The 110,264-nt window shown below is 72.4% G+C and carries 118 protein-coding genes and 1 tRNA gene (2 of these 119 running past the window's edge); 71 read left to right on the top strand and 48 right to left on the bottom strand.

Annotation, left to right across the window (positions count from 1 at the left end; translation table 11 throughout):
* A protein-coding gene (locus tag PZ894_RS15785; protein ID WP_275746223.1) for an NAD(P)/FAD-dependent oxidoreductase crosses the window boundary here: on the top strand, nt 1–644 show its 3' end. The gene continues 859 nt to the left of window position 1, outside the view; 644 of the gene's 1,503 nt are visible here — the last part of the coding sequence; the start codon falls outside the window, past its left edge; it ends in the stop codon at nt 642–644.
* A gap of 42 nt (nt 645–686) precedes the next feature.
* Here PZ894_RS15785 and PZ894_RS15780 read toward each other — a convergent pair whose 3' ends face one another.
* A complete protein-coding gene (locus PZ894_RS15780) occupies nt 687–1,349 on the bottom strand; it encodes a PaaI family thioesterase (protein WP_275746222.1) in 663 nt (220 codons plus the stop codon).
* Nucleotides 1,350–1,390: 41 nt separating this feature from the next.
* Between PZ894_RS15780 and PZ894_RS15775 the strand changes: the two genes are divergently transcribed.
* Nucleotides 1,391–1,939 carry a GNAT family N-acetyltransferase gene (locus tag PZ894_RS15775; protein WP_275746220.1) on the top strand — a complete coding sequence of 183 codons (549 nt, stop codon included), beginning with the start codon at nt 1,391–1,393 and terminating at the stop codon, nt 1,937–1,939.
* A gap of 151 nt (nt 1,940–2,090) precedes the next feature.
* On the opposite strand, the gene PZ894_RS15770 is transcribed toward PZ894_RS15775, so the two are convergent.
* A tRNA-Lys gene (locus PZ894_RS15770) sits at nt 2,091–2,163 on the bottom strand.
* Nucleotides 2,164–2,376: 213 nt separating this feature from the next.
* Between PZ894_RS15770 and PZ894_RS15765 the strand changes: the two genes are divergently transcribed.
* From PZ894_RS15765 to PZ894_RS15735, 7 genes are all read left to right on the top strand, one after another.
* Entirely contained in the window at nt 2,377–2,751 is a 375-nt protein-coding gene (locus PZ894_RS15765; protein ID WP_275746218.1) for a hypothetical protein, read from the top strand.
* Between the two features lie 25 nt (nt 2,752–2,776).
* Nucleotides 2,777–3,535, top strand: coding sequence for a hypothetical protein (locus PZ894_RS15760; protein ID WP_275746216.1), 759 nt, complete (start codon nt 2,777–2,779; stop codon nt 3,533–3,535).
* Between the two features lie 79 nt (nt 3,536–3,614).
* Entirely contained in the window at nt 3,615–4,583 is a 969-nt protein-coding gene (locus PZ894_RS15755; RefSeq protein ID WP_275746214.1) for a hypothetical protein, read from the top strand.
* A 423-nt stretch (nt 4,584–5,006) separates the two neighbouring features.
* Nucleotides 5,007–5,210 carry a cold-shock protein gene (locus tag PZ894_RS15750; RefSeq protein WP_157342116.1) on the top strand — a complete coding sequence of 68 codons (204 nt, stop codon included), beginning with the start codon at nt 5,007–5,009 and terminating at the stop codon, nt 5,208–5,210.
* A 203-nt stretch (nt 5,211–5,413) separates the two neighbouring features.
* On the top strand, nt 5,414–5,578 hold the full coding sequence (locus tag PZ894_RS15745) for a hypothetical protein (protein WP_275746210.1): 165 nt from the start codon (nt 5,414–5,416) through the stop codon (nt 5,576–5,578).
* Between the two features lie 49 nt (nt 5,579–5,627).
* The gene (locus PZ894_RS15740; RefSeq protein ID WP_275746208.1) at nt 5,628–5,921 is read left to right on the top strand and encodes a metal-sensitive transcriptional regulator; all 294 of its coding nucleotides are present in this window, start codon (nt 5,628–5,630) and stop codon (nt 5,919–5,921) included.
* Entirely contained in the window at nt 5,918–6,121 is a 204-nt protein-coding gene (locus tag PZ894_RS15735) for a cation transporter (protein ID WP_275746206.1), read from the top strand. The genes PZ894_RS15740 and PZ894_RS15735 overlap by 4 nt, the downstream gene beginning before the upstream one ends.
* A 146-nt stretch (nt 6,122–6,267) precedes the next feature.
* Here PZ894_RS15735 and PZ894_RS15730 read toward each other — a convergent pair whose 3' ends face one another.
* Entirely contained in the window at nt 6,268–7,326 is a 1,059-nt protein-coding gene (locus tag PZ894_RS15730) for a hypothetical protein (RefSeq protein WP_275746205.1), read from the bottom strand.
* Between the two features lie 44 nt (nt 7,327–7,370).
* Between PZ894_RS15730 and PZ894_RS15725 the strand changes: the two genes are divergently transcribed.
* From PZ894_RS15725 to PZ894_RS15700, 6 genes are all read left to right on the top strand, one after another.
* Nucleotides 7,371–8,234, top strand: a complete 864-nt coding sequence (locus PZ894_RS15725) for an NUDIX hydrolase (RefSeq protein ID WP_275746204.1) — start codon at nt 7,371–7,373, stop codon at nt 8,232–8,234.
* Nucleotides 8,235–8,398: 164 nt separating this feature from the next.
* A complete protein-coding gene (gene pstS / locus PZ894_RS15720) occupies nt 8,399–9,514 on the top strand; it encodes a phosphate ABC transporter substrate-binding protein PstS (RefSeq protein ID WP_275746202.1) in 1,116 nt (371 codons plus the stop codon).
* Between the two features lie 77 nt (nt 9,515–9,591).
* Complete coding sequence (gene pstC, locus PZ894_RS15715; protein WP_275746200.1) at nt 9,592–10,539, top strand: phosphate ABC transporter permease subunit PstC; 948 nt, start codon at nt 9,592–9,594, stop codon at nt 10,537–10,539.
* The gene (gene pstA / locus PZ894_RS15710; protein WP_275746198.1) at nt 10,536–11,651 is read left to right on the top strand and encodes a phosphate ABC transporter permease PstA; all 1,116 of its coding nucleotides are present in this window, start codon (nt 10,536–10,538) and stop codon (nt 11,649–11,651) included. The genes pstC and pstA overlap by 4 nt, the downstream gene beginning before the upstream one ends.
* A 26-nt stretch (nt 11,652–11,677) precedes the next feature.
* A complete protein-coding gene (gene pstB / locus PZ894_RS15705) occupies nt 11,678–12,457 on the top strand; it encodes a phosphate ABC transporter ATP-binding protein PstB (protein ID WP_275746196.1) in 780 nt (259 codons plus the stop codon).
* Between the two features lie 73 nt (nt 12,458–12,530).
* Entirely contained in the window at nt 12,531–13,229 is a 699-nt protein-coding gene (locus tag PZ894_RS15700) for a response regulator transcription factor (RefSeq protein ID WP_275746194.1), read from the top strand.
* On the opposite strand, the gene PZ894_RS15695 is transcribed toward PZ894_RS15700, so the two are convergent.
* Genes PZ894_RS15695 through PZ894_RS15685 form a run of 3 tightly spaced genes read right to left on the bottom strand, consistent with a single transcriptional unit; the run spans nt 13,205 to nt 14,683 of the window.
* Nucleotides 13,205–13,390 carry a hypothetical protein gene (locus PZ894_RS15695; RefSeq protein WP_275746192.1) on the bottom strand — a complete coding sequence of 62 codons (186 nt, stop codon included), beginning with the start codon at nt 13,388–13,390 and terminating at the stop codon, nt 13,205–13,207. The genes PZ894_RS15700 and PZ894_RS15695 overlap by 25 nt on opposite strands.
* Nucleotides 13,387–14,025 (bottom strand): signal peptidase I, encoded by a 639-nt coding sequence (locus tag PZ894_RS15690; protein WP_275746190.1) that lies wholly within the window; start codon nt 14,023–14,025, stop codon nt 13,387–13,389. Before PZ894_RS15690 ends, PZ894_RS15695 begins: the two co-directional genes overlap by 4 nt.
* A gap of 25 nt (nt 14,026–14,050) precedes the next feature.
* Nucleotides 14,051–14,683, bottom strand: a complete 633-nt coding sequence (locus PZ894_RS15685) for a TasA family protein (RefSeq protein WP_275746188.1) — start codon at nt 14,681–14,683, stop codon at nt 14,051–14,053.
* 347 nt (nt 14,684–15,030) lie between these two features.
* On the opposite strand from PZ894_RS15685, the gene PZ894_RS15680 reads away from it, so the two are divergent.
* On the top strand, nt 15,031–16,095 hold the full coding sequence (locus PZ894_RS15680) for a hypothetical protein (RefSeq protein WP_275746186.1): 1,065 nt from the start codon (nt 15,031–15,033) through the stop codon (nt 16,093–16,095).
* A 140-nt stretch (nt 16,096–16,235) separates the two neighbouring features.
* Here the strand turns inward: PZ894_RS15680 and PZ894_RS15675 are convergent, their stop codons facing one another.
* From PZ894_RS15675 to PZ894_RS15665, 3 genes are all read right to left on the bottom strand, one after another.
* Entirely contained in the window at nt 16,236–17,255 is a 1,020-nt protein-coding gene (locus tag PZ894_RS15675) for an inorganic phosphate transporter (protein ID WP_275746185.1), read from the bottom strand.
* A gap of 6 nt (nt 17,256–17,261) precedes the next feature.
* Nucleotides 17,262–17,879 (bottom strand): DUF47 family protein, encoded by a 618-nt coding sequence (locus tag PZ894_RS15670; protein WP_275746183.1) that lies wholly within the window; start codon nt 17,877–17,879, stop codon nt 17,262–17,264.
* Nucleotides 17,880–17,980: 101 nt separating this feature from the next.
* Complete coding sequence (locus tag PZ894_RS15665) at nt 17,981–20,143, bottom strand: RNA degradosome polyphosphate kinase (protein WP_275746182.1); 2,163 nt, start codon at nt 20,141–20,143, stop codon at nt 17,981–17,983.
* A gap of 72 nt (nt 20,144–20,215) precedes the next feature.
* Between PZ894_RS15665 and PZ894_RS15660 the strand changes: the two genes are divergently transcribed.
* Nucleotides 20,216–21,232 carry an alpha/beta hydrolase gene (locus PZ894_RS15660; RefSeq protein WP_275746180.1) on the top strand — a complete coding sequence of 339 codons (1,017 nt, stop codon included), beginning with the start codon at nt 20,216–20,218 and terminating at the stop codon, nt 21,230–21,232.
* 81 nt (nt 21,233–21,313) lie between these two features.
* Here PZ894_RS15660 and PZ894_RS15655 read toward each other — a convergent pair whose 3' ends face one another.
* Together PZ894_RS15655 and PZ894_RS15650 are read right to left on the bottom strand one after the other, a co-directional pair.
* Nucleotides 21,314–23,659 (bottom strand): hypothetical protein, encoded by a 2,346-nt coding sequence (locus tag PZ894_RS15655; RefSeq protein ID WP_275746178.1) that lies wholly within the window; start codon nt 23,657–23,659, stop codon nt 21,314–21,316.
* A gap of 46 nt (nt 23,660–23,705) precedes the next feature.
* Nucleotides 23,706–24,065 carry a DsrE family protein gene (locus PZ894_RS15650; RefSeq protein ID WP_275746177.1) on the bottom strand — a complete coding sequence of 120 codons (360 nt, stop codon included), beginning with the start codon at nt 24,063–24,065 and terminating at the stop codon, nt 23,706–23,708.
* A gap of 95 nt (nt 24,066–24,160) precedes the next feature.
* On the opposite strand from PZ894_RS15650, the gene PZ894_RS15645 reads away from it, so the two are divergent.
* From PZ894_RS15645 to PZ894_RS15635, 3 genes are all read left to right on the top strand, one after another.
* Entirely contained in the window at nt 24,161–24,655 is a 495-nt protein-coding gene (locus PZ894_RS15645; protein ID WP_275746175.1) for an FABP family protein, read from the top strand.
* An 81-nt stretch (nt 24,656–24,736) separates the two neighbouring features.
* Nucleotides 24,737–25,156 carry a Fur family transcriptional regulator gene (locus tag PZ894_RS15640; RefSeq protein WP_275746173.1) on the top strand — a complete coding sequence of 140 codons (420 nt, stop codon included), beginning with the start codon at nt 24,737–24,739 and terminating at the stop codon, nt 25,154–25,156.
* Nucleotides 25,149–26,123: a folate-binding protein gene (locus PZ894_RS15635; RefSeq protein ID WP_275746171.1), complete on the top strand. Its 975-nt coding sequence runs from the start codon at nt 25,149–25,151 to the stop codon at nt 26,121–26,123. The genes PZ894_RS15640 and PZ894_RS15635 overlap by 8 nt, the downstream gene beginning before the upstream one ends.
* A gap of 149 nt (nt 26,124–26,272) precedes the next feature.
* Here the strand turns inward: PZ894_RS15635 and mshD are convergent, their stop codons facing one another.
* Complete coding sequence (gene mshD / locus PZ894_RS15630) at nt 26,273–27,094, bottom strand: mycothiol synthase (RefSeq protein ID WP_275746169.1); 822 nt, start codon at nt 27,092–27,094, stop codon at nt 26,273–26,275.
* Nucleotides 27,095–27,116: 22 nt separating this feature from the next.
* On the bottom strand, nt 27,117–27,854 hold the full coding sequence (locus PZ894_RS15625; RefSeq protein ID WP_275746168.1) for a response regulator transcription factor: 738 nt from the start codon (nt 27,852–27,854) through the stop codon (nt 27,117–27,119).
* 165 nt (nt 27,855–28,019) lie between these two features.
* Between PZ894_RS15625 and PZ894_RS15620 the strand changes: the two genes are divergently transcribed.
* Complete coding sequence (locus PZ894_RS15620; RefSeq protein ID WP_275746167.1) at nt 28,020–28,289, top strand: MoaD/ThiS family protein; 270 nt, start codon at nt 28,020–28,022, stop codon at nt 28,287–28,289.
* Here the strand turns inward: PZ894_RS15620 and PZ894_RS15615 are convergent.
* A complete protein-coding gene (locus PZ894_RS15615; RefSeq protein WP_275746166.1) occupies nt 28,210–28,686 on the bottom strand; it encodes a VanZ family protein in 477 nt (158 codons plus the stop codon). The genes PZ894_RS15620 and PZ894_RS15615 overlap by 80 nt on opposite strands.
* A 132-nt stretch (nt 28,687–28,818) precedes the next feature.
* Between PZ894_RS15615 and PZ894_RS15610 the strand changes: the two genes are divergently transcribed.
* The 4 genes from PZ894_RS15610 to PZ894_RS15595 all read left to right on the top strand — a co-directional run bounded on the left by PZ894_RS15610 (nt 28,819) and on the right by PZ894_RS15595 (nt 31,151).
* Nucleotides 28,819–29,268, top strand: a complete 450-nt coding sequence (locus tag PZ894_RS15610) for a thioredoxin family protein (RefSeq protein WP_275746165.1) — start codon at nt 28,819–28,821, stop codon at nt 29,266–29,268.
* Between the two features lie 226 nt (nt 29,269–29,494).
* Nucleotides 29,495–29,956: a DUF4395 domain-containing protein gene (locus tag PZ894_RS15605; protein WP_275746164.1), complete on the top strand. Its 462-nt coding sequence runs from the start codon at nt 29,495–29,497 to the stop codon at nt 29,954–29,956.
* A 50-nt stretch (nt 29,957–30,006) separates the two neighbouring features.
* Complete coding sequence (locus PZ894_RS15600) at nt 30,007–30,855, top strand: sulfurtransferase (RefSeq protein WP_275746163.1); 849 nt, start codon at nt 30,007–30,009, stop codon at nt 30,853–30,855.
* Nucleotides 30,855–31,151, top strand: coding sequence for a DUF1416 domain-containing protein (locus PZ894_RS15595; RefSeq protein WP_275746162.1), 297 nt, complete (start codon nt 30,855–30,857; stop codon nt 31,149–31,151). Before PZ894_RS15600 ends, PZ894_RS15595 begins: the two co-directional genes overlap by 1 nt.
* Nucleotides 31,152–31,212: 61 nt before the next feature.
* Here PZ894_RS15595 and cysN read toward each other — a convergent pair whose 3' ends face one another.
* Complete coding sequence (gene cysN / locus PZ894_RS15590; protein ID WP_275746161.1) at nt 31,213–32,526, bottom strand: sulfate adenylyltransferase subunit CysN; 1,314 nt, start codon at nt 32,524–32,526, stop codon at nt 31,213–31,215.
* On the bottom strand, nt 32,526–33,440 hold the full coding sequence (cysD, locus tag PZ894_RS15585; protein WP_275746160.1) for a sulfate adenylyltransferase subunit CysD: 915 nt from the start codon (nt 33,438–33,440) through the stop codon (nt 32,526–32,528). The genes cysN and cysD overlap by 1 nt, the downstream gene beginning before the upstream one ends.
* 166 nt (nt 33,441–33,606) lie before the next feature.
* Here cysD and PZ894_RS15580 point away from each other — a divergent pair, with 166 nt between their 5' ends.
* The gene (locus PZ894_RS15580) at nt 33,607–34,773 is read left to right on the top strand and encodes a nucleotide sugar dehydrogenase (RefSeq protein ID WP_275746159.1); all 1,167 of its coding nucleotides are present in this window, start codon (nt 33,607–33,609) and stop codon (nt 34,771–34,773) included.
* Here PZ894_RS15580 and PZ894_RS15575 read toward each other — a convergent pair.
* On the bottom strand, nt 34,758–35,765 hold the full coding sequence (locus PZ894_RS15575; protein WP_275746158.1) for a sulfite exporter TauE/SafE family protein: 1,008 nt from the start codon (nt 35,763–35,765) through the stop codon (nt 34,758–34,760). The genes PZ894_RS15580 and PZ894_RS15575 overlap by 16 nt on opposite strands.
* Nucleotides 35,762–37,015 (bottom strand): adenylyl-sulfate kinase, encoded by a 1,254-nt coding sequence (gene cysC / locus PZ894_RS15570; protein ID WP_275746157.1) that lies wholly within the window; start codon nt 37,013–37,015, stop codon nt 35,762–35,764. The genes PZ894_RS15575 and cysC overlap by 4 nt, the downstream gene beginning before the upstream one ends.
* Before the next feature lie 41 nt (nt 37,016–37,056).
* Here cysC and PZ894_RS15565 point away from each other — a divergent pair, with 41 nt between their 5' ends.
* Entirely contained in the window at nt 37,057–37,995 is a 939-nt protein-coding gene (locus PZ894_RS15565) for an asparaginase (RefSeq protein WP_275746156.1), read from the top strand.
* A 12-nt stretch (nt 37,996–38,007) separates the two neighbouring features.
* Nucleotides 38,008–39,036, top strand: a complete 1,029-nt coding sequence (gmd, locus tag PZ894_RS15560) for a GDP-mannose 4,6-dehydratase (protein WP_275746155.1) — start codon at nt 38,008–38,010, stop codon at nt 39,034–39,036.
* A 164-nt stretch (nt 39,037–39,200) separates the two neighbouring features.
* Here gmd (PZ894_RS15560) and manA read toward each other — a convergent pair whose 3' ends face one another.
* Nucleotides 39,201–40,436, bottom strand: a complete 1,236-nt coding sequence (gene manA, locus PZ894_RS15555; protein WP_275746154.1) for a mannose-6-phosphate isomerase, class I — start codon at nt 40,434–40,436, stop codon at nt 39,201–39,203.
* A 136-nt stretch (nt 40,437–40,572) separates the two neighbouring features.
* Between manA and PZ894_RS15550 the strand changes: the two genes are divergently transcribed.
* Genes PZ894_RS15550 through PZ894_RS15540 form a run of 3 tightly spaced genes read left to right on the top strand, consistent with a single transcriptional unit; the run spans nt 40,573 to nt 41,882 of the window.
* A complete protein-coding gene (locus PZ894_RS15550; RefSeq protein WP_275746153.1) occupies nt 40,573–40,947 on the top strand; it encodes a helix-turn-helix transcriptional regulator in 375 nt (124 codons plus the stop codon).
* Between the two features lie 3 nt (nt 40,948–40,950).
* A complete protein-coding gene (locus PZ894_RS15545; protein ID WP_275746152.1) occupies nt 40,951–41,541 on the top strand; it encodes a hypothetical protein in 591 nt (196 codons plus the stop codon).
* A gap of 50 nt (nt 41,542–41,591) precedes the next feature.
* Nucleotides 41,592–41,882, top strand: coding sequence for a DUF2516 family protein (locus PZ894_RS15540; RefSeq protein ID WP_275746420.1), 291 nt, complete (start codon nt 41,592–41,594; stop codon nt 41,880–41,882).
* On the opposite strand, the gene PZ894_RS15535 is transcribed toward PZ894_RS15540, so the two are convergent.
* Nucleotides 41,866–43,260 carry a bifunctional dTDP-4-dehydrorhamnose 3,5-epimerase family protein/NAD(P)-dependent oxidoreductase gene (locus PZ894_RS15535; RefSeq protein WP_275746419.1) on the bottom strand — a complete coding sequence of 465 codons (1,395 nt, stop codon included), beginning with the start codon at nt 43,258–43,260 and terminating at the stop codon, nt 41,866–41,868. The genes PZ894_RS15540 and PZ894_RS15535 overlap by 17 nt on opposite strands.
* A 2-nt stretch (nt 43,261–43,262) precedes the next feature.
* On the bottom strand, nt 43,263–44,261 hold the full coding sequence (gene rfbB, locus PZ894_RS15530) for a dTDP-glucose 4,6-dehydratase (protein WP_275746151.1): 999 nt from the start codon (nt 44,259–44,261) through the stop codon (nt 43,263–43,265).
* Between the two features lie 25 nt (nt 44,262–44,286).
* Here rfbB and rfbA point away from each other — a divergent pair, with 25 nt between their 5' ends.
* Nucleotides 44,287–45,150, top strand: a complete 864-nt coding sequence (rfbA, locus tag PZ894_RS15525; protein ID WP_275746150.1) for a glucose-1-phosphate thymidylyltransferase RfbA — start codon at nt 44,287–44,289, stop codon at nt 45,148–45,150.
* Between the two features lie 116 nt (nt 45,151–45,266).
* Here the strand turns inward: rfbA and PZ894_RS15520 are convergent, their stop codons facing one another.
* Nucleotides 45,267–46,229 carry a GDP-mannose 4,6-dehydratase gene (locus tag PZ894_RS15520; protein ID WP_275746149.1) on the bottom strand — a complete coding sequence of 321 codons (963 nt, stop codon included), beginning with the start codon at nt 46,227–46,229 and terminating at the stop codon, nt 45,267–45,269.
* An 8-nt stretch (nt 46,230–46,237) separates the two neighbouring features.
* Complete coding sequence (gene gmd / locus PZ894_RS15515) at nt 46,238–47,218, bottom strand: GDP-mannose 4,6-dehydratase (protein ID WP_275746148.1); 981 nt, start codon at nt 47,216–47,218, stop codon at nt 46,238–46,240.
* Between the two features lie 167 nt (nt 47,219–47,385).
* On the opposite strand from gmd (PZ894_RS15515), the gene PZ894_RS15510 reads away from it, so the two are divergent.
* Genes PZ894_RS15510 through PZ894_RS15500 form a run of 3 tightly spaced genes read left to right on the top strand, consistent with a single transcriptional unit; the run spans nt 47,386 to nt 48,847 of the window.
* A complete protein-coding gene (locus tag PZ894_RS15510) occupies nt 47,386–47,748 on the top strand; it encodes a metalloregulator ArsR/SmtB family transcription factor (protein ID WP_275746147.1) in 363 nt (120 codons plus the stop codon).
* Nucleotides 47,745–48,254: an SRPBCC family protein gene (locus PZ894_RS15505; RefSeq protein WP_275746146.1), complete on the top strand. Its 510-nt coding sequence runs from the start codon at nt 47,745–47,747 to the stop codon at nt 48,252–48,254. Before PZ894_RS15510 ends, PZ894_RS15505 begins: the two co-directional genes overlap by 4 nt.
* A gap of 8 nt (nt 48,255–48,262) precedes the next feature.
* Complete coding sequence (locus PZ894_RS15500) at nt 48,263–48,847, top strand: TIGR03086 family metal-binding protein (protein ID WP_275746145.1); 585 nt, start codon at nt 48,263–48,265, stop codon at nt 48,845–48,847.
* A gap of 33 nt (nt 48,848–48,880) precedes the next feature.
* Here PZ894_RS15500 and PZ894_RS15495 read toward each other — a convergent pair whose 3' ends face one another.
* Complete coding sequence (locus PZ894_RS15495) at nt 48,881–49,084, bottom strand: hypothetical protein (RefSeq protein WP_275746144.1); 204 nt, start codon at nt 49,082–49,084, stop codon at nt 48,881–48,883.
* Nucleotides 49,085–49,313: 229 nt separating this feature from the next.
* On the opposite strand from PZ894_RS15495, the gene galE reads away from it, so the two are divergent.
* Both galE and PZ894_RS15485 read left to right on the top strand, forming a co-directional pair.
* Nucleotides 49,314–50,318 carry a UDP-glucose 4-epimerase GalE gene (galE, locus tag PZ894_RS15490; RefSeq protein ID WP_275746143.1) on the top strand — a complete coding sequence of 335 codons (1,005 nt, stop codon included), beginning with the start codon at nt 49,314–49,316 and terminating at the stop codon, nt 50,316–50,318.
* Nucleotides 50,315–51,109 (top strand): N-acetylmuramoyl-L-alanine amidase, encoded by a 795-nt coding sequence (locus tag PZ894_RS15485; RefSeq protein WP_275746142.1) that lies wholly within the window; start codon nt 50,315–50,317, stop codon nt 51,107–51,109. The genes galE and PZ894_RS15485 overlap by 4 nt, the downstream gene beginning before the upstream one ends.
* Before the next feature lie 59 nt (nt 51,110–51,168).
* On the opposite strand, the gene PZ894_RS15480 is transcribed toward PZ894_RS15485, so the two are convergent.
* Nucleotides 51,169–51,783, bottom strand: a complete 615-nt coding sequence (locus PZ894_RS15480; protein ID WP_275746141.1) for a TetR/AcrR family transcriptional regulator — start codon at nt 51,781–51,783, stop codon at nt 51,169–51,171.
* Between the two features lie 108 nt (nt 51,784–51,891).
* The gene (locus tag PZ894_RS15475; RefSeq protein WP_275746140.1) at nt 51,892–52,500 is read right to left on the bottom strand and encodes a TetR/AcrR family transcriptional regulator; all 609 of its coding nucleotides are present in this window, start codon (nt 52,498–52,500) and stop codon (nt 51,892–51,894) included.
* 262 nt (nt 52,501–52,762) lie between these two features.
* Between PZ894_RS15475 and PZ894_RS15470 the strand changes: the two genes are divergently transcribed.
* From PZ894_RS15470 to PZ894_RS15445, 6 genes are read left to right on the top strand one after another with little or no spacing between them, the layout of a single operon-like run.
* Nucleotides 52,763–53,644, top strand: coding sequence for a glucosyl-3-phosphoglycerate synthase (locus tag PZ894_RS15470; protein ID WP_275746139.1), 882 nt, complete (start codon nt 52,763–52,765; stop codon nt 53,642–53,644).
* Nucleotides 53,641–54,504: a dihydropteroate synthase gene (gene folP / locus PZ894_RS15465; RefSeq protein ID WP_275746126.1), complete on the top strand. Its 864-nt coding sequence runs from the start codon at nt 53,641–53,643 to the stop codon at nt 54,502–54,504. The genes PZ894_RS15470 and folP overlap by 4 nt, the downstream gene beginning before the upstream one ends.
* Nucleotides 54,501–54,974, top strand: coding sequence for a hypothetical protein (locus PZ894_RS15460; protein ID WP_275746124.1), 474 nt, complete (start codon nt 54,501–54,503; stop codon nt 54,972–54,974). Before folP ends, PZ894_RS15460 begins: the two co-directional genes overlap by 4 nt.
* Nucleotides 54,962–55,555 (top strand): dihydrofolate reductase family protein, encoded by a 594-nt coding sequence (locus tag PZ894_RS15455; RefSeq protein ID WP_275746122.1) that lies wholly within the window; start codon nt 54,962–54,964, stop codon nt 55,553–55,555. The genes PZ894_RS15460 and PZ894_RS15455 overlap by 13 nt, the downstream gene beginning before the upstream one ends.
* A gap of 48 nt (nt 55,556–55,603) precedes the next feature.
* Nucleotides 55,604–56,761 carry an adenylyl-sulfate kinase gene (locus PZ894_RS15450; RefSeq protein ID WP_275746120.1) on the top strand — a complete coding sequence of 386 codons (1,158 nt, stop codon included), beginning with the start codon at nt 55,604–55,606 and terminating at the stop codon, nt 56,759–56,761.
* On the top strand, nt 56,754–57,827 hold the full coding sequence (locus PZ894_RS15445; protein WP_275746119.1) for a hypothetical protein: 1,074 nt from the start codon (nt 56,754–56,756) through the stop codon (nt 57,825–57,827). The genes PZ894_RS15450 and PZ894_RS15445 overlap by 8 nt, the downstream gene beginning before the upstream one ends.
* Here the strand turns inward: PZ894_RS15445 and PZ894_RS15440 are convergent.
* Entirely contained in the window at nt 57,814–59,400 is a 1,587-nt protein-coding gene (locus PZ894_RS15440) for an acyl-CoA synthetase (RefSeq protein ID WP_275746117.1), read from the bottom strand. The two genes, PZ894_RS15445 and PZ894_RS15440, sit on opposite strands and share 14 nt — an antisense overlap.
* A 53-nt stretch (nt 59,401–59,453) precedes the next feature.
* Between PZ894_RS15440 and PZ894_RS15435 the strand changes: the two genes are divergently transcribed.
* The 5 genes from PZ894_RS15435 (at nt 59,454) to PZ894_RS15415 (ending at nt 63,591) form a co-directional block, all read left to right on the top strand.
* Nucleotides 59,454–59,930, top strand: coding sequence for a helix-turn-helix domain-containing protein (locus PZ894_RS15435; protein WP_275746115.1), 477 nt, complete (start codon nt 59,454–59,456; stop codon nt 59,928–59,930).
* Nucleotides 59,927–60,784, top strand: a complete 858-nt coding sequence (locus tag PZ894_RS15430; protein ID WP_275746113.1) for a M23 family metallopeptidase — start codon at nt 59,927–59,929, stop codon at nt 60,782–60,784. Before PZ894_RS15435 ends, PZ894_RS15430 begins: the two co-directional genes overlap by 4 nt.
* A gap of 5 nt (nt 60,785–60,789) precedes the next feature.
* Nucleotides 60,790–61,680: an LLM class flavin-dependent oxidoreductase gene (locus PZ894_RS15425; RefSeq protein ID WP_275746111.1), complete on the top strand. Its 891-nt coding sequence runs from the start codon at nt 60,790–60,792 to the stop codon at nt 61,678–61,680.
* A gap of 60 nt (nt 61,681–61,740) precedes the next feature.
* Nucleotides 61,741–62,367: a hypothetical protein gene (locus PZ894_RS15420; protein ID WP_275746109.1), complete on the top strand. Its 627-nt coding sequence runs from the start codon at nt 61,741–61,743 to the stop codon at nt 62,365–62,367.
* A 213-nt stretch (nt 62,368–62,580) separates the two neighbouring features.
* Nucleotides 62,581–63,591: a type IV toxin-antitoxin system AbiEi family antitoxin domain-containing protein gene (locus PZ894_RS15415; RefSeq protein WP_275746108.1), complete on the top strand. Its 1,011-nt coding sequence runs from the start codon at nt 62,581–62,583 to the stop codon at nt 63,589–63,591.
* A 291-nt stretch (nt 63,592–63,882) separates the two neighbouring features.
* On the opposite strand, the gene PZ894_RS15410 is transcribed toward PZ894_RS15415, so the two are convergent.
* Nucleotides 63,883–64,863, bottom strand: coding sequence for a glycosyltransferase family 2 protein (locus PZ894_RS15410; protein ID WP_275746106.1), 981 nt, complete (start codon nt 64,861–64,863; stop codon nt 63,883–63,885).
* 5 nt (nt 64,864–64,868) lie between these two features.
* Nucleotides 64,869–65,912, bottom strand: a complete 1,044-nt coding sequence (locus tag PZ894_RS15405) for a sulfotransferase family protein (protein ID WP_275746104.1) — start codon at nt 65,910–65,912, stop codon at nt 64,869–64,871.
* A 148-nt stretch (nt 65,913–66,060) separates the two neighbouring features.
* Between PZ894_RS15405 and PZ894_RS15400 the strand changes: the two genes are divergently transcribed.
* Nucleotides 66,061–67,245, top strand: coding sequence for a glycoside hydrolase family 16 protein (locus tag PZ894_RS15400; protein ID WP_275746103.1), 1,185 nt, complete (start codon nt 66,061–66,063; stop codon nt 67,243–67,245).
* On the top strand, nt 67,242–68,369 hold the full coding sequence (locus PZ894_RS15395; protein WP_275746101.1) for a glycoside hydrolase family 16 protein: 1,128 nt from the start codon (nt 67,242–67,244) through the stop codon (nt 68,367–68,369). Before PZ894_RS15400 ends, PZ894_RS15395 begins: the two co-directional genes overlap by 4 nt.
* A gap of 30 nt (nt 68,370–68,399) precedes the next feature.
* On the opposite strand, the gene PZ894_RS15390 is transcribed toward PZ894_RS15395, so the two are convergent.
* Nucleotides 68,400–69,860: a glycosyltransferase gene (locus tag PZ894_RS15390; RefSeq protein WP_275746099.1), complete on the bottom strand. Its 1,461-nt coding sequence runs from the start codon at nt 69,858–69,860 to the stop codon at nt 68,400–68,402.
* A complete protein-coding gene (locus PZ894_RS15385; protein WP_275746097.1) occupies nt 69,857–71,686 on the bottom strand; it encodes a glycosyltransferase family A protein in 1,830 nt (609 codons plus the stop codon). Before PZ894_RS15385 ends, PZ894_RS15390 begins: the two co-directional genes overlap by 4 nt.
* A gap of 183 nt (nt 71,687–71,869) precedes the next feature.
* On the opposite strand from PZ894_RS15385, the gene PZ894_RS15380 reads away from it, so the two are divergent.
* Nucleotides 71,870–73,990 (top strand): glycosyltransferase, encoded by a 2,121-nt coding sequence (locus tag PZ894_RS15380; protein ID WP_275746095.1) that lies wholly within the window; start codon nt 71,870–71,872, stop codon nt 73,988–73,990.
* Here PZ894_RS15380 and PZ894_RS15375 read toward each other — a convergent pair.
* The 3 genes from PZ894_RS15375 to typA all read right to left on the bottom strand — a co-directional run bounded on the left by PZ894_RS15375 (nt 73,979) and on the right by typA (nt 78,325).
* Entirely contained in the window at nt 73,979–74,896 is a 918-nt protein-coding gene (locus PZ894_RS15375) for a glycosyltransferase family 2 protein (RefSeq protein WP_275746093.1), read from the bottom strand. The genes PZ894_RS15380 and PZ894_RS15375 overlap by 12 nt on opposite strands.
* Complete coding sequence (locus PZ894_RS15370; protein ID WP_275746091.1) at nt 74,875–75,891, bottom strand: hypothetical protein; 1,017 nt, start codon at nt 75,889–75,891, stop codon at nt 74,875–74,877. Before PZ894_RS15370 ends, PZ894_RS15375 begins: the two co-directional genes overlap by 22 nt.
* A 544-nt stretch (nt 75,892–76,435) precedes the next feature.
* Nucleotides 76,436–78,325: a translational GTPase TypA gene (typA, locus tag PZ894_RS15365; protein ID WP_275746090.1), complete on the bottom strand. Its 1,890-nt coding sequence runs from the start codon at nt 78,323–78,325 to the stop codon at nt 76,436–76,438.
* Between the two features lie 58 nt (nt 78,326–78,383).
* Between typA and PZ894_RS15360 the strand changes: the two genes are divergently transcribed.
* On the top strand, nt 78,384–78,851 hold the full coding sequence (locus PZ894_RS15360) for a PPOX class F420-dependent oxidoreductase (protein WP_275746088.1): 468 nt from the start codon (nt 78,384–78,386) through the stop codon (nt 78,849–78,851).
* Nucleotides 78,803–80,161, top strand: coding sequence for a protealysin inhibitor emfourin (locus tag PZ894_RS15355; RefSeq protein WP_275746087.1), 1,359 nt, complete (start codon nt 78,803–78,805; stop codon nt 80,159–80,161). Before PZ894_RS15360 ends, PZ894_RS15355 begins: the two co-directional genes overlap by 49 nt.
* Before the next feature lie 65 nt (nt 80,162–80,226).
* On the opposite strand, the gene PZ894_RS15350 is transcribed toward PZ894_RS15355, so the two are convergent.
* Together PZ894_RS15350 and PZ894_RS15345 are read right to left on the bottom strand one after the other, a co-directional pair.
* Nucleotides 80,227–80,916 carry an amino acid racemase gene (locus PZ894_RS15350; RefSeq protein ID WP_275746085.1) on the bottom strand — a complete coding sequence of 230 codons (690 nt, stop codon included), beginning with the start codon at nt 80,914–80,916 and terminating at the stop codon, nt 80,227–80,229.
* 27 nt (nt 80,917–80,943) lie between these two features.
* Nucleotides 80,944–81,717, bottom strand: a complete 774-nt coding sequence (locus PZ894_RS15345; RefSeq protein WP_275746084.1) for an SDR family NAD(P)-dependent oxidoreductase — start codon at nt 81,715–81,717, stop codon at nt 80,944–80,946.
* Nucleotides 81,718–81,822: 105 nt separating this feature from the next.
* Here PZ894_RS15345 and PZ894_RS15340 point away from each other — a divergent pair, with 105 nt between their 5' ends.
* The 3 genes from PZ894_RS15340 (at nt 81,823) to PZ894_RS15330 (ending at nt 84,054) form a co-directional block, all read left to right on the top strand.
* Nucleotides 81,823–82,203 carry a hypothetical protein gene (locus PZ894_RS15340; RefSeq protein WP_275746083.1) on the top strand — a complete coding sequence of 127 codons (381 nt, stop codon included), beginning with the start codon at nt 81,823–81,825 and terminating at the stop codon, nt 82,201–82,203.
* Between the two features lie 106 nt (nt 82,204–82,309).
* Complete coding sequence (gene mshA, locus PZ894_RS15335; protein WP_275746418.1) at nt 82,310–83,545, top strand: D-inositol-3-phosphate glycosyltransferase; 1,236 nt, start codon at nt 82,310–82,312, stop codon at nt 83,543–83,545.
* On the top strand, nt 83,542–84,054 hold the full coding sequence (locus tag PZ894_RS15330) for a YbjN domain-containing protein (RefSeq protein WP_275746081.1): 513 nt from the start codon (nt 83,542–83,544) through the stop codon (nt 84,052–84,054). Before mshA ends, PZ894_RS15330 begins: the two co-directional genes overlap by 4 nt.
* 27 nt (nt 84,055–84,081) lie before the next feature.
* Here PZ894_RS15330 and PZ894_RS15325 read toward each other — a convergent pair whose 3' ends face one another.
* The 4 genes from PZ894_RS15325 to PZ894_RS15310 all read right to left on the bottom strand — a co-directional run bounded on the left by PZ894_RS15325 (nt 84,082) and on the right by PZ894_RS15310 (nt 87,310).
* Nucleotides 84,082–84,411, bottom strand: a complete 330-nt coding sequence (locus PZ894_RS15325; protein WP_275746079.1) for a DUF4333 domain-containing protein — start codon at nt 84,409–84,411, stop codon at nt 84,082–84,084.
* A 52-nt stretch (nt 84,412–84,463) separates the two neighbouring features.
* Nucleotides 84,464–85,399: a DMT family transporter gene (locus PZ894_RS15320; protein WP_275746078.1), complete on the bottom strand. Its 936-nt coding sequence runs from the start codon at nt 85,397–85,399 to the stop codon at nt 84,464–84,466.
* 88 nt (nt 85,400–85,487) lie between these two features.
* Nucleotides 85,488–86,165 carry a response regulator transcription factor gene (locus PZ894_RS15315; protein ID WP_275746076.1) on the bottom strand — a complete coding sequence of 226 codons (678 nt, stop codon included), beginning with the start codon at nt 86,163–86,165 and terminating at the stop codon, nt 85,488–85,490.
* Nucleotides 86,162–87,310, bottom strand: coding sequence for an ATP-binding protein (locus tag PZ894_RS15310; RefSeq protein WP_275746075.1), 1,149 nt, complete (start codon nt 87,308–87,310; stop codon nt 86,162–86,164). Before PZ894_RS15310 ends, PZ894_RS15315 begins: the two co-directional genes overlap by 4 nt.
* 122 nt (nt 87,311–87,432) lie before the next feature.
* Between PZ894_RS15310 and phoU the strand changes: the two genes are divergently transcribed.
* Nucleotides 87,433–88,089, top strand: coding sequence for a phosphate signaling complex protein PhoU (gene phoU, locus PZ894_RS15305; protein WP_275746073.1), 657 nt, complete (start codon nt 87,433–87,435; stop codon nt 88,087–88,089).
* A gap of 92 nt (nt 88,090–88,181) precedes the next feature.
* Here phoU and PZ894_RS15300 read toward each other — a convergent pair whose 3' ends face one another.
* The 3 genes from PZ894_RS15300 to PZ894_RS15290 all read right to left on the bottom strand — a co-directional run bounded on the left by PZ894_RS15300 (nt 88,182) and on the right by PZ894_RS15290 (nt 90,455).
* Nucleotides 88,182–88,928, bottom strand: coding sequence for a phosphoglyceromutase (locus PZ894_RS15300; protein ID WP_275746072.1), 747 nt, complete (start codon nt 88,926–88,928; stop codon nt 88,182–88,184).
* 22 nt (nt 88,929–88,950) lie between these two features.
* On the bottom strand, nt 88,951–89,481 hold the full coding sequence (locus PZ894_RS15295; RefSeq protein WP_275746070.1) for a hypothetical protein: 531 nt from the start codon (nt 89,479–89,481) through the stop codon (nt 88,951–88,953).
* Between the two features lie 77 nt (nt 89,482–89,558).
* The gene (locus PZ894_RS15290; RefSeq protein WP_275746068.1) at nt 89,559–90,455 is read right to left on the bottom strand and encodes a UbiA family prenyltransferase; all 897 of its coding nucleotides are present in this window, start codon (nt 90,453–90,455) and stop codon (nt 89,559–89,561) included.
* 198 nt (nt 90,456–90,653) lie between these two features.
* On the opposite strand from PZ894_RS15290, the gene PZ894_RS15285 reads away from it, so the two are divergent.
* Together PZ894_RS15285 and PZ894_RS15280 are read left to right on the top strand one after the other, a co-directional pair.
* Nucleotides 90,654–91,139 (top strand): CarD family transcriptional regulator, encoded by a 486-nt coding sequence (locus PZ894_RS15285; protein ID WP_275746066.1) that lies wholly within the window; start codon nt 90,654–90,656, stop codon nt 91,137–91,139.
* 58 nt (nt 91,140–91,197) lie between these two features.
* Entirely contained in the window at nt 91,198–91,755 is a 558-nt protein-coding gene (locus PZ894_RS15280) for a 2-C-methyl-D-erythritol 4-phosphate cytidylyltransferase (protein ID WP_275746065.1), read from the top strand.
* Here the strand turns inward: PZ894_RS15280 and PZ894_RS15275 are convergent.
* Entirely contained in the window at nt 91,742–92,422 is a 681-nt protein-coding gene (locus tag PZ894_RS15275; protein ID WP_275746063.1) for a 2-C-methyl-D-erythritol 4-phosphate cytidylyltransferase, read from the bottom strand. The two genes, PZ894_RS15280 and PZ894_RS15275, sit on opposite strands and share 14 nt — an antisense overlap.
* A 69-nt stretch (nt 92,423–92,491) precedes the next feature.
* Between PZ894_RS15275 and nirD the strand changes: the two genes are divergently transcribed.
* Nucleotides 92,492–92,815 (top strand): nitrite reductase small subunit NirD, encoded by a 324-nt coding sequence (nirD, locus tag PZ894_RS15270; protein WP_275746062.1) that lies wholly within the window; start codon nt 92,492–92,494, stop codon nt 92,813–92,815.
* Nucleotide 92,816: 1 nt separating this feature from the next.
* Here nirD and ispF read toward each other — a convergent pair whose 3' ends face one another.
* A complete protein-coding gene (gene ispF / locus PZ894_RS15265) occupies nt 92,817–93,296 on the bottom strand; it encodes a 2-C-methyl-D-erythritol 2,4-cyclodiphosphate synthase (protein ID WP_275746061.1) in 480 nt (159 codons plus the stop codon).
* A 31-nt stretch (nt 93,297–93,327) separates the two neighbouring features.
* Between ispF and PZ894_RS15260 the strand changes: the two genes are divergently transcribed.
* Nucleotides 93,328–94,905, top strand: a complete 1,578-nt coding sequence (locus PZ894_RS15260; protein WP_275746060.1) for a molybdopterin-dependent oxidoreductase — start codon at nt 93,328–93,330, stop codon at nt 94,903–94,905.
* Nucleotides 94,898–95,677 (top strand): SDR family oxidoreductase, encoded by a 780-nt coding sequence (locus tag PZ894_RS15255; protein WP_275746058.1) that lies wholly within the window; start codon nt 94,898–94,900, stop codon nt 95,675–95,677. Before PZ894_RS15260 ends, PZ894_RS15255 begins: the two co-directional genes overlap by 8 nt.
* Before the next feature lie 161 nt (nt 95,678–95,838).
* On the opposite strand, the gene PZ894_RS15250 is transcribed toward PZ894_RS15255, so the two are convergent.
* A complete protein-coding gene (locus tag PZ894_RS15250; RefSeq protein ID WP_275746057.1) occupies nt 95,839–97,038 on the bottom strand; it encodes a C39 family peptidase in 1,200 nt (399 codons plus the stop codon).
* Here PZ894_RS15250 and cysS point away from each other — a divergent pair.
* The 9 genes from cysS (at nt 97,023) to PZ894_RS15205 (ending at nt 108,577) form a co-directional block, all read left to right on the top strand.
* Nucleotides 97,023–98,447 (top strand): cysteine--tRNA ligase, encoded by a 1,425-nt coding sequence (cysS, locus tag PZ894_RS15245; RefSeq protein WP_275746056.1) that lies wholly within the window; start codon nt 97,023–97,025, stop codon nt 98,445–98,447. The genes PZ894_RS15250 and cysS overlap by 16 nt on opposite strands.
* A gap of 60 nt (nt 98,448–98,507) precedes the next feature.
* Nucleotides 98,508–99,452, top strand: a complete 945-nt coding sequence (gene rlmB / locus PZ894_RS15240) for a 23S rRNA (guanosine(2251)-2'-O)-methyltransferase RlmB (RefSeq protein WP_275746054.1) — start codon at nt 98,508–98,510, stop codon at nt 99,450–99,452.
* A gap of 2 nt (nt 99,453–99,454) precedes the next feature.
* Nucleotides 99,455–101,011: a metallophosphoesterase gene (locus PZ894_RS15235; RefSeq protein WP_275746053.1), complete on the top strand. Its 1,557-nt coding sequence runs from the start codon at nt 99,455–99,457 to the stop codon at nt 101,009–101,011.
* A 105-nt stretch (nt 101,012–101,116) separates the two neighbouring features.
* The gene (locus PZ894_RS15230; protein ID WP_275746052.1) at nt 101,117–102,664 is read left to right on the top strand and encodes an ABC transporter substrate-binding protein; all 1,548 of its coding nucleotides are present in this window, start codon (nt 101,117–101,119) and stop codon (nt 102,662–102,664) included.
* Between the two features lie 6 nt (nt 102,665–102,670).
* The gene (locus PZ894_RS15225) at nt 102,671–104,641 is read left to right on the top strand and encodes an ABC transporter permease (RefSeq protein ID WP_275746051.1); all 1,971 of its coding nucleotides are present in this window, start codon (nt 102,671–102,673) and stop codon (nt 104,639–104,641) included.
* Nucleotides 104,622–105,383 carry an ABC transporter ATP-binding protein gene (locus tag PZ894_RS15220; RefSeq protein ID WP_275746050.1) on the top strand — a complete coding sequence of 254 codons (762 nt, stop codon included), beginning with the start codon at nt 104,622–104,624 and terminating at the stop codon, nt 105,381–105,383. Before PZ894_RS15225 ends, PZ894_RS15220 begins: the two co-directional genes overlap by 20 nt.
* Nucleotides 105,384–105,567: 184 nt before the next feature.
* Nucleotides 105,568–106,275 (top strand): ABC transporter ATP-binding protein, encoded by a 708-nt coding sequence (locus PZ894_RS15215; RefSeq protein WP_275746049.1) that lies wholly within the window; start codon nt 105,568–105,570, stop codon nt 106,273–106,275.
* Entirely contained in the window at nt 106,272–108,011 is a 1,740-nt protein-coding gene (locus PZ894_RS15210) for a choice-of-anchor P family protein (RefSeq protein ID WP_275746048.1), read from the top strand. Before PZ894_RS15215 ends, PZ894_RS15210 begins: the two co-directional genes overlap by 4 nt.
* The gene (locus tag PZ894_RS15205; RefSeq protein ID WP_275746046.1) at nt 108,011–108,577 is read left to right on the top strand and encodes a hypothetical protein; all 567 of its coding nucleotides are present in this window, start codon (nt 108,011–108,013) and stop codon (nt 108,575–108,577) included. The genes PZ894_RS15210 and PZ894_RS15205 overlap by 1 nt, the downstream gene beginning before the upstream one ends.
* Here PZ894_RS15205 and PZ894_RS15200 read toward each other — a convergent pair.
* Nucleotides 108,549–108,971 (bottom strand): DUF4440 domain-containing protein, encoded by a 423-nt coding sequence (locus PZ894_RS15200; RefSeq protein WP_275746045.1) that lies wholly within the window; start codon nt 108,969–108,971, stop codon nt 108,549–108,551. The two genes, PZ894_RS15205 and PZ894_RS15200, sit on opposite strands and share 29 nt — an antisense overlap.
* Nucleotides 108,972–109,059: 88 nt before the next feature.
* On the bottom strand, nt 109,060–110,264 hold the 3' portion of the coding sequence (locus PZ894_RS15195) for a DUF4032 domain-containing protein (RefSeq protein ID WP_275746043.1). Its footprint extends 4 nt past the window's final position; only the last 1,205 of its 1,209 coding nucleotides appear in the window; the start codon falls outside the window, past its right edge; its stop codon occupies nt 109,060–109,062.

Genomic DNA, 110,264 nt, shown 5'->3' with positions numbered 1-110,264 from the left:
CGATCGGCCGCACGCTCTCGGAGCAGACCGGTGCGCCGCTCGACCGGGCCGGCCGGATCGCCGTCAACCCCGACCTCACGCTGCCCGGCCACCCGGACGTGTTCGTGGTCGGCGACATGATCGCGCTCGACAACCTCCCGGGCGTCGCGCAGGTCGCGATCCAGGGCGCCAAGTACGCCGCCAAGGAGATCGACAACCGCCTGAAGTCGAAGCCCTCCCAGGGCCCCTTCCACTACTTCGACAAGGGCTCGATGGCGATCATCAGCCGGTTCCGCGCGGTCGCGCTGATCGGCAACCTGCGCGTCACCGGCGTGCTCGCCTGGCTGATGTGGCTGGCGCTGCACCTGATCTACATCACGGGCTTCAAGAACCGCGTCACCGCGCTGCTGCACTGGTTCGTCTCGTTCATCGGCCGCGGCCGCTCCGAGCGCACCACCACCGAGCAGCAGATCTTCGCGCGCAGCGCGCTCGGCCGGCTCAAGCGCGGCGCCGCCGACCTGGTCTCCGACCCGGGGGCCTACGACGCGGCCCGGGCGATGCTCGAGACGACCCGACGGGCCGAGCTCGAGGAGCGCGCCGAGGAGGAGGCGCGCCTGACCGACGCGGGCGAGCGCGGCGTACCCGTCGAGCAGCGGGTGGGCTGACCGCCCGTCCTGGCGGCGCGGTCGGCTCGGGAGGCGCCTACCTCACTCGAAGAACTTCGGCGTCGCCTCGTCGGCCGCCAGCTGCTCGCGCGCCCAGCGCGGCAGGATGAAGAGGCCCTCGGCCTCGACCGTGACGCCCTCGGTGTCGCTCACGTGTCCGCGCGCCCAGGTCTTGATGCCCTCGCTCCGCTCGATCCACGCCTCCGCCCGGAGGTCGCCCAGCGGCGTCCCGCGGCGGTAGTGGAGGGTCAGCGTCGCGGTCATCCCGGGCTTGCCCCCGGCGCCCGCGGCCTCGCCGAGCATCTGGTCGAGGATCAGCGCCGAGACGCCGCCGTGCACCAGCCCGGGCGGGCCTTCGTACGCCGCGCCCAGGTGGAAGTCGCTCCACGCCCGGCCGGAGTCGTCGCGCTCGACGACCAGCGGGGGAGCGACGGCGTTGCGCACCCCGACCACCGCGTTGCCCCAGGGGCGTCCGCGGCCGGTCGCACCGAAGCGCACGCCGTACGACCCCTCGAGCTGCGAGCGGCGCAGCCGCGCGACGATCCCCTCCACCTCGGCCTGGGCCGTCCGGATCTCGTCCTCGCCGACCTCGGTGCGGATCGCGGCGTCGACGAGCTCGCGCACCGCGTCGGTGAACGGGTCGTAGAGCGACTTCTGCTGCTCGATCTGCTCCGCGGTCAGGTCGTCGCGCTGGTATCCGGGCACCGGCTGATCCTAGAACAGGTTCCATCTGATCGAATGGCCGCATGACCTCGCTCGATCGCCCCGACGTCGCCCTCGCCTCCTCGTGGGCCGAGACGATCGCGGAGTTCCACGCCGCCGGCGAGCAGCACGTGCACGGCGCGGGACTGTGGGAGTTCGACACCGTCGACGTCACCGCGGCCGGCTGCCGCGCGGTCGTCGAGCACCTCGTCGCGCAGGCCGACCCGGCCACACCGCTCGCCGACAACAGGGTGCACTGCTCGTACTTCTGGATCACCGACGGCGACGGTGCGGACCGGGAGGTGATCGGCTTCCTCGCCGTCCGGCACACCCTCAACGCCTGGCTGCTCGAGGAGGGCGGCCACATCGGGTACGCCGTACGCCCGTCCCGCCGCCGCGAGGGTCATGCGACCCGTGCGCTGGAGCTCGGCGTCGCGGAATCCGCTCGGCTCGGGATCGACCGCGTCCTGGTGACCTGCGACGACGACAACGTCGGCTCGCGGCTCACCATCGAGCGCGGCGGTGGTGTCTACGAGGACTCGCGCAACGGCAAGCTCCGGTTCTGGATCGACGCCGACCGGAGCGCCGGCTGAAATGGAGTGAACCGCCGGCGTCTCGGGTCACCGACGGTTCAACTCGGCCGAGAGTAGGGGACGCGGCTACGCGCCGGTAGACCCCTGCCCAAATACTGGGGTCGGAGTAGTCACGCCGGGCGACGCGCGCCGGTCGGCGACAGGTGCTCGGTGGGCCCCGTGGGACTCGAACCCACAACCCGCGGATTAAAAGTCCGATGCTCTGCCAATTGAGCTAGGGGCCCGGGTTCCGCTCGTCGATCGACGGAGCCGCTACGCCGACCGTGCCGAGCAGAAACCTCGTAGCGGAGCCTACTGGCGCCGCCGGGCGCGGTCGCCGATGGCCCGGGCGCCGGCCGCGTCTGACCCACATGGGGGTTGACCGTCGTCGCCGGCCGCTCGCTACTTGGGTTGGGGCGTCAACCGCACGCTCGACCCACCGGCAGGAGCGAGGTCACATGGACGTGTGGCAGTGGACCGCCCCGCTCGTCGGTGGCGCGATCCTCGAGGTAGTCCACTGGCACCAGCTGCGCGAGAGCCTCGACGAGCCGAAGTACGCCGGGCTGCTGCGATCGGGCAAGTACTGGGCGGTCACGGTGGCGATGGTCCTCGCCGGTGGCGTGCTCGGCTGGTTCTGGGCCCAGAGCAAGGACGAGGCCCCCAGCCCGTTCGAACTCCTCGTCGCCGGCGCCGCCGCGCCCAGCCTCCTCAAGGCAGGCATCTCCTCCTTCCTGTCCGGCAAGGGTGAGACGAGGCTCGGCGACGACGCGGCCGCGGCGGAGGCGGGTGAACCCAGGGTGAGCCTGCGCTCCTACTTCCTCCCCGGCGGCTGAGGCCGGGGACTCGGGAGGTGGGCTCGTGCGGTCACCGCATCGGCAGACCCGGGGCGCCGAGGCGCTGCGTGCCTGGACCGCGCTCCTGCTCGCCGCGGTGGTCCTCGCCGCGGCGTCCGCGTGTGGCGGAAGCACGCCACGGACCGCGGCCGCGACGATCCGTGCCGCCCGGTTCATCTCGGCGGCGGACTCGGCGGCGGAGTACGAGGCGATCTGGGCGGCCAAGCCCACCGCCGGCCGGCTCCGCAGGGACCGCGCCACGCTCGCCCACGTCGACACCGATGTCGTCCGGGTCGTCGCGTCGAGTGGCACGTCGGCGGCGGACACGTTCGTCGACGGCTACCGATCGAGCAGTGCGGACGTCGTGACCGTCATCGGGCACAACGAGGGCGGCCTGCTGAAGTTCGCCGACGGCAGCTCGGTGCCGCTGTGGGACCTCGGCGTCGGGGGCAAGCCGATCGCACTGATCTCGTGCTCGTCGGCGGCGTACGCCCGGGGTCAGGCCGTCGGACTTCCCGATCCCGTCGCCCTGGCGACGGCGGTGAGGATCGAACAGGCGCTGACGGCGCGTGTCTCCCAGCTCGAGGAGGCGCCGACCGCCGCCCAGCTGAAGGACCTCCTCGTCACGGTCGCCCTGGAGGAGTCCGCGGCGACGAGCCGCGCGAGCCGGCGCAAGGTCATCGCCCTGACCGTCACGCTGCCGACCGCTGCGGGATCGACCATCTACAACACGGTCGTCTTCGAGCTCGACGGCACACCGCCGTCGCCCGGTCAGCAGCCCTGACGGGACCGGGCCGTCACGCCGCGCCCGATCTCCCCGGGGCGCGTCGCAACCTTCCTGGTCGTCGTCGCGTCTCTGGTGCATGAGGTCTCGGTTCCTGGTCCTGGCCGCGCTCGCGGCGCTCGTCGTCGCGCCCGTCAACGGTTCGTCAGCCGCCGGTGGTGTCGCCGGCCGCGCCGACGCCCCGACGGTGCACATCCGTCCGGGCGCGCTGCCGAAGGGAGACGGTCCGGCGACCCCGATGCAGGTCGGCCGCAGCGTCGTCGACGGCGACACCCGAGTGAGGCTCCCCGCGCACTCCTACCTGCTGGGGAAGTCCGGCACGGCGTACGTCGTCGCCGGCAGCGGCCGCGTCCTGCGCGTCGAGGCGGACGGCACGACGACGCGCATCGCGCGGCCCGCCGAGTCCGCGGAGCTCACCCTGAGCCGGGACGGCGCGCACGTCGTCGTCACCCGGACCAAGCGGGGCGGCCGCACCGACGTGACGGTCCTCGACGCCGAGACCGGGGCGCGGCTGGCACACCGGAGGTTCTCGGAGTACGCGACCGTGGCCGCCGCCGACGAGGGACGCCTCGTGCTCTCGACGTGGGGCCCCCCGCGAACCTTCTGGTGGGACTTCGTCTCGGGCGGCACGTCCCGGATCGTCGGGCGCGTCGCGGGGCACGCCGACATCCGCGCCGACCGGCTGGCGACGTTCACCGGTGACCCGTACGACGGCGGCTGCACGGTCGTCACCTCGCTGCGGCACCCGAAGCGGAAGCTGTGGCGCTCGTGTGCCGAGGCAGTCGTCGCGTTCTCGCCCCACGGGCGACGGATGGCGACGACCCACATCCTCGCGGACGGTCTCGGGCCGAACGAGGTGCACGCCCGGACGGTCCACGGACGCGAGATCGCGTCGTACGCGGCGTACTGGTTCGGGACCGTCGAGTGGGAGACCGACACCGCGCTGCTCCTCGACGCGCACACCAAGCACCGCACGGCCCTGGTCCGGTGCGCCGCCGCCGAGTGCGAACGGGCGTCGGCCGTCCGACGCTCCTCGGCCGGCGGCTGACGGCCGGGGGACACCCACTCATCCGCAAGATTTCCGCAAGACCCCCGGGACGCGCTTGGACCGCGCCCGCGGGCTGGCTAGTGTTTCTGTCACAAGCCGCGCTGGTGACCCGAGACGCCAGCGCGGCTTGTATCTATTTCGCACCCCGCGCGATCGCCCGTCACGTGCTCGTACCACAGCCGTCATCCGCGGGGTGAGAAAAACCGGACCGAGGCGGTTTCCTCCGGAGCCGGGATTGGTAACGTGTGCCACGCAACAGGTGCAAGTTCCAGCAGGTCTGACGCCCGCGGAGTTTGTGATCCAACGGCGTTTCCTCTTTCGTGGGCCTGCCACTCACGCGAAGTCGGAGCGACGTGTCACCCGCACCTGGTGCGGGACCGTCGAAGTGACGGTCTCTCGCCCCGACAGAGGAGTAACGAGCACATGGCTCAGGGCACCGTTAAGTGGTTCAACGCCGAGAAGGGCTTCGGCTTCATCGCTCAGGACGGCGGCGGCGACGACGTCTTCGTCCACTACTCGGCCATCCAGTCGCAGGGATACAAGTCCCTCGACGAGAACCAGAAGGTCGAGTTCGAGGTCACCCAGGGCCCCAAGGGCCCGCAGGCGGAGAACGTCCGCCCGCTGTGATCTGACGCCGTCCGCTTCGGACGACGCGAGAGGCCTCACCCGTCGGGGTGGGGCCTCTCATCAATTTTGGGCCGTCCACTCGGAGCAGGCGGGGTGGCCCGGACGGGTCAGATTTCGGCTCTGGCGTTTGTAGGTCGTGACCGTCGGGCACGCTTGGCGTTATGTGGAGGGCAGCCACACCGACGCGCGCAGGGAGTGAAGAGTTGCACGATCAGTTCGACATCTCCCTCGAGGACTCCGACCTCCTTGGTGAAGTCGAGCTCACGACCAATCTGATCATTGCGGCCAGTGAGACCGACCAGCCCCTCTCCGTCGACGAGATCGATCGGATCCTCGGCGTCGTCCCCGAGCCCCGGCGCGAGTCCTGACCTGAGCGCTGACGCCGCCGACGTACCCCCGCGGGGTATCATGGGCGCCATGAGCGAGCACCAGCACGGGTACATCCATCGCAAGGATGACTACCTCCGCCGGCTGCGCCGGATCGAGGGCCAGGCCCGGGGCCTGCAGCGGATGGTGGAGGAGGAGCAGTACTGCATCGACATCCTCACCCAGGTCTCGGCCATGACGAAGGCGCTCCAGGCCGTGTCCATCGGGCTCGTCGAGGAGCACCTCTCCCACTGCGTCGTCGACGCCGCCCGGTCCAGCGACGAGGAGGCCCGCGAGAAGATCACCGAGGCGGTCGACGCGATCAGCCGGCTGGTGAAGTCGTGACGATCCACACCTGGCAGGTCACCGGGATGACCTGCGGCCACTGTGTCGCGGCCGTCCGCGAGGAGGTCTCCGCGCTCGACGGCGTGCGGGACGTCGACGTCGAGCTCGAGACCGGCCGCGTCACCGTGACCAGCGAGGTCCCGCTCGACCGCGCGGCCGTGGCCGCGGCCGTCGAGGAGGCGGGCTACCAGCTCGCCTGACCTCCGACGGGCACTCTCGGCTCAGCGCGATGGCCGGACGGCGTACTCCTCGGGGACTTCCTGACGTCCTGATTGTTGCAACGGCCGAGAAGTGCGGGAATACCCGGTGCACCGGGTATTCCCGCGTCGCAAGACACCGACCGGGGTCAGCAGGTGGCGAAGAGCACCGGCCCGGTCGACAGGTCGGAGAACACGTAGGAGCCCTCGACCGGGGTGAGGTCGAGCGTGACCAGGTCGCCCTCGGCCGTCGCCGAGTCGACCGTGAACCGGTCGGAGAAGTCGCCGCCCTGCCCGGGGGCCGGGCCGGACGCCAGCGTCGCCCGGGTGGCCGCGTTGGCCTCGGCCTGGTCGTCGTCGGCGAACCCCATCACCACCCGTACGCCGCCGCCGGGCTGCACCGACATCGCGAACGCCGTCATCGGGTCGACGTCGCCGGCGTCGGCGAGCAGGCGGTCGGCGGTGTCGCGGTCGTCGGGGCCGGCCTGGCTCATCGCGAGCGCCCGGCAGGCGCGGTCGCCGTCGTACACCGCCGCAGACAGCGGCCGACCGGACGCGGTGACCACCTCACGCATCGCCGCGGGCGGGCCCCCGTCGTCGAGGTCGTCCACGACCCACTCGAGATAGTCGGCCCGGTCGCTGGTCAGCACCAGGCGCTCGTCGGCGTCGAGCGCGACGTACTGGAGCTCGGGAGTGAGGTTCGCGCCGATCTCGGGCAGCAGCGTCTCGCCGCCCGTCCAGACACCGTCGTCGGAGGACGGCTCGTCGAAGCCGCTCTTCTCGAGGTGATCCGCGACGTCCTCGACGCCGACCCCCTCGGGCAGCCGCATGATCACCACCGCCCCGGAGCCGGACTGGCTGAACAGCTCCCACTCGATGCTGGCGGGGGAGAACCCGAAGTGGTCCTGGAGCACCGGGGCCGACTGCACCAGCGCCGACGCGGACGTGACGTCGTCGTCGAAGGCGTCGTCCAGGAAGCCCTCGACGTCCGACGCGGAGGAGCCGGCTCCGACCGAGGCGCCGACGTCGTCGCGCACCGCCGCCCAGTCGGTCCAGGAGAGCCGCTCGGCGTCGGAGGGGGCGTACGCCGTGGCCTCCTCGAACGCCGTCCGCCCACGGTCCTGCCACCACCGCACGCCCACGACGGTGGCCGTCGCGAGCAGCCCCACCACCAGCACGGCGACGAGCGCGGTCGTCACGCGTCTCACAGGTGCCTCTCCTCATCGCGGCCGGTCGATGTGAGACTAACCGCATGCCCGCGAAGGACGTCCTCGCCGCCGGTGCCGTCGTCTTCCGTCCGGGCAAGCGGGTGCTGCTCGTGCACCGCCCGCGGTACGACGACTGGTCCTTCCCCAAGGGCAAGCTCGACCCGGGGGAGCACGCCGCGGCGGCCGCCGCCCGGGAGGTCACGGAGGAGACCGGGCTGCACGTCCGCCTGGGGCCGCCGCTGGCGCCGCAGCGCTACCCCGTGGCCGGGGGGCGGACCAAGCACGTGTCCTACTGGATCGGGCGGGCGGTGGGCAGCGACGACGTCTCGGCGTACCGCCCCAACGACGAGATCGACGCCGTCGAGTGGCTGCCCTACGACGAGGCGATGGACCGGCTCAGCTACGAGCGCGACCGGGCGACGCTGAAGGAGGCGGGCCCGCGGCGCCGCCGGACCCACGCGGTCGTCGTGCTGCGCCACGGCCGGGCCCGCTCCCGCCAGGGCTGGGGTCGCAAGGACGACCGTCGTCGGCCGCTCGTGCAGCCCGGTCGCGCCCAGGCGGAGCGCCTCGTGCCGGTGCTCGCGGCGTACGACGTGACCCGCGTCGTCACGTCGAGCAGCGCCCGCTGCGTGGAGACCGTGGCGCCGTACGCCGACACGACCGGGTGGCGGCTCGAGTGCGAGGACGGGCTCAGCGAGGAGGACGCGACCGCCGGGTCCGTGCTCTCGGTCGTCGACGCCCTCGTGGCGGGCGACGAGTCCGCGGTCGTGTGCACCCACCGCCCGGTGCTGCCGTCGGTGTTCGACGCGCTCGGTCTCCCGGACGCGGAGCTCGACCTCGGAGCGATGGCCGTCGTCCACCTGCGCCGGGACACGGTCGTCGCCACCGAAGTGCACCGGATCGACTGACGTCAACCACCTCCGGGGCTGTTCACGTGATCGCCGTCTCGTGAGCGGACGCCCGTCTCCGACTGGGCGATTCGAGTTCACCGCTCGTTCACCGACGACCCCGGAAACGTCCACTTCGGGTCCCTAACTTCGCTGCTGTCCGAGAAGAGAGACAGGAGCTCGAAGTGATCCGCACTTCCTTCCGCCGGGCAGTCGTGCCCGGCATCGCCGTCCTCGCGCTCGCCGTCACCGGTTGCAGCGCGGCCAACGACGACGGCGACGGCGGCGACGGCGGCGGCAACGCCACCAGCAGCGGCCTCAGCGGCACCCTCGCAGGTGGCGGCGCCACCTCGCAGGAGTCGGCCCAGACCGCCTGGCGCGCCGGCTTCCAGACCGCGAACCCCGACGCGACCATCACCTACGACGCCGTCGGCTCGGGCACCGGTCGCGAGAACTTCATCGGCGAGGCGTTCTCCTTCGCGGGCTCGGACTCGTACCTGGACGACGACGAGGGCGAGCTCACCGCCGCCAAGGAGCGCTGCGGGGGCGAGGACGCGATCCAGGTGCCGGCGTACGTCAGCGCGATCGCGATCGTCTTCAACCTGCCGGGCGTCGACGCGATCAACCTCGACGCCGAGACGCTGGCGCAGATCTTCGACGGCAAGGTCACCACCTGGGACGACCCGGCGATCGCCGCGCTCAACGAGGGCGCCGAGCTGCCCGGCACGAAGATCACGCCGGTCCACCGCTCCGACGACTCCGGCACCACCGAGAACCTCACCGACTACCTGAGCCAGGCCGGCGACGGCGCCTGGTCCTACGACCCCGACGGCGTGTGGCCGATCAAGGGCGGCGAGGCCGCCGACGGCACCTCCGGCATGGTGTCGGCCGTCAAGGGCGGCGAGGGCACCATCGGGTACGCCGACGAGAGCCAGGCCGGCGGCCTGGGGCTCGTGTCGATCCGGGTCGGCGAGGAGTTCGTCGGCCCGTCCGCCGAGGGCGCCGCGACGGCGCTCGCCGTCTCGACACCGGTCGAGGGCCGCGCGGACGTCGACATGGCGATGGACATCGACCGCACCACGACCGAGTCCGGTGCCTACCCGGTGCTGCTGGCGTCGTACCTGATCGCCTGCCAGCACTACGCCGACGCCGCCGAGGCCGACCTCGTGAAGGGCCTCCTGTCCTACATCGTCTCCGAGGTGGGCCAGCAGGCGGCCGCCGAGCAGGCCGGCGCGGCGCCGCTCGACGCCACCCTGGCCGAGCGGGCCGCCGGAATCGTCGACGCCATCTCCGCCGAGTAGTCGTCGGGACGTGCGGCGGCCCGAGCCCAGGGCCCGCCGCACGGCCGCGAAGAGCAGCACTCCAGAACAGGAGCCTCGTGTCCGTCACCGCACCGCCCCCGGCACCACGGGCCGCCCGCGCCGTCGTCCGGCCCGGGGACCGGATCTTCGCCGGCATCGCGCGGGCCGCCTCCCTGACGATCATGCTGGCGCTCGCCGGCGTCTTCGTCTTCCTCGCGATCGAGGGGCTGCCGGGGCTGAGCGCCCCCGAGAACATCTACGCGCCCGCCGAGGACTTCTGGTCCTACGTCGGCCCGCTCGTCTTCGGCACGATCCTCGCGGCGGTCGTCGCGCTCGTCCTCGCCGTCCCGTTCTCGATCGGCGTCGCCCTCTTCATCTCCCACTACGCGCCACCGCGGATCGCGGCCCCGGTCGCCTACGTGATCGACCTGCTCGCCGCGGTGCCCAGCGTGGTCTTCGGCCTCTGGGGAGGGCTGGCCCTGGCGAGCTCGATCCGGCCGGTCACCGACTGGCTCTACGCCAACCTGGACTTCATCCCGTTCTTCGCGGGCCCGCCGTCCGTGACCGGCCGGAGCATGCTGACCGCGGGGATCGTGCTGGCGATCATGGTCGTCCCGATCGTCACCGCACTCTCGCGCGAGGTCTTCGCACAGACGCCGCGTCTCCACGAGGAGGCCGCGATGGCGCTCGGCGCGACCCGCTGGGAGACGATCCGGCTCGCGGTCTTCCCGTACGCCCGCTCCGGCGTGATCTCCGCCGTGATGCTCGGGCTCGGTCGCGCGCTCGGCGAGACGATGGCCGTCGCGATGGTGCTCTCGGCGGCGCCGGTCGTCACGCTGAACCTGATCTCGGACACCAACCCGGCGACGATCGCGCAGAACATCGCCTCCAACTACAAGGAGGCGACGCCCGACAAGCAGGCCGTGCTGATCGCCACCGGCCTGGTGCTCTTCGCGGTCACCTTCGCCGTCAACTTCGCGGCGCGCTGGGTCATCGCGCGCAGCGAGCGGAAGGTGTCGCGATGAATCACCCCACGACGACGACCACGACGCTTGTGGAGCCCGACGCCTTCGCGATCACCGCCGACCTCACGCAGGCTCGGCTGCCGCGGTGGGCGGTGCTGCTGGTCGGCGTCATCGCGCTGGGCGTCGCCGGGCTCGTCACGCTGCTCACCGGCTGGAGCCCGACCGGCGGCCTGGTGCTCGCGGTCGTGCTCATGGTGGCAGGCTTCCCGCTGTGGTCGATGGTCGTCGAGGGCCGCCGGGCCGCCGCCGACCGCCTCGCGACGTCCCTCGTGTGGGGTGCGTTCGTCGTGGTGCTCGTGCCGTTGGTCTGGCTGATCTGGATGGTCGTCAGCCACGGAGTCTCCGCGATCGACGCCGAGTTCCTCACCTACGACATGCGCAACGTGGTCGGCGCCGGCGGCGGCATCTTCCACGCGCTGTGGGGCACGATCCTCGTCACGCTCGCCGCGACGCTCATCTCCGTCCCGGTCGGGCTGTTCACCGCGATCTACCTCGTCGAGTACGGCCGCGGCAAGCGACTGGCCCGCGTGACGACGTTCCTCGTCGACGTGATGACCGGCATCCCCTCGATCGTCGCCGGCCTCTTCGCCCTGGCGCTCTTCGTGCTGATCTTCGGGCCGGCGATCCGCGTCGGCTTCGGTGGCGCGGTGGCGCTCTCGCTGCTGATGATCCCGACCGTCGTCCGTTCCGCGGAGGAGATGCTGCGGCTGGTGCCGGGCGACCTCCGCGAGGCGTCGTACGCCCTGGGCATCCCGAAGTGGCGCACGATCGTCAAGGTCGTCCTGCCGACCGCCCTGGGCGGCATCATCACCGGCGTCGTGCTCGCCATCTCCCGCGTCATCGGCGAGACGGCGCCGCTGCTGGTCGTCGCAGGCGCGACGGACTCGGTGAACTTCAACCTCTTCGAGGGCCGCATGATGACGCTGCCCGTCTACATCTTCAGCCAGTACAGCTCGCCCGGCGTGGTGCCCGTCGGCACGGAGGGCGACCCGCCCGGCTACGCCCGGGCGTGGGGAGCCGCGCTCGTGCTGATCGTCATCGTGATGGTGCTCAACCTCGTCGCGCGCCTCATCGGCACCTACTTCGCCCCCAAGACCGAACGGCGCCGCTGAGCGTCCGCACTGGTGAGAGAGAACCCATGGCCAAGAGCATCGACGTCTCGGACCTGAGCATCTACTACGGCGACTTCCTCGCCGTCGAGGGCGTCAACATGACCATCCGCGCCAAGGCGGTGACGGCGTTCATCGGCCCGTCCGGCTGCGGCAAGTCCACCTTCCTGCGCACCCTCAACCGGATGCACGAGGTGATCCCGGGCGCTCGCGTCGAGGGCAAGGTGATGGTCTCGGGGCAGTCGCTCTACGACCCGACGATCGACCCGGTCGCCGTACGCCGACGGATCGGCATGGTCTTCCAGCGACCCAACCCGTTCCCGACCATGTCGATCTACGACAACGTCATCGCCGGGGTGAAGCTGAACTCGAGGAAGATGAGGAAGTCCGACGCCGACGCGCTCGTCGAGAGATCGCTGCGCGGCGCCAACCTCTGGAACGAGGTCAAGGACCGCCTCGACCGCCCCGGCATGGGCCTCTCCGGCGGCCAGCAGCAACGGCTGTGCATCGCCCGCGCGATCGCCGTCGAGCCCGAGGTGCTGCTCATGGACGAGCCGTGCTCGGCGCTCGACCCGATCTCGACCTCGGCGATCGAGGACCTGATCCACCAGCTGAAGTCGGAGTACACGATCGTGATCGTGACCCACAACATGCAGCAGGCGGCGCGGGTCTCCGACGAGACCGGTTTCTTCAACCTCAAGGCCGCCGGGCAGCCGGGGCACCTGGTCGAGTTCAACCCGACCACGAAGATGTTCACCAACCCCGACGAGCCGTCGACCGAGGCCTACATCTCGGGTCGCTTCGGTTAACCCCTCAAGTACCCCTGCGGGCGGCCGATGGGCCGGTTACAAGTGTCGTTTTGCATGCCTCAGGGGGGAACGGGTGCCGCGCTGCGCAGTCGTCATCGAGGACGACGTGGACACCGCGTCGCTCCTCGAGACCGCCCTGTCCTCCCAGGGCTTCGACGTGCGGATCGCGAACGACGGCCAGCACGGCGTCAGCCTCGTCACCGAGCTCGCCCCCGACCTGGTGACCCTGGACGTCGGACTCCCCGGCATCGACGGTCTCGAGGTCTGCCGGCGGATCCGGCCCGTGACCGACGCCTACGTGATCATGGTGACCGCGCAGGCCGACGAGATCGACCGGCTGATCGGGCTCGAGACCGGCGCGGACGACTACCTGGCCAAGCCGATCAGCGTGCGGGAGCTCAAGGCGCGGGTCAACGCGATGTTCCGGCGGCCGCGTCGCTTCGTGGACGTCTCGGACGAGGGCGAGCACGAGGTGCTGCGCCACGGCGACCTGGTCGTCGACGTCGACGCGCACCGCGTGACGTGCGGTGGTGCGGAGGTCGACCTGACGCCGACGGAGTTCGACCTGCTGATCACGCTCATGCGAGCCCCCTCGCGGGTGTGGTCGCGCAACGTGCTGATGCAGGAGGTGTGGGGCCAGAGCTGGGGGGAGACCCACCACGTCGAGGTCCACATGGGCAACCTGCGTCGCAAGCTGGGTGACCGTCGCGGACAGGTGCGGTTCGTCGAGACCGTCCGCGGCGTGGGCTACCGCTTGCGCGCCGCCAGCTGAAGCAGCACCAGGGCGCCGACATCGGTCGTCGGTGCCTCCGACTCCTCGACCAGCTGGCCCGCGCAGAACCGGGTGCCCGGGCCGTCGAGCTCGACACCCGGCCCGGTCGGCACCAGCCGTCGGGCGACCAGCGGCCGGAAGTCGCTGGCGTCGGTGATCACCGGCGCGACTCCGGCACCACGAGCGTGAGCCCGCGCCCCGTGCCGCCGGATCCGGTCGCCGCCCGGCGAGGGGCCGGCTGCCGCCAGACCAGGGTCAGGCCGAGCAGCACGACGCCGGCGAGGGCCACCCACATCGCGCCGTACCGCACGACGGTCGCGCGCACCACCCGGACGACCGAGCCGAGGTGCGGGACGACGTGCCGCGTCTCCCAGACGGTGTCGCCCTCGATCGTCGCCCGCCACGGGTCCGGCGCGGCGTTGGCGTCGCCCTGGGTGCGGACGACGACCCCGCCCTCCGCGGTGTGACGTACCCCGATGACCCGGTGGGTCTCGAGCTGATGCTCGGCCGTCGGCGCGTGGAAGGTGAGGATGTCGCCGACCTCGACCTGGTCCGCGGGCCGGGGCACCGACACGACCAGGTCGCCGGGGTCGATCGTCCCGGTCATCGATCCGGTCAGCATGACCGCGGTGCGATAGCCGAGCACGTGCGGCCCGATCGCCAGACCGAGGAACGTCACCGCACCGACGGCCAGCACCAGGCTCAGCAGCAGGTTGGCGAGGCGCCGCGCGATCGGCGTACGGCTCCGGTGCCGGGCGTCGGCCCGGACCGGGAGATCGAGCACGTGGGCGGTCATCGGACGCGTCCCTCAGGCGCTGCGGTCAGGACACCGGCGTCGGGATGACGACGCTGTCCTTGCCGCTGCGCTGCGTCCCGGTGACCGACCAGGTGATGTCGGCGGTCTGCCCCGCGACGTCGTTGCCGGCCGACGAGGGCAGGCTCAGGGTCGCGCGGAGGTAGATGGCCTTGTCGTCGTTGAGCGTGTTGATCCAGCTCTGGGTCCACCAGACGTCGTGGACCGACTGCACCGCGATGTTGCTGGGACCGATGTAGACGGGGGTGGTCGAGCCGTTGCAGCTCAGCTTGTCAGCGCTGGTCGTCCAGGCCTGCGAGCACTTGTCGACCCCGAGGATCAGCTTGCTGGTCAGCGTGTTGTTGGTCGCGTTCGTGGTGACCGCGAGGTCACCGAGCTTCACCGAGCCGGCGCCGCGCGAGATCGTGATCGGGACCTGGACCTTGTCGCCCGGGACCATGTTGCTCAGGTCGAGCTCGACGCCCTGGCCGCCGCCGTTCATCCGCACGTCGACGACGCCGGTCTCCACGCTCGTGTCGGCGGTGGTGGTGTCGGTGAACGCACCGAACGTGCCCACTCCGGCAACCGTGGCTGCTCCGGCGACCAGCGCGATGCTGGCGAGAATCTTCGTCGCGTTCCGGCGAACACTGTTGATGCGCATCGGGTTCCCTCCCCCTGGGACCGCCGGAGCCCCACTCCGGCGGCTGATCCTGATGACAGAATCAAACCCCGCCCGTCTCAAGGACCCGCGTCGCCAACCCGCCGGATTGTTGCAAGGCAAATGCAAGGCGATCGGCCGAACGTGCCGGCCGGTGTCGCTGGTGGGGGCTGCGGTCGCCTGCGGGGGGATAGCCAGTGACGGGATGGCTGCACTCAGGCGTCCGGGCCGACCATCCCGTCACTGGCTATCCCCCGGGCCGGCCCGACATCCCTCCGTCGGCCGGCCCCCGCCGGGACGACCTGTGGATGACGGCGGCGCCGCACCGGACGGATACGCGAACGTGAGACATGCCCCGCAAGGCACACATGACGCCGCCCCGGTTCGACCCGGCTCGCCCGAGACTGGTGCGTCCGGTGCCGGTCGAGCCCCAGGGGCTCAGGGGACCTACGCGTGGCCAGGCGCGCGGGCCCCACTGGAGGCGCACGAGTTGCGGCTACTACGTCCCGGCCGATGTCGACGGCGACCTCGTCGAGCAGCGGATCGTGGAGGCCGGCCATCACGTCTCCCCCGACACCGCGGTCACCGGCTGGGCGTCCCTGCGCTGGCAGGGCGCGACGTGGTTCGACGGGCTGGGCGGCGACGGACGCACCCCGCTGGCCGTCCAGCTCACCAGCATCCGGCGCAGCGTCCGCGAGCAACCCGGCATCGCGGTCACCGGGGAGTGCATCCCGCCTCCGTTCCGCACCGTGGTCGACGGCCTGCAGGTCGTCGTACCGGTGTCCGCGGTGGCCTTCGAGATGCGGTACGCCGACCACCTGGTCGCGGCCGTGCGAGCCTTCGACATGGCGGCCGCCGCCGACCTGGTGAGCTGCGCCGAGCTCCTACGTCACCTCGAGCTGCTCTACCACTGGACGGGCATCCCCGTCGCCAGGGAGGCGGCCGCGCTGGCCGACGAGAACGCCTGGTCGCCCCGGGAGGTCGACGTCCGGCTTGTCTGGCCGCTCGTCCTCGCGCTCGAGCCGCCGCTGACCAATCGCCCCGTCTTCGACCTCGAGGGGCGTCATCTGGGGACGCCCGATCTCCTCGACGTCGAGGCCGGTCTCGCCGTCGAGTACGACGGTGGGCTGCACCTCGAGGGCAGGCAACGGGCGAAGGACCTCGTGCGTGCCGACGACCTCCGCCGCGCGGGGCTCGAGTACCTCGACCTGGTCGGCGCCGACGTACGCGAGCCGCTCCGGCTCGAGCGTCGGATCCGTGAGGCTCGTGGGCGGGCACTCGCCAGCCGGCCCGGGGAACGGCGATGGACGCTCGAGCTCCCGGGCTGGTGGACGCCCACCCACACGGTCGATCTGCGACGCGCGCTGTCGGACGACCAGCGGGAGCGTCTGTTGCGCTACCGGCGCGCCGGTTGATCCGTGGGTCGGGTGATCCCGGGGGCCGGGTGGGTGGTGGCGCGGGGATACCCAGTGACGGGATGGCTGTCCCGGGTCAGTCCTGACGACCATTCTGTCGCTGGCTATCCCGGACGAGACCGGTCACGATGGAGCAGGTCCTACTGACCCAGCACGAGGTGCAGGACCGTGTAGAACAGCGCGGCGACGAGGCCGGCCATGGGGAAGGTGAGCACCCAGGCGGCGACGATGGAGCGGGCGACACCCCAGCGGACGGCGGAGAAGCGCTTGGTGGCGCCGGCGCCCATGATCGCCGAGGTGATGGTGTGGGTGGTCGAGATCGGCGCGTGGAAGACGAACGCCGTGGTGTAGAGGACGCCCGCGCCGACCGACTCGGCGGCGAAGCCGCGCGCCGGGTCGAGGTGGATGATCCGGCGGCCGAGCGTGCGCATGATGCGCCATCCGCCGGAGTAGGTGCCGAGCGAGATCGCGCCCGCGGCGGCGACGACGACCCAGAGCGGGAGGTTCTCCTGCGGCTCGCCGGCGGCGTTCGTGTAGTAGCCGGCGGTGGTGAGCGCCAGGAAGATCACGCCCATCGTCTTCTGCGCGTCCTGCAGGCCGTGGCCGAGCGCCAGCGCGGCGGCCGAGACGGTCTGTGCGGCACGGAAGCCGCGGTAGACCCGGTGCGGGTTGCGCCGTCGGAAGATCCACATGATCCCGAGCATCACGAGGAAGGCCGCACAGAACCCGAAGACCGGGGAGAGGACCATCGGGATCAGCACCTTGTCGACGATCGTCTCCCAGTGGACGATGTCGGTGCCCTGGGCGGCCAGCGCGGCGCCAACGAGCCCGCCGATGAGCGCGTGGGACGACGAGGACGGGAGCCCGAAGTACCACGTGATCAGGTTCCACACGATGGCGCCGAGCAGGCCGCCGAGTACGACGACGAGGCCGTGGTTGCCGTCGGGCGGCGAGATCACGTCGCTGACGGTGTGCGCGACCTCCTGGCCGAGGAGCGCGCCGACGAAGTTCATGACCGCGGCCAGCACCAGGGCGATCCGCGGGGTGAGGGCCCGCGTCGACACCGACGTGGCGATGGCGTTGGCGGCGTCGTGGAAGCCGTTGGTGTAGTCGAAGGACAGGGCAACGACGACGACCGCGATGACGATCGCGAGGTCCATGGCTGGTCAGGACTCCTTGACCGCGATTTGCTCCACGGTGTTGGCGACCTTCTCGAAGGCGTCGATCGCCTCCTCGAGGGCCTCGGCGATGTCCTTGAGCTTCAGCACCTCGATGGTCTTGAAGTCGCCGCTGAAGATGTTGGCGATGATGCGCCGGTGGTTCTTGTCGCCGGTGTTCTCGAGTCGGTTGACCTCGATCCAGTACTCCTCGAGCGACTGCATCGACTGCAGGTTCGGCATCGCCGCCGCGGTCAGCTCGGCGCACCGTTGGAGCACCTCGACCTGGCCGGACAGCTCCGCCGGCAGCACCTTGACCTCGTAGAGCAGGATCATGTCGACGACCTCGTCCATCATGTCCATGACGTCGTCGAGGCCGGAGGCGAGCGAGTAGATGTCCTCGCGGTCGAACGGCGTGACGAAGGTCGAGTTCACCCGCTTGACGATCGCGTGCGTGGTCTCGTCGGCGTTGTGCTCCGCCTCTCGCATCCGGCGCGCCACGTCATCGTGGTCGGCACCCTCGGCGAGCATGTCGGCGAGGAGCGAGGCCCCGGTGACGAGGTGCTGCGCCGACTCGGTGAGGAGGTCGTAGAACGAGGTGTCGACGGGTCGGAATCGCAAACCCACGGTTAACTCCTGATGAGGAGGACAAGGCCGCAGAACAGCCTAGGGGGTGGCCCGCGGAATCACGCAAGCGAGGGCCTCCCGGACGGACCGCGCGGCCGGGGTCACCGGCGCCGACGCTGCGCCTCGATCAGGGCCTCCTGGAGGTGGGTCGTGCCCTGGTTGCGGGTCCACAGGCCCTCGCTGTCGAGCTCCCACGCGCTCGTGTCGTCGTCGAAGGCCAGGTCGAGCAGCTCCCCGATCGCGGCGACGTTGCCGTTGCCGGGCAGCCGCACCAGCACCTCGACGCGCCGGTCGAGGTTGCGGTGCATCATGTCGGCGGACCCGATCCAGGCGACCGGGTCGCCGGCGTTCTCGAACCAGAAGACGCGGCTGTGCTCGAGGAACCGGCCCAGCACCGACCGCACGGCGATCGTCTCCGACAGGCCGGGCACGCCGGGTCGCAACGCGCAGATGCCGCGCACCAGCAGCTCCACGGGCACGCCCGCCTGCGAGGCCAGGTAGAGCGCGTCGATGACCGCCTCGTCGACCACCGAGTTGGCCTTGAGCCGGATCCGCGCCGGCCGCCCGGCCCGCTGGTGCGCGATCTCGCGGTGGATCTGCTCGACGAGCCCGGACCGCAGCGAGTCGGGAGCGACCAGCAGCTGGTCGTACGACGCGTTGCGCGACCACCCCGACAGGTTGTTGAACAGGTGGGCGACGTCCTCGCCGATCCGCTCGTCGGTGGTGATCAGCCCGAGGTCCTCGTAGGTCCGCGAGGTCTTCGGGTTGTAGTTGCCGGTGCCGATGTGGGTGTAGCGGCGGATCCCGGCCCCGTGACCGGCCTCGTCGCGCACCACCATCGCGACCTTGCAGTGGGTCTTGAGGCCGACCAGGCCGTAGACGACGTGGCAGCCCGCCTGCTCCAGCTTGCGGGCCCAGCGGATGTTCGCCTCCTCGTCGAACCGGGCCTTGATCTCGACGATCACCAGCACCTGCTTGCCGCTCTCGGCGGCGTCGATAAGGGCGTCGATGATCGGGCTGTCGCCGGAGGTCCGGTAGAGGGTCTGCTTGATCGCGAGCACGTGCGGGTCGGCGGCGGCCTGCTCGATGAACCGCTGCACCGACGTCGCGAACGAGTCGTAGGGGTGGTGTAGCAGCACGTCGTGCCGCCGGGCCGCCTTGAAGACGTCGACGGGCGCGGACGACTCCACCTCGGCGAGCCGCGGGTGCGTGACCGGCACGAATGCGGCGTACTTCAGCTCCTGCCGCGGCAGGTCGGCGATGTCGTGCAGTCCACGCAGGTCGAGCGGGCCGGGCAGCCGGAACACCTCGTCCTGCGAGATCCCGAGCTCCGACATCAGCAGGTCGAGCACCTGGGGGGCGATCGACTCCTCGACCTCCAGGCGCACCGGCGGACCGAAGCGGCGGCGGAGCAGCTCCTTCTCGAGCGCGGCGAGGATGTTCTCGGCATCGTCCTCCTCGACCTCGAGGTCCTCGTTGCGGGTGACCCGGAAGGTGTGCACCTCGAGGACGTCCATGCCGGGGAAGAGGCGCTTGAGGTGCTCGCCGATGACGTCCTCGAGCGGCACGAACCGCTGGTGGCCGACCGGCACGAACCGGGAGAAGATCGGCGGCACCTTCACGCGAGCGAAGTGCTCCTTGCCGGTCTTGGGGTTGCGGATCAGGACCGCGAGGTTGAGGGAGAGACCCGAGATGTAGGGGAACGGGTGCGCCGGGTCGACCGCCAGCGGCGTCAGCACGGGGAAGACCCGCTCCTTGAAGAGGCGCTTGCACGCCCGCTGCTCGTCGCGATCCAGGTCGGACCAGCGCAGCAGCTGGATGCCGGCGTCGGCGAGGGCGGGTACGACGTCGTCGCGGAAGGCCCGGGCCTGCCGCTCCGCCAGCTCGCGCGTGGTGACCAGGATCCGGTCGAGCAGCTCCTCGGGCATCAGTCCGCTCGCGGCGGGGACCGCGAGACCGGCGGCCATCCGCCGCTTGAGCCCGGCGACCCGCACCATGAAGAACTCGTCGAGGTTGCTGGTGAAGATCGCCAGGAAGCGGGCCCGCTCCAGCAGCGGCAGCTGCGGGTCCTCGGCGAGCTCCAGCACCCGCTGGTTGAACCGCAGCCACGAGATCTCCCGGTCGAGGAAGCGGTCGGCGTACTTCTCGACGGCCGCCAACGCCTCGCCGTCGGGCTCGTACGGCGGCTCGACGTCGAACGGCTGGTCCGGGACGGTCTCGCCATGACTGGCGACGGCGTCCGGGGGCAGGCTGTCGAGCGTCATGCCTCCGAGTGTGGCACCAGACGATGAACAGGAGGTGACGCGCGATCCGGCTCGCTCGGTAGGTTGCCGCGCGTGAGCATCCTCGAGCGCGTCGAGCGCCTGGCCCTGCGCGGCGCGATGGCGCTGCCCGCCCCGCTGCAGCGGCTGCTGGCCGGCCGACCGGTGGTCCGCGACGGGGAGGCCCTGGCCGTCGACACCCAGCTGATGCTGCGGATGCAGCGGGTGGTGCGCGAGCCGGGCGCCGAGACCCTCCCGATCGCGGACGGTCGGCTCGCCGTGCTGCGGCACACGCGCCTCGCCGCGGGCGACCAGCCGATCGGGTCCGTGCGCGAGCTGACCGTCGCCGGACTCCCGGCGCGGCTCTACACGCCGTCGCTCGACCGGGGATCGCTGTTGGTGTTCTTCCACGGCGGCGGCTTCATGTACGGCGACCTCGACTCCCACGACGCCGCCTGCCGCTTCCTCGCCGAGCGCTCCGGGGTGCGGGTGCTGGCCGTCGACTACCGGCTCGGTCCGGAGCAACCCTTCCCCGCGGCGTACGACGACGCGATCGCGGCGTACCGCTGGGTCGTCGAGCACGCCGACGACCTCGCCGTCGAGCGGGACCGGATCGCGGTCGGTGGGGACTCGGCCGGCGGCAACCTGGCCGCCGTCGTGGCGGTCGAGGCTGCCCGCTCGGGTCTGCCGCTCGCGTTCCAGCTCCTCGTCTACCCCGCGACGGACGCGGTGCGCGAGACGGCGAGCGCGCGGCTCTTCGCCGACGGCTTCTACCTGACGCGCGCCTTCATGGACCTCGCCAACGCCAGCTACATCGGCGACCACGACCTGCGCGACCCGCGGGTCTCCCCGGCGTACGTCGACCTGCCCGCGGGTCTCGCGCCGGCGTACGTCGCGACCGCGGGCTTCGACCCGCTCCGCGACGAGGGAGAGGCCTACGCGCGCCGGCTCGAGGCCGCCGGGGTGCCGGTCGAGCTGCGCCGCTTCGCCGACCAGATCCACGGCTTCTTCAACGTGGTCGGGATCGGCCGCACCGCCCGCGCCGCCAACGCCGAGATCGCCGCGGCCCTGCGGGCGGGGTTGTCGCGATAGTCCCTGACGTCCTCGGGGTCGACAGGCCGTCGGAACCCCGAGAACGTCAGGGACTATCCCAGCGAGCGGCCACTGAACGGGTCAGCCCTTGCGCTGCCACCAGTGGCGCTGGTTCTGCAGGTCGAGCAGCTCGGCCCGGACCTCCTCCAGCTCGCGGGCGAGCTCGCGCGCCTTCTCCTCGGCCTCGACCCGCTCGCGCAGCGCGTCCTCGGCGACCTCCGCCTGATGGCGTACGGCGGCCTCGACCGCACTCCGGTCGGCGGCCCGCGCCTCGGCACCCGCCTCTGCCTCGGCCCGCAGCCGCGCCTGCTCGGCGGCCGCGCGCTCGGCGGACTCCCGGTCCGCGATCGCCTGCTGGAGCTCCTCGGCCTGGCGGGCGGTCGCCTCGCTGGTGGAGTCGAGGACCTCGCGGAGCCGGCGCTCGACCTCGAGGCGCTCCGCGGACGCCGCGGCGGCGAGCTCGGCGTGCGCGCGGGCGTCGTCCTCGGCGGCCCGCTGGGCCGCAAGCGCCTCGGCGGCCGCCCGCTCGGCCGCCGCCCGGGCGGCGGCGTGCTCCTCGGCGCGTGCGTCGGCAGCGGCTCGGGCCTCGTGCGCCAGCTGGGCCTGGGCCGCCTGCTGCTCGGCGCGCTGGTGGGCCGTGGTCTGGTCGGTCGCGGCATGGGCCGCGGCCTCGGCCTGCTCGCGGGCCCGCATCTCGGCCTGCTCGCGGGCGGCCTGGGCCTCCGCTGCCCGTCCGGCGGCGGCCTCCGCTGCCCGTTCGGCCACGGTCCGGTCCGCGTGCGCGGCCGACGCGGTGTCGAGCTGCGCCCGGGTCTGCGCCTCGGCCTCCTCGCGCGCGGCGACCGCTCCCGCCGCGAGCTCCTCCGCCGCGAGACGCGCCGCGTGCGCCTCCTCGGCGCGCACCGACTGCGTGCGCGCGCTCTCGTCGGCGGCCATCCGGGCGTCGTGCGCCGCCTGCAGCGCCACCGCCATCTCCGCGGCGGTACGACGCGCCTCCTCCTCGCCCGCGGCGGCGGTCGCCGTCGCCTCGGTCTGTCGGGCGGCCACCTCCTCGGCGTGGGCGCGGGCGGACTCGGCGGCCTCCGCCGCGGCCGCCTGCGCGCGGGCGGTCTCCTCGGCTGCGGCCCGGGCGGTGTGGGCCGTCTCGGCGAGCCGGGCGTGCTCGGCGGCGGCCTCGTCGGCGGCGGTGCGCGCGCGGAGAGCCTCGGTCGCCGTGGTCTCGGCCGTCGCCCTGGCCGTCGCCTGGTCGGAGGCGGCCTGCTCCGCCGCCGCGCGCGCCTCCTGCGAGACGCGCACGAAGTCGTCGTGGGCCCGGGTCGCCTCGGCCAGCTCCTCGGCGAGCCCGGCGGCGCGTGCCTCGGCCGCCTCGCGGTCGGCGTGCGCCTGCTGCGCGCTCGCCTCGGCGGTGTGCACCGACGTCTCGGCGGCAGCGACGGCGTCGCGGACCGTCTGCTGGGCGGTCGCCGCGGTCTCGCGCAGCGACTCCTCGGTCGAGGTGGCGGCGTCCCGCAGACCCTGCGCGGCGGTCGCCGCGGTCTCGCGCAGCGACTCCTCGGTCGTCGAGGTCAGCTCGCGCAGCGAATCCTCGGCGGATGCGCCGATCTCGCGCAGCGACTGCTCGGTCTCCGCCGCGGTGTCGCGCACCGTCTGCTCGGTGCGCGTCGCGAGCTCACGCACCGACCGCTCGGCGGCCGCCGCCGCGTCGCGCATCGTCTGCTCGGTGCTCGTCGCGAGCTCGCGCAGCGACTCCTCGGCCGCGGTTGCGGCCTCGCGGGCAGACTCCTCGGCGGCGAGCCGGGCCTCGTGGGCGGCGGCGGCCGCCTCGGCCTGCTGCCGTGCCTTCTCCTCGGCGGCGGCCCGGGCCTCGTCGGCGCGCGCTGCCTGCTCGGCGGCCGCACGGGCGGCGTCGTCGGCCGTGGTGCGGTCGACGGTCTGCTGGGCGGCGGCCTGCTCGGCGGCGAGCCGGAGCGCGGTGGCGACCTTCGCGGAGTCGACCAGCTTGCGGGCGGCCTCCTCGGCCTCCTGGCGCGCCCGCGTCGCCTCGGTCGCCGCCTCCTCGAGCCGGACCCGCTCGGCCGCGTGGGCCTCGCCGGCCTCCTCGGCGGCCCGGCGCGCGTCGTACGCCTCCTGCGCCTTCTCGGCGTGCTCGGCCGCGCGCTGATCGGCCTCGATGCGGGCGCGGGCCGCGACCTGCGCGGACTCCTCCGCGACGAGCCGCTCCGCGGCCTGCTCGGCCGCGGCCTGCTCGGCCCGGCGGCGCAGCTCCGCGGCGCGCTCGATCGCCGCCTGCAGGTCCGCAGGGGTGCGCACGGCAGGCTCGGCCGTCGGCGGACGGGGCGGCGCGTCGGGCGGCGTCGTGCCCTCGTCGGCCGGCTGGTCGCCCTTCCGCTGCCACCAGCGGGTCGGAGTCGGATCGTTCGAAGTCATCAGTGGTGCAGCCTAGGGCCTCGCGAGCATCGGGCGGAGGGATCGGTCAGTAGACGAGTGCCTGGGCGTCCGGGGCCAGGGCCTCCTCGACGAACGCCGACGCCCCCGCGATCCGCACGCCCGGCAGCAGGTCCGCCTCGGTGATCCCGCGACGCTGGGCACACTGCGAGCACACGGTGACGCGGCCCCCCTCGGCGACCGCCGCGACCAGGTCGGCCACCGGGGCGGCGAAGGGGAGCGCGTACGCCGTCCGGCCGGCCACGCCCAGCCACGCGCCCTCGCCGGTCAGCCACAGACTGACATCCGCTCCGGCGCTCAGGGCGGTCGCGGCGACGGTGAGCCCCTGGTTGCTGCGCTCGGGTTCGTCGGAGCCGCAGGTGACCTTGACGACGAGTGGGCGAGTCATGCGGGGTCCCCGAAAAATCGTGCGCTGGGGGAGCGGAGCGGAGGAAGCGCTCGATTTTGTGGGGTGCTCATACGCGCCACTCTAGAGTTGGGACCATGCCGTTCGAGCTCCCCGAGAACCTGCACCCCCACTGTGGCCCGGTCGCCTGGCTGCTGGGACGGTGGGGCGGCCGCGGACACGGCGACTACCCGACGATCGATGCGTTCGAGTACGGCCAGGAGCTCGTCTTCACCCACGACGGCCGGCCGTTCTTCCACTACTTCTCCCGCTCGTGGATCGTCGACGCCGACGGCGAGAAGGTGCGCGACGCCGCGCAGGAGGCCGGCTTCCTGCGCTGTCACCCCGAGGGCAAGGTCGAGCTCCTGCTCACCCACAACACCGGGTTCGTGGAGATCTGGTACGGCGAGGCCGACGGCGGCAAGCTCGACCTGACGACCGACGCCGTGGTGCGCACCGAGACCGCCAAGGAGTACGCCGGCGGCAAGCGTCTCTACGGCAACGTGGAGGGTGACCTCCTCTACGCCTACGACATGGCCGCGATGGGCCAGCCCGTGCAGCCGCACCTGTGGGCGAGGCTGGTGCGCCAGTGAGGACGCCGTGACCACCACCCCACGAAATCGCGGACTTCCCCCGCTCCGCTCCTCCAGCCCACGATTCCGCAGGGCCCCCGGGTGAGCGAGGACCTCGCCGCCCGGCTGCACAGCCTGGGCTACCGGCTGACCCCGCAGCGGCAGCTCGTGCTCCGGGCCGTCGAGAAGCTCGGCCACGGCACCCCCGACGAGATCCTCGCCGAGGTGCAGCAGCACGCCAGCGCGGTCAACGTCTCCACGATCTACCGGACGCTCGAGGTGCTCGAGGAGCTCGGCCTGGTGCGCCACACCCACCTGTCCGACCGCGCGCCGACATACCACTCGGTCACCGACCACGAGCACTTCCACCTGGTCTGCCGGAATTGCCACCGCGTCATCTCCGTTGACCCGGAAGTGGCGGCGCCGCTGACGAAGGCCCTCGAGCAGCAGCACGGGTTCGTCGTCGACGTCGGCCACCTGGCGATCTTCGGCGAGTGTGTGGAGTGTGATCAGGATGACTAGCCCGCTGACCAGCCCATTGCTGGGCCTGCCCGGCGCCGTGGCCGCCGACGGCGTCGACCGCGCCGTGGCCGCCCACTACGGCTCGTTCAACGGCGAGCAGCGCACCCTCGAGGCGGGGGAGGGATTCGTCGACCTCTCCCACCGCGACGTCGTCCGCGTCTCCGGCCCCGACCGGCTGACCTGGCTGCACTCGCTCACGACGCAGCACCTCGAGTCGCTGGCCCCGAAGGTGTGGACCGGCGTCCTGGTCCTCAGCCCGCAGGGCCACGTCGAGCACGCGTTCTTCGGGTACGACGACGGCGAGTCCTTCACCGCCCACACCGAGCCCGGCGCGGCCGCCGCGCTCGTCGAGTTCCTCGACCGGATGCGGTTCATGATGCGCGTCGAGGTCGCCGACGTGACCGACGAGCTCGCGGTCACCTGGCGCCCGTCGTCCACCGCCGAGGGGCCGTACGCCGGCTACGAGCTCGTGCCGCGCGACCGGCTCACGTCGTACGCCGAGGCAGCCGGCCCGGCTTGCGGCCTGTGGGCGTTCGAGGCGCTGCGCATCGCGCGCGGCGAGCCGCGCCTCGGGCTCGACACCGACCACCGCACGATCCCCAACGAGGCCGGCTGGATCGGCCCGGCCGTCCACCTCGACAAGGGCTGCTACCGCGGCCAGGAGACGGTGGCCCGCGTGCACACGCTGGGGCGCCCGCCCCGGCGGCTGACGCTGCTCCACCTCGACGGCTCCGAGGACCGGCTGCCCACCGTCGGCGCCGACCTTCTGCACGGAGAGCCCGGGAAGGAGAAGGTCGTCGGCTTCGTCGGCACCTCCGCCCGCCACCACGAGCTCGGCCCGATCGCGCTCGCGATGGTGAAGCGCAACGTGCCGCTCGACGTCCAGCTCACCGTCGAGGGGATGCCGGCCGCCCAGGAGGTCCTCGTCGACCCCGAGGTCGGCCTGCACGTGCGCCCGCTGCGCTGAGCCCCCTGCGCCGAGCCCCGCGCCGAGCCTCTGGCCCGGGGCGGGTGTGCGGCCGCGCCTCGCGATGTAACGGGGGATTGTGGGATCTGCTCACCCGTCATAACGGGGTACAAGTGCCCACAACACCCCGTTACACCTGCGCCGCCGCGCTACCCGCGTCGATACATCACGTGCGTGTCGGCGTCGGCGTGCGTGAACCCGAGCCCCGAGTAGACCGCCACGGCCGGCGCGTTGTCGGACTCGACGTAGAGCAGGATCTCGTCGACGCCCAGTCGCGCCAGGTGGTGCAGACCGGCCAGCGTCATCACCTTCCCCAGCCCGCGTCCCTGCGCGGCCGGGTCGACGCCTACCACGTAGACCTCTCCGAGGTCGGCGCTGTGCTGCTTGGTCCAGTGGAACGCCGCGAGCCGGTCGCCGTCGCGGCCGAGGAGCAGCCCCGCCGGGTCGAACCACGGCTCCGCCATCCGCTCCGCCAGCTCGGTGGCGTCCATCGCGCCCTGCTCGGGGTGGTGGGCGAACGCCGCCGCGTTGACCCGGATCACCTCGTCGGCGTCGGCCGGGGTGTAGCCCCGGATCGTCAGCCCGTCGGGCACGACCAGCTCGGGCAGGGGCAGCGCGGCCGCTCGGCGCATCACCCACAGCGACCGGACGCGGTCGAACCCGTGCCGCTGAGCGAGCCGCGCGGCCGCCGGGTGGTCACCGTGCGACCACGCGCTGAGCGGGCCCGCGCCGTACGCCGCGAGCGCCTCGCCGAGCAGTCGCCCACCGAGCCCGTGCCCACGCGCGGCGGGCCGCACGACCAGGCCGAGCTCGGTGCCGATCAGCAGCGCGAACCCGTCGTCGTCCACGCGGCTGCGCACCGAGTCCGGGCGGTGCCGCAACGCCCGCCAGGCGGCCGCGTCCAGCGGCGCCGCCCCGTCGGCCTCCTCGGCCTCCGCGGTGATCGTGGCGAGGGCGTCGAGGTCAGGCACCCTGCCAGCCTAGGGGCGGACCTCAGACGGTCTGCCCGGACTCGCTCCCGGAGCGGGCGTCGGCGACGGCCTGCTGCTCCTTGGCGGGGAGCACGAAGCGGTAGCCGACGTTGCGGACGGTGCCGATGAGGGTCTCGTTCTCGGGGCCGAGCTTGGCGCGGAGCCGGCGCACGTGGACGTCGACGGTGCGGGTGCCGCCGAAGTAGTCGTAGCCCCACACCTCCCGGAGCAGCTGCTGGCGGCTGAACACCCGGCCGGGGTGCTGGGCCAGGAACTTCAGCAGCTCGAACTCCTTGAAGGTCAGGTCGAGGGGACGGTTGCTGATCTTGGCGGTGTACGTCGCGTCGTCCACCACCACCTCGCCGGAGCGGATCACGTGCGACTCGGGGTCGTCGGCCTCCCGACGCGCCTTGAGCCGGCCGAGGGCGAGCTTGATGCGCGCCTCGAGCTCGGCGGGGCCACAGGTGTGCAGCACGACGTCGTCCATGCCCCAGTCGTGGAGCACGACGGCGAGCCCGCCCTCGGTGCAGACGAGGAGGACGGGGACCTCGGTGCCGGTCGTGCGGATCAGCCGGCACAGGTCGCGCGCGTGGGCGAGGTCCTGGCGACCGTCGACGAGCAGCAGGTCGGAGTCGGGCGCCTCGAGCAGCGCGCTGCCCTCGGCGGGCAGCACCCGGACCTGGTGACCCAGCAGCGCGAGCGCGGGGAGCACCTCGGCCGACGGCTGGAGCGCGCTGGTCAGCAGCAGGAGCACACTCACGCGCGTACTCGCTTCGCTCCGTGCGCGCATGAGGCACGAGGGGCGCTGTACCGAAGGATGAGCTCGCTTCGCTCACTCATGGGGTGGTCTCCTCCCGATCGGGCGGGGACCGAAACGCGACGCTGGGCTTCGGCCGGGTGGCTCCGTCGGGAAGAATACCGTGACATGGACGACTCCATCCGCGTGCACTACTGGGCCTCGGCCCGCGCCGCCGCCGGGGTGGGCGGTGACGAGTTGGCGGTCGACGGCCCGATCACGCTCGAGGAGGTCGTACGCCGGGCCGTGGCGCTGCACCCCGGCACGCGGCTGCCCGACGTGCTGAAGGTCTGCTCGACGCTCGTCGGAGACCGCCCGGTCAGCTCCGACGACCCCGGACGGGTCGAGGTTCGTCCTGGTGAGACGGTGGAGTTCCTGCCGCCGTTCGCCGGCGGCTGACCGCCACGGTCAGCGCTCCGAGCAGCCCGCCCAGCGTGTTGGCCACGATGTCGACGTTCGAGGCGGTGCGGGCCGGCAGCAGCAGCCCCTGGGCGAGCTCGACCAGCACGGCCGCCCCGAACGTCCACGCCGTCCAGTCCCGCCACGTGGTCCGCGGCCACAGCACCGACCCGAGAGCCGACACCGGCGCGAGGATGAGCGCGTTGCAGAGGAACTCGGCCCGCGCCTGGGTCGCCCGCTCGGGGTCGAAGCCGACCGTGACCCCGATGTCGCGCACCCACGACGCCATGCCCGACTGCGTGCCCGACGTGGGCGCGAGCAGCGCGAGAGCGAGCAGCGCGACGTACGCCGCGAGCGCGGCCAGCAGCCAGCGCCGCGTCCGGTCCGAGAGCCCCATGGATGGCACGCTGTCACACGATCCTCGGCCCCCATCCCGATTGGTCGCTTCCCGCCCCCTCGCTCCCCCAAATGGGCGATGTCCCGGGGCGAGTCGGGGAATGAGAGCGACCGCCGCCGGGTTGCCGTGGGTGTGAGCAGCGGAGCGTGGATCGTCCTCGCCGCGGTCGTGGTGGCCGTGGGCTTCGGGCTCTACCGCGCGCTCACCGACGGCCACTTCCGCGGCACCCACCGCATCTCGGAGAGCGAGGCGTCGGTCTCGGAACCTGCGACACCGTGGGACGCGGTGCTCGCGGCCATCCCCGGCGCCGAACTGGGGGAGCGGGCGACGCTGCTGCAGTTCTCGTCGGCCTTCTGCGCGCCCTGCCGGGCCACCCGCCGCATCCTCGCCGACGTCGCCGCGGTCGTGCCGGGCGTCGTGCACGTCGAGGTCGACGCCGAGCACCACCTGGGGCTGGTGCGCAGCCTGGGCGTGCTCCGCACCCCGACCACGCTGGTGGTCGACGCCAAGGGGCGTGAGGTCACGCGGGCCTCGGGCGCACCCCGCAAGGAGCAGGTGATCGCGGCCCTGGGGAGCGCATGATGTCCAGAACATGGACAGGCGTCTCGTATGATGAGACACCGATTGTGGGCGGGGTCGGATCGCTCCCTAGTCTGTCTGTCATGTCCTCGACCCTGCTGACGAAGCGCCGCGCAGTGGACCACTGCCGCGTCCGCTCGTCGCTGTGTCGAATGCGCTGACCGGCTGCGTCTCAGCTCCCGCTGAGCTGCGTGGCCCCTTCGTCCACGCACGCGTCCGCAGGAGAGACATGTCCACCACCGCCGCCCCGCACGGCGTCGCCGCCCGGCCCGGGATCGACCCGCGCGGCCCGCAGCTCGCCGCCGCCCTGACCTCGGTCGTCCTGGTGGCCGTGCTGCTGCTGGCACCGGGACCGGCCGCGATCGCGCTCCTGGCGGCGCAGGCCGCGGTCTTCGCGATCGGCGCCTCCCGGGGCGTGCAACGGACGCCGTACTCGTGGCTGTTCCGCACGCTCGTGCGACCCCGCCTCGCGGCGCCGGACGACCTCGAGGACCCGGCCCCGCCGCGGTTCGCGCAGGCGGTCGGGCTCGGGTTCGCGCTCGTCGGACTGGTCGCGCTCCTCGCCGGCATCGACCTGCTCGGGCTGGTGGCCGTCGGCCTCGCGCTGGCCGCGGCCCTGCTCAACGCCGTCTTCCGGTTCTGCCTCGGCTGCGAGATGTACCTGCTCATCAAGCGCGCGACCGCGCACTGAAGTCCCAGACCCCGCGCCCCTTCCTCGGCGCACAGGAAAGGTAGAAGCACATGACCCGAGAGAACTCCCTCGTCACCGCCCAGTGGGTGGAGGAGCACCTGGCCGACCCCAAGGTGGTGCTGATCGAGGTCGACGAGGACACGACGGCCTACGACAAGGGCCACATCCGGGGCGCCATCAAGCTCGACTGGACGACCGACCTGCAGGACCAGGTCCGCCGCGACTTCGTCGACAAGCAGCAGTTCGAGGCGCTGCTCTCCGAGCGCGGCGTCGCGAACGACGACACCGTCGTGCTCTACGGCGGCAACAACAACTGGTTCGCGGCCTACGCCTACTGGTACTTCAAGCTCTACGGCCACCAGGACGTCAAGCTCCTCGACGGCGGCCGCAAGAAGTGGGAGCTCGACTCGCGTGAGCTCACCGACGAGCTGCCGAGCCGCGCCGGCACGTCGTACACCGCGCAGGAGCAGGACCGCTCGATCCGCGCCTTCCGCGACGAGACCGTCGAGGCCATCGGCGTGAAGAACCTCGTCGACGTGCGCAGCCCCGACGAGTACGCCGGCCGCCTGCTCGCCCCGGCCCACCTCCCGCAGGAGCAGGCCCAGCGAGCCGGTCACGTGCCGACGTCGATCAACGTGCCGTGGAGCAAGGCGGCCAACGACGACGGCACCTTCAAGTCCGACGACGAGCTCAAGGCGCTCTACGGCGAGGCGGGGCTCGACGACTCCAAGGAGACCATCGCGCTGTGCCGGATCGGCGAGCGCTCGTCGCACACCTGGTTCGTGCTCAAGGAGCTGCTCGGCCACCAGAGCGTGAAGAACTACGACGGCTCCTGGACCGAGTACGGCTCCCTCGTCGGCGTCCCGGTCGCCGTCGGCGACGAGCCCGGTGAAGCCTGATGTGCGGCGCGACCGAGGGCGGGCTGTCCCTCGACGGGATCGACGTCAAGAAGGAGGCGATCGTCCAGGGCCGCGTCGAGCGGGCCGGCGATCCGGTCGGCAACGCCTACGTGCGCCTGCTCGACCGCACGGGTGAGTTCACCGCCGAGGTGCCGACCTCGGCGAGCGGTCACTTCCGGTTCTTCGCCGGCGACGGCGAGTGGACCCTGCGCACCCTCGCCCCCAAGGCCGACCCGGTGGACAAGAAGGTGATCGCCTCGGTCGGCTCCGTCGCCGAGGTCGTCGTCAGCATCTGAGGTACACCACGCAGCAGGGCCGGACCCATCGGGTCCGGCCCTGCTGCTGTCGGCGCGAGAGTCAGCTGCCGCTGTTGATCATGCCGGCGCCGACGGTGACGCCGGTCGCCTCGTCGATCAGGATGAAGGAGCCGGTGGTGCGGTTCTTCGAGTAGGGGTCGCACAGCAGCGGCACCGTGGTGCGCAGCTGGACGCGGCCGATCTCGTTGAGGCCGAGCTCCTTGGTCTCCTGGTCGCGGTGCAGGGTGTTGACGTCGAGGCGGTACTGGATGTCCTTCACCAGCGCGCGGGCCGAGCGGGTGGTGTGCTTGATCGCGAGCTTCTGGCGCGGGCGCAGCGGCTCGTTGGTCATCCAGCAGATCATCGCGTCGATGTCCTGCGACGGCTTCGGCGCGTTGTTGACGCGCGCGATCAGATCGCCGCGGGAGACGTCGACGTCGTCCTCGAGGCGCACGGTGACCGACATCGGCGGGAACGCCTCGCCGACCTCCTGGTCGAAGAGGTCGATGCCGGCGATCCTCGACGTCATGCCCGAGGGCAGGACGACGACCTCGTCACCGGGCTTGAGGACGCCGCCGGCGACCTGGCCGCCGTAGCCGCGGTAGTCGTGGTGCTCGTCGGACTTCGGGCGTACGACGTACTGCACCGGGAAGCGGACGTCGACGAGGTCGCGGTCGGAGGCGACGTGGACGTGCTCGAGGTGGTGCATCAGCGTGGGGCCGGAGTACCACTTCATGTTGTCCGACCGCTCGACGACGTTGTCGCCCTGCAGCGCCGAGATCGGGATGACCTCGAGGTCGGGGATGTTGAGCTTGGTCGCGAACGCCGTGAACTCGGCGTGGATCTCCTCGTAGACGGCCTGGTCGAAGTCGACGAGGTCCATCTTGTTGACCGCGAGCACCAGGTGCGGGACGCGCAGCAGCGAGAGGATCACGGCGTGGCGGCGGGACTGCTCGGTCAGGCCCTGCCGGGCGTCGACGAGCACGAGGCCGAGGTCGGCGGTGGAGGCGCCGGTGACCATGTTGCGCGTGTACTGCACGTGGCCCGGGGTGTCCGCGATGATGAACTTGCGGTTCGGGGTCGCGAAGTAGCGGTAGGCGACGTCGATCGTGATGCCCTGCTCGCGCTCGGAGCGCAGGCCGTCGGTGAGCAGCGCGAGGTCGGTGTAGTCGTAGCCCTTGGACTGCGAGGTGGCCTCGACCGCCTCGAGCTGGTCCTCGAAGATCGACTTCGAGTCGAGCAGCAGTCGACCGATCAGCGTCGACTTCCCGTCGTCGACGGAGCCGGCGGTCGCGAAGCGCAGCAGGTCCATGTCGCGGGTCTGCTCCGCGACCTCGGCCTTGGTGAGGTCCTGCCCGGAATCCTGGCTGGTCATCAGAAGTAGCCTTCCTTCTTCCGGTCCTCCATGGCGGCCTCGGAGAACCGGTCGTCGCCTCGGGTCGCGCCGCGCTCGGTCACGCGGGCGATGGCGATCTCGTCGATGATCTTGTCGATGGTGTCGGCGTGGGACTCGACGCAGCCCGTGAGGGTGAGGTCGCCGACCGTGCGGAACCGGACGGTCCGCTCTCCGGCGGTCTCTCCCGACCGCAGCGGGTTGTGCTCCGACTCCGTCAGCAGCATGCCGTCGCGCTCGAAGACGCGGCGCTGGTGGGAGAAGTAGATGGAGGGGATCTCGATGCCCTCGCGACCGATGTAGTGCCAGATGTCCAGCTCGGTCCAGTTGGAGATCGGGAAGATCCGCATGTGCTCGCCCTCGTGGATGCGGCCGTTGTAGAGGCTCCACAGCTCGGGGCGCTGGTTCTTCGGGTCCCACTGGCCGAACTCGTCGCGGTGGGAGTAGACGCGCTCCTTGGCGCGGGCCTTCTCCTCGTCGCGGCGGCCGCCGCCGAAGGCGGCGGTGAAGCCGCCCTCCTCGAGGGCGTTGAGCAGCGTGCCGATCTGGAGGCGGTTGCGGCTGGTCTTGCCGTCGTCGATGACGATGCCGTCCTTGATCGCCTCCTCGACGCTCGCGACGATCAGGCGGGCGCCGAGCCGGTTGACCCAGTTGTCGCGGCAGGCGATGACCTCGGGGAAGTCGTAGCCGGTGTCGACCTGGAGCACCGGGAACGGGATCTTCGCGGGGTAGAACGCCTTCTCCGCGAGGCGCATCATCACGATCGAGTCCTTGCCGCCCGAGAACATCAGGACGGGCTTCTCGAACTCGGCGGCGACCTCGCGGAAGATGTGGATCGACTCCGCCTCCAGCTGGTCGAGCTGACTCAGCCGGTAGTCGGCGTGGGTTGCGGTCATGACTGGGTAGCGACCTCTCCTCGGGGCAAGCAGCCCACATCGTAGCCATCGGTCGGCGTCGGGGACGAAGCGCCGATCAAGTCGAGTGACCCGCTTCACTTTACGGCCTCGGATCGCCCTCGGAGGAATCGGTCCACCCCGGCTCCCCGCACCTTAGGCTCGGTGCGTGAAGATCGTGATCGTCGGGCTCGGGTACGTCGGGCTGTCCAACGCCGTCGTCCTGAGCCAGCGCCACGACGTCTGGGCCGTCGACGTCGACTCCGAGCGGGTCGCGATGGTCCACCGGCGGGAGTCGCCGCTGGAGGACCCGGAGCTCGAGGAGTACTTCGCCGGGCGCGAGCTCCGGCTCACGGCGACCACGGACAAGCCGCAGGCGTACGCCGACGCCGACCTGGTCGTGATCGCCACGCCGACCGACTACGACCCGCGGACCAACTACTTCGACACCGGCTCGGTGGAGTCGGTCGTGGCCGAGGTGCTGGCCGTCACCCCGTCGGCGATCCTGGTGGTCAAGTCCACGGTGCCGGTCGGCTTCACCCGGCGGCTGCGCGATCAGCACCCGGAGGCCCGCCTCATCTTCAGCCCGGAGTTCCTGCGCGAGGGGCGTGCGCTCCACGACAACCTGCACCCGTCGCGCATCGTGGTCGGCGACCGGGGTGCGGAGGGCAGGCTCGTCGCGGACCTCCTGCTCGAGGGAGCGCTCGACGACGACGTACCGGTGCTGCTCACCGACTCCACGGAGGCCGAGGCGATCAAGCTCTTCGCCAACACCTACCTCGCGCTGCGGGTCGCCTACTTCAACGAGCTGGACACCTACGCCGTGACGCACGGCCTCGACAGCGCCCAGATCATCGAGGGGGTCGGTCTCGACCCGCGGATCGGCACCCACTACAACAACCCGAGCTTCGGGTACGGCGGCTACTGCCTGCCCAAGGACACCAAGCAGCTCCAGGCCAACTACCGCGACGTGCCGCAGAACCTGATCAGCGCGATCGTCGACGCCAACACCACGCGCAAGGACTTCGTGGCCGCCGACATCCTCGATCGGAGGCCCGAGACCGTCGGCATCTACCGGCTGATCATGAAGGCGGGGTCGGACAACTTCCGGATGTCCTCGATCCAGGGCGTGATGAAGCGGATCAAGGCCAAGGGCGTCGAGGTCATCGTCTACGAGCCGGCCCTGGACGGCGACGACTTCTTCAACTCCGAGGTCGTCCGCGACCTCGACGAGTTCAAGAAGCGGGCCGACGTGATCGTCGCGAACCGGCGCACCGAGGTGCTCGACGACGTGGCGGAGAAGGTCTACACCCGCGACATCTACGGCCGCGACTGAGTCGGTGCGCCCCGGGCGCCGTACTCGACGTTGTCGAGCTCGGTGACGGTCGGTGCGCCGAACATCGGCAACCCCTGGGTCTTGCGGATCAGGCCCCAGATCAAGGGCACGAGCACCAGCATCGCGAGACCGACCAGCGCGATGAGGACCGGGTGGGTCTCGTCCTCGCCGAGCGGCGCCCAGCCCGACTTGTCGAGCAGTGCGACGCCCGACATCGTCAGCACGATCACGATGCCGCGCCGGATGATCGACTGCGGCACCCGTGGGGCGATGCGGCTGCCGATGATCGTGCCCGGCACGGAGCCGAGCACGAGCGGGATCAGGATCGACCAGTCCAGGCCGTTGATCACGATGTTGGAGATCGCGGCGGCGAGCACCAGCGGCACGGCCTGCACCAGGTCGGTGCCGACCAGCTTCACCGCGGAGAGGCCGGGGTAGAGCATCAGCAGCGCGATCATGATGACCGAGCCGGAGCCGACGCTGGTCACGCCGACGAGCAGGCCGCCCAGGGCGCCGACCAGCAGGGTCGGGAGCGGCCGGATGCGGGGGTCGGGGTCGGCGTCGGCCGCGCCGCCACGGACGCGCCGCAGGTTGATGTAGAGGCGCAGGGCGTACGTCGACGCCGCGAAGAGCAGGGCGAAGCCGATGCAGACCTTGAGCAGGTTGTCGAGCGACTCCGGTTCGTCGCCGGCGATCCGGTGGATGATCCACGGCCCGAGCAGCGCCATCGGGACCGAGCCGATGATGAGCCAGCGGGCGAGCGTGAAGTTCGGGGACCCCTCCTTGGCGTGCACCGCCGCCCCGCCGGTCTTGTAGACGGCGGCGGCGGTCAGGTCCGCGGTCACCACGGTCGCGGCGTCGCCGACGCCGAGGAAGATCAGGGCCGGCGTCATCAGGGCGCCGCCGCCCATGCCGGTCAGGCCGACGACGATGCCGACCACGAAGCCGGCGATCAGGATGCCGAAGAAGCCGTCGGCGATGAGGTCGTTCATACGTTCGTCCTCCGGGGGCCGGGGGCCGCGGTGGTCGCGTCACCGGCGCCGGCGAGGTCGAGGTGGCCGGTCCGGGCGAGGGCGGCGACGACGTCGTCGAGCGCGTCGTCGATGGTGCGGCCGGTGGTGTCGACGCGGACGTCGGCGTCCTCCGGCTCCTCGTAGGGAGAGGAGATGCCGGTGAACTCGGGGATCTCGCCGCGGCGCGCCTTCGCGTAGAGGCCCTTGCGGTCGCGGCGCTCGCACTCCTCCAGCGGCGTGGCGACGTGGACGAGGAAGAACGCACCGCCGGCGTCCTCGACCATCGCCCGCACCTGCTGGCGGGTCTCGTCGAACGGCGCGATCGGGCTGCACACCGCGAGGCCGCCGTGCCGGGAGATCTCGGCGGCGACCCAGCCGATCCGGCGGATGTTGGTCTCGCGGTCGGTCTTGGAGAAGGTCAGGCCGGCCGTGAGGTGGCGGCGTACGACGTCGCCGTCGAGGCTCGTGACGCTGCGGACGCCCTGCTCGAGGATCCGGTCCATCAGCGCCCGGGCGAGCGTGGACTTGCCGCTGCCCGAGAGACCGGTGAAGAAGAGCACGAGACCCTGCTCGGCCGGGTCCGGGCGCTCCCGGTCGACGATCGCCTGGATCGCCGGCGGCGAGGAGGAGTCGGAGTCGGGCACGCCGATGACCGGGTCGGGACCGGCGTAGTTGGCCACGACCTGGAGGCCGAGCGCGTGGTCGACCTCGGGGTCGCCGTGCGAGGCCAGCGGGACCGCCACGACCACGGCGTCGGGCATCAGGTCGGCGGCCGCCAGCGTCGCGCGGATCAGGCCGGTGGGGGACAGCTCGGGCGTCCCGTGCCCGACCAGGGCGAGGAGCAGCACCGGGCCGGTCGTGCCGACGACCTCGATCTCGGCCTCGGTGAGGGCGTCGACGACCGGGACGACCGTGCGGCCGGCGTACCGCTCGCGGACCTGCGCCGGCGAGAGGTGGAGGCGCCGGAAGGGGCCGTACTGCGCGTGGGTCAGCGGGGTCACCTCGCCGCCGGGCACGGCGACCCGGGCGAGTGGCAGCCCCTCGGGGTCGACGAGCTCGACCGCGCCCGCCTCCGTCGCGGCGGTCGCGACGTCGCCCGGGAGCGTCAGCGTGACGGGGCTGCCGGCCTCGCCGAAGGCCGCCGTCGGGGCGAGGGCGCCGACCGTCAGCAGCTCGAGGTCGTCGAGCTCCCGGGGCAGGGGGCAGTACTGCGGGACGGAGGGCGGCACGGCGGCAATCCTGCCATTTCCAGTGAAGTTAATGTGCACCCATGTCTAACCCCGCCGTCGTGGCCGAGCTCGTCCGATCCGGAATCGTCGAGGGGCACCACTACGGCTCCGTGACCGCCCTCGACGCCGACGGACGGGTCGACTGGGCGATCGGCGACGTCGACCGGCCCCTCCTGCCTCGATCGTGCAACAAGCCGGTCCAGGCGCTCGCGATGGTGCGGCTCGGCCTCGACCTGCCGCCGGAGCTGCTTGCGCTCGCCTGCGCCTCGCACTCGGGCGAGCCCTTCCACCTCGACGGCGTGCGCCGCATCCTCGCCACCGCCGACCTGGACGAGCGCCTGCTGCAGACGCCGCCCGACTTCCCGCTGGACGACGTCGAGCGGGACGCCGTGCTGCGCGCTGGCGGTGACAGGACGCCGTTGCAGATGAACTGCTCGGGCAAGCACGCCGCGATGCTCGTCACCTGCGCCCGCAACGACTGGGACCTCGCGACCTACCTCGACCCGGACCATCCGCTGCAGCGAGCGAGCCGCGCGACGTACGAGGAGCTCACCGGCGAGCCTGCCGCTGTCGCCGTCGACGGCTGCGGGGCGCCGCTCCTCTCGGCCTCGCTGACCGGCCTCGCGCGGGCGTTCCGCCAGCTGGCGGTCGCCCAGGAGGGGCCGGAGCGGCTGGTTGCCGACGCGATCCGCCGGCACCCCGAGTGGGTCTCCGGCACCCGCCGCGACGAGCGCGCGCTCCTGGGAGCGATCCCCGGCGCGATCGGCAAGATGGGAGCCGAGGCGTGCTTCGCGCTCGCGCTCGACGACGGGCGGGCCTTCGCGCTCAAGGTGGACGACGGCGCCATGCGCGCCTGGCCGGTGGTCCTCGCGGCCGCGCTGCGGCGATCGGGGGTGGACGGCGAGGAGCTGCGACGCGTGGGGCATGTCCCGCTGCTGGGCGGCGGTCGCGAGGTCGGGGAGATCCGCGCCCTGGTGTGACACGCTTTGCGCGTGACGCGACGGGCACTGATCACGGGGATCACCGGGCAGGACGGCTCCTACCTGGCCGAGCTCCTGCTCGCGAAGGGCTACGAGGTGCACGGCCTCCGCCGGCGCTCGTCGACCTTCAACGGGTCGCGCATCGAGCACCTCTACCGGGACCCCCGCGACCCGGAGACCCGGCTCTTCCTGCACTACGCCGACCTCACCGACGAGTCGCGGCTGACCCGGCTGCTGCGCCAGATCCAGCCCGACGAGGTCTACAACCTCGCCGGCCAGTCGCACGTCGCCGTCAGCTTCGACGAGCCCGAGTACACCGGCGACACCGTCGGCCTCGGCGTCGTGCGGCTGCTCGAGGCGATCCGCACCGCCGACCTCGACTGCCGCTTCTACCAGGCCTCCAGCTCGGCCATGTTCGGCGTCGCGCCGCCGCCCCAGCACGAGGACACGATCTGCCGGCCGCTGTCGCCGTACGGCGCCGCGAAGCTCTACGCCCACTGGGCGACGGCCACCTACCGCGAGGGCTACGGCATGTACGCCGTCAGCGGCATCCTCTTCAACCACGAGTCGCCCCGCCGCGGGGAGACCTTCGTGACCCGGAAGATCAGCCGCGCCGTCGCGCGCATCCAGGCCGGCCTCACCGACTACCTCTACATGGGCAACCTCGACGCGGTGCGCGACTGGGGCTACGCGCCGGAGTACGTCGAGGGCATGTGGCGCATGCTCCAGACCGACGCGCCGCGCGACTACGTGCTGGCCACCGGCCGCAGCTTCTCGGTGCGCGACTTCGTGGTCACGGCGTTCGAGCACGCGGGGCTCGACTGGGAGAAGCACGTGCGCCTCGACGAGCGCTACCTGCGCCCCACGGAGTCCGGCGAGCTGATCGGCGACGCCGGCCGCGCCGAGCGCGAGCTCGGCTGGCGGCCCACGGTGCACACCGAGGAGCTGGTGCGGATCATGGTCGACGCGGACGTCGAGGCCGTGGAGCACGAGGGCGCTCACTGGGTCGATCGCCCGCGCGACTGGCCGCCGAGCTCCTGACTCAGACGAGTTGTTCCAAGGGATCGTGCCGGCGAGCGGCGCTCAGCGCCGCGCTGGCAAGGCGCGGGAGCGACGTCGTACCTGCCCGTCCTGCGAGCGACCGCAACGCAGCCAGCGCGGATGCTGGGCGTCGCGCAGCGCGCGAGCCCTTGGAATGAGTCGTCTCAGCCTGCGGGGACGCTCGCGATCGCGACGGTGCCGTCGCCGCCGAGCTCCACCGCGCCGTCGGCGTGCGGGACGAAGAGCGCCTGACCCTTGCGGAGCCCGAGGCGAACGGTCGCGCCGACCACCTCGACCTCGCCGTCGAGGCAGAGCAGCGTACGGGGGCCCTCGCCGGGCAGGCGCGCCTCGGGGGCGCGCGTGATCGTCAGCGCGAACTCGGCCACCGGCGGCTCGTAGCGGAGCGTGCTGGCGCTGACCGTCGTCGGCTCCCAGATCGGAGCGGGGATCGGCGTGAAGTTCGCGATGTGCAGCAGCTCGGGGACGTCGACGTGCTTGGGGGTCAGGCCCGCCCGGACGACGTTGTCGGAGGCCGCCATGATCTCGACCCCGAAGCCCGAGCTGTAGGCGTGCACGACGCCCGCGTCGAGGAACATCGCCTCTCCGGGCGAGAGCACGACGTGGTTGAGGAGCAGCGTCACGAGCACGCCGGGGTCCTCGGGGTACTGCTCCGCGAGCACCGCGGTCTGGGCGAAGAGTCGAGTGCTCTCTCGCTCCACGCTGGAGCGATCGAGGTAGATCCGACCGGAGATGCGGTTGCTCTGGTGACCGCGGCGCTCGGCCGCCGTCGCCGCCGCCGCGATCTCGGCGACCAGGCGACGCAACGGGTCGCCGCGCTGGTCGAGGATCTCGCCGACGACGCGGTGCAGGGCCTGGAACGGCGGCGCCGCGCCCAGCTCCTTGGCGACGCGGTCGGCCCACGGGTGCTCGAGCAGACGCAGGATGCGGATCGTCTTCTCGACGTCCCGGAAGCCGGCCATGCCCTCGAAGCGCGTGATCGCGACGAGCATCTCGGGCTTGTGGAACCGGTCCTGGTAGCTGCGCTCGGGGGCGCCGATCGGGATGCCGGCCTGGTCCTCGAGGTCGTAGCCGATGCGCGCCCGCTCGGTCGTCGGGTGGACCTGGAGCGACAGCGGCTCGGCGGCGGCGAGGGCCTTCACGAGGTAGGGCAGTCGCGGACCGAAGATGTCCAGGGTGCGCGCACCGAGCGTGTCCTCGGCGTACGCGCCGATGTGCTCGTCGAGCCGGGTGCCGTCGGGCAGACGGGACGGCGCGCCCGGGTGGGCGCCCACCCAGAGCTCGGCCTGCGGCCGTCCGTCCGCGGGCAGGTCGAGGAAGCGGGGGATCAGGGTCGGGGATCCCCACGCGTAGTCCCGCGTCGCGCACGTCAGCTGCTGCACGACTCCGATCGTAGGCGGCTTCCGTGATCCACCCACCCGCGTCGGCCCTCCCGTCGCCGCGCGGCGGGCGGCGTGTGGACGGGCTCACACCCGCTGTGCTTGCAAAGTGCTTGCTGCTGCTAGCACAGTGGAGGGCATGGCGAAGGGAAAGGTCGGGAAGACCGTCGAGACCCTCGGCGACTACCTGCGACAGCAGCGCGAGAGCGCCCACCTGTCGTTGCGGCAGCTCGCGGAGCAGGCCGGCGTCTCCAACCCCTACCTCAGCCAGATCGAGCGCGGACTCCGCCGGCCGTCCGCCCAGGTGCTGCAGCAGCTGGCCAAGGCGCTGCGCATCTCCGCCGAGCAGCTCTACGTGCGCGCGGGGATCGTCAGCCCCGAGGAGGGAGTCGGCGGCTCCGTCGAGCTCGCCATCCTCGCGGACTCCGCGCTGACCGAGCGACAGAAGCAGTCGCTGCTCGACGTCTACGCGTCGTTCCTCGCCCTCAACGGGACGACCCAACCGAAGGAGTAACCCATGCCCAAGTTCGAGCTGCCCACCTTCGACCTGTCCACCTTCGACCTGGCCGAGCTCCCGCCCGAGGTCGCGCGACCCCTGTACGCCGGCGTCGGCGCGACCGACATCGTCGTGGGCTACGTCCGCGACGCGGTCGCCGACGTGCAGAAGCGGTTCGCCGACCTCGACCTCGAGCCGAAGTCGCTGCGCGACGCGCTGTCCAGGGACGCCCAGGCCCGGCGCGAGTCGATCGAGAAGCGGGTCGCCGGCCTGCAGGCCGAGGCCGCCGGCCTCCCCGCCACGGTGAACGCGGTGTACGCCGACCTCGCCAAGCGCGGTGAGGTCCTGGTCGGCCGGATCCGCACCCAGGAGGCGACCCGGGCGACCGCGACCGCCGCCCGGACCACGACGGCGAAGGCGAAGACCACGAAGACGCAGGCCACGAAGTCCGCGAAGTCCACGAAGTCGTCGACCAGGAAGACCACCTCGACCGCCAAGAAGTCCTCGGCCGCCCCGAAGCGCAGCGCCAAGGCGACCGGCACCGCGGCGAAGAAGACCGCCTCCAGCGCCGCACGGGCCACCACCGACGCCACCGCGAAGGTCGGCGACTGACCGATCCGCCGCTGCTCGACCACCGTCGGGCCACGTAGGCTGTGCCCGTGATGACGACCGTGCTGGACCTGCAGATGGGCGTGATGCTCGTCGTCTACCTGGTGTTGCTCGCGGTGAAGGTCTTCGCCTTCGTCAACTCGCTGATGTGGTCGACCGAGCACTACACGGCGGCGGGCAAGCTCACCAAGCCGGCCTGGACGATCATCCTCGGGCTGGGCGTGCTCGTGCAGTTCCTCTTCCCGGGCGTGATCAACCTGCTCAACCTGGTCTTCACGATCGCGGCGTTCGTCTACCTCGCCGACGTGCGCCCGGCGCTCGCCGGTCTCACGCGTCGGCGCTGACGCCGACGTACCTCTCCAGCGCGACCGTCGCGTGCTCGGGGACGAAGCCGGTCGCCTCGATCTTCGCGAGGCTCATCGCGCTGTTGAGCGGCCGCGGCGAGTAGTCGCTCCTGCCGGCGAAGTACTCCTCGGTGGTCGTCGGCGTCACGTCGGCCGCGTCGCGACCGGAGAGCCGGAAGACCGCCTGCGCGATCTCGGCCCACGACTGCACGGGCCCGCCGTTGCTGAGGTTGTAGGTGCCGTACGTCGCGCGCGTGTCGAGCAGGTGGCGCGTCGCGCGCGACAGCTCGGCGGTGAACGTGAGTCGGCCGCGCTGGTCCGCGACGACCGACGGCGAGACACCCTTGGCGGCGAGGGACTGCATGGTCCGCACGAAGTTGCTGCCGTCGCCGATCACCCACGACGTGCGCAGCAGGTAGTGCCGCGGCGCGGTGCCGATCGCGATGTCGCCGGCGGCCTTGGACTGGGCGTAGACCCCGAGCGGGGAGACCGGCTCGTCCTCGCTGTGCTCCTCGGCCGTGCCGTCGAAGACGTACTCGCTCGAGTAGTGCACGACCGTGAAGCCGTGCTCGCGCGACAGCCGGGCCAGCGTGGCCGGCGCGCCGGCGTTGGCGGCCCACGCCGTACGCCGTCCCTGCGGCGACTCCGCCGCGTCGACCGCGGTGTAGGCCGCGGCGTTGAGGACCACGGCGTATTCATGCCAGGGCCACGCCTCGATCGCGGCCGCATCGGTGACGTCCAGCTCGTCGCGGCCCACCAGGTCGGCGTCGGGGAAGTCGACCTGGAGGGCCCGGCCGAGCTGGCCGCGGCAGCCGATGATCAGCGTCCTCTTCGGCGCCATCGGCGTGACCGCGTCGAGCAGCGGCGTGCTCAGGTCCTTCTCGGAGATCTCGGCGTCGGCGAGGGGGATCGGCCACGGGATGGCGACGGTGGGGTCGGCGAGGTTGAGCGCCGGGTACGCCGTGCCGGGCCGCCAGTGGTCGTTGACCAGGTAGGAGTAGGCGGTGCCGTCCTCGAGCGCCTGGTAGGAGTTGCCGACCCCACGAGGGACGAAGACCGCGACGTCGGGATCGATCTCGACCGTGAACACCGCGCCGAAGGTGTCGCCCTCCCGCATGTCGACCCACGCGCCGAAGACGCGGCCGGTCGCCACCGAGACGAACTTGTCCCACGGCTCGGTGTGGATGCCGCGGGTGGACCCGCGCGCGGCGTTCCACGCGACGTTGTGCTGCACCGGGCCGAAGTCGGGCAGCCCGAGCGCGACCATCTTCTCGCGCTGCCAGTTCTCCTTGAACCAGCCGCGCGCGTCCTCGCGCCGGTCGAGGCGGACGACGAGGAGGTCGGGGATGGGCGTGGTCTCGACCGACAGGTCGCCCACCGTCACTGGCCCTTCGCCGCGTACGCGGCCTCGACGGCGTCCTTGTGCGGCCGCCACCAGGCCTCGTTCGCGACGTACCACTCGATCGTGGCCTCCAGGCCCGCGTCGAAGTCCTGGTACTGCGGCCGCCAGTCCAGCTCCTGGCGCAGCTTGCCGGACTCGATGGCGTAGCGGCGGTCGTGGCCGGCCCGGTCGCGGACGAACTCGATGTCGTCGTCGCCGCGGCCGAAGTGGCGCAGGATCGCCTGCACGACCTCGAGGTTGTTCTTCTCGCCGTCGGCGCCGATCAGGTAGGTCTCGCCGATCCGGCCACGCTCGAGGATCGCGAGCACCGCGGAGGAGTGGTCCTCGGTGTGGATCCAGTCGCGGACGTTGAGCCCGTCGCCGTAGACGCGCGGCCTGCGGCCGTCGATGACCTCGGTGATCTGGCGCGGGATGAACTTCTCGATGTGCTGCCAGGGGCCGTAGTTGTTGGAGCAGTTCGAGATCGTCGCGCGCACCCCGAACGAGCGCACCCATGCGCGCACCAGGTGGTCGGACCCCGCCTTCGACGCGGAGTACGGCGAGGACGGGTTGTACGGCGTGTCCTCGGTGAACCGCTTGGGGTCGTCGAGCTCGAGATCTCCGTAGACCTCGTCGGTGGACACGTGGTGGAAGCGCTTGTCGTGCTTGCGGGCCGCCTCGAGCAGCGTGAACGTGCCGACCACGTTGGTGCGGATGAACGGGCCCGGGTCGGAGAGGCTGTTGTCGTTGTGCGACTCGGCGGCGTAGTGCACGACCGCGTCGACGTCGGCCACCAGCGGCTCGACCACCTCGGGCTCGGCGATGTCGCCGATCACCAGCGTCACCCGGTCGTCGGGAAGGCCCTCGAGCGACTCCTGCGTCGCGGCGTACGTCAGCTTGTCGAGCACGGTCACGTGGGCGTCGGTGGTGGCCACGACGTGGTGCACGAAGTTGGAGCCGATGAAGCCGGCGCCGCCGGTCACGAGGATGCGATCCATGGGCCTGATCCTAGGATGTGTGCCCATGCGCGGAATCATCCTGGCCGGCGGCACCGGCTCGCGGCTCCACCCGATCACGTTCGCGGTGAGCAAGCAGCTGATGCCGGTCTACGACAAGCCGATGATCTACTACCCGCTGTCGACGCTGATCCTGGCGGGGATCCGGGACATCCTGGTGATCACGACCCCGCACGAGGCGGAGCAGTTCCAGCGGCTCCTCGGCGACGGCAGCCAGTTCGGGATCTCGATCAGCTACGCCGTGCAGCCGAGCCCCGACGGCCTCGCGCAGGCCTTCATCATCGGCGAGGAGCACGTGCGCGACAGCGTCTCCGGGCTGGTCCTCGGCGACAACCTCTTCTACGGCCCCGGCCTCGGCACGCAGCTCAGCCGCTTCAACGACCTCGAGGGCGCGGCGGTCTTCGGCTACCGCGTGGCCGACCCGACGGCGTACGGCGTCGTCGAGTTCGACGACCAGATGCGCGCGGTGTCGCTCGAGGAGAAGCCGGAGAGGCCGAAGAGCAGCTTCGCCGTCCCCGGCCTCTACTTCTACGACCAGACGGTCGCCGAGCGTGCCAAGGCGCTGGAGCCGTCGGCACGCGGTGAGCTCGAGATCACCGACCTCAACCGCACCTACCTCGACGAGGGCACGCTCCAGGTCGAGGTGCTGCCGCGGGGCGTCGCCTGGCTCGACACGGGGACGTTCGACGACCTCAACGACGCGGGCAACTACGTACGCGCCATCGAGCACCGGCAGGACACCAAGATCGGCGCGCCCGAGGAGGCGGCCTGGCGGATGGGCTTCCTCAGCGACGACGACCTCGTCGCGCGCGCCGAGCCGCTGGTCAAGAGCGGCTACGGGCGGTACCTGCTGGGGCTGCTCGACGACTGAGGTCGGGTGCTCGCGGGATACCCGGTGCACCGGGTATTCCCGCGCTTCTCGGCGGTTGCAACACCCGAGAAGCGCCCGCAGTGCCCGAGAAGTAGAGGAGCGCGGGGGTTGGCGCCTCAGCCGCTGAGTGACCCGAGGTCGGCGTCGACCATCCGGCCGACCAGGTCCTCGAAGGCCACGGTGGGCGCCCAGTCGAGCAGGCGACGCGCCCGCGAGGCGTCGCCGACGAGCTCGGTCGCGTCGGCCGGGCGGACGAACGCCTCGTCGACCAGCAGCCGGTCCTCCCAGTCGGTGACGCCGGCGTGGCTGAACGCGGCGGCGGCGAAGTCGCGCACCGAGTGGCCGACGCCGGTGGCGATCACGAAGTCGCTGGCCATCTCGGCCCGTGCGGCACGCACCATCGCGTCGACGTAGTCGGGAGCCCACCCCCAGTCGCGACGGGCGTCGAGGTTGCCGAGGGTCAGCGTCTCGGCGCGTCCGAGGGCGATCTCCGCGACCGTCGAGGTGATCTTGCGGGTCACGAACTGGCGCGGACGGCGCGGCGACTCGTGGTTGTAGAGGATCACGCTGGTCGCGTGCAGGCCGCGCTGGCGGTAGACGTGGGCCGACAGGTGCGCGAACGACTTGGCGGCGCCGTACGGGTTGAGCGGTCGGATCGGCGTGTGCTCGTCCTGCGGCGCGCGGTCGGGCTCACCGAAGATCTCGGCGCTCGACGCCTGGACGAAGCGGACCACGCGGCCGGTGCGCTGCTGGAGCTGCCACGCCGACTCCATCAGTGCCGCCGCGGCGGTGCCGTTGAGCCGCGCGGTCACGTCGGGCCGCTCCCAGGAGCGCGCGACCGAGCTGAGCGCGGCGAGGTTGTAGACCTCGTCTGGCGCGACCTGCGTGACCAGGTCGCGCACCCGCTCCACGTCGAGGAGGTCGCCGACGTGCACCTCGACACCGTCGACCGCGGGCACCGGCTCGTCGGGGGTGGCCAGCGCGTGGACCTCCGCGCCCGCGGCGAGCAACTGCTCGGTGAGGTAGCTGCCGTCCTGGCCGCTGGCGCCCGTGACGAACGCGCGTAGCCCTCTCGACATGGCAGGGCTCACCAGCCCTGCCGGGTGGCCTGCAGGTCGGCGTCGACCATCATCGCGACCAGCTCCTCGAAGGAGACCCTCGGCCTCCACCCGAGCACCTCGCGTGCCTTGGTCGCGTCGCCGATGAGCTGGTCGACCTCGGCCGGCCGCATGAAGCGCTTGTCCTGGCGCACGTACGGCGTCCAGTCGTCGATGCCCACGTGGCCGAACGCGACGTCGAGGAAGTCCCGGATCGAGTGCGTCTCGCCGGTCGCGACGACGTAGTCGTCCGCCGTGGGCTGCTGGAGCATCAGCCACATCGCCTCGACGTAGTCGCCGGCGTAGCCCCAGTCGCGCTGGGCATCCAGGTTGCCGAGGACGACGTCGTCCTGGAGGCCGAGCCTGATGCGGGCGACGGACTCGCTGATCTTGCGGGTGACGAACTCCGGGCCGCGCCGCGGCGACTCGTGGTTGAAGAGGATGCCCGAGGAGGCGTGCATGCCGTAGGACTCGCGGTAGTTGATCGTCATGTAGTGCCCGAAGACCTTGCTGACGCCGTACGGCGAGCGCGGCCACAGCAGCGTCGACTCGCGCTGCGGCACCTCCTGGACCTTGCCGAACATCTCCGAGCTCGAGGCCTGGTAGAAGCGGACCGCTCCGGGACCGTCGCCGGCGTGGAGGCGCACGGCCTCGAGCATGTTGAGCACGCCCTTGGCGGTCACGTCGGTCGTGAGCGCGGCGTTCTCCCAGGAGTAGGCGACGAACGAGACCGCGCCGAGGTTGTAGACCTCGTCGGGGTCGGCGTCGCGCAGCGCCCGGATCAGGCTCGACATGTCGGTCAGGTCGCCGTGGTGGAGGCGTACGTCGGGCAGCAGGCGCCGCACCAGGTCGAGCTTCGGGTTGTTCTGACCGCGGATCAGCCCGTGGACGTCGTACCCCTTCTCGAGGAGGAGCTCGGCCAGGTAGAGGCCGTCCTGGCCGGTGATCCCGGTGATGAGCGCGGTCGGCATGGGTCGATTGTGCCGACTCCGGCCCGGAGCGTGCGGATCGCGGGCCCGACGGCCGAGACCCCGCCGCCCTCGTCGGGCTCGTCGGAACCTCTGCAACCAGATGGTTGACAACGCCGATCGACTCGCCTAGCCTCTATTCAACTAATCGGTTGAACAAGGAGGTTGCGGTGGTCGACCAGCTGTCCCGGGTCTTCCAGGCCCTGGCGGACCCCACCCGCCGCGACCTGGTGGCGCGACTCGCGGCACACGGCGACGCGTCGGTGGGCGAGCTCGCGGCGCCGTACGCCGTGAGCGTCCAGGCCGTCTCCAAGCACCTCAAGGTGCTCGAGGACGCCGGCCTGGTCAGCCGCAGCCGGGACGCGCAGCGTCGGCCGGTGCACCTCGAGGCGGAGGTGCTGGACCTGATGACCGCATGGATCGAGCGCTACCGGCGCCAGGCCGAGGAGCGCTTCCGGCGCCTCGACGCCGTGCTCGCAGAGATGAACGACGACCCCGTCGACCACGACCCCGAGGAGGGGACCGCATCATGAAGACCCAGAACCAGAACCAGAACCAGACGCAGAGCCAGACCGAGATCGAGGCCGTGCCGGACCTGCCGGTCATCCGGATCACCCGCGAGTTCGACGCCCCGCGCGAGCGGGTCTTCCGGGCCTGGACCGACGCCGACCTGTTCGCGAAGTGGGTCGGTCCGCGCAGCATCGACACCACCATCGACGTGTGGGACGCCCGCACGGGCGGGGAGTGGCGCTACACCGCGCGCCGCGACTCCGACGCCTTCCAGATGGGCTTCTGGGGCTCCTTCCACGAGGTGCGCTCGCCCGAGCGGCTCGTGCAGACCTTCTCCTTCGAGGGCGCGCCCGACGGCGTCAGCCTGGAGACAATGACGTTCGATGAGCTCGAGGGCGGCCGCTGCCGCATCGTGGCGACCTCGGTCGTGGAGTCGATCGAGATCCGCGACCAGATCATCGCCAGCGGCATGGACGTCGGCGTGGTCGAGGGCTACGAGAAGCTCGACGCGCTCCTGGCCGGCCAGTGAACGGGCCAGTGAGCACCCCCACGAGCACGCCCGCGGAGCGGCACCGCGAGGTCGCGGACGGTTTCACCCGGCGCGTGCAGGGCGCGACCGACTGGGACGCGCCGGCACCGGTTGCCGGGTGGACCGCCCGCGACGTCGTACGCCACCTGGTGGAGTGGTTCCCCGGCTTCCTCTCCTCGGGCGCCGGCATCGACCTCCCCGGCGGGCCGTCGGTCGACGCCGACCCGGTCGGCGCGTGGCGCGCCCAGGCCGACGCGGTGCAGGCCCTGCTCGACGACCCCGCGACCGCCGGGCTGGTGCTGCGGAACCCGCACACGGGCGACGTCCCTCTCCCCGAGGCGATCGACCGCTTCTACGTCAGCGACGTCTTCATGCACACCTGGGACCTCGCGCGCGCCACCGGGCAGGACGAGACCCTCGACCCCGCGACCTGCGCGGAGCTGCTGGCCGGCATGGAGCCGATCGAGGAGCTGCTGCGCAGCAGTGGACAGTACGGCGCGCGCGTCGACGTGCCTGCCGACGCGGACGTCCAGACCCGACTCGTCGGCTTCATCGGTCGCGACCCCCGGTGGCGACCCCCGGTCGCGACCTGAGTCCTGACGCCGTAGCTCAGCCCGGATGCGGGCTCAGCCGGCGTGCGTGACCTGGCGCTTGAGCAGCTCGGTGGCGTTGCGCAGCGACACGATGTCGCCGACCAGGCGGTGCACCTCGTCGCGGCACTCGCAGACGGCGGGGTCTGCCGAGTTCGCCCCCTTCAGGTGCTGCTGCAGCTCCAGGACGTGTGTGAGCGCGGTGTCGGCGGATGCGTCGACGAGCTCGGAAATTCCCATGCCTGCCTCCCCAAGGCTGGACCTCCGGCGCCCCTGTGCCGGAGTGGTCGGGTCACGCGGTGTGGTTCCCGTCGCTCCCCAGACGCCATTAGGCACGAAATCCGTTGCCGGGGGAACTCCACCTCGGCGGAAATCGTTATCACCACCCTTTGGGGTGGCGAACTGGTCCAGACCGGTCGGGTGAGCGACGCCCGGAGGCGCCGCCGGCGCGCCCCGTAGGCTGACTCGCATGAAGGTCCTCGTCACCGGCGGTGCCGGCTACATCGGTTCGACGACCGCCAAGGCGCTCGAGGAGGCCGGACACACGCCGGTCGTCCTCGACTCGCTGCTCACCGGACCGAAGGTCTTCGTGCGCGACCGCATCTTCTACGAGGGCGACGTCGGCGACCGGGCACTGCTGCGGCGCGTCGTCGACGAGCACCCCGACCTCGACGCCACCATCCACATGGCCGCGCGGATCGTCGTGCCGGAGTCCGTCGAGAAGCCCTACGACTACTACAAGGACAACGTCGCCAAGTCGCTCGAGCTCTTCGACGAGCTCCAGTCCCTCGGCAAGCCCCGGGTGCTCTTCTCGTCGTCGGCGTCGCTCTACGCGATGAAGGACAGCTTCGAGGTCACCGAGGACGACGCGCTCGACCCGACCTCGCCGTACGCCCGCACCAAGCGGATGATGGAGCAGATCCTCCAGGACATGGCGTCGGCGACCGACCTGCGGGCGATCATCCTGCGCTACTTCAACCCGATCGGCTCCGACCCCGACCTCGAGTCCGGGATCTACGCCCGCGAGCCGTCGCACGTGCTCGGCCAGCTGGTCATGGCCGCGCGCGGGCAGAAGGACTCCTTCACCATCACCGGCACCGACCTGCCGACGCGCGACGGCACCGGCATCCGCGACTACGTGCACGTCTGGGACCTCGCGCGCGCCCACGTGCGCGCCGTCGAGCGGTTCGACCGGGTGCTCGCCGAGGTGGACGCGCCCAGCGTCGTCCTCAACGTCGGCACCGGCCAGGGCGTGACCGTGCGCGAGCTGGTCGCGGCCTTCGAGGAGGTCTTCGGCAAGCGGGTCCCGATCACCGAGGCGTCGCCGCGGCCGGGCGACGCCGTGGGCGCCTTCGCGAACGTCGACCGCGCCACGAGGCTGCTCGATTGGCGCACCGAGCTCTCGATCGCCGACGCGATCGCCTCGGCGCTCGCCTGGGGCGAGAAGCGCCAGGAGATCCTGGGCTACGAGTGAGTCGTCGTACGGCGATCCTGCTGCTCCCGCTCGTGCTGGCTCTCGGTGCGTGCGGTGGCACCGTCGAGCTCGACCATCGGGACGTGGCCTCGACGACCGGGGCGTCTCCTGCTCCTGCGGGGACGGTGGTCGAGAGGAAGCCGCTGGCGGGTCGCGTGGTCGTGCTCGACCCGGGCCACCAGCTGGGCAACCGCAACTTCCCGGGCCGGATCAACCGGCTCGTGCCCGACGGCCGCGGCGGGCGGAAGACCTGCAACACGACGGGGACCGCGACCGCGGGCGGATACCCGGAGGCGACGGTCGTCTGGCAGGTGGCGCGCCTGGCGCGGCAGCGGCTCGAGCGGCGCGGCGCGACCGTGCGGCTCACCCGGGCCACCAACAGCGACCGGCGGTGGGGGCCGTGCGTCGACGTGCGCGGCCGCGCCGGCAACCGCCCGCGCGCCGACCTGAAGCTGAGCATCCACGCCGACGGCAGCCTCGCCCGCGGCGCGCGCGGCTTCCACGTGATCGTCGCGCCGGACGCCGCGTCGGGGTCCGGCCGGCTCGCCCGGGTCGTGCGCAGCGACCTGCGCCGGGGCGGCTTCCGGGTGGCCAACTACATCGCCGGGGGCGACGGTCTCGACGTGCGCACCGACCTGGCCACGCTCAACTTCGCGCGGGTCCCGACCGCGATGGTCGAGCTCGGCAACATGCGCGACCGGGTCGACGCGGGCCGGCTGACGTCTCCGCGCGGCCGCACGGCGTACGCCGCCGCCCTCGCCCGCGCGGTCGGCAGGTACCTCGAGCGCTGAGGCCGGGTGCGCTCGGCGGTCGGCCGGTCACCGTCTCGAGAGCGGAGAAGGCGCGTCGTTCAGCGCGGCACGATGCCGCGCAGCACCGCTGCCGCGACGTACCTTGCGCGCGTCTCGAGGTCGGCGTCGCTGTCGTGGCGACCCTCGAGGCGCTCGGAGAGCGCGTTCACCATCGCCGCGCCGTAGATCGCCTCGGTGACGACTCCGACCGGGAAGTCGTCGACCATCTCGCCACGCTCGATCGCCCGTCGACAGATCTGCTCGACCTGGCGCCCGTGCACCTCGCTGACGGCCTCGGCGAAGTTGCCCAGCCGTTCGGGCGCGCTCGCGGTGTCGAACGTGACGCGCAGGGTGGCCCAGCCGGACGGGCCGTGGAAGTGTCGCAGCAGGTTCGTGGCCAGCTGGGTGAGGTCGCCCTCGAGCGTGCCGGTGTCGACGGCGGTGAGCTCCATGCCCCGATCGGTGACCGCCTCGGTCAGCAGCGCGTCCTTGTCGGACCAGCGGAGATAGACGGTCGACTTGCCCACCCCGGCTCGCCGGGCGACCGCGTCCATCGTGAACCCGGCCCAGCCGTGCTCGCCGTACTCCGCCAGAGCGGCGGCGAGGATCATGTTCTCGGCGCCCGGAATCCGCGGCCTGCCGCGTCCGCGCCGCGGTCCCTCCACCGTGGTCATGGACTGATTGAACCTCAGACGACCGCCGCCTGGTACGCCCAGACAGGTCAAATTCCGGCCCCGGCAGACGGTTGTGTGCGCGCCGCTGTCGGGCCCGGTCGCCGCCTGTCAGCCCAGGCCCTCGAGCAGCGTCGTGACCACCCAGTCGACGCGCGTGCCGAGCTCGTCGCCGGTGATCGGCAGGTGGTCGAGCCGGCGGCCGAGGACGAAGAGGATCGCCGCGCCGTGGATCAGCTCGGACACCGGGATCGGGTCCACGGCTCCGCGGATCTCACCGCGCTCGCGGGCGCGCTCGAAGACGGCCGCAAGGACTCCGCGGGGCGCGCTCGCCGCCTCCTGGGTGAAGTTGCCCAGCGCCGAGGACGAGCTCGCGGTCTCGACGATCATCCGGAAGCCGGCCCAGCCCTGCGGGTCGGCGGACTCGCGGAAGATCCCGGTCACCAGGGCGGTCAGATCACCACGCAGGGTCCCGGTGTCCACGTCCGCGACCTGGCGGCTGCGCCGGCGGACCGCCTCGGTGAGCAGGGCGTCCTTGTCGGTCCAGCGCAGGTACAGGGTGGACTTGCCGAACCCGGAGCGACGGGCCACGCCGTCCATCGTGAAGCCGGACCAGCCGTGCTCCGTGTACTCCTCCAGGGCCGCCTGGAGGATCTTCTGCTCCGCACCCGGCGCTCGTGGTCGGCCCCGGCCCCGTCGTTCCCCTTCCCCCGTCCCCATGGGCGAATTGAACACTGGTCGCTCATCGTCGGAAAAGGTCACGATTGGTGATGGCGGCCGTCGGATCTGCAGGTATACGCGGTCCACTAGACGAGTTGTTCCAAGGGGTCGTGCCGGCGAGCGGCGCTCAGCGCCGCGCTGGCCAGGCGCGGGAGCGACGTCGTACTTGCCCGTCCTGCGAGCGACCGCAACGCAGCCAGCGTGGATGCTGGGCGTCGCGCAGCGTGCGAGCCCTTGGAATGAGTCGTCTAGTCTCGGCCGTGTGCCCGTCCCCGACCCGTCGCCCGACCTCGACGGGTGGTCGCGGCGGCACACCCACCACTGGGCCGACTGGTCGCTCGACACGTTGATGGCCGCCAAGGCCGGTCGCGTCGTGAGCCTCGTCGTCCCCGCCCGCAACGAGGCCGCGACCGTCGGTGACGTCGTCGCCGAGGTCAGGGACGCGCTCGTCGAGACCGTGGCGCTGCTGGACGAGATCGTCGTCATCGACTCCGACTCCACCGACGAGACGTACGCCGTGGCGGCAGACGCCGGCGCGACCGTGCACCGCTCGGCGGAGATCCGGCCTGACCTCGGCTCGCGGCCCGGCAAGGGAGAGGCGATGTGGAAGTCGCTCTTCGTCACCCGTGGCGAGCTGATCGTCTTCATGGACGCCGACCTCGTCGACTGGGACACCCACTTCGTCCCCGGGCTGCTCGGCCCGCTGCTGACCGATCCGGGGGTCGAGCTGGTCAAGGGGTTCTACGAGCGGCCCCTGGTCGCGGCCGGGACCGCGGTGCCGCTCGAGGGCGGCCGCGTCACGGAGCTGGTCGCCCGGCCGCTGATCCGGCTGCTCTTCCCCGAGCTCCGCGGCCTGCACCAGCCGCTCGCGGGGGAGTGGGCGGTGCGCCGGTCGCTCTTCGAGTCGCTCTGCGTGCCGCACGAGTACGCCGTGGAGCTGGCCGCGCTCGTCGACACGGTCCGGGCCCGCGGCCTCGAGGCGATCGCCCAGGTCGACCTCGGGGTCCGCGCCCACCGGCACCAGTCGCTGCGCGACCTCAGCGGCATGGCGACCCAGATCCTCGCCGCGGCGCTCGCCCGGGCGGGGGCCGGCCCGGAGGTCGACGAGCGGCCTCCGGCCGCCTCGGTCGGGGTGGCGCCGTGACGCTGCGGCTGGGTCGGCACACCTTCGACGACGACGCCACGCTGATGATGGCGATCGTCAACCGCACGCCGGACTCCTTCTACGACCAGGGGGCCACCTGGGCGGAGGACAAGGCCTTCGAGCGCGTCGCCCTCGTCGTCGGGCAGGGCGCGGAGATCGTCGACATCGGCGGCATCAAGGCCGCTCCGGGCGTCGAGATCTCCGAGGCCGAGGAGCGGTCGCGGGTCGTGGACCTCGTGGCCCGGGTGCGCGCGGCGTACCCCTCCCTCGTGATCTCGGTCGACACCTGGCGCGCCTCGGTGGGCGCCGCCGTCTGCGCGGCCGGCGCCGACCTGCTCAACGACGCCTGGGGCGGCGCCGACCCCGAGCTCGTCGACGCCGCCGCCGAGGGCGGGGCCGCGATCGTCTGCACCCACACCGGCGGGGTCACCCCGCGCACCCGCCCCTACCGCATCGAGTACGACGACGTCGTCGCGGCCGCGATCGCCGACACCACGGCGTACGCGTCCCGGGCGCTCGACGCGGGCGTGCCGCGGGAGTCGATCGTGATCGACCCGGCCCACGACTTCGGCAAGAACACCTTCCACTCACTGGAGCTCACCCACCGGCTCGGCGAGATGGTCGACACCGGCTGGCCCGTGCTGGTCTCGCTCTCCAACAAGGACTTCGTCGGTGAGACCCTCGACCTGCCGGTCGGTTCACGACTCGTCGGGACCCTGGCGGCCACGGCCGTCTGCGCGCTCGCCGGCGCGCGGATCTACCGCGTCCACGAGGTCGTCGAGACCCGTCAGACGGTCGACATGGTGTCGTCGATCGCCGGGCGGCGCCCGCCCTGCCGCGCGATCCGGGGGCTGCAGTGACGCGCGTCGTGCTGGTGCCGGGGACGCTGGCGCTGCTGCCGGAGTACGCCGGCCTCGAGGACCCGGTCGCCGACCTGCGCGCGGCGTGCCTGGAGGCCGCCGCGTGGCTCGGCCGCAGCATCACGGTGCTCGCCGACGAGCAAGGCGTGCGCATCGCGGAGTACCTGCTCGACCGCACCGACCACATGCACGAGGAGGAGTCCTACCTGGTCGTGGGCAACGGGTCGGCCTGTCGCACCGAGAAGGCGCCGGGGCACCTCGACGAGCGGTCGCACGCCTTCGACGAGGCGCTCGGCGCGTCGCTGCGCGGCGGTCGGCCCGAGGTCGACGCCGATCTGGCTCGCCAGCTGTGGGCGAGCGTGGGCGCGATCGCGCAGCTGCGCGACCTCGGCGAGCTCGGGCCGGCGCAGGTGGCCTACGACGACGACCCGTTCGGCGTGCAGTACTGGGTGATGCGGTGGGAGTCGTGAGGGTGCTGGTCGGTCCCGACACCGACGACCTCGCCGAGCTCTACGCCGCGCCGGGCGACCGGCCGTGGCTCCGGGTCAACATGGTCAGCACCGTCGACGGCGCCGCCACGGGCGACTCCGGCAGGAGCGGCTCGATCAACAACGCGGCCGACAAGCGCGTCTTCGACCACCTGCGCGCCACCGCGGACGTCATCGTGGTCGGCGCCGGCACCGCGCGCACGGAGGGCTACGGACCGGCGGACCGGCCGATCGTCGTCGTGAGCCGGCGCGACGAGGTGCCCGAGGGCTTGCGCGGCGCGCCGCCCGGCTCGGTGCTGGTCGAGCCGCTCGGCGACGCCGCCGGGTTCCGTCGGCGGCTGGTCGATCGCGGCTGGACGCGCATCCTGTGCGAGGGAGGTCCGTCGCTGCTCCACGACCTGCTCCGCGGAGGAGTCGTCGACGAGCTGTGCACGACGACCGTGCCGCGGCTGGTCGGCGGGCCCGGCCCGCGGATCGTGGCCGGCCCGGCCCTCGACGTACCGCTCCGCCTCCACACGCTGCTGGAGGTCGACGGCACCCTGCTCGCGCGCTGGCTGGTCTGACCGTGCGCGTTGATACCCTCCCACGGTTGTCCTACGGAGGGAGCTGGGTTGAGCCAGGCGGGGATGGTCGCCCGACCGGGAGTTGTCTGGATCACCGGCTACTCGGGCGCCGGCAAGACGACGGTCGCGCGGCACGTCGAGGCGGCCCTGCGCGAGCGCGTCGAGTCCGTCATCTCCCTCGACGGCGACGACCTGCGCAAGATCCTCGCCGGCCGCTGGGGCTACGAGGACGACGACCGCAGGGAGCTCGCCCGGGTCTACTTCCGACTGTGCAGCCACCTCTCGAGCCAGGGCTCGATCGTCGTGATCTCGGCCGTCGCGATGTTCAAGGAGGTCCAGGAGTGGGTGCGCGACAACGTGCCGGGCGTCTTCATCGCCTACCTCGACGTGCCCCGTGAGGTGCGGATCGCCCGCGACGCCGAGACCAAGGGCGTCTACCGCGGCGCGGGCGAGATCGAGGCGACGTACGACGAGCCCGCCGATCCCGACCTGCGCATCGCCAACCACGGCCCGGTGACGGCGCTGCAAGCCGCCACCCGCATCGTCGAGGCGGTGCTCGCCGCGCCGGTCCTGGACCCCGAGCACGGCCGCGCGGCCCACTGGGCCGGCTACTACTCGTCGCAGCCGGCGATCGCCGAGCCGTCGCCCTTCGGGCAGGTCGTCGCGGAGACGCTGCCCCCGTCGCAGGACGTGCTCGACGTGGGTGCGGGCGACGGCCGCGACAGCGCCTACCTGGCCGCCCGGGGCCACCGCGTCGTCGGCCTGGACCCGTCGGCCGCGGCGACGGAGCGCGCTCGGCGCGACCGGCCGGAAGCGGACTGCACCTGGGTGACGGGACGCATCGACGACCACGTCGACGCGTGGACCGGTGCCTTCGACGTCGTCTACTCGCGGTTCGTGCTGCATTCGATGACCGAGCATGAGGAGCAGCTCTTCTGGGACGCCGTGCCGCGGGTGCTGCGTCCGGGCGGACGCGTGCACGTCGAGTGCCGCTCGATCAACGACAGCGGTGCCCGCCGCGGCGAGGTCCTCAGCCGCACGGAGCGGATCGACGGCCACTACCGGCGGTACGCCGTGCCGGCGGAGCTCGAGCGCCGGGCCGCGGCGGCCGGGCTGGAGGTCGAGTCCGTCGTCGAGTCCGCGGGGCTGGCGCCGTGGGGCGACCAGGACCCGGTCGTCGTGCGCCTGGTGGCGCGACGTGCCTGAGGGGCCCGCCCTGTTCCCGGTGCAGGTGCGCGGTCTCGAGCGCCTGCGGGCCGAGCAGGTCGTCTATCACGGCGTGAACAAGAGCGGATCGATGGCGATGACCGAGGCGCTCTTCGGCGGGTTCGACGCGGCCGGGCGCGCCGACGAGTTCGTCTGCACCTACCGGGGCGCGGGGCTGCGGCTCATCCGGGAGCGGCTCGCGCGGCCGGGACGAGGGTTCTTCGCCGGTCACTACCTGTACGGCGACTACCCGGTCCATCCCGAGCGGCAGGTGCTGCTCACCGGCTTCCGCAACCCGCTCCCGCGCGCCCGGTCGTGCTACCAGTGGCTGAGCGACAAGGCCGAGCGCGCGGACCCCGGGGGCCCATTCCCGCCGTTCGTGGAATGGGTGCGGGGCACCCGCGGCGTCGACCACTCGCAGATGAGCCAGTTCGCGGTCGGATTCGGGCCCGACGCGCCGCACCCCTCGACGGTGCCGCCGGCCGCGCTGCTCGAGCGCGCCATGGCGCACGTCGAGCGCGACGTGGCGTGGTTCGGCATCGCCGAGCACTTCGAGGAGAGCGTGCTGGGGTTCGCGTCGATCTGCGGTCTGCCCGCCGTGCCGGCCTGGCACACCGACATGCGCAACGCGCACCGGCCGCTCCTCCAGGAGTGGACCCAGGAGGAGATCGACGTCGTCCACGAGGTCTGCACCTGGGACATCCAGCTCTACGAGTGGGCGCTCGGGCGGTTCCGCGCCCAGGTGGACGCCGTCGACTTCGGCGACTCCCTCGCGGCGTACCGCGACGCCTGCCGCGACCAGTACAAGGACCGCGTCGACCTGGGTGGGCGTCCGCTCTCGGCCGGGGCCGGGCCCGACGAGGTCGCCGAGCTGCGCGACACCGTGAGACGGCTGCGGGTGCAGGCCGCGGAGGCCGGCGCGCGCGAGGTCGCGGCCCGCGCCGAGCTCGCGGAGGTCACCCGCAAGCTCGCCTGGTCCCGCAAGCGCATCGCCAGGCTCCGTCGCCGGGTCCGGGCCCTGGAGGGCGCCGAGCCCGATCGACGCCGCTGGCTCAGGCGTCGCTGACGCCGGCGAGATCGGCGTGCTGCTCGCGCAGCTGGCGTTTGAGGATCTTGCCGGAGGGGTTCTTGGGCAGGGCGTCGGCGACCACGACGTACTTGGGCGTCTTGAAGCCCGCCAGCCGCTCCCGGGCGTGGGCGATGACCTCGTCGGCGGTGAGCGTGGCGCCGTCCCTGGGGACGACGACCGCGGCGACCGCCTCCACCCAGCGCGGGTGGTCGACGGCGAAGACCGCGACCTCGGCGACGCCGTCGAGCTCGTAGATGGTCTCCTCGACCTCGCGGCTCGCGACGTTCTCGCCGCCGGTCTTGATCATGTCCTTCTTGCGGTCGACGACGTAGAGCCGGCCGCCCTCGTCGAGGTAGCCGAGGTCGCCGGAGTGGAACCAGCCGCCGCGGAACGCCTCGGTGGTCTTCTCGGGGTCGAGGTAGTAGCCGAGCGTCGCGTGCGGTGAGCGGTGCACGATCTCGCCGACGGTGCCGGCCGGCACGGGCTGGTCCCGGTCGTCCACGATGCGGGTATCGACGTTGAGGGCCGCGCGGCCGGCCGAGCCGGGATGCGTGAGCTGCTCCTCGGGTCCGAGGATCGTGGCGAGCGGGGCCATCTCGGTCTGCCCGTAGAAGTTCCACAGGTCGACGTCGGGCAGCCGCCGTCGCATCTCCTCGAGCACCGCGACCGGCATCGGCGAGGCGCCGTAGTAGCCCTTGCGCAGGCTCGAGAGGTCGGCGGTGTCGAAGTCGGGGTGCCGCAGCAGCCCGATCCAGACGGTCGGCGGCGCGAAGAACTTGGTCACCCGGTGCTCCTCGATCGCCTGCAGGATCGCGCCGGGGTCGGGTGCCGGCAGGATGATGCTGGTCGCGCCGAGGTAGACGTCGACGCCGAGGAAGCAGTCGAGCTGCGCACAGTGGTAGAGCGGCATCGTGTGCAGCTCGACGTCGTCGGCGGTCATGTTGCCCTCGATCGCGCACGAGACGTACTGCCACAGCAGGCTCCGGCTGCTCAGCAGCGCGCCCTTCGGTCGCGACTCGGTGCCGGAGGTGAACATCATCCGGACCGGCTCGTCGTCCTCGAGGATCAGCGGGTACGGCGTGCCGTCGTGGTCGAGCCAGTCCTGGAGGTCGTGCCAGCCATCGGGCGGGTCGCCGCCGCCACGGCGCACCAGCGCCCGGGTCGCGGCGGTGCCCTGCGACCGCGCGAGCGCGTCCTGGGCGACGTCGAGCAGCCCGTCCTCGACGACTAACGCCTCCGCGCCGCTGCGGTCGAGGATGTAGGCGATCTCCTCCGCGCCGAGCATGAAGTTGACCGGCACCAGCACGACGCCCGCGCGAGCACAGGCGAAGTCGAGCACGGCGTACTGCCAGCTGTTGCGCGACAGCAGCGCGAGCCGGTCGCGGGCGGCGAGCCCGTGGTCGTGCAGCGCCGCGGCGGTGCGGTCGACGAGGGCGTCCAGCTCGGCGTAGGTCAACCGGGTGTCGCCGTCGACGATCGCGAGCCGGTCGGGCACCCGCTGCGCCGTACGTCGGGGCAGGTCGCCGAGGGACTGCTGCCGGGCCTCCTGGACGAGCGGTGAGAGCGCCATGGAGTCGAACCTAGCGTTTGGCCAGTCGGTCGTTGTTACGTAATATCGAAATCATGAAGCTCGCCGACCGGGTCGCCGCGCTCGAGGCGCGGGTGACCGCCCTCGAGGGTCGTTCCGCCGCCGAGGCGCCCGCGGCCGAGGGGGAGCTCTGGGTCCTCGAGGGGCTGCGCGCGCGACATCCCGAGCCGGGCGCCGTCGTCCTCGCCGGGTCCGTGCGGCTGCCGGACGACCGCGCGCTGGAGTGGCAGGAGGGCCTGGAGACCCAGGCACTGCTCGACCGCGACTGGGCCGAGACCGCGGACCTGCTCGGTGCCCTCGGCCACCCGGTGCGACTGGCCCTCCTGCAGCGCTTCCTCGGCGGCGCGACGACCGCCGCCGAGGCCGGCACGGGCACGACCGGGCAGATCTACCACCACCTGCGCCAGCTGGTCGCCGCCGGCTGGCTGCGCAGCGTCGGCGGCGGCCGCTACGAGGTGCCGCCGCAGCGCGTCGTCCCCCTGATGTCGATCGTGATGGGAGCCCACCGATGAATGCACTCCGCCGCCGCACCGCACGCCTGCGCCAGCTCTGGCTGGTGCTCTTCGTGACCGGGGTGGTGCTCACCTCGACGGTCCTCGACACGCCCTGGTGGCCGAGCCTGGCGGTGCTCCTGTGCCTGCTCGCGCTGGCGTTCGTCGGCCCGCCCCGCGGCGAGCGCGCTCCGGTCGAGACCGGGTCGCCGGTGCGCGGGCGCTGGGTCGCCGTGAACGGGCCGGGCAGCCGGGTGCCGAGCCACGGGGTGCGCTCCTACGGCCAGGCGTACGCCGTGGACGTGCTGCACCCCAGCCCCTCCGGAGCGCCGGCCCGGATCGGCTGGGGCGTGCGCACCCGGGCGCCCGCGTCGTACTCGTCCTTCGGCGAGCCGGTGCTCGCCGTCGCCGACGGCACCGTCGTCGCGGTGCTCGACCGCAAGCGCGACCACCGCAGCCGCGACACCTGGCCCACGCTGGTCTGGATGATGGTGGTCGAGGCGTTCTTCCGCGAGCTGGGCGGCGCCGCCTGGATCCTCGGCAACCACGTGGTGGTCGATCACGGCGACGGGGTGTGGTCGGCGTACGCCCACCTGCGCCGCGACTCCGCCGCCGTCCGGGTCGGCGAGCGGGTGCAGGCCGGGCAGCGGCTCGCCGAGGTCGGCAACACGGGCAACACCACCGAGCCGCACCTGCACTTCCAGCTGATGGACGCGCCGCACGTCACCGGTGCCGCCGGCCTGCCGTGGCGGTGGCGCGGGGTGACCGAGCTCGAAGCCACCGACCCTGCCCGCGCGAGCGGCGGCCGACGAGAGACCGCCCTCGAGGACGTCCCCGAGAACGGCCGGATCTTCGAGGTCGCCGTGGGAGGGTGACCCGCATGCAGGTGGGGATGACGTTGCCGGTCATGGAGCCCGACCTCTGGGAGGCGGGGGCAGCGACGCTCGAGTCCTGGGCACGCGCGGTCGACGAGGGCGCGTGGTCGTCGCTGTGCTGGGGCGAGCGGATGGCGTTCGACAACCCCCACTCGCTGACCCTGCTGGGCGCGGTCGCCGCGTGGACGTCGCGGGTCCGGCTGACGGCCACGGTCGTCGTACCCCAGCTGCACGACCCGGTCTCGCTCGCCAAGGCACTCGCGACCGGCGACCGGCTGTGTGGCGGCCGGCTGTCGGTGGGGCTGGGCGTCGGCGGGCGGGACGAGGACTACCGGGCGGCCGGTGCGCCGCCGGCCACGAGGACGATGGCGGAGATGGCCGCGCGGGTCGCGGTGATGAAGCGGGTGTGGGCCGGTGAACGGGTGGTCGAGTCGGTGCTGCCCGTCGGGCCCGCGCCGGTGCGGCCGGGCGGCCCCGAGCTGCTCGTCGGCACGCTCGGGCCGCGCACGATCCGCAGCGCCGCCGCGTGGGCGGACGGGCTGGCCGGCATGTCTCTCGACGTCGACCTGTCGGAGATGGCGCGGCTGTTCTCGCTGACCCGGTCCGCCTGGGCCTGCGCCGGACGACCGCCGCCGCGGGTGACGACGTCGTTCTGGTTCGCGCTCGGTCCGGTCGACGAGGCGCGTGGACAGATCCGGCGGCACCTGCGGCACTACATGAACTGGATCCCGGGGCAGCACGTCGACGCGCTCGCCGCCACCGCCGGGTTCGCCGGATCCGTGGCCGATCTCCGCGACCTGCTGGGGCGCATCGAGGACCTCGGCTGCGACGAGGTGCAGCTCATCCCCACCGACTCCGCGGTCGAGCAGGTGCACCGCCTCACCGACCTTCGGTAGACGCCTCGCCTCCTGATCGGTTTGCGGACGGGCGGCCCGGCGTACCTCTACCGTGTGCAGGTGCGGATGGAATGGCTGCCGGTCTCGGCGGCGCTCCTGCTCACGGGAGCGCTCGCGCTCGCCAGCGCCTCGATCCTGCTGCCCTCGAGCGACGGCACGGCGGAGGCGCTGCGCGTCGTGCAGGAGCAGGGCGGGGTGTGGATGGCCGCCGCCGTGATCTTCTTCGTCGCCTCCGTGTGCCTCTCGCTCGGGCTGCCCGCGATCGTGGTGCTCTTCGAGCAGCGCGGCCGGGCGCTGGGCCTCGTCAGCGTCGTCGTCCTGGCGTTCGGCTTCATCGGCACCTCCGGCTACGCGATGCTCATGGTCTTCTTCCGGTCCCTCGTCGTGACCGACACCATCGTCGGTCAGGGCCTCGACGAGGTGGCCGAGGACGCCGGCCTGCTGGTGTTCCTCTACGCCTGGATCATCGGCTTCGTCCTCGGCGAGCTGCTGCTCGGCATCGCGCTGCTGCGCGCCGGCACCGTCCCCCGCTGGGTCCCCTTCGCCCTGCTCCTGCACGTCGTCGCCATCGCCTGCTCCGCGCTGCTGCCGGACTGGCTCGGCAAGGTGACGATCCTGCTCTTCGTGGCCGGGATGGCCGGCATCGCCATCCAGGCGACCTCGCCCTCCGGGCGGCGGCTGGGGTAGGCGCCGTCCGCGCTGTAACGGGGTGTCGGGGGATCTTCCACCCCGTCATGACGGGTCAGAAGATCCCACGAACCACCGTTACAGCAATCCCGGCTTCGGGGTCAGACCGCGCACCGGCCCAGAAACCGTCGACAGCGCGCCTGCCGACGGGCCTGTCCACAGGGAGGAGATCGGGTCGGTCGCGCCGTCCGCCTGATCGCAGATCGTCGAGGCATGAAGCCGACGTTCGCCTGGCACTTCGCGCACCAGCACAGCCTGATCACCCGCAGACAGGCACTCGCATCCGGGATCGATGCGGACGCCCTGCGCAAGCTGTTGCGCACCGGTGACTGGGTCGCGGTGCGACGCGGTGTGTACACGACCCGCGTCCACTGGGAGTCACTCGACGTGTACGTCGGCCGGCCGCGCCTCGAGGTCTGGGCCGCGGTGCTGGTGACGAAGAGCTTCCACAGCATCAGCCACGACTCCTCGGCCTACCTCCAGGGCCTGCCGATCCTCGAGGCGACGCCGCGGCTGGTGCACGTCACCCGCGTCGGTCACCTGGGCGGGCGAACCAGGCACGGTATCAAGCATCATCAGGCGCCGGTCGAGCCGGAGCAGATCATGTTCGTCGACGGCCACCCAGTGCTCGACCTTCCGCGTACGGTGGCGGACATCGGGCGCGAGCACGGCATGCGGCACGGGATCGTCGCCGCAAGCTCCGCCCTCCGGGCCGGCGTGACACGCAAGGCGATGTCGGCCGCCATCGAGCCGATGACCCACTGGCCCTACGTCACCGCGGCCCGGACGGCAATCGCTCTGGCCGACGGCCGGTGCGAGAACCCGGGCGAGGCCCTTGTCAAGCTGATGCTCGAGCAGCTCGCACTCGGCGTGGTCCACCCGCAGTTCGGTGTCCAGGAGGGTGGCCGCGTCGCGTGGGTCGACTTCCGGGTGGGCAGACACCTCATCGAGTTCGACGGCCGGTTCAAGTACCTGCGGGAGTCCGACGGCGGGTACGCCGACCGTCGCCCGGAGGACGTGGTCTGGGAGGAGAAGCGGCGCCAGGACTGGCTCTGCGGCTTCAAGACCGGCATGTCACGCGTCGTCTGGGACGAGGTCCAGGAAGGCACGTGGGACAAGACCATGGCTCGCCTGCACCGGGAGATCACCGACACCCATGCCCGGTTCGGGACCTCGATCGACGACCTGGCGCCGTACGTCATCCGGCGGGCACGCAGAAGCTGAGGTAGCGGCATCCGGCGGGCACGCAGAAGCTGAGGTAGCGGCATCCGGCGGGCACGCAGAAGCTGAGGTAGCGGCGGGGCGGTGGCTCGGGGGCGGCGGGTCGGGCGGCGGGTCCGATGTAACGGGGTGTTGTGGGCACTGCTGCCCCGTCATGACGGGTCAGAAGATCCCACGAACCACCGTTACAGCAGCCACGGCGGGGGCCACGACCACCACAGGCACCGCACCCGTCACACCGCGCGAGACACCGGAGCGCGTCGACGTCGAGCAGGGGAGGACGCGCAGGGGCAGCTAGTTCTCGTCGCCGTCGCCGTTGTTGCGCCGGCCCGGCTGGGGCAGCCCACGGGCGTGCCGCGGCAGCCAGAACCGGGCCGCATGGTCGACGATGTGCACGCCGGGCGGGGCCTCGATGCGGAAGACGTGGTCGAGCTCGTCGGCCCGGCCGACGCGGAGCGTGGAGTGCACGTGGTACTCGCGGACCTTGCGCGGCGACCGATTGTCGGTGAACGCGCTCGGGTCGGTCCAGTGGGCGAACTCGTCGTGGTCGAGCCACTTGAGCTCGACGAACGTGCCCAGGGGCATTACGAGCCGCTCCATGTCGTCGGGGTGCTGCCAGACCTCCCAGTCGAAGCCCTTGACGAACGTGTACGCCGGGCCGACCGGGTGGATCCACGGCTCCATGTTGCGCGAGCTCGCGTCGAGGTAGCCGACCGACTCGGACTCGATGTAGAGGGGGAGGCGCGGGAACAGCACCATGACCTCCTCGCCCTCGAGCTGCCACGAGAGGTCGCGCACCGCCGCGACGCCCTCGGGGGTGAGCACCATGTCGCCGTCCCACTTCATCGCGTACGCCGTGGTCACGTGCGAGAACGACCAGTTGTAGAAGTGGGTGAGGCTGTGCACCGAGTCGGCGGGCGTCGCGAGGTGCTCGGGGCCGCACCGGCTGACCACGAAGGGGTACGACGTGAGCGTCACCCGGTCGGCCGCGCCGAGGTCGGCCACGATCCGCTGCGCGGTCTCGAGCGTGCCGTCGGAGGACTGGTTGTCGACGATGACGACGAACGGCACGGCCTCGAGCAGCGGCGGCAGCACCCAGGGCAGGTTGTGTGCCTCGTTGCGCACGCGCAGGACCGCCGTCAGGCCGGGCCGCTGGGGGCGGTGCCACGGCCAGTGGATGTCGTAGTCGGGCTCGCCCTCGCGGTTGCGCGTCACCTGTCCGGCGTCGATGCCGGTGGCGGGGGGCGCCGGACGGCCGCGGGCGACGGTGCTCATCGTGGTCAGCTCCCGCCGCGCCGGAACTTGCGCTGCCGACGCGGTGGCGGCTCGACGGCGGACGCGGGCTCGCGCTCCTGGCCACCGGCTTGGGTGAGCGCCTGGTCGAGGGCCCGGGCGTGCCGCTTGCGGAGCTTGCGGCCGACGGCCTGCGTCGTGGAGTCGGCGATCGCCTCGGACTGCTCGTACAGGTCGAGGTAGTCGGTGCGCAGCCGGTCGGAGAGGTCGTGTGCGTCGGAGTCGTCCTTGCCGTCGGCGAGGCGCTCCGCGAGCTCCTGGGTGCCGTCCATCAGCGACTTCAGGTCTCCCCTGATCGGTACCTCCACGTCGGTGGAACGTACCCGGTAGAGCGAGGGGTCAATCAGCTCGTAGACACCGCGCAGATCCTTCGCCGAGGCCGACAGCACGGCGTCGAGCCCGAACTCCTCGCCGAGGTGGTGCACCGGGACGGTCCAGTCGGAGAGCAGGTCGTGGTAGCGGACGAACGCGCGCGCCTTGCCGCGCGTGGCGCGCTCGGTGTGCAGCACGAGGTTGACCCACGACGCCGCCCTGCTCTCGAGGCTCACGCGGGAGGAGTAGTGGTGGTGCTTGCTGCCGATCACCTCGGCCGGGGGGCGCAGCATGCTGATGAAGACCGGCGTGACGCCGACGTGGAGGGCGGCGCTCTCCCACAGGCCCAGGAACCAGACCAGGCGCGGGTCCTTGAGGACGACCTCGTCCGCGTCCTCGAACTGGCCCTCGAGCCAGGTGCTCGCCTGCCGGCGGAAGCGCTCGTTGGTGCTCTGCTTGCTGGTCGCGAACCAGGCCCGCGGGCGAGCATCCGACACGGTGACGTTCGCCCGCTGGAGGAGCCTGTCGTGGAAGTCGACCAGCCACTGCGACTCACCGAAGCCCTTGGGGTTCGTCGCGTCCGGTGGCACCTCCGGCGCGGGGACGCGCATGCCGAGCTGCTGCAGTGTGCAGGCCATCACACTGGTGCCGCTGCGTCCCGAGCCGACGATCATGACGACCCGCCGGCCCGACGACGTCGGGCTCGCGCTCTGCGTCATGAACTCTCCCTATGCTCGTCCCACGCACGGCACACCGACAGGTGCCGCCAGTTGGGGCCACGCCAATGAATGTACCTATCATGGCGCTGCCCCTGCCGAGATCTCCTGACCGCCCGTCGAGTGAAGCTCGACTGACTGATTGGAACTCATGACCTCCCTCCGAACGTTTGCTGCTGCGCTGGCGCTCACCGTCGGTGCCGGCCTCGCCGTCGCCACCGTCGACGCGCCGGCCGGAACCGCCGCCCCTGCCAGCAAGGCCCACGTCCAGAAGAAGAAGGCCAAGCAGCGTGTGAAGATCGAGCTGACCCCGCCGATCTCCAGCGTCGGGAAGCGGCCGGCCCGCTCCGACCGGGCCAAGGTGGTCGTCGCCGGCACGTTCCGGCCGAAGAAGCCGGGCCGCACCGTCATCCTCGACCGCAAGGCCGGCAAGAAGTGGGTCAGGGCCGGCGCCGCCCGCCAGGACAAGTCCGGCGTGGTGCAGATCGCCGCGCCGTACCTCCGCAAGCGCAAGGCCGTGACCTACCGGCTGCGGGCCACCGGCTCCGGCATGCCGACCACGGTCAGCAAGAAGGTCTCGACGCTGAAGTGGACCTACAAGGAGCAGTTCACCGACGAGTTCTCGGGCTCCGACCTCGACGCGTCCACCTGGTCCTTCCGTGAGCAGGACTACGGCCACGCGGGCCTGCGCGAGTGCTCCCGCACCGAGGCCGCCAACACGAGGGTCGGCCACAACGTCGCCCGTCTGGTCGTCGGCGAGGACAAGGCGCGGCCGGGTCGCTGCAAGTACGACCACAGGAGCTTCGCCTGGCGCACCAACGCCATGATCGGCACCGAGGGCGCCTTCGCCTTCAAGTACGGGTACGCCGCCGCGCGCGTGAAGCTCAACCGCCTGCGTGGCCAGCACTTCGGCTTCTGGCTGCAGCCCACCAACCGTGTCGCCGAGTACGGCAGCGCCCGCAAGACCGGCGCCGAGATCGACGTCGTCGAGTGGTTCGGGGAGAAGCACCCCTCCGGTGGTCTCTCCAGCTACATCCACTACGTGCCGCGCAAGAACCACGGCGTGAAGGTCGGCTCCTGGATCAAGAAGCCGCAGCAGTACGGCAACAAGTGGTCGAAGAAGTACCACGTGTTCTCGGTCAAGTGGACGCCGCGTTCCTACACCTTCTACATCGACGGCCAGGTGACGAGCGTCATCAAGAAGGGCGTCTCCGGTCGCGAGCAGTTCCTGCTGCTGAGCCAGCTGAGCTCGGACTACCAGCTCAAGTACATGAAGAAGGAGAAGAAGCTGCCCCAGGGCTCGTCCGTGGACTGGGTGCGGGTCTGGAAGCTGTGACGACGTTCCTTCGCAGCGCTCGTGCGCACCGCAAGGCCGCCGCGACCCTCGTGGTCGCGGCGGCTTTTGCCGTGGCCGCGGCCGGCTGCTCGGGCGACGACGAGGACGAGCCTGCGAAGGACGGCATCGTCGCCCGGATGCTGCCGCCCGTCGTCGACACCGGGGAGAAGGCCCACAAGGCCGACAAGGCCGACCTCACCATCGAGGGCTCGGTCGAGCCGGCGGTCGGGGGTGAGACGGTCCAGCTCGAGGTGCGCCGCGACGACGAGTGGTCCGTGATCGACACCGACGAGCAGGACACCGAGGGCAACGTCGTGTTCGTGGCGCCCTACCGGGTCGAGGGCGAACCGCAGACCTACCGCCTGGTGGCCGGCGAGGGCGTGCGCAGCGAGCAGCTCGAGTCGAAGGTCTGGGAGGAGAAGCTCGCGTTCGACGAGCCCTTCGACGGCGACTCCCTCGGCGACCGCTGGATGCACCGGCTCCAGGGATACAGCGTCGAGGCACGCGACTGCTCCAAGCCCGACCCCAGCATGGTCGAGGTGGGCGGCGGTGTGGCGGCGATGTCGGTCGCCTTGGACCCCGATGCGTCCGGCCCCTGCAAGTACGAGGGCGAGCAGTACGACCACCGCCTGAACGCCAACTTCGGCACGGAGAGCTCGTTCCGGTTCAAGTACGGCTTCGCCGCGGCGCGGATGAAGTTCCACCAGGAGCGTGGCCAGCACGCCGCCTTCTGGATGCAGCCGGCCGATGGCATGGGCGGTGGGGCGGAGATCGACGTCATCGAGTGGTTCGGCCGCCGGCCGCACACGGGGCTGGCGAGCTACGTCCACTATGCCGACGGCGACGACAAGGTGAAGTCCGGAGGCTGGATCGAGGACCCGGGCCAGTACGGGAAGAAGTGGTGGAAGCGCTACCACGTGTTCTCCGTCGAGTGGACGCCCGAGAAGTACGTCTTCCGCATCGACGGCCAGATCACCTCGGTCCTCGAGGAAGGCATCGCCGAGGTCGACGAGTTCCTGATCCTGAGCAACCTCAGCTCCAACTACGAGCTGGAGCTGCTGCCCAAGGAGTCCGACCTGCCGCAGACCACCCTGGTCGACTGGGTGCGGGTCTGGCGTCCCTGACGCCGGACCTCTGCCCCGGTGCTGGCGGCGTCAGTCGCGGTCGGCGCGCCCGACGCCCCAGCCCACCAGGCCCCGCACCTGCTTGACCGGCGGCGCTTCGTCGTCGGTCACGAAGCCGGCGCGCGCGGCGGACTCCCGGGTCGCCGGGTAGCAGGCCGCCAGCGCGTCGTCGTACTCCGACCGGTCCGCGCACGTGCGCAGCGCGCGGGCGTGCGCCTGGGTGCGCACGACGCGGGCGACTGAGCCGTCGGGCAGGTCGACGTCGACGCACCCCAGGTGCTCGAGCTCCATGCGGCGCAGCAGCTGGGCCAGGGCCTTGCCGGCAGGGAACGCCCCCGTGCCCGGCAGGGTGACGCGGAAGGTCGCGTCGGACCGCGGCGCGGGCTCGGACACCAGGCGCACCCGAGGCTCGTGCTCGTACGTCGTGCGCACCAGTCGCTGTTCGAGAGCCGGGTCGTCCAGGACCGGCCCCCGGGTCGTGGGATCGGCCCACGAGCCCACGAGGGTGACGACGAGGTCCGGCAACGTGGACGCCAGCTGGGTGTCGACGACGGCGCAGACCTCCTCGGCGGTGGCGCCGGCGACCGGCAGCACGACCTCGGCGTACGGCACGGCGTAGGAGCGCGACACCGCGCGGCGGTGCCCGCGGAACTCGGGGACGAGCTGGGCGAAGTGAGGGTGGTTGAAGCGGTTGACCTGCGCGGTCCTCGACATCACGCTCGACTGCCCGAGGTGGATCGAGACAGCGGCGCGGTCGGGCACGAAGACCGCCCCGGCCTCGCGCAGCCGGTAGCCGAACACGATGTCCTCGCCCAGGTCGAGCTCGGGGGGCAGGCCCGCCGAGCTCGACGCCAGCGCCCGGGTCACGGACGTCGAGGCGCCGACGTGCAGGCGCATGGCCCGCGGTCCGGCCGCCGCCAGGCCGTCGGTCTCGGCCAGGATCCGCTCGGTCCACTCCTGCGGGACCTGGTCGCCGACGACCAGGGTGTGCAGGTCGGTGCCCGCGGCGACGTGGTCGTGCAGCGCGGTCGGCGTCAGGTGGTCGAGCGCGTCCTCGGGGACGAAGGTCCGGAAGCCGAGCACCGCCGCGTAGTCGACGACGTGGTGCCACCGCAGGTGGGCCTCGACCTCGCGATGGGCGGGGACCATGTCGCTGTCGAGGAAGTGGATGACGTCGCCGTCGCTGCGGTCGATGCCGGTGCGGCAGGTGTTGGACTTCGACCACCGGTGCTCGGTCGTCAGCAGTCGGGTGTTGGCCGGGCGGACCTCGGGCAGCTCGACCGGCGGGTCGGAGTGGTCGTCGACCACGACGACCTCGAGGAGGTGGTCCGGGTAGCTCTGCGCCGCCAGCGCGGCCAGCACCAGGGGCAGTCGGTGTGGCCGGTAGGCGGGGATCACCACCGTCACCGACAGGCTCGGCCTCCAGGCGCCGAGCGCCGGCGGATCGAGGACCCGCCAGTCGTTGGCGCTGACCCGTGGCTGGGTGCTCATGGCGACCTCGCCTCGTCGGGCACCTCGGACTCGTCGTGCTCGAGCAGGGCGCTGGGATGGAACCCGTCCCACGACTCCTCCAGGCGTTCCTCGGAGAGGTAGTACTCGAGCCCGGGGTCCCACGTGTGACCCGCCGCGGTGCGCCGGAGCATGTAGCCCAGGCCGTGGGACCGGTAGATCGACTGCCCCTGCTGGCGCGCGGCGTCGAGCAGCTGGGCGTCGACGTACCGCCGCACCCGGCGGAAGCGTCCCGCGGCGGTGAGCGAGGCGCGGTCGGTCATGATCGAGCCGCCCGCGACGAACTGCGCGATCCGCTCGCTGTCGTCGCGACGGCGGATGGTGCGGTTGATCGGGGCGAGGTAGGCGTACTCGACGGTGGTGCCGACGACCTCGGCCCCGGAGTAGTGGCGCGCCAGCAGCAGGTCGGCGACGAAGTCGGGGCCGTACCAGTCGTCGTCGTCGATCTTCAGCACCAGGTCGCCCGACGCCGCGTCGACACCGCCGTTGAGGACGTCGCCGAAGAACGTCGACTCGTCGAAGGTCCGCAGCACGAACCGGTCGCCGACGTGGGCGCGGACGAGGTCGGGGTCCGCGTCGAAGCCATGCGCGGCCACGACGACCTCGACGTCGGCGCCGCGCTGCTTGGCGACCTGCCGGAGGGCATGGCCGAGCAGGTGCGGCCGCTTGGTCGCGAGCACCGCGGTGACGCTCGGGAACGGCCGGAACGGCAGGCCGGCGGCCGCGGCGAGCCGCCGGCGCCACGCGAGCGCGGAGTGCTCCAGCAGGCCGGCGCGCCGCAGGCGCACGCTGTGCTCGTCGCGAGGGAGCGACGAGCCGAGGTCGGGGCGCGCGAGCAGCAGATCGGCGAGCCGGTCGCCGAGCCCGGCCCGCGCCGTTGCCGGTACGTCGTCCGCGACCAGCGGCACGCCCGCAGCGGCCAGGCCGGCGACCGTGCGCACGAGCCGCTCCGGCTCGGCCGGAGGCCAGGAGACACGCACGCCGCGGTGTGGGCGCAGCAGCCGGACCGCGGTCGGCGTCGCGCCCTGCTCGGCGCTCAACGAGTGGTCGAGGCCGTCTCCGCGCAGCAGCAGCCGGCCGTCGGGCGCCGCCTCGAGCGCGGCCGTCGACAGCTCGGCGTCCTTGAGGTAGCCGGCCGGGTTGAGCACCGCCTCGTCGACCGGCGCGCGCAGCAGCCGTGCGTCGGTCGAGGTGGTGGGCGGCCGGTCGATCACGTGGTGGGCCGGGAGGGTCTGGGTGCTGCCGAGCACGACGTCGGGCGGGATGGTGCGGCCCTCGTCGACGGCATCCGCCGGGCGGGCGAGCACCTGGAGGCCCGGGTCGACCGGCGGAGCCGTCGCCGGGTCCGGCCGGGTGGTGGCTGCGACGAGCCCGGCGTACGCCGCCCGCCCGGGCGCCGCGGTCCGCGCCAGCTCGCGGAGCACCAGCTCGGCGCGGACGCCGCTCTCGAAGCGGGCCACCGTCAGCGTCGCCCCGCTGGCGACCCGGCGGGCGTTCAGGGCGGTCAGCATCGGCCACTCCGGTCGCGGCACCAGCGTCACCGGCCGCTCGGCCTCGACCAGCAGGCAGGCGACGACCCGGGTGCGGCCGAGGCCGGGCAGCACCGAGGCCCAGCGCCGCAGCGACAGGACGTCGGTGCACGCGAGCACGACCAGGCCCCAGCGGTGGGGGAGCCCCGGCAGGTCGTGGCCGGTGGTCGACAGCGTCACCCCGGCCGGCAGGCCCCGGAGCTCGACCCCGGGATCGTGGAGCACCACGACCGGCTCGGACGCGCCGTCGAGGAGCTTGCTGAGTGCCGGGTCTGCCATCGCCACGCGATCCTAGGCCACCGCTCTCGTGGCCCTCGACCTCGGTGGTTTCGAGACAGGCGCCAGGGCGCCTTCCTCAACCACCGACCGCGGTGGTTGGGGGGGTTGCGCTGGCAACCGTCTCGAAACCACCGCCGAGCCTCGAAGCCACCACCCTCGGCGTGCCACATAGAGTCTGCTGCCGTGAGCGAGAGCGACCAGACCCAGCGGCGCGCGGCACGGCTGGTGCGCTCGGGCCTGCTCGACGTCGAGTTCTACGGCGCCCTCGTCGACAGGTCCTTCGGCTCCGAGGACGACGCGGCGCTCCACGCCGTCACCGAGGGGATGCCCGCGCGGCTGACGTTCAACCCGTTCGTCGACTTCGCGCGGCTGCCGCAGCCGGTACGCCGGGCCTTCCGCGCCGGCCGCGTCGGCGCCGTGCTCAAGCACGTGGAGGCCGAGGAGCTCGGCGCCGGCCCCGACCAGGCTCGCGCCGCGTTGCTGCAGGTCGCCCACGACCTCGGGGCCCGGGACCGCACCGAGCTGCCCGATCCCCTGGTCGACTGGGAGGCCGAGCGTGCCCGGCTCGCGGAGCGGATCCCGGGCCGGACGTCGGTGGTGATCCCGACGTACGAGGACTGGTTCATGACCGTGCGCGCGGCCACCGCGGCGGTCGACGAGAGCGACGGCGCCGACGTGGAGGTCGTCGTCGTCGACAACGGGTCGCAGCCCCACGTCTCACTGGCGCTCGCTGCCGCCCTCGCCGCCGTCGAGGCCGTGCGGGTGGTCCACCTGCCCAGGAACACCGACTTCGCCGGCGGCTCCAACGTCGGCTTCGCGCACTCGACCGGTGGCCGCGTGGTCTTCCTCAACAACGACACCCGCGCGCGCAACGGTTGGCTGCCGCCGCTCCTCGCCCCGCTCGACGATCCCGAGCTCGCGGGCGCCCAGTCGCTGCTGGTCTTCCCCGACGACACGATCCAGGCCGCCGGCACCGTCTTCCTCGACGCGGGCCTGCTGCCGGCGCACCTGCTCGTGGGTCACCCCCGCGCCGACGCCGACGCGGTCGAGGGTCGCCGGTTCTCGGCGGCGACGGCCGCGGCCCTGGCCCTGCGGGCGGAGGACGTGGTGGCGCTGCGCGGCTTCGACCCCGCCTACCGCAACGGCTTCGAGGACGTCGACCTGTCGCTGCGTGCGCTGGAGCTGCGGCCCGGGGGGTTCCGGGTCGCCACCCGCTCGGTCGTGACCCACTACGAGAGCCAATCGCCCGGTCGGTTCGCGAAGGCGATGGACAACCGGCGGACCTTCGTCCGGCGCTGGTCCGGCCGCCTGCCGGAGCCCGAGCGCGAGGTGTACGCCGACCTCGGCTGGGAGCTCGCGCTCCCCGTGGCCGACGACGGGCAGCCGGTGCCCGCCGCGAGACCGGCCGTCGTGGGGCGGCTGCGGCCCGACCCCGCGCGGCTGCGCTGGGGACTGCGGATCCCGTCGACCGGGGGGCACTGGGGCGACCAGTGGGGCGACACCCACTTCGCCGAGGAGCTCGCCGGGGCGCTGCGCCGGCTCGGGCAGGACGCCGTGGTCCACCGGCGCGACGCGCACGTCTCCGCCGCCACGGCGTACGACGACGTGTCGCTGGTGCTCCGCGGCCGGCAGCGGGTGGACCCCGGCCCCGGGCAGACCTCGGTGGTGTGGGTGATCAGCCACCCCGACGAGATCGCGGACGACGAGCTCGCGGGTGCCGACGTCGTCTGTGCCGCCTCGGTGCCGTGGGCCCAGGAGCGCGCCCGGGCTCTCGGGCGGCCGGTGCTCCCGCTGCTGCAGGCGACCGGCCTGCCCGCGGTGGCCGGTGGCGGCGACCGCTCGCCGGTGGCGGTGTTCGTCGGCAGCGCCGAGGACCGCACCCGGCCCATGGTCCACCGGGCGGTGGAGGCGGGCGTGCCGATCGAGGTCTACGGCCGCGCCTGGGACGGGCTGCCGCCGGGGGTCTGGCGAGCCGAGCACCTGCCCAACGACCGGCTCGGCGAGCTCTACCGGGCACACGCGGTCGTGATCGCGGACCACTGGCCCGACATGGCCCGGCGGGGGTTCGTGGCCAACCGGGTGTTCGACGCGGTCGCGTGCGGCGCGCAGGTGCTGTGCGACGACGTGGCCGGGGTGGCGGAGCTGTTCCCCGGGCGCGTGCAGGTGTGCCGCAGCGCGGCCGACCTGCGGACGGCGTACGACGCCGCGCTGGCCGCGCCGGACCTGCCGGTCGCCGAGACGGGTCTCTCCTTCGACGACCGCGCACGTGAACTGCTGCGCGTGGTGCGCGAGCTACGACGCTGAGGCGTCCAGCGGCCGGGGCGCCTTCGGCAGCCAGGTCTCCACGACGTACTCGATGACGTGCATGTCCTCCGGCGCCTCGATGCGGTGCAGACCGGGGATCTGCTGCCAGTCGCCCGTGCGCACGGCGTCGAACGTCATGTACTCCCGGCGCTTGCGCTGGGTGCGGGCGCTGGTGAGGAACGCGTCGGGGTCGGTCCAGTGGCCGAACTCGTCGTCGTCGAGGTGCTTGAGCTCCACGCACGAGCCCTCGGGCAGGTTGTGGTGCGGGGTGCCCTCGGGGTAGAGCAGGAACTCCCACTCGAACGCCTTGGCGTAGGAGAAGCCCGGCAGCACCGGGTGCCCGAAGTGCTCGCGGTTGCGCATCGCGAGGTCGAGGTAGGCGACGCGGTCGCTCTCGACGTAGAGCGGGTGGCGGGGGAGCCGCAGGTTGATCCGGCGGTGCTGCACCTGCCAGCCGAACGCCGAGAGCGCCCGCTCGCCGTCGCGGGTGAGCGCCATGTCGCCGTCCCACTTCACGACGTACGACGTGGTCACGAGCGACTCGGCCCAGTTGTTGAACCGGACCAGGCTGTGTGCCGACTCCGGCGGCGTGTCGAGGTGCTCGGGGCCGCACCGGCTCAGCCGGTAGGGGTAGTCGACCACCCGGAGCCGGTCGCCCAGCCCGTGCCGGTCGGCGATCTCGACCGCGATGGCGGGGGTGTCGTCGGTCGACCGGTTGTCGACCAGCAGGACCTCGTCGGTCGACCGCAGCAGCTGCGGGAGCGACCAGGGCAGCGAGTGCGCCTCGTTGCGGACCCGCAGCACCGCGGTCACCCCGGGCGTGGACGCACCCGACAGGCGGGCCACCTGGTGGTCGGCGACCTCGGGTTCGAGCGTGACGGCGCTCAGGCCGGGCGTCGGCGCCATGACCGGCCTCCCCTCCGTACGGCGAGGCGGCCGGCGAGGCCGCCCTGGTCGCGATCCCTGGCGAGCTCGCGACGCTCCTTCTCGAAACGGTCCTTGGCCCGCCGCAGCCGCCGCTCGGCGGCGCGCACGGACGAGTCGGCGATCTCGGCGGCCTGCTCGTAGAGCTCGATGAAGGCGACGCGGAGGTCGTCGAGCTCGCGGTGGAGCTGCTCGTCGTCCGTGCCCTCCGCCAGCCGGTCGAGAGCGGCCGCGGTGGACTGGACCAGCGTCTGCGCCGGCTCGGGCAGCCGCAGCTCACCGGTCGGTCCGGGCCGGGGTGCCTGGTCGAGGTAGTCGTGCACGGCGCGCAGGTCACGTGCGTTGGCCTCGACGACCGACCGCAGTCCCCACTGCTCGCCGAGCGCGTAGATCGGCACCGTCCAGTCCTCGACGAGGTCGGCCTGGCGGATCGCCATGCGCCGTCCGCCACGGGTGGCGCGTTCGGTGTGCAGCATCAGGTTGAGCCACGAGATCGCCTGGCCGAGCGGGCTCCGGTCGTCCCTGCCGGCCGAGATCACGTGGGACGGCGGGCTGACCGTCAGCACGTGGGCGACGTCGACGTCGAGCCGCGACGCCGCCCCCGCCCACAGGTCGAGGAACCACGGGAGCCCGGCGTCCTCGATGACGATCTCGTCCACCTCGTCGGTGAGGACGGTGTCGAGCCAGCGCTCGACGCGCTCACGGTTCTGGTCCTGCGTGCTCATCCGGCCGGCGTCGAACCATGCCTCGGGACGGGCGTCGTCGACCGCGATGTTCGCGCGCGCCAGCAGGCGCTCGTGCAGCTCGGCGACCCAGGGTGCGGAGCCGTGCTCGAGGGTCGGGGCGTGCATGCCGAGGATGCTCAGCACGCCGGCCACCGTGCCGGGACCCGAGGTCCCCGCACCCAGTACGAGAACGGCGTTGCGCCGCTCCTCCGCCATCGTCTCCCCCGAGAGCTGTCGTGCTAGCCCGACCACTGGTGCACCCTCGTCACGCGGTGGCGCGGGCCGGGGCAACCGATGTCCGGTGCGGTTGTGGACATGTGCCAGCATGATACAGAGGACGCTCCGGGTGCACCTTTCGGTTGCCTCTACCGCTAACTGCGCTGCGTCGGGTGGGGGTGGAGGCGGCGTCGCGGAATACCCGGTGCACCGGGTATTCCTGCACCTCTCGGGCGTTGCAACACCCGAGAACCGCAGGCGTTGCCACAGAAGTACGCCGTTCGGGCGGACGCGTCGTCGGGTTCCGAGACGCGCCGACACGACCTCCTTCGCCGGTCGTGGCCGCCTCGACCTTCGGCGCCGATCGGTGACCCCGAAACCTCGGTCACCGGCGCCTCGCCCTACTTGGCCTTCCGAGCGCGCGCCGCGATCGGCGCAACTTCGTCGCGGGTCCGAGCCCGCGCCGCGATCGGCGCGACTTCGTCGCGAGCCCGCGCCCGCGCCGCGACCTCGCCGCGCAACTGCTCGCCCCGCAGACGACGAGCGGGCGGAACCCTCCGCCCGTGCCTCACTCCGGGCCCTACCTGCTCGCCTTGCGCGCTCGGCTCGCGATCTTCGCCCGCTCGTTCTGGTCGAGCACGACCTTGCGGATCCGCACCGTCTCCGGTGTGACCTCGACGCACTCGTCCTCGCGGCAGAACTCCAGGCACTGCTCGAGCGACAGCCTGCGCGGCGGGATCAGCTTCTCGAAGTTGTCGGAGGTCGCCGACCGGATGTTGGTCTGCTGCTTCTCCTTGGTGATGTTGACGTCCATGTCGTCGGCGCGGGAGTTCTCGCCGACGATCATGCCCTCGTAGACCTCGGTCGTCGGCTCGACGAACATCACGCCGCGCTCCTGCAACGAGGTCATGGCGTACGCCGTGGCCGCGCCGGACCGGTCGGCGACCAGGGAGCCCGAGGCGCGCGAGCGGATCTCGCCGGCCCACGGCTCGTAGCCCTCCGAGATGTGGTGGGCGATGCCGGTGCCGCGGGTGGCGGTCAGGAACTCGGTGCGGAAGCCGATCAGGCCGCGCGCGGGGACCAGGAACTCCATCCGCACCCAGCCGGTGCCGTGGTTGGTCATCTGCTCCATGCGGCCCTTGCGGGTCGCGAGCATCTCGGTGACCGTGCCCAGGTACTCCTCCGGCGCGTCGATCGTCAGCCGCTCGACGGGCTCGTGGACCTTGCCGTCGACCTCGCGGGTGACCACCTGCGGCTTGCCGACGGTGAGCTCGTAGCCCTCGCGGCGCATCTGCTCGACGAGGATCGCGAGCGCCAGCTCGCCGCGGCCCTGCACCTCCCACGCGTCCGGACGCTCGGTCGGGAGCACCCGCAGCGACACGTTGCCGACCAGCTCGGCGTCGAGGCGGTCCTTGACCAGGCGGGCGGTGACCTTGCCGCCCTTGACGCGACCGACCAGCGGGCTGGTGTTGGTGCCGATCGTCATCGAGATCGCCGGCTCGTCGACGTGGATGAGCGGCAGCGCGACCGGCTTCTCGGAGTCGGCGAGGGTCTCGCCGATGGTGATCTCGGGGATGCCCGCGACCGCCACGATGTCGCCCGGACCGGCGGACTCTCCCGGCTTGCGCTCGAGGCCCTCGGTGATGAGCAGCTCGGTGATGCGGACGTTCTTGACGTCACCGTCGCGACGGATCCAGGCGACGGTCTGGCCCTTGCGCAGGCTGCCCTGCTTGATGCGCAGCAGCGCGAGGCGGCCGAGGAAGGGAGACGCGTCGAGGTTCGTCACGTGGGCCTGGAGCGGTGCGCCCTCGTCGTACGTCGGCGCGGGGATCGTCTCGAGGATGGTCCTGAAGAGCGGCTCGAGGTCGGTGCCGTCGGGGAGCTGGCCGTTGTCGGGCTGCTCCAGGCTGGCGATGCCGGCCTTGCCGGAGGCGTAGACGACGGGGAAGTCGAGCGCGTCCTGGCGGTGGCTGTCGTCGAGGAGGTCCATGAAGAGCTCGTAGGTCTCGTCGACGACCTCCTCGATGCGGGCGTCGCCGCGGTCGACCTTGTTGACGACCAGCACGACAGGCATGTCGGCGTTGAGCGCCTTGCGCAGCACGAACCGGGTCTGCGGCAGCGGGCCCTCGGAGGCGTCGACCAGCAGCACGATGCCGTCGACCATCGACAGCCCCCGCTCGACCTCGCCGCCGAAGTCGGCGTGGCCGGGGGTGTCGATGATGTTGATCGTCATCCCGTCGGGGGCCGACGGGCCGGTGTAGTGGATCGCGGTGTTCTTCGCGAGGATCGTGATGCCCTTCTCGCGCTCGAGGTCGCCGGAGTCCATGACGCGCTCCGCCACGCTCTCGGCCTCGTGCTCGGTGAAGGCTCCCGCCTGGCGGAGCATCGCGTCGACGAGGGTGGTCTTGCCGTGGTCGACGTGCGCGACGATCGCGACGTTGCGGAGGTCGGTGCGGGTGGTGGTAGGCACGAGGGTCGAGTCTAGTGGCGGGGTACGCCGTCGGCCGCATCGTGCGTACGGTGATCACATGCCGCGCATCGCCACCGCCGACCGCGTCGACCGCGACCAGCTGCTCGACTTCGTGCGCGGCCGGCACCATCTCGTGCTCGTCACCACCCGTGCCGACGGCCGGCCGCAGGTCTCGCCGGTGACCGGCGGGGTCGACGACGCCGGCCGGATCGTCATCTCGACCTACCCCGACCGGGCGAAGGCCGCCAACCTCCGCAAGCGGCCGGTCGCGTCGGTGCTGGTGCTCTCCGACGAGTGGGACGACGCGTGGGTCCAGGTCGACGGCACGGCCGAGGTGCTGGACATGCCGGCGCGGGAGGCCGAGGACGGACTGGTCGAGTACTACCGCTGCATCGCGGGCGAGCACCCGGACTGGGAGGACTACCGCGCGGCGATGCGCAGCCAGGGCAAGTCACTGATCCGGATCACCGTCGACGCGTGGGGGCCGGTCGCCACCGGAGGCTTCCCGCCGGACCGCGCACCGTGATGCCGTGCCGCTTCGTCCCGCCGTACCTGCTGGCCAGGGTCGCCCCGTCGAGCCTGGTGGTGGACGAGGCGCTGCGTGCCGGACGCACGACGCCGGTGCCGACCCGGGCCCCGGCGCTCCCGGTCCCGGGCCCCGCGTGGACGGTGCACACCGCCGGCAACACCACGGACCTGCCCGGGCGAGCGGTCCGCTCCGCGGGTGACGGAGCGTCCGGCGACGCCGCCGTCGACGAGGCGGCCGACGGCATCACCGCGGCGCTGGCACTGTTCGCGGAGGTCTACGGACGCGCGTCGTACGACGACGCCGGTGCACCGGTGAGCCTGACCGTGCACTACGGCCGGGACTACGACAACGCCTTCTGGGACGGCACGCAGCTGGTCTTCGGCGACGGTGACGGGCAGCTCTTCGGGAGGTTCACCCGGCCGGTCGACGTGCTCGGTCACGAGCTGACCCACGCGGTCACCGAGCACTCCGCAGGTCTCGTCTACCGCGACCAGCCGGGCGCGCTGAACGAGTCCGTGTCCGACGCGTTCGCCGCCTGCCTCAAGCAGCGACTGCTCGGCCAGACGGCCGACCAGGGCGACTGGCTGATCGGCGAGGGGATCTTCCTGCCCGGTGTGCAGGCGCGGGCGCTGCGCGACATGGCCGCTCCCGGCACGGCGTACGACGACCCGGCGCTGGGCCGCGACCCGCAGGTCGGCTCGATGGCCGACTTCGTGGTCACCAGCGAGGACAACGGGGGCGTGCATCTCAACTCCGGCATCCCCAACCGGGCCTTCCAGCTCGCCGCCGTCGCGATCGGCGGCACCACCTGGGAGGGTGCCGGACGGGTCTGGTACGCCGCGCTCACCGGCGGCGCGGTCGGCGCGGACACCGACTTCGCGGGCTTCGCCGCGGCGACGATCGCCGCCGCCGGGTCGGCCGCGGACGCGGTCGGCACCGCGTGGGAGACCGTCGGGGTCACGCCGTCCACCTCCGCCCCGCCGCCCGACCCGGGCTCGGCCGCGGCGTCGTCGCGTCGGGTCGCGGTGCGGCGTACCGGTGGCTTCGCCGGCCTCCGCACCGCCGGCGAGCTCGACCTCGACGGCGACGACCCGCGCGGCCCGGAGCTCGCCGCCCTCGTCGACCGCGTCGACCTCGCCTCCGTCGCCGGAGGTCCACCCCAGCCCGACCGGTTCGTCTACGACTTCGACCTCTGCGGCGACGCCGCGACGGTGCCCGAGCAGCATCTCACCGCCGACCTGCGCCGCATCGCCGACCTGCTCCTCGAGTCGCCCCGCACCGACCCGCGGGGTGCTCACTGGCGGTAGCACCGCGATAGTCCGTCACGAGATGGCTGCCTGGGAGCGCTCCGGGACAGGCACTTCGTGACGGACTATCCCAGCGCGCGATCGAGCGCCGCCGCCACGTGCAGCGAGGTGCCGGGGAAGACCGGGATGTCGGCGTCGGCCTGGTGGACGAGCAGCTCGAGCTCGGTGCAGCCGAGGATGACGCCACCGGCGCCCGCGTCCCAGAGCTCGTCGACGAGGCCGACGACGGTGCGCCGCGAGCCGTCCAGCACCTTCCCGTGCACGAGCTCGTCGTAGATGATCCGGTTGACGGTCTCGTGGTGCCGCTCGTCCGGGACATGGACGGTCAAGCCGTGGGAGGCGATCCGGTCGGTGAAGAACGACCGCGACATCGCGAACGTCGTGCCGAGGAAGCCCACCGACTCCAGCCCCTGCGCCCGGCAGGCATCCGCGACCACGTCGGCGAGGTGCAGCAGCGGGATCCCCACGGCCTCGGCCACCTGGTCGGCGACGCGGTGGAACGTCGTGGTGCACAGCAGCAGGAAGTCCGCGCCGCCCGCCTCGACCCCGCGGGCGGCCGCGGACAGGAGGTCGGCGACGTCGTCCCACCGCTCCTGCTCCTGCAGCGCGGTCACCTCGGCGAAGTCCACCGAGGCCAGCATCGTCCTCGCGGACGACAGCCCGCCGACCCGCTCCTCCACGGCCCGGTTGAGCTGCTGGTAGTAGACCGCGCTGCTCTCCCAGCTCAGCCCTCCGACGAGACCGATCGTCTGCATTCGAGGAGTCTGGCAGACGCTGACCCGTCAGAGAGTCTCTGCCGGGTCAGCGGTGCGGTGGACCTTGTGCTGGGCGGCCTGGGCGCGCGGACGGATCACGAGCTCGTCGACGTTGACGTGGGGCGGGCGCGTGACCATCCAGGTGATCGCGTCGGCGATGTCCTCAGCGGTCAACGGCTCCGCGACCCCGGCGTACACCGCGTCCGCCTTCTGCCGGTCGCCCTCGAAGCGCACGAGTGCGAACTCGTCGGTCTTCACCATGCCGGGCGCGATCTCCATGACCCGCACCGGCTGGTCCCACAGCTCCAGGCGCAGCGTCTCGCTGACGACCTGCGTGCCGTGCTTCGCGGCGGTGTAGCCCGCGCCGCCCTCGTAGGCGATCCGTCCGGCGGTGGAGCCGACGTTGAGGATCGCGCCCGCGCCGCTGGCGACGAGCGCGGGCAGCAGGGCCCGGGTGACCTGCATCAGGCCGATCACGTTCACCTCGTACATCCGCCGCCAGTCGTCGGCGTCCGCCGCGCCCACCGGCGCCGAGCCGAAGGCGCCGCCGGCGTTGTTGACGAGTACGTCGAGCCGGTCACCGACCAGGGACGCGAGGTGCGCGACGGACTCCTCGCTCGTCACGTCGCACTCGACCGGCGTGCCGCCGATCTCGGCGGCCAGCGCGTCGATCCGGTCGCGCCGCCGGGCGGCGCAGAAGACGTGGTAGCCGGCGGCAGCGAGCCGGCGGGCGGTCGCGGCGCCGATGCCGCTGCTGGCGCCGGTGACGACGGCGGTCCGGGAGGTCGCGGAGGAGGTCATGTCCTCATTCTCGGGGATCCGTCGACAGGAACACGTTTCACCGGCGTGCGGAGGAGGGAGGCTCACCAGTCGTCCAGGGTCGGTCGGCCGGAAGGAGATGGACCGGTGCGCATCCTCGCCCCTCTCGCGGGACTCGTCGGCGGTCTCGCGTGGATCGGGGCGCTCGCGCTGGAGCAGGTCGACCGTACGGCGCTCGCCGACGCGGCCGAGCTGGTCGGCCTGCCGCTCCTCCTCGGCGCCGCGGTGGCGACCGGGGCCAGCCTCGTCACCCGCAGCACGACGTGGCTGCGCGCGATCGTGGGCGTCTGCTTCGCGCTGCTGGTCTGGTCGGTGGTGCAGCTCGTCGCCGACGGCGCCGACGAGCGTCTGGTGCACGCGCTGGTCGGAGCCGGTGCCGTCGTCGTCGCGACCGCGGCGCTGAGCCGTCGGCCGGAGCGCTCGGACGACCCGGGCGGGCACCGGTCCAGGGGCGCGCACGCCCGCTGAGACGCCCGTTGGGAATCATCGGGGGTGGGTACGTGTTCACCAGTGTCGGACCGACAGTATGACGAGATGACCGAGGTGCCTGGTGGAGCCGATCCGGCGTGTGGCGATGATCAGCCTGCACACCTCCCCGCTCGACCAGCCGGGCACCGGTGACGCCGGCGGCATGAACGTCTACGTGATCGAGCTGGCCCGCCGGCTGGCCGGTCGCGGCATCGAGGTCGACATCTTCACGCGGGCCACCAGCTCGGCCCTCGACCCGGTGGTCGACGACGGCGACGGAGTCTCGGTGCGCCATGTCCACGCCGGGCCGTTCGAGGGGCTGACCAAGGCGGAGCTGCCCGGTCAGCTGTGCGTCTTCGCCCGCGAGGTGCTGCGGGCCGAGGCGGCACAGCCGCTGGGCCACTACGACGCCGTGCACTCGCACTACTGGCTCTCGGGTCAGGTCGGCGCGCTCGCACGCGACCGCTGGGGCGTGCCGCTCGTGCACTCGATGCACACGATGGCCAAGGTCAAGAACGACGCCCTCGCCGCAGGCGACGCGCCCGAGCCGTCCGCCCGCGTCATCGGCGAGGAGCAGGTGGTCGCGGCCGCCGACATGCTCATCGCCAACACCGACCTCGAGGCCAAGCAGCTCCTCAACCTGTACGACGCCGAGCCGTCCCGCATCGAGGTCGTCCACCCCGGCGTCGACCTCGGTGTCTTCCGCCCGCACGACAAGGCCGAGGTCCGGGCCGCCCTGGGCCTCCCGGCCGACGCCGCCGTGCTGATGTTCGCCGGTCGGATCCAGCCGCTCAAGGCCCCCGACGTGCTCCTGCGCGCGGTCGCCGAGCTCCTCGCGCGGGCCCCCGACCTGCGCCCGCGGCTGGTCGTCCCGATCGTCGGCGGCCCCTCGGGCTCCGGCCTCGAGCACCCGGAGTCGCTCGCGCAGCTCTCCGGGCAGCTCGGCCTCGACGACGTGGTGCGCTTCGTCCCGCCCGTCGCCCAGGCCGACCTCGCACGCTGGTGCTCGGCCGCGACGCTGGTCGCGGTCCCGTCGTACAACGAGTCCTTCGGCCTCGTCGCCGCCGAGGCCCAAGCCACCGGCACGCCGGTGGTCGCGGCCGCGGTCGGCGGACTGACGACGGTCGTGCGCGACGGCCACAGCGGGCTGCTCGTCGACACGCACGACCCGCGCGACTGGGCGGCCGCGCTGCACCGCATCGTCGCCGACGAGCGGCTGCGGCTGCGGCTCGAGGCCGGCGCCCTCGAGCAGGCCCGGCAGTTCTCCTGGGAGCGCACCGCCGAGCGCACGCTCGAGGTCTACGACCAGGCCCGCGTCGAGCTCGCCCAGACGGTCCGATGAGCGACCCCGGCAGCGACCCCGGTCAGGTGATCCGCGACCACCTCGCCGCGGCCGAGGTGGAGTACGACGAGGTCGCCGACGGCGTCTTCTCGTTCTCGCTGCCCGGCGAGCGCAAGCTCCAGACCGCGGTCCGGCTGGACGTCGGTGCGCACGCGCTCGGCGTCCACGCGTTCGTGTGCCGCCAGCCCGACGAGAACCACGAGCGCGTCTACCGCTGGCTACTCGAGCGCAACCTGCGGATGTACGCCGTCGCGTTCGCCGTCGACCGGCTCGGCGACATCTACCTCGACGGCCGCCTCCCGCTCGCGGCGGTCACGTCGGAGGAGCTCGACCGTGTGCTCGGTGCCGTCCTCACCTACGCCGACGAGTCCTTCAACACCATCCTCGAGCTCGGCTTCGCCTCCTCGATCCGCAAGGAGTGGGAGTGGCGCAAGCTGCGAGGCGAGCCGACGAAGAACCTCGAGGCGTTCCGCGGCTGGCTCGAGTCGGACGCGGAACCCGAGCACTGACCGACGGCGGCACGCCCGACGCCGGCATCACTGCTCCGCGGCGCCCTCCTGCACGAGGTCGTCGACCTCGATGTCGAAGCTCACGTTGCTGCCCTCGACCCCGGTGACGGTCACCGTCAGCCCGACCTTGTCGGGGCCGGCGGTCAGCGTGCACCGGATGTCGGCGCCCTCCTCGCCGTCGAGGTCGTCGGGACACTCGACGTCGTCCGGGGCCGTGCCGACCTCGTTCTCGAGCTGGGACGAGACCTCCTGCTCGAGATCGGCACGATCGACGGTCGGCGTGGACGCGCAGCCGACGGTCAGGACCGTGGCCGCGGCCACGGCGAGCAGGCACCGAAGCGTGGAGGGTGACGTCATCCGCCGATGATGGACGACGCCGGGGACTGCTGCCAAGCCCGGTCCGGTCCGGTCAGGCCGGCGCCGGCGGGCGGGTGACCGAACGCGGCTTGCGCCGCGCGACGGCGACGCCGACGAGCGCCAGCGCGCCCCCGACGTACGCCATCGACGGCGGGGTCTCGTCGAGGAAGACCAGGCCCATCACGATCGTGATCGGCGGGACCAGGTAGGTGGTCACGCCCAGGTTGCTGGCCGTCATGTGACGCAGGGCGTAGGCGTAGGTCGTGAACGCGATCGCGGTCGGGAAGACGCCGAGGTAGACCAGCCACAGGCTCGACGACACCGGCGCGTCCCGCGCCTGGTCGACGAGCTGCCCGGCGAACGGCAGGCACACGACCGCACCCACCGTGCAGGCGAGCCAGGTGACGTGGATCGCCGGCAGCCGGGCGACCAGCGGCTTCTGGAGGATCAGGCTGATGGAGTAGACCAGTGCCGAGGTCAGGCACAGGACGACGCCCAGGAGGTCATGGTCGCTCCCCTCGGTGGTCGAGAAGCTGATCAGGCCGACGCCGGCGAAGGCGAGGGCGAGGCCACCCGCGAGGTAGGCCGTGAACCGCTCGTTGAGGAAGACCGCCGCCAGCACGGCGATCAGCACCGGCGAGACCTGGATCAGCATCGCGGCGGTGCCGGCGTCCACACGCCGCTCGCCCGCGTTGAGCGCGACGTTGTAGACGCCGAACCACAGCACGCCGATCGTGACGATCGAGACCCACTGGCGGCCGGTCGGGCGCGGCAGGCCGCGCGGCAGCGCGACCGCGCCGAGGCAGATCGCGCCCACGACGAGCCGGCCCAGCGAGAGCGCGCCAGGGGAGAAGTCGTGGCCGAGGTGGCGGATCGCGACGAACGCCGACGCCCAGAAGAACAGCGTGACGCTCACCGCGGCCAGCGGCAGCCACGGAGCCGGGTGAGCCGTCGTACCGGTGCTCTCGGGGGCCGTCGTGCTCGTCACTCCGTCAGCCTAGGCAGACCCACCGACACCCGACACGCGGATTTCGGACGATGATGCGCGATCGGCTGCCAGGTTGCGCACGCTCCGGTCAGAGGTCGAGCTTGTAGCCGAGGCCGCGCACGGTGACGAGGAACTTCGGCTCGCTCGGGTCGGGCTCGATCTTCGAGCGCAGCCGCTTCACGTGCACGTCGAGCGTCTTGGTGTCGCCGACGTAGTCGGAGCCCCACACACGGTCGATGAGCTGACCGCGGGTCAGCACCCGGCCGGGGTTGCGCAGGAACATCTCCAGCAGCTCGAACTCCTTGAGCGGCAGCCGTTGCGCGGCACCGTCGACCGTGACCACGTGGCGCTCGACATCCATCCGGATCGGCCCCGCCTCGAGCGTCGCCGGGGCGGCGTCGGGCTCGTGGCCACGACGCAGCACCGCGCGGATCCGCGCGACGAGCTCGCGGGGGGAGTACGGCTTCGTGACGTAGTCGTCGGCGCCCAGCTCGAGCCCGACGACCTTGTCGACCTCGTCGTCCTTGGCGCTGACCATGATCACGGGCACGCTCGAGCTCTGCCGGATCTGGCGGCACACCTCGGTGCCGGGGATCCCCGGCAGCATCAGGTCGAGCAGCACGATGTCGGCGCCGTTGCGGTCGAACTCCGTCAGCGCGGCGTTGCCGTCGGCCGCGATCGAGACCTCGAACCCTTCCTTGCGGAGCATGTAGGCGAGGGCCTCGCTGTAGCTCTCTTCGTCCTCCACGACGAGTACCCGGGTCACCGGCCTGCCTCCTGGCTCTCCCTCACGGAGATGTAGCGGGGGAGGGTCAGGGTGAAGGTGGATCCCTGCCCCTCGACGGACCACACGTGGACGTCCCCGCCGTGCGAGGCGGCCACGTGCTTGACGATGGACAGGCCGAGTCCCGTGCCACCGGTCGAGCGGTGCCGGGCGGGGTCGACCCGGTAGAACCGCTCGAAGATGCGGTCGATCTCGTCGGCGGGGATGCCGATGCCCTGGTCGACGACGGAGATCGAGAGGTGGTGGTCGTCCACCTTCGTCGAGACCAGCACGGTGGAGCCCGGCTCGGAGTAGGACACCGCGTTGGCGACGAGGTTCGCGACCGCGGCGGTCACCTGCTCCTCGTTGCCGAGCACCGCGAGGTCGCGCGTGCCGCTCGCCACCACGGTGATCTGCTTCGACGCGGCGTCGATCGCGCTGGTGTCGACCGCCACGCGGATCACCTCGTCGATCGCGACCGGCACCGGCGCCTCGAGCGGGTCGTCGCCCTGCAGCCGGGACAGCTCGATGACCTGCTGCACCAGGCGCGTGAGCCGGTCGCTCTCGGTGAGCATCCGGTCCGAGAAGCGCTTGACCGCCTCGGGGTCGCCGGCGGCGTCGTGCACGGCCTCCGCGAGGAGCCGGATCGCGCCGACCGGCGTCTTGAGCTCGTGGCTCACGTTGGCGACGAAGTCGCGGCGCACGGCCTCGACGCGGCGCTCGCGGGTACGGTCCTCGACCAGCGCGAGCACGAGGCGCGCGCCGAGGGGAGCGACCCGCGCGGTCACGTGGCGGGAGGGCGACCCCGGCCGCGCCATCACCAGCTCGGTCTCGCGGATCTGCCCGTCACGGCGTACCTGCTGGACGAGCGCCGCGAGGTCGCTGGAGACGAGCTCCTGACCGCGGACCAGGCCCATGGAGTACGCCGGCGCCGAGGCCTTGAGCACGGTGTCGCTGTCGTCGACGACGACGGCGCTGCTGCGGAGCACGGAGAGGACGGTGGCGACGCCGGCGGGCACGGCGGGCTCGTCGGTCGCTGCCGGGACGGCGTGCTGCTGACGGTCGCTGACGTGCCAGGCGAGCACGGCGCCGCCGGCGACGACGGCGCCGATGAGCGCGGCGAGGAACGCCTGCGTCGTCGCATCCACACTCCGAATCGTACGAGTCGATTCACCGGAGGTTGGCAACCGCTGAGCTCGCTCGCCAGAAGTTCATCCCGCGTTCACGGACCGTCCTCCGCCTGTCATCTCGGCTGCCTAGGCTCGCCGCCATGCGAGAGGCCTTCCACGAACAGCTCGACGCCATGTTCCACGACCTGGCGGCCATCTGCGGCAGCGTCGAGACCGCCGTCCGTCTGGCGACGGAGGCGCTCCTGGGTGGCGACGCCGAGACAGCCGAGCGGGTGATCAGCGCCGACGTCGACATCGACCGGGCGACCGAGCGGGTCGAGGACTCGGCGTTCCTGCTGCTGTCGCTCCAGCAGCCGGTCGCGAGCGACCTGCGCACGGTCGTCGCCGCGCTGCGGATGGTCAGCGAGCTCGAGCGGATGGGCGACCTCTCCGTGCACGTCGCGAAGATCGCCCGCCTGCGGGTGCCCAACCTCGCCGTGCCCGACGACGTGAGCCCGATCATCGAGCGGATGGCCGCCGTCGCCGAGGACATGGTCTGCCGGGTCTCGAAGATCATCACCGACCGCAACGTCGACGACGCCCTCGCGCTCGTCCACGCCGACGACGAGATGGACCAGCTCCGCCGGACCAGCTTCGCCGAGCTGCTCTCGGCCGACTGGACCCACGGTGTCGAGGCGGCCGTGGACATCGCCCTGCTCGGCCGCTACTACGAGCGCATCGCCGACCACGCCGTCTCGGTCGCCAACCGGGTGGTCTTCGTCGTCACGGGGGAGAACCCCGCATCCGTCGGCGCCTGAGGGCGGCCCGGGGCGGGGTGGCGGTGGGTTATGCACCGTTCGGGTGGCGGAAAGGGTGCCGGAGCCACCGCCGCCCGGGCTCCGGCGGCTGCTCAGCGACCCTGGTTGGCCACGGCCGCGGCGGCAGCAGCGGCGGCGTCGGGGTCGAGGTAGCGCCCGCCGCGCACGGTCGGCCGCAGCGACTCGTCGAGCTCGTAGACCAGCGGCATGCCGGTGGGGATGTTGAGGCCGGCGATGTCCTCGTCGCTGATGCCGTCGAGGTGCTTGACCAACGCGCGCAGGCTGTTGCCATGGGCGGCCACCAGCACCGTGCGACCGGCGCGCAGGTCGGGGACGATCGCCGACTCCCAGTAGGGCAGGAACCGGGCGATGACGTCCTTGAGGCACTCCGTGCGGGGCATCTCGTCGTCGCCGAGGTCGGCGTACTGCGGCTGCCCGACCTGGGACCACTCGGCGTCGTCGTCCAGCGGCGGCGGGGGTACGTCGAAGGAGCGGCGCCACAGCATGAACTGCTCCTCGCCGTACGCCTCGAGCGTCTCCTTCTTGTTCTTGCCCTGCAGCGCGCCGTAGTGGCGCTCGTTGAGCCGCCAGGAGCGGCGCACCGGGATCCAGTGCCGGTCGGCGACGTCGAGCGCCGTCGCGGCCGTGTTGATCGCGCGCCGCAGCAGCGACGTGTGCACGACGTCGGGCTCCAGGCCGGCGTCGCGGATCAGCTCGCCGGCGCGGACGCCCTCGGCGCGGCCCTTGTCGTTGAGCGGGACGTCGACCCAGCCGGTGAAGAGGTTCTGGGCGTTCCACTCGCTCTCGCCGTGGCGGAGCAGGACGAGCTGGTAGGTCATCGCGCGCCTTCCCTCGAAGCGGTCAGTGCTCGGCCGCGGGGGCCTCGGGCACGCACTCCTCTTCGGGCGTGCCCGACTCGGCGGTCGCGTCGAGGCCGGCGTACTCGAAGCAGTCGGTGACCGACGGGACGTCGAGCGTCGCCGTGCTGCCGTCACCGAACGTGAACGTCATCGACATGAAGTCGCCGACGACGTAGTCGCCCTCGACCGTGATCGGCGTGTCCGCGTCGGCGAGGTTGACGTAGCCGCCGGGGGTGATCTCGATCGGGTCGAAGTCGCCGACCGTCACGCCCTCGCCCTCGATCGTGTCGACGGTCGCCTGCTCGTCGGCGTCGTTGTTGGAGAACGTCGCGATCAGCGTGCCGGAGCCGTCCTCGGCGCTCACGACCACCGCGGCGAGCACGTCGACGCCGGCGTCGCGGTCGTTGGTGCCGGCGCCGGGGGTGTAGACGCGGTCGGTCGCGTAGTCGAACCCGCACGAGGTCAGCGCCGAGGCGGCGAGCACGAGCGCGCCGGCGGCGGTGAGCAGGCGAACGGTACGGCGAAGCTGCATCTTCAGGGCCTTCACGTGTGGGCAGGTGGCGTGCAGCCACAGCCTAGCCACCACGGGCGTTCCCGGGGCGAGCCGGGTCAGCGGCTGAGCCCGACCGCGTCGCCGACGACCAGCAGGCCGACCAGCGCGAGCGCGGTCCAGGCCAGAGCCAGGACGAGCAGCCGGGTGGCGCCGATCCTCAGCGCGATGCGCAGCGGCAGGTGCCGGTAGCCGTCCTCGTGGTCGGCCACCAGGCCCGGCAGCGCGCACAGCACGTGCACACCCACCCCGAGCAGGGCGGCGACCACCACGATCGCCACCTCGGGCGGGCTGCCCTCCGCGCGACCGCCCCACCCGCCGTACGAGAGGAACGCCGGATAGAGCGCGTACGCCGCCGCCCACGTCACCCACGAGAACCAGCCCTTGCGCAGCACGAGGCTGCCGACCAGGCCGATCGCGACCGACCCCAGGTAGACGCAGCCGGCGACGACCCCGTTGGTGATCGCCAGCGGGACCAGCAGCAGCAGCCCGCAGACGAACGCGAACCACGTGGTGCCCGGGTCGAGGTAGCCGTCGGCCAGCGGCTTGCCGCTCGGCAGCCGCTTCGAGTCGCGGCGCCGGTCGACGAGGTCGTTGCACCAGCCGAGCAGGGCCTGACCGACCAGTGCGGTCGCGAGCACCAGCGCGACCTCGCGCCCGGGTCGCCCGGCGATCGCCGCGGCGACCGCCAGGCCGCCGGCGGTGAGCAGGCCGACCCGGGGATGGGCGGCGCGGACGAGCAGCACCGGCGTGGTGTGCGCGAGGGTGGTGCGGCGACGCTCCCGGCGCGCTGACCCGGCCGGGTCCGCGCGCCCGTCCCGACCCGGCGGCTCCGGCCCGACGGGGGGCGTCTCGGCGGCGACCGCGGAGCCGGTGGCGGATCCGGGCGCGGGACCGGGCGCCCCGTCGGCCGGGCGGGCCGGGTCCTTCGTCCGTCGGCGCAGGGTGGGCGGCATACCCCGCAGTATCGACCAGGACCCGTCGGGCTATGCCTGTCCGGTCCCTCGAGTGTCGCCACCCGGCCGCACACCGATGCGCCACCACACGAACCGCGGTTCTGTCAAGCCCGCATTGTGCCCCTGACCTGCGCAAACGATCCGGGCGTCCCTCCGGGGACGTGTTAGAATCTTCATCTAGGAAGGGGTACCTGACATATGACTTTCACCGTCGGCGAAACGGTTGTTTACCCAAATCACGGGGCTGCGGTCATCGAAGACATCGAAACGCGCACCATCAAGGGAGAGGACAGGCAGTACCTCGTACTCCGCATCGTCGCACAGCAGGACCTCGTGGTCCGCGTGCCGGCGTGCAACCTCGACCTCGTCGGCGTACGTGACGTCGTGGACAAGGACGGCCTGGACCGGGTGTTCGACATCCTGCGCGCCGCCCACGTGGAGGAGCCGACCAACTGGTCGCGTCGCTACAAGGCGAACCTCGAGAAGCTCCACAGCGGCGACGTCATGAAGGTCTCCGAGGTCGTGCGCGACCTGTGGCGCCGGGAGCGCGACCGCGGGCTCTCCGCCGGCGAGAAGCGGATGCTGGCGAAGGCGCGCCAGATCCTCGTCTCCGAGCTCGCGCTCGCCGAGCACACCAACGAGGACAAGGCCGAGGCGCTTCTCGACGAGGTGCTCGCTTCCTGAAGGCTCGTCACGAGGCCCCCGGATCCTCCGGGGGCGTCGTGGCATTTAGGTTGGTGCCGTGTACGACGACCACGAGCCGGTGCCCGCGCTGGGGACGGTCGTGGACGAGGGCAGGGGCCACCTGCCGTACGCGCTGATCCACGGCGAGGCGCTGGTGGCCGCCGCGGCCTGGGCGCTGGGCGAGGCGGGCGTGACGCCGGTCGACACCGGTACGCCGTGGGGCGCGCTCGTCGCCTCGGCGGAGCCCTTCGTGCTGCACGACCCCCTGTGTCCGATGACGCCGCCGTCGTTCGTCGCGGACTGCGTGGCGCGAGCGGTCGAGCGCGACTGCGTGGTCGTCGGGGTGCGCCCGGTCACCGACACGGTGAAGGCGGTCGAGGACGGCGTCGTCGGGGCGACGGTCGACCGCGACGGCCTGGTGGCGGTCGTGTCGCCGGTGGTGCTGCCGCCGACGGTCGTCGCCGCCATGGACGGACTGCCCACGGCCGACTTCGTCGGCCTGGTCGCCGCGCTGCGCCGGCGCTACCCGGTCGAGCTGGTCGAGGCGCCGCCCGCGGCGCGACGCGTGGGCTCGGAGGACGACGTGCGCCTCCTCGAGGCGCTCACCGCCCGGTGACCAGCGCGAGGGCCAGGTCGAGGTCCTCGGCGAAGGTGATCTTCAGGTTCGCGGGGTCGCTCGGCACCCGGACCACCGGGAGGTCGCGGTAGCGCGACCAGCAGGCGGCGGTGTCGGTGCCCTCGAAGTCGTCGGCCGCCGCCGCGGAGTACGCCGCCACCAGGTCGCGTGCGCGGAAGGCCTGTGGCGTCTGCACGCCGTCGAGCTCGGTCGGCAGGGTGCGCCCGTCGAGCGGCAGCAGGCCGGCCAGCCTGACCCCGGGGAGGGCGCCGCCGCTCTCGCGGGCCGTCCGGATGGTGGCCGCGAAGAGCGCCCGGCCCGCGAGCGGGCGGGCGCCGTCGTGGATCGCGACGACGTCGACCTCGCCCGCTTCGATCTCGGGGACGAGCGCCTGCACGCCGGCCCACTCCGAGGCGTGCCGGGTGGCGCCGCCCTCGACCAGCCCGACCTCGCCGTCGCCCAGGTGCGGCGCCAGCGCGGCGGCGACGTCGTCGGCCTCACCCGGGCGCACCACCACGAGGACGCGGCGTACGTCGTCGAGGGCGAGCGCGTCCTGCACGGACCAGGCGAGCACCGGGCGGTCGCCGAGCGGCAGCAGCACCTTGTTGGAGCCGGCCCCGACGCGGGCACCCGCCCCGGCGGCGAGGATCACGACGGCAGCGGACACCCGGGGAGTGTTGCATGCGCGTCACACGACGAAACAGTCGCGTCACACGGCGCGCCTACGGTGCTCGGCATGTGGCAACCGGTGTGCCGCGTCACCGAGCTGGAGGTCGGGCGCGGCGCGACCGCGCTCGTGCACGGCCAGGCGCTCGCGATCTTCCGGACGTCGGACGACCACGTCTACGCGCTCGGCAACCACGATCCCTTCGCCCGGGCGTCGGTGATCGCCAAGGGCATCGTCGGCGTGCGCGACGACGTGCCGTTCGTGGCCTCGCCGCTGCACCGGCACGCCTTCGACCTGCGCACCGGCCGCTGCCTCGACGACCAGCACGTGTCGGTGCCGGCGTACGACGTGCGCGTGGTCGACGGGGTGGTGCAGGTCGGCCACCGGCGGTGACTCAGCCGGGCCAGACGAGCGCCGTCGCGACCGCCGCGACACCCTCGCCCCGGCCGGTCAGGCCGAGGCCGTCGGTGGTGGTGGCGGACACGCTGACGGGAGCCCCGAGCGCCCCGGAGAGCGCGGCTTCGGCCTCGGCGCGGCGGGGGCCCAGGCGCGGGCGGTTGCCGATCACCTGGATCGCGACGTTGCCGATCTCGAAGCCCGCGGCGCGCACGCGCGCGGCGGTCTCGGTCAGCAGGGCCACGCCGGAGGCCCCGGCCCACTCGGGCTCCGACGTGCCGAAGTTCGAGCCGAGGTCGCCGAGCGCCGCGGCCGACAGCAGCGCGTCGCAGGCCGCGTGCGCCGCCACGTCGGCGTCGGAGTGGCCCTCGAGCCCCTGCGGCTCGTCGGGCCAGGCGAGGCCGGCGAGGTGGAGGGGTACGCCGTCGGCGAGGCGGTGCACGTCGGTGCCCACGCCGACCCGGGGGAGTTGCTGCACGCTCCGATCATGCACGAGAGACAATCGGGGGGTGAGGACGTCCCGCGGCAGCTGGTCGGTCGCCGGGCTGGTGGCCGGGTTCGCCGGCCTGGCGGTCAGCTACTGCGTCGCGATGGTGCTGACCACGCGCGACGCCCCGCTCACGTCGGTCGCCGAGGGCGTCACCCGGCTCACGCCCGGGCCGGTGGTCGAGCGCGCGATCGGGGTCCTCGGCCACTGGGACAAGCCCGTCCTGCTGCTGATGATCCTGCTGCTGTCGGCGGCGCTGTTCGCGTGGGCTGGCCTGCTCGCGCGACGGTGGTGGTGGGCGCCGGTCATCGTGTACGCCGTCCTCGCCCTCGTCGGCGGCATCGCGGTGCAGTCGCAGCGCGGTGCGGGGACCATCGACCTCCTGCCCGTCGCCGTGGGGCTCGCGACCTGGCTGGTCTGCCTGTCGCTGCTGACCGAGCCGCTGCGCCGCCACGAGCAGGCGACCGAGCCCGGCGCCGCCGACCCCGGCCTGCCGGCGTCACCCGGGCCCGGGACGGCCGACCACACGCGGCGTACGTTCCTGATCCGCACCGGCGTCGTCGTCGCCGGGGCCGTCGTGCTGGGCACGGTCGGTCGCGTCGTGGGCACGGGGCGGCGGCACGTCGAGGAGGCGCGGCGGCTGCTGCGGCTGCCCGGCGTCACCGAGCCGCGGGCACCGGCCGGGGTCCGCGTCGGGGTGGAGGGCGTCACGCCGTGGGTGACGCCGGCCGACGCCTTCTACCGGATCGACACGGCGTTCGTGGTGCCGACGATCGACCCCGACGACTGGCATCTGCGCATCCACGGCATGGTCGACCGCGAGGTGATGCTGAGCTACCGCGAGCTGATCGCCCGCCGCGTGACCCAGGCGTGGGTGACGCTCAACTGCGTCTCCAACCCGGTGGGCGGTGACCTGATCGGCAACGCCTGGTGGAGCGGCGTCCGCCTGGCCGACCTGCTGGAGGAGGCCGGCGTACAGCCGGGCGCGGACGCGGTGCTGCAGACCTCCGACGACGGCTGGACCTGCGGCACGCCCCTCGCCGCGCTCACCGACGACCGCGAGGCGATGCTCGCGGTCGCCATGAACGGCCGGCCCCTCCCGATCGACCACGGGTTCCCGGTGCGGACGATCGTGCCCGGCCTCTACGGCTACGTCTCGGCGTGCAAGTGGGTCGTCGAGATGAAGGTGACCCGGTTCGCCGACATCGAGGCCTACTGGACCCAGCGCGGCTGGGCCGAGCAGGGCCCGGTGAAGATCGCCTCGCGCATCGACGTGCCCGGCGACGGCGGCGACGTCGAGGCCTCCGGTGGCCGGGTCGCCGGCGTCGCCTGGGCCCAGCGCACCGGCATCTCGTCGGTGGAGATCTCGGTCGACGACGGACCGTGGCAGCGCGCCGCTCTGGGCCGCGTCCCGAGCGTGGACACGTGGGTGCAGTGGGCCGCGACGCTCGACGTCGAGCCGGGCGAGCACACGCTCGCGGTGCGGGCCAGGGACGCCCACGGCGAGGCACAGACCGGTGAGGTGCGGGACACGGTGCCCGACGGAGCCACCGGATGGCACACCATCAGGTTCGAGGCGAAGGAGACGGTGGATGGGTGAGTTCGGCGGTCGGACCGGGGCGGCACTCGTCGTCGGGGGCAGCGGCGGGATCGGGCTCGCGGTCACGCGGATGCTGGCCAGTCGCGGCTCTCACGTGGCGGTGACCTACCGCTCGCGCGCCGAGGCGGGCGCGAAGGTCGTCGAGACGGCCCGCGAGTGGGGCGTGCACGCCTCGGCGTACTCCCTGGACCTCGCTGCTCCTGACGTCGCCGACGACGCGCTCGGGATCGTGGAGGAGGCCGCGGCGGCCCACGGCGGGCTGCACACGCTCGTGTACGCCGCCGGGCCGCACGTCCCGATGACCCACCTCTCGGCCGTGGCCCCGGTGGCGATGGCCGCCCAGCTCGCCGCCGACGCGGCGGGGTTCTTCGCCGTCGTGCAGCCGGCGCTGCCGCACCTGCGCGCCACCGAGGGCTCGATCGTGGCGGTGACCACCGCGGCCACGTCCCGCTTCCCGGTCCGCGACGGTCTCTCGTCGGCCCCCAAGGCCGCGGTCGAGGCGATGGTGCGCGCGCTCGCCGCCGAGGAGGGTCGCTACGGCGTCCGGGTCAACGCCGTCGGCCCCGGGATGCTCACCGACGGGATGGCGGCGCGGCTGATCGACACGGGCGAGCTGTCGGAGGAGGCGCTCGCCGTCACCCGGCGCAACATCCCGCTGCGCCGCTTCGGCACCGCTCACGACATCGCCGAGGCGGTGTGCTTCCTGGCCTCCGACCGCGCCGGGTTCGTGTCCGGGCAGAAGCTGGACGTCGACGGCGGCTACGGCGTCTGAGCGGCGATGGAACTCCTGGCTGCGCCGCGTCCCGGCCGTCGTTTCATCAAGGGATGAGGGTGAAGCAACGCTTCCCTGGTCGAGCTCGCCGAGGGAAGCGCGGTTTCGCCGTCATCCCTTGATGAAACCGCGCCCGTGTCCAGCCGGCCCCGACCAGGCCGTCACCAGTTCCCCCGCGGGCTCACGGGCAGCGGATGGGCGTCGTCGGCGATGACGTAGACCGTGCCGCCCGACGTGGGGATCCACGCGTCCTCGAACTCGCCACGGTCGTAGGTGCGCCGCACGCCGGCGTTCGTGGCGGCGGCGGGGTCGTTGACGACCACGTCGCCGGTGTCGGTGAAGCCGACGATCACCAGCAGGTGCCCGTCGGTCGACGAGAGCGGCGCCCCGGTCAGCTCGCCGCGTCCGAACGCGATCGAGGCCACCACCGGGATGCCCGCCCGGACGAGCAGCTCGGCCTCGCGCAGCGAGCGCAGCCGCGTCACGAAGGCCCGGTCGACGAGCGTAGCGGCGTACGCCGTGTTGAAGGGCCAGTTGCCGGTGCCATCGTAGGAGTAGTCGTAGGTCATCCGCGCGGCGTGGTCGACCCACGGGTCGACGTCACCCTGGCGCACCCACGAGTACGCCCGCGCCGGGGGCAGCGCGCCGTAGTAGCCCAGCACCATCGACGTCGACGTCGGCGAGCACCACGCCTCGCCGCCCGCGCCGTACTCCGGGGAGTGGCCGCGGTGGATCATCTGGGAGTACGCCGGCACGTCGAGCACGATCCCGCGGGCGGGGCCGGGGCGGGACGTCCGCACCGACGAGACGTCCGGCAGCCGCGACGACATCGCGCCGATGGCGTCGAGCCACGGCGACCGCCGCTGCCCCTCGCGCCGCACCAGTGTCACGCGCAGCTGGTACTCGCTGACCCCGTCGGGCACGACCCAGGTGTCGACGTCGACCGAGCCGAGGTCGTCGCCCTGCGCCGCCCGGGAGGTGCGCTCGTAGAAGCGGTCGCCTTGCGCCCAGACCGCGAGGGTGTCCCAGCCGGACCGCCCCGAGCCGGTGCGGCCGCGCACGTCGACGCGCAGCCGGCTCCTGCCGGGCGTGCGGCCCTCCCACGACGCGACCAGCCGGGTGAGGTCGAAGCCGGCGGCCGCCCAGGGCGACCGCCACGTGCCGGCCCGGGTGCCGGGGGGCAGCGAGACCCGGCCGCCCCTGCCGACCCGCACGCCGGACAGCCTCCCGGCGCGGAGCTCGTCGGCGCTGTCCCACCGGGTGTAGGTGATGTGTCGGGCCGGCGCGGCCGAGGCGGGCGCGGCGGCGACGAAGGGCGAGAGGGCCAGGGCGGCGGTGATCGCGGATGTCAGGCGGCGCACCCACGAACTCTAGACTTTGCGACGTGACCTTCAGGCTGTACGACACCGCGACCCGCGAAGTCCGTGACTTCGTTCCCCTCGAGGAGGGGAAGGCGGGTCTCTACGTCTGCGGTCTCACCGTCCAGTCCGAGCCGCACGTCGGGCACGTCCGATCGGGCGTGAACTTCGACGTCCTCCAGCGCTGGCTGCGTCACCTCGGCTACCAGGTGACCTTCATCCGCAACGTCACCGACATCGACGACAAGATCCTCGCGAAGTCCGCCGATCAGGGACTCGAGTGGTACGAGCTGGCCTACCGGATGACGCGTGAGCTCGAGCGGGCCTACGACGCGCTCAACGTCGCACCGCCCACCTACGAGCCCGCCGCGACCGGCCACATCCCCGAGATGGTCGTGCTGATCCAGGAGCTGATCGAGAGGGGTCACGCGTACGTCGCCGCCGACGGGTCGGGCGACGTCTACTTCGACGTGCGCTCCTGGCCGCAGTACGGCGAGCTCACCCGCCAGAAGGTCGACGACATGGAGGCCGCCGGGGACGCCGACCCCCAGGAGACGGCCCGGCGGAAGCGCGACCCGCGCGACTTCGCGCTGTGGAAGGGGAAGAAGGAGACCGAGCCCGCGACCGCCGCGTGGCCGAGCCCGTGGGGGTCGGGTCGACCGGGCTGGCACATCGAGTGCTCGGCGATGGCCGGCAAGTACCTCGGCCCGGCCTTCGACATCCACGGCGGCGGGGTCGACCTCCGCTTCCCGCACCACGAGAACGAGCAGGCCCAGTCGCGCGCGGCCGGCCGGCCGTTCGCGTCGTACTGGATGCACAACGCCTGGATCACGACCGCCGGCGAGAAGATGAGCAAGTCGCTGGGCAACTCGCTGACGATCCCGGCCGTGCTGCAGCGCTACCGCGGCATCGAGTTGCGGTTCTACGTCGTCTCCGCGCACTACCGCAGCCACGTCGAGTTCTCCTTCGAGGCCCTCGACGAGGCGGCAGCCGGGTTCCGCCGCATCGAGAACTTCCTCGACCGGGCGGGCGTGACCGAGCCCGGTGAGCTGCCGCAGGCCTTCGTCGACGCGATGAACGACGATCTCGGCACGCCGGCCGCGATGGCGGTGCTCTTCGACGTGGTGCGCGACGGCAACCGGGCCGAGGACCCCGCACCGCAGGCGGCGCAGGTGCTCGCCATGCTCGACGTGCTCGGTCTCAACCCCGCCGACAGCGCGTGGGGCGCCGACGGCGACGACCAGCGGCTCACCGACGCCGTCGACGCGCTCGTCACCGGCCTGCTCGAGCAGCGCGCGCAGGCCCGAGCCGACAAGGACTTCGCCACCGCCGATGCGATCCGCGACCGGATCAAGGCGGCCGGCATCGAGGTCGAGGACACCCCCGACGGACCGAAGTGGAGCCTGGCCTGATGGCAGGGGTTTCGAGACCGGCGCAGCACGCCCTCCTCAACCACCGGAAGGGACACTGACGTGGCAGGCAACAGCCAGCGCAAGGGCGCGATCCGCAAGAGCGGCAAGGGCAATCCGACCGCCGGGTCGGGCGGCCGGGTGCGCCGCGGCCTGGAGGGCAAGGGCCCGACCCCGAAGGCCAAGGACCGGCCGTATCACCAGGCCCACAAGGCGGCGAAGCGCGCCGAGAAGGATCAGGCGCGCCGGCCCAAGCGGCGTACGACGAGCGACGCCGAGTGGATCGCCGGTCGCAACTCCACCGTCGAGGCGCTGCGTGAGGGCGTGCCGGTCAACACGCTGTACGTCGCCGAGGGAGCCGAGCGCGACGGCCGGCTGCGCGAGGCGTTCGCGCTGGCCGCCGATCGCGGCATCAAGCTGCTCGAGGTCACCAGGTCCGAGCTCGACCGGATGACCGGCGGTGCGGTCCACCAGGGCCTCGCGGCGCGGATCCCGGCGTACGAGTACGCCCACGCCGACGACCTCCTGGACGCGGCGACGGCCAACGCCGAGAAGCCGCTCATCGTCGCGCTCGACCACGTCACCGACCCGCGCAACCTCGGCGCGGTCATCCGCAGCGCGGCCGGGTTCGGCGCGCACGGCGTGCTCATCCCGGAGCGACGCTCGGCGGGCATGACCGCCGCCGCCTGGAAGACCAGCGCCGGTGCCGCGGCCCGCATCCCGGTCGCGCAGACGGTCAACCTGACGCGACAGCTCAAGGCCTACCAGGAGGCGGGCTGCATGGTGGTCGGGCTCGCGGCCGACGGCGATGTCCGCCTGCCCGACCTCGACCTCGCCGACGGTCCCCTGGTCGTCGTGGTCGGGTCGGAGGGCGACGGCCTGTCCCGCCTGGTCGCCGAGACCTGCGACCAGCTGGTGTCGATCCCGATGGCCAACCAGGTCGAGTCGCTCAATGCCGGCGTGGCCGCGTCCGTGGCGCTCTACGCCATCGCGGAGGCGCGCGGCTGATCGTGGCGTCGATCGCGCGACGGCCGCTGCGGATCCTGGCGTACGTCGGGGTCTGGTTCGCCGCTGCGTTCGTCATCACCACGGCGCTGTTCTTCACGGGCAGCCGACAGGTCGAGGTCGCGAGCCACGACGCGGTCGTGCGCCCCAACCTGAGCGGCGAGGCCGTCCTGCTCACCGGTCCGGTGCTCCCCGACGTGCGCATCGCCGGGACCGGGGTGCTCGGCGTCGGCATCCGCCTCGACAAGACCGACGCCACCTCGACAGACGAGCTGGTCCGCCGCTACGCCTACATCGCCAGCCAGCCCGAGGGCCAGGTCGCCCGGGTCACCGGGGCGCTCGAGGACATGCTGCTCGACGCGGCGCTGCGCGGGGCCGTCCTGGGGCTGGTGCCGCTGGCGGTCTGGGTCCTCGTCGGGCGGCAGCGGCGCCGCGACCTCGCCGCCCGGACGCACCTGCCACAGGTGCTGGTCGCCGTGGGCGTCACCGTCGTGCTCGGCGCCTGCCTGGTCCAGCCGTGGACCGACGACGCCCCGCCGGACGACGAGCTCGACTGGGTCTCGATCGAGGACTTCCTCGGTCCCCAGGTGCCGGTCCCCGAGGGGCTGGAGGACGTCGAGGTGCGCGGTGACGTCACGACCGCCCAGACCCGGCGTCTGATCGACAGCGCGATCGACACCTACGAGAAGAGCAAGGTCTTCTACGCGCAGGCCGCCGAGGGCGCGGCCACCCTCGACCTGCGGCAGCCGCGCGAGGGCGACACCGTGGTCGCCTTCGTCTCCGACCGACACGACAACATCGGCATGGACCCGGTCGCGCGCGCCATCGCCGACCGCGCCGGGGCGACCGCCGTCTACGACGGCGGTGACGACACGTCCAACGGCAAGAGCTGGGAGGCGTTCTCCCTCGACTCCGTGTCCGAGGCCTTCGATGGACTGGACCGGTGGGCCGTGGCCGGCAACCACGACCACGGCGCGTTCGTCCACGAGTACCTCGCCGACCACGGGTGGACGATGCTCGACGGCGAGGTCGTCGACGGTCCGGGCGACACGACGCTCCTCGGCGTCGACGACCCGCGCTCCAGCGGCCTGGGGTCGTGGCGCGACGAGACGGGCCTGAGCTTCGACGAGGTCGAGCAGCGTCTCGCCGACGAGGCCTGCGCAACCGAGGAGCGGCTGACGACGATGCTGGTCCACGACGCCAACCTCGGCCGCGAGGCGCTGGCCCGCGGCTGCGTCGACCTGGTGCTCGGGGGCCACCTGCACGTCCGGTCGGGGCCGACCCGCGTCGACGGCGACAACGGCGAGATCGGCTACACCTACACGACCGGCACGACGGGCGGCGCGGCGTACGCGATCGCCATCGGCAGCAAGCCGCGGCGCAACGCCGAGGTCAGCCTCGTGACCTACCGCGAGGGGCGTCCCGCCGGGATCCAGTGGGTGACGCTGCAGCCCAACGGGGTGTTCCAGATCGGCACCTACGTGCCGCTGCGCTACCCGGAGCCCGTGGAGACCGAGGACGAGTTTCAGGAGGAGCCCGAGGGCGAGGCCACCACCCCATAGCCGCCGTGGTAGCCGCCGGGGTGCGCTCCGGAATGTGCTCTGCGTCACCTTTCGGAAGCGGCCTCGTTGGGTGTGGAACACGTTCTGATTCCGGGAGGCTGCTCCGTGCCCAGGCTCGCCCCACCACTCCGTGCGCTCGCCGCCGCGGGCCTCTGCCTCGCGTCGGGCCTGGCGCTGGCCGCGTGCGGTTCGCAGCTCGAGCCGGAGACCGTCGCGCAGGTGGGCGGCGCCACCGGGGGCACGGGCGGTGGGGTCACGGGTGTCGACGCGGGGACGGGCATCCCCGGCGGCGGCGCGCCCGACCGCGCGGGCGGCTCGAGCGGCACGGGCACCACCGGCGGCTCCGGCAGCGCGATCACCGGCGGCTCGGGTGGCTCGGGCGGGTCGACGGGTGGCGGCGCGACGCCGGGCGGGGGCGGAGCGTCCGGAGGCACGGCCGGCGGTGGCGGCGGCGCGGGCGGTGGCGGGAAGCAGGGCAGTGGCGAGAACGCCGCGGCCGGGGCCGGTGAGGCCGGCAGCTGTGACGGCTTCCAGAACCAGACCGGCGTCACCGACACCACGATCACCCTCGCGAACATCTCCGACATCTCCGGGCCGGTGCCCGGGATCTTCGAGTCGGCGCAGCAGGCGACCCGCGCCTACGCGGAGTACTTCAACTCGACCGGTGACATCTGCGGCCGCAAGCTCGCCGTCCAGCTCCTCGACAGCCGGGCCGACGCCGGCGCCGACCAGCAGGGCTACACCCAGGCCTGCGAGCAGGCGTTCGCGGCCGTCGGCTCGATGTCGGCGTTCGACTCCGGCGGCGCTGCGACCGCCCAGGGCTGCGGGCTCCCCGACATCCGCTCCGCGACGACCACGCCCGAGCGGCGCGACTGCGCCACCTGCTTCGCCGCGCAGGCCGTCGACCCGGGCCTGATCAACGGGGCGATGCCGAAGTTCTTCCTGGAGAAGTACGCCGACGCCACCCAGCACGCCGCGGTGATCTACATCAACGCGGGGGCGGCGGCCGTCAACGCGGAGATGTTCCGCAACGCCTACACCGCCGCCGGCTGGAAGGTCGACTACTACCAGGGCATCGACGTCGCGGAGTTCAACTACGCGCCCTACGTCCAGCAGCTGAAGGACAAGGGCATCGAGCTGGTCACCTACACCGGGCCCTACCAGAACACCGTCAAGCTCCTGCAGGCCATGCAGCAGCAGGGCTACCGGCCCGACGCGTTCGTCCAGGACGCGACCATCTACGACCAGCGGTTCGTCGAGGAGGCCGGGGAGCTCGGCAACGGCGTCTACACGTGGTCGACGACCAAGCTCTTCGACGACTTCAGCGTCAAGGAGATGGCGCTCTACCGCTCGTGGCTCGACCAGGTGAAGCCCGGGGCGATCCCGAACTTCTTCGGCCTCTACGCCTGGTCGGCCGCCCGGCTCTTCGTGGAGCAGGCGGTCGGCCTCGGCGGCAAGCTCACGCGCGAGACCCTCGTCAGCGCGATGGCGGGGGTCGAGGACTGGACCGGCAACGGCCTGCACGTCCCCCAGCAGGTCGGCGCGAAGACGACCGCCAACTGCGGCTCGGTGCTCCAGCTCAACGACGGCACGTGGTCGCAGGTGTCGCCCGGCGAGTACCTGTGCGGAGACCTCCTCAAGGGCACCGGGTAGGCCGCGATGAGCACGATCGTCTCGTTCACGATCCTCGGCCTGTTCACGGGCGCGGCGTACGCCATCGCCGCGAGCGGCCTGGTGCTGACCTACACCACGACGCGGGTCTTCAACATCGCGCACGGCGCCTTCGGGATGGTGATGGCCTTCGCGTTCTGGGACTTCAGCCAGCGCCAGGGCATGCCGACCTGGCTGGCGCTGGTCCTCGTGCTCGGCGTGGTCGCGCCCGGCACCGGTTGGCTGGTGCAGCGCTTCGTGACCCGCGGCCTCGGGGAGGGCCCGGTCAGCGTCTCCCTGGTCGTCACCGTCGGCCTCTTCGTGGGACTGATCGGGCTGGCGCAGTACGTCTGGCCGCCCGAGCCGCGCACGCTGCCACCCTTCCTGCCCGACCGGGGCGTCGCGATCGGCGACACCTACGTGACCGCTCACCAGGTCATCACGATCGCGCTCTCCGCGGTCGTCGCGGCCGCGCTCTACCTGCTGCTCAACCGCACCCGCATCGGCACGGCGATGCGCGCGTCGGTCGACAACCCGGTGCTGCTGCGACTCTTCGGCGGCAACCCCGACCGGGTCGCCTCGCTGGCGTGGGCGATCGGCATCTCGCTCGCGGCGCTGGCGGGCATCCTGCTCACGCCGGTGATCGGGCTGTCCTACTACGACCTGACGTTGCTGGTGATCAACGCGTACGCCGCCGCGATGCTCGGCCGGCTCACGAGCCTGCCGCTGACCTTCCTCGGCGCGATGGGCCTGGGCATCCTCCAGTCGTTCTCGGTCGCCTACCTGCCGACCGAGGGCAGCCTGGCCGGCCTGCGCGCGGTCGTGCCGGCCCTCTTCCTCTTCGTCGTGATCGTCGCGATGCCCCAGGCGCAGCTGCGGATCGGCCAGGTCAGGGGCATCGTGTCCGCGCCCGTCCCGTCGTTGCGTCGCTCCGGCGGCTGGGGGGCGGCGCTGCTGGGACTCGTCCTCGTGCTGGCCGCCGCGATGTCCGACTCCGACCTGCTGCTGGTCGGCACGGCCGCGACGTACGCGATGGTGATGCTGTCGCTGGTGCTGCTGACGGGGTACGGCGGCCACGTCTCGCTCGCGCAGTTCACCTTCGCCGGGGTCGGCGCGCTCGCCTACGCCAAGCTCGAGGAGCCGAACCTCTACGGGCTTCTCGTCTCGGCGCTGATCGCCGCCGGTGTCGGCGCCCTGGTCGCGCTGCCGGTGCTGCGGCTGACCGGCCTCTACCTCGCGCTGTCGACGCTGGCGTTCGGCGTGCTGATGGACAAGATGGTCTTCCAGGCCGAGTTCGCGTTCGGCTACAACGGGGCGCTGCACGCCGAGCGCCTGTCCCTGCTCGGCAGGTCGATCTCGTCGCTCTCGGGCTACGTCGTCGTGATGACCGTCTTCTTCGTGCTGATGGGGATGGCGCTGCTCGTCCTGCGCCGCGGCGTGCTCGGCCGGCTGCTGATCGCGATGCGGGACAGCCCGGCCGCGTGCGGCACCCTCGGCCTGGACCTGCGCTGGTTCCGGGTCGGCCTGTTCGGTCTCTCGGCCGGCATGGCCGGCCTCGCGGGAGCGCTCTTCGCCGGGCTGCGCGGCACCATCGGCGCTGCCGACTTCCAGCTCTTCAACAGCCTGCCGCTGCTGCTGCTCGCCGTGGTCTGCGGGGTCACCTCGGTCAGCGGAGCCGCACTCGGCGGGGTCGGCCTGATGCTGCTCCCGGTGCTGCAGGGCTCGCGGCCCGAGCTCGCCGGCCTGGTCTTCGCGGTGCTCGGGTTCGGCGCCGTCGCACTCGGTCGTGACCCCAACGGACTCGCCAACCTGGCCTTCGGCGTCGGCCGCCGGCTGGAGGGCCGCTTCGGCGACACGGTGCGACGCGTCGTACCGGTGCTGCCGCTGCCGCGGGACCGCGCCGGTGGCGACGAGACGACCGAGATCCCGCTGATGGAGGACCTGCAGGAGGTGGGCGCGCATGCCGCTGCTCGAGGTTGACGACGTCGTAGTCCGGTTCGGTGGCGTCACCGCGGTCGACCACGCGAGCTTCGGCTCCGAGGCGGGCCGGATCACCGGCCTCATCGGGCCCAACGGCGCCGGCAAGACCACGTGCTTCAACGTGATCAGCGGGCTGCAGAGGCCCAGCCACGGCAGGGTGCGGTTCGACGGCCGCACGATCACCCGGCTGCCGGTGCACCGGCGCAGCCGTCGGGGGATGGGGCGCACCTTCCAGCGGCTCGAGGCCTTCGGGTCGCTCTCGGTGCGCGACAACGTGCGGGTCGCGCGCGACATCCACCGCGGCCTCGGCGGGCTGGTGCGGCCGGCCCGGGCCGACGTGGACGGACTGCTCGAGCGAGTCGGGATCTCGGCGTACGCCGACGAGCGGGCCGACTCGATCCCGACCGGCGCCGCCCGGCTGCTCGAGCTGGCGCGCTGCCTGGCCGCCGATCCCCGGCTGCTGCTGCTAGACGAGCCGTCCTCCGGGCTCGACGAGACCGAGACCGGCGCCTTCGGCGCGCTCCTCGCCGAGCTCGCCGCCGAGGGTCGCGGCATCCTCATGGTCGAGCACGACATGAGCCTGGTGATGGCCGTCTGCGACGACATCCACGTGCTCGACTTCGGCCGGGTGATCGCCTCCGGCCCGCCGGGCGAGATCCGCGCGGACCCCGCGGTGCAGCAGGCCTACCTCGGCTACGCCGACGACGACCGCACGCAGGAGATCGAGGCGGTGATCTCGTGAGCGGGCGGTCGACGCCGGGCGGCGGTGGCCGCGGCTCGCTTTGGGCCGCGCGAACCGAGCCGTTCCCACCGCCGCCCCGGGTCGGCGCCGGGCGGCGGTGGCTGCGGCTCGCTTTGGGCCGCGCGAACCGAGCCGTTCCCACCGCCGATCCGGGTTGCCGGCGTGACCGGGGGAAGGCCGGCCCATGAGCGTCCCCATCCTCGAGGTCGTCGACCTGCACGCGGCGTACGGCCGCATCGAGGTGCTGCGCGGGGTCGACCTGCGCGTGCCGAGGGGCGCGGTGATGGCGCTGCTCGGCCCCAACGGCGCCGGCAAGTCGACGCTGGTCAAGATCATCAGCGGGCAGAAGAAGGCGACGACCGGCGACGTCCACCTCGGCGGCGTCCACGTCCAGGAGGCGCCTCCCGAGCAGCTCGCGAGGCTGGGCCTGTGCACGGTCCCCGAGGGGCGGTCGGTCTTCCCGAACCTGACCGTCGAGGAGAACCTCACGCTGATGTCCTACGCCGGCGTCGACGTCGACGCGGTGCTCGAGACGGCGTACTCGTTCTTCCCGCGGCTCCACCAGCGCCGCCACCAGCTCGCCGGCACCATGTCGGGCGGCGAGCAGCAGATGCTCGCGATGTCGCGCGCCCTGGCCTCCGACCCCGCCCTGCTGCTGCTCGACGAGCTCTCGATGGGGCTCGCGCCGCTGATCGTCGACGAGCTCTACGAGACCGTCGCGCAGATCGCGGAGAGCGGCGTCTCGATCCTGTGCATCGAGCAGTTCGCACGTACGGCGCTGCGCGTCTCCGACTACGCGGCCGTGATGACCGGGGGGCGGATCGTCGACACCGGCGAGCCGGCGGAGGTCCTCGACACCATGTCCGACGTCATCCTCGGAGGCGCAGCATGAAGCCCGCACGGATCGTGGTCCCCCTCGCGGCCGCGGCGATCGCCGGCGCGCTGCTCCCGGTCTCGTCGGCCGCGTCCGCGCCGACCGCGGCGACCGCCGAGGAGAAGGCCGCGTTCAGCGGCTATACCGCCGAGGCCTGGGCGGCGCCGGTGAAGATCGAGATCTACGAGCCGACGATCCCGATCCCGGCGGACCCCCAGCTCGAGATCGAGCTGGCCTACTCCACGGTCGAGGCCGACTCCGGCAGCTCGAAGGGCAGGGCCAGCTGGCTGTGGCCCGGCGACCCGGTGGGCGAGGGCATGAAGACGTTCGTCGAGCAGCTCGGCCTGCCGCCCCAGCTCGGCGAGAACGGCTATCCCGTGCAGGTGAACGCCGGGCAGCCCAGCGGCGAGGCGAGCCAGTCCGACGAGCCCTTCCCCGGTGCGGTGATGCGCACCAGCGCGGCCGGGGACACGACGATCGCGCAGGTCGGGTTCTCGCCCGACGGTGCGGTGGGCGACGGCACCGAGCCGACGGCGCAGGAAGGTGCGGAGGGTGCCGGCGTGCCGCCCCTTCCGGGAGCTCCCGGCCTGCCCGCACTTCCCGCGCTGCCCCCTGGGCTCGGGGGGCTCCAGGAGTTCGGCCAGGCGATCACCGGCTCGCTCGGTCTGCCGGACCTGCTCGGTCCCACGGCCTCGTCGGCGCAGCAGCCGGTGGCTCCGGCCCAGGGCGCGGCGGCCGACCCGGCGACGCCCGCGGTGCCCGGGCTGCCTCCCGAGCTCGCGACCCTGGTCGACGTCGAGGGCTACACGTCCTCGAGCAAGACCGTGCGGACCGCGACCGGCGTCGTGAGCACCGCCCGGTCCGCCCTCGGCGAGGTCTCGCTGCTCGGTGGCCTCGTCGAGCTCGACGGCCTCGTCGTCACCAGCGTGAGCTCCAGCGACGGCACCACCGGCACGCCGAAGGGGAGGGCGCGCCTCGGCGGCATGACCGTCGCCGGACAGCAGTTCGGCTTCGGGCCCGACGGGCTCGGGGCGACCGGCCGGACCACCGCGATCCCGGCCGTGCCCGAGCAGCTGACGCAGGCGCTCGGGCAGCTCGGCGTACGCCTGGAGCTGCCGGCGCCCGAGCTCGCGCAGCAGAAGGACAAGGCCGAGAGCGACCTCGCCGGGATGCGGCTCGAGCTCGACCTCGGCACGGTGCTCGACCGGCTCGACGCGCTGCGGCTCGACACGGTCATCGGTGCGATCCCGAGCCAGGCGGGCCAGCTCAAGAGCCTGCTGCAGGCCGTCGCAGGCCTCTCGCCGCGCATCGTCCTCACGCTGGGCAACGCCGGATCGTCGGTCGACACCGTCCAGCGCATCCAGATCCCCACCGACCTGCCGACCGAGGAGCCCGTGGGCGACGACGAACCCGCCGGGTCGAAGGGCGACGCCGGCGGCGGTGCCGCGCCGCCCGGTGGCGCCGGCAGTCCCCCCGCCGCACCCGGTGGTGCCGCGGCGACGCCCGCGTCGGCAGGGGCGCCTGCGGCCGCTGGTGGTGCCACGCCGGCCGGGGACCTGCGGGACGCCGGTCTCACCGGCTCCGGTCTGCCGCCGCTCTACTCGATCCCGGGCGCGATCCTCGTCGGCGGCCTCGCCCTCGGCGCCCTCGGCGGCACCTGGCTGCGACGCGCGGGGGTCCTGGCCCTCGGCGGCGCCGGGTCCTGCTCCCACGGCCTCGACCGGGGCCTGCCCGACCTGCGAAAGGCCCGCTGATGACCACGCTGAAGACGTCTGCGCCCGCCCCTCCCGCGACCTCCCAGCGGCTCTCGGTCGCGCTGCCTCGCGCCGGGTCCGGCTCCGGCTCCGGCGCGGCCCCGCTGAAGGACAACCACTACCAGCTGCTCCAGCTGGTGCTCTTCTGGGCGGGCGCGATCCTGCTGCCGCTCGGCCTCGTGGTGATCGTGCTGGGCTGGTACGGCGCCGCGAACACGCCGTACCAGTACGACCAGCTGTCCTACCTCGTCTCGGGCGGCCTGCTCGGCCTGGGCCTGACCTTCGCCGGCGGGTTCCTCTACTTCGGGGCCTGGCTGGCGAGGATCGCGTCGGACAACCGCGAGTCGGCGCGGCGGCTCGCCGACACCCTGCTCGTGCTCGCCGACGTGACCTCGCGCGCCGCGACGACCACCGACGGCGTCGACGTGTCCGGCGTCCCGGTCACGGCCGGCGACGGCACCACGATCCACCGCCGCGACTGCCCGCTCATCGCCCATCGCGACGACCTGCGCGTCGTCGGAGAGGCCAACGGCCACCTCACACCGTGCCGGGTCTGCCGTCCCTGACGGGCCCCACGGCGTTCCAGGTGTCGCCGGCGATCCGCCACCGGCCGTCGACCCTCCGGAAGAGCGTGAGCAGCTGGCCGGAGCCCACCTCCGCGCCGGCCCGGTCGCGCACCCGGTAGGTCTGCCACTGCCAGCCGAGGTCGCCCGAGGTGACGACCTCGCCGTACGGCTCGTCCTCGACGGTCAGGGCCGGCGCACCCGAACCGAACCGCTCGGCGAAGAACCCGGCGATGTCCTCCCGGCCGACGACCAGCGGCAGACCGGGTGCGCTGAGCAGCGCCTCGGCGGCGTAGAGATCGGTCACGGCGTCGAGGTCGCGGTCGTTGTAGGCGGCCTTCCAGGCAAGGCTCACGCGCGTGATCGCCTGCTGCTCGGCCGACGGGTCCGTGGGCATGGGCTCCTCCTGGCGTTCGTCGTACGACGGAGGCTAGGGCCGCCGCCCGCCGCGGCGCGGGTCGTCCCGGTCACCGGGAGCGCGAGCGTCAGTCGTCGTCGGCGGCGACCTTCTCGTCGGGCTTCTCCATCAGCACGGAGTCGATGTAGTCGCGCGCGGTGTCGAGGATGCCGATCTCGTGGCCGGCCCGCTCGGAGAGGTACCACCGGTGCACGAGGATCTCGTGGAAGATCTCCGCGGGCTCGAGCTTGCCGCGGGCGGTCGCCGGCACCATCGCCATGATCGGCTCGTAGACCTGTGTCAGCCAGCGGTTGGCGACCAGCGTGCGGTCCTCGCGGCCGAGGTCGAGGTGGGCGGTGAACGACGCGATGTCGTTGAGCATCCGGCGGGCCTGGGCGTCCTCGACGTTGAGGCCGGTGAGCGCCTGCAGCTCGCGCCGGTGGTGGCCCTCCTCGACGACCTTCGGCTGGATGTGCACCTTGTCGCCGTCCCAGTCGGTCACGATGTCGAGCTCGTCGACGTCGAAGCCGAGGTCGTTGAGCCGCTCGACGCGCTGCTCGATTCGCCACATCTCGCGCGCGGAGAACTCCTCGGCCGCGGTCAGCTCCGCCCACAGCGCGTCGTACCTCTCGCGCAGCATCTCGACGATGTCGTGGGCCCGCACCTCGTGGTCGAGGGACTCGCTGGCCTGGAGGTCGAGAAGCTCGGCGAAGATGTTCTCGGTCGCGACCGTCAGGTCGTGCTCGCGCAGCCGGTCGGACAGTGACGACTTGAGCTCGCCGGTCTCCGCGTCGACGAGGTACGCCGCGAAGCCGCCGGCGCTGCGGCGGAACAGCACGTTGGAGAGCGACACGTCGCCCCAGTAGAAGTCGGCGAGGTGCAGGCGCACCAGCAGCACCACCATCGCGTCGATGAGCGAGGGGAGGTTGTCGGCGGTCAGGCCGTGGGCGAAGAGGCTGCGGTAGGGCAGCGAGAACTGCAGGTGCTGGGTGAGCAGCGCCGCCGGCAGCTCCTCGCCGGCGGCGTCGACGCGTCCGGTGACGACGCCCTGCGGCACGACCGCGGGGAGCCCGATCCGCTGCAGGTCGCGCAGCATCCGGTACTCGCGGAACGCGATGTCCTCCACGGTCTCCTTGACGGCGTAGGTGTTCTCGCCGAGCCGCACGATCCGCACGACGTGGCGCGACAGTCCGCGGGGGAGGGGGACGACGTGCTCGGTCCACTGCTCCAGCGGCGTCGACCACGGCAGGGCCAGCAGCGCCGGGTCGGGCCGGTTGGCGACGATGCGGAGGG

Origin of the sequence: Nocardioides sp. YIM 152315, from assembly GCF_029210375.1 — a bacterium.
Classification (GTDB): Bacteria; Actinomycetota; Actinomycetes; order Propionibacteriales; family Nocardioidaceae; genus Nocardioides.
The sequence above is the reverse complement of the archived record's forward strand: the minus strand, read 5'-3'. Positions and strand labels throughout refer to the sequence as shown.

Coding starts and splice junctions, on each gene's coding strand:
- PZ894_RS15615 (WP_275746166.1), bottom strand. CDS start 28,686: ATGGGGCTCTCGGACCGGACGCGGCGCTGGCTGCTGGCCGCGCTCGCG.
- pstA (WP_275746198.1), top strand. CDS start 10,536: ATGAATCACCCCACGACGACGACCACGACGCTTGTGGAGCCCGACGCC.
- PZ894_RS15475 (WP_275746140.1), bottom strand. CDS start 52,500: ATGGGGACGGGGGAAGGGGAACGACGGGGCCGGGGCCGACCACGAGCG.
- PZ894_RS15750 (WP_157342116.1), top strand. CDS start 5,007: ATGGCTCAGGGCACCGTTAAGTGGTTCAACGCCGAGAAGGGCTTCGGC.
- PZ894_RS15605 (WP_275746164.1), top strand. CDS start 29,495: ATGTCCACCACCGCCGCCCCGCACGGCGTCGCCGCCCGGCCCGGGATC.
- PZ894_RS15600 (WP_275746163.1), top strand. CDS start 30,007: ATGACCCGAGAGAACTCCCTCGTCACCGCCCAGTGGGTGGAGGAGCAC.
- cysS (WP_275746056.1), top strand. CDS start 97,023: ATGTCAGGCGGCGCACCCACGAACTCTAGACTTTGCGACGTGACCTTC.
- PZ894_RS15495 (WP_275746144.1), bottom strand. CDS start 49,084: ATGGGAATTTCCGAGCTCGTCGACGCATCCGCCGACACCGCGCTCACA.
- PZ894_RS15645 (WP_275746175.1), top strand. CDS start 24,161: ATGCCGTTCGAGCTCCCCGAGAACCTGCACCCCCACTGTGGCCCGGTC.
- PZ894_RS15220 (WP_275746050.1), top strand. CDS start 104,622: ATGCCGCTGCTCGAGGTTGACGACGTCGTAGTCCGGTTCGGTGGCGTC.
- PZ894_RS15565 (WP_275746156.1), top strand. CDS start 37,057: ATGTCTAACCCCGCCGTCGTGGCCGAGCTCGTCCGATCCGGAATCGTC.
- PZ894_RS15425 (WP_275746111.1), top strand. CDS start 60,790: ATGCAGGTGGGGATGACGTTGCCGGTCATGGAGCCCGACCTCTGGGAG.
- mshA (WP_275746418.1), top strand. CDS start 82,310: ATGATCAGCCTGCACACCTCCCCGCTCGACCAGCCGGGCACCGGTGAC.
- pstB (WP_275746196.1), top strand. CDS start 11,678: ATGGCCAAGAGCATCGACGTCTCGGACCTGAGCATCTACTACGGCGAC.
- PZ894_RS15215 (WP_275746049.1), top strand. CDS start 105,568: ATGAGCGTCCCCATCCTCGAGGTCGTCGACCTGCACGCGGCGTACGGC.
- PZ894_RS15480 (WP_275746141.1), bottom strand. CDS start 51,783: ATGACCACGGTGGAGGGACCGCGGCGCGGACGCGGCAGGCCGCGGATT.
- PZ894_RS15325 (WP_275746079.1), bottom strand. CDS start 84,411: ATGACGTCACCCTCCACGCTTCGGTGCCTGCTCGCCGTGGCCGCGGCC.
- PZ894_RS15295 (WP_275746070.1), bottom strand. CDS start 89,481: ATGCAGCTTCGCCGTACCGTTCGCCTGCTCACCGCCGCCGGCGCGCTC.
- PZ894_RS15345 (WP_275746084.1), bottom strand. CDS start 81,717: ATGACCTCCTCCGCGACCTCCCGGACCGCCGTCGTCACCGGCGCCAGC.
- PZ894_RS15550 (WP_275746153.1), top strand. CDS start 40,573: ATGGCGAAGGGAAAGGTCGGGAAGACCGTCGAGACCCTCGGCGACTAC.
- PZ894_RS15575 (WP_275746158.1), bottom strand. CDS start 35,765: ATGAACGACCTCATCGCCGACGGCTTCTTCGGCATCCTGATCGCCGGC.
- PZ894_RS15595 (WP_275746162.1), top strand. CDS start 30,855: ATGTGCGGCGCGACCGAGGGCGGGCTGTCCCTCGACGGGATCGACGTC.
- PZ894_RS15200 (WP_275746045.1), bottom strand. CDS start 108,971: ATGCCCACGGACCCGTCGGCCGAGCAGCAGGCGATCACGCGCGTGAGC.
- PZ894_RS15650 (WP_275746177.1), bottom strand. CDS start 24,065: ATGACTCGCCCACTCGTCGTCAAGGTCACCTGCGGCTCCGACGAACCC.
- PZ894_RS15385 (WP_275746097.1), bottom strand. CDS start 71,686: ATGGCAGACCCGGCACTCAGCAAGCTCCTCGACGGCGCGTCCGAGCCG.
- PZ894_RS15520 (WP_275746149.1), bottom strand. CDS start 46,229: ATGTCGAGAGGGCTACGCGCGTTCGTCACGGGCGCCAGCGGCCAGGAC.
- PZ894_RS15725 (WP_275746204.1), top strand. CDS start 7,371: ATGCCCGCGAAGGACGTCCTCGCCGCCGGTGCCGTCGTCTTCCGTCCG.
- PZ894_RS15765 (WP_275746218.1), top strand. CDS start 2,377: ATGGACGTGTGGCAGTGGACCGCCCCGCTCGTCGGTGGCGCGATCCTC.
- PZ894_RS15205 (WP_275746046.1), top strand. CDS start 108,011: ATGACCACGCTGAAGACGTCTGCGCCCGCCCCTCCCGCGACCTCCCAG.
- PZ894_RS15680 (WP_275746186.1), top strand. CDS start 15,031: ATGCCCCGCAAGGCACACATGACGCCGCCCCGGTTCGACCCGGCTCGC.
- PZ894_RS15255 (WP_275746058.1), top strand. CDS start 94,898: ATGGGTGAGTTCGGCGGTCGGACCGGGGCGGCACTCGTCGTCGGGGGC.
- PZ894_RS15430 (WP_275746113.1), top strand. CDS start 59,927: ATGAATGCACTCCGCCGCCGCACCGCACGCCTGCGCCAGCTCTGGCTG.
- PZ894_RS15740 (WP_275746208.1), top strand. CDS start 5,628: ATGAGCGAGCACCAGCACGGGTACATCCATCGCAAGGATGACTACCTC.
- PZ894_RS15285 (WP_275746066.1), top strand. CDS start 90,654: ATGACTTTCACCGTCGGCGAAACGGTTGTTTACCCAAATCACGGGGCT.
- PZ894_RS15675 (WP_275746185.1), bottom strand. CDS start 17,255: ATGGACCTCGCGATCGTCATCGCGGTCGTCGTCGTTGCCCTGTCCTTC.
- PZ894_RS15775 (WP_275746220.1), top strand. CDS start 1,391: ATGACCTCGCTCGATCGCCCCGACGTCGCCCTCGCCTCCTCGTGGGCC.
- PZ894_RS15410 (WP_275746106.1), bottom strand. CDS start 64,863: ATGAGCACCGTCGCCCGCGGCCGTCCGGCGCCCCCCGCCACCGGCATC.
- PZ894_RS15225 (WP_275746051.1), top strand. CDS start 102,671: ATGAGCACGATCGTCTCGTTCACGATCCTCGGCCTGTTCACGGGCGCG.
- PZ894_RS15620 (WP_275746167.1), top strand. CDS start 28,020: ATGGACGACTCCATCCGCGTGCACTACTGGGCCTCGGCCCGCGCCGCC.
- rfbB (WP_275746151.1), bottom strand. CDS start 44,261: ATGGATCGCATCCTCGTGACCGGCGGCGCCGGCTTCATCGGCTCCAAC.
- PZ894_RS15390 (WP_275746099.1), bottom strand. CDS start 69,860: ATGAGCACCCAGCCACGGGTCAGCGCCAACGACTGGCGGGTCCTCGAT.
- PZ894_RS15415 (WP_275746108.1), top strand. CDS start 62,581: ATGAAGCCGACGTTCGCCTGGCACTTCGCGCACCAGCACAGCCTGATC.
- phoU (WP_275746073.1), top strand. CDS start 87,433: ATGCGAGAGGCCTTCCACGAACAGCTCGACGCCATGTTCCACGACCTG.
- PZ894_RS15360 (WP_275746088.1), top strand. CDS start 78,384: ATGCCGCGCATCGCCACCGCCGACCGCGTCGACCGCGACCAGCTGCTC.
- PZ894_RS15665 (WP_275746182.1), bottom strand. CDS start 20,143: ATGACGCTCGACAGCCTGCCCCCGGACGCCGTCGCCAGTCATGGCGAG.
- nirD (WP_275746062.1), top strand. CDS start 92,492: ATGTGGCAACCGGTGTGCCGCGTCACCGAGCTGGAGGTCGGGCGCGGC.
- PZ894_RS15540 (WP_275746420.1), top strand. CDS start 41,592: ATGACGACCGTGCTGGACCTGCAGATGGGCGTGATGCTCGTCGTCTAC.
- galE (WP_275746143.1), top strand. CDS start 49,314: ATGAAGGTCCTCGTCACCGGCGGTGCCGGCTACATCGGTTCGACGACC.
- PZ894_RS15350 (WP_275746085.1), bottom strand. CDS start 80,916: ATGCAGACGATCGGTCTCGTCGGAGGGCTGAGCTGGGAGAGCAGCGCG.
- PZ894_RS15440 (WP_275746117.1), bottom strand. CDS start 59,400: ATGGCGCTCTCACCGCTCGTCCAGGAGGCCCGGCAGCAGTCCCTCGGC.
- PZ894_RS15435 (WP_275746115.1), top strand. CDS start 59,454: ATGAAGCTCGCCGACCGGGTCGCCGCGCTCGAGGCGCGGGTGACCGCC.
- PZ894_RS15400 (WP_275746103.1), top strand. CDS start 66,061: ATGACCTCCCTCCGAACGTTTGCTGCTGCGCTGGCGCTCACCGTCGGT.
- PZ894_RS15375 (WP_275746093.1), bottom strand. CDS start 74,896: ATGGCGCCGACGCCCGGCCTGAGCGCCGTCACGCTCGAACCCGAGGTC.
- PZ894_RS15685 (WP_275746188.1), bottom strand. CDS start 14,683: ATGCGCATCAACAGTGTTCGCCGGAACGCGACGAAGATTCTCGCCAGC.
- cysN (WP_275746161.1), bottom strand. CDS start 32,526: ATGACCAGCCAGGATTCCGGGCAGGACCTCACCAAGGCCGAGGTCGCG.
- cysD (WP_275746160.1), bottom strand. CDS start 33,440: ATGACCGCAACCCACGCCGACTACCGGCTGAGTCAGCTCGACCAGCTG.
- PZ894_RS15635 (WP_275746171.1), top strand. CDS start 25,149: ATGACTAGCCCGCTGACCAGCCCATTGCTGGGCCTGCCCGGCGCCGTG.
- PZ894_RS15755 (WP_275746214.1), top strand. CDS start 3,615: ATGAGGTCTCGGTTCCTGGTCCTGGCCGCGCTCGCGGCGCTCGTCGTC.
- PZ894_RS15655 (WP_275746178.1), bottom strand. CDS start 23,659: ATGACTTCGAACGATCCGACTCCGACCCGCTGGTGGCAGCGGAAGGGC.
- gmd (WP_275746148.1), bottom strand. CDS start 47,218: ATGCCGACCGCGCTCATCACCGGGATCACCGGCCAGGACGGCCTCTAC.
- PZ894_RS15545 (WP_275746152.1), top strand. CDS start 40,951: ATGCCCAAGTTCGAGCTGCCCACCTTCGACCTGTCCACCTTCGACCTG.
- rfbA (WP_275746150.1), top strand. CDS start 44,287: ATGCGCGGAATCATCCTGGCCGGCGGCACCGGCTCGCGGCTCCACCCG.
- PZ894_RS15690 (WP_275746190.1), bottom strand. CDS start 14,025: ATGACCGCCCACGTGCTCGATCTCCCGGTCCGGGCCGACGCCCGGCAC.
- PZ894_RS15505 (WP_275746146.1), top strand. CDS start 47,745: ATGAAGACCCAGAACCAGAACCAGAACCAGACGCAGAGCCAGACCGAG.
- PZ894_RS15300 (WP_275746072.1), bottom strand. CDS start 88,928: ATGACCTACCAGCTCGTCCTGCTCCGCCACGGCGAGAGCGAGTGGAAC.
- PZ894_RS15210 (WP_275746048.1), top strand. CDS start 106,272: ATGAAGCCCGCACGGATCGTGGTCCCCCTCGCGGCCGCGGCGATCGCC.
- PZ894_RS15330 (WP_275746081.1), top strand. CDS start 83,542: ATGAGCGACCCCGGCAGCGACCCCGGTCAGGTGATCCGCGACCACCTC.
- PZ894_RS15290 (WP_275746068.1), bottom strand. CDS start 90,455: ATGCCGCCCACCCTGCGCCGACGGACGAAGGACCCGGCCCGCCCGGCC.
- PZ894_RS15405 (WP_275746104.1), bottom strand. CDS start 65,912: ATGACGCAGAGCGCGAGCCCGACGTCGTCGGGCCGGCGGGTCGTCATG.